Below are 84,505 nucleotides of genomic sequence, written 5' to 3'. Positions count from 1 at the left end.
CTCTCTCCCCCCCCCCCCCCCCCACACCCCCCCCCCCACCCCCCCCCCCCCCCCCCCCCCCCCCCCCCCCCCCCCCCCCCCCCCCCCCCCCCCCCCCCCCCCCCTCCCGTTCTCCGAGCCGTTCGCTCAGGCGGGCACGGAAGCCGTGGGCGCAGGCTTCGGCCGAGGCCTGGGCTTGGCGTCGCCGGTGAACTTCTCGTACTCGCGCATGACCTCCTCCGTGGGCCCGTCCATGCGCAGTTCGCCGCGCTCCAGCCACAGCACGCGGTCGCAGGTGTCGCGGATCGACTTGTTGTTGTGGCTGACCAGGAACACCGTGCCCGCGGACTTGCGGAGCTCGCGGATACGGGCCTCGGAGCGCTTCTGGAAGGAACGGTCGCCGGTGGCGAGCGCCTCGTCGATCAGCAGGACGTCGTGGTCCTTGGCGGCGGCGATGGAGAAGCGCAGCCGGGCCGCCATGCCGGAGGAGTAGGTGCGCATCGGCAGGGTGATGAAGTCGCCCTTCTCGTTGATGCCGGAGAAGTCGACGATCTCCTCGTAGCGCTCCTTGATCTGCTCCCGGGTCATGCCCATGGCGAGGCCGCCGAGGTGGACGTTGCGCTCGCCGGTGAGGTCGCTCATCAGGGCCGCGTTGACGCCGAGCAGGGAGGGCTGGCCGCCGGTGTAGATCCGGCCGTTCTCCACGGGCAGCAGGCCGGCGACCGCTTTGAGCAGGGTCGACTTGCCGGAGCCGTTGGTGCCGATCAGCCCGATGGCCTCGCCCTTGTACGCCACGAAGGACACGTTCTTCACGGCGTGCACCGTGCGCACGCCCGAGGCCTTCTCGGCCTTCCCGCGGCGCAGGATGCGGTTGAGGGCGGCGGTGGCCGAACCGCGGCCGCCGCCCGTGCCGTTGACGCGGTAGACGATGTCGACGTGGTCGGCGACGACGGTGGGGACGCTCTCGGCGGTCCCGGGAATGAGCTCAGCCACGGCCGTACGTCTCCTCAGCCTTCCAGAAGTAGATGAAACCGCCGATGCCGGCGAGCAGGGCCCAGCCGGTCGCGAGCGCCCAGACGTGCGGCGGGAGCTGGCTCCCGTGGAAGCTGTCGATCAGGGCGAAGCGCATCAGGTCGATGTAGACGGCGGCCGGGTTCAGCTGGAGGACGGTGCCCACCCAGGACGGCAGATCGGTGTGGGTGCGCAGGATGTGGTCGATGCTGAACATCACGCCGGACGCGTACATCCAGGTCCGCAGCACGAACGGCATCAGCTGCGCCAGGTCGGGGGTTCTGGCGCCGAGGCGGGCCAGGATCAGCGAGACACCGGCGTTGAAGACGAACTGGAGCACCAGCGCCGGGACCGCCAGCAGCCAGGACGCGGCCGGCGGCACGCCGAAGCCCAGCAGGATCACGGACAGTGCGGCCATCGAGAACAGCAGCTGCTGCAGCTGCTGGAGGCAGAACGAGATGGGCAGCGCGGCCCGCGGGAAGTGCAGGGCCCGCACCAGGCCGAGGTTGCCGGAGATCGCGCGCGTGCCCGCCAGGATCGAGCTCTGCGTGAACGTCCAGATGAACACGCCCGTCACCAGGAACGGCACGTAGTCGGGGACTCCGCGCTTGGTCTGGAGCAGCACGCCGAAGATCAGGTAGTAGACCGCCGCGTTCAGCAGCGGCGTCATCACCTGCCAGAGCTGTCCGAGCTTCGCCTGGCTGTACTGGGAGGTGAGCTTGGCGGTGGAGAACGCCGCGATGAAGTGGCGCCGGGCCCACAGTTGGCGGATGTAACCGGGCAGCGAGGCGCGGGCGCCGCTGACCGTCAGCCCGTGGCGCGCGGCCAGCGCGGCGAGGTCGTCGTCGGCCGGCGGCGCCGTGGGGGGCGGTGCGTGGAGGACCTGGCTCACATCGGCTGCTTTCGCTCGGGGGAGGCGGTGCGGCGGGGGTCCTTACCCCTCTCTTACGTACGTCGGGACGGGACCGTATCGTCGCAACGCGAGCGTAGGCCGAGTCGGCGTCGGGACGCAACCGTATCGTCGTGACGCGCTACGTCGGAACGCAACCGTTTCGTCGCAACGCCCTATGCTGTCCGCATGACCAACGCCGACGGATCCCAGCCGAGCCCCCGCCGCCGGTCGCCCGCGGGTGCCGCCGTTCTCCGGGAGGACGTCACGGAGGCGATCCGGGCGGCTGTCTTCGAGGAGCTCGCGGCGGTCGGCTACGCGCGGATGTCGATCGAGGGGATCGCGCGGCGGGCCGGGGTCGGCAAGACGGCGGTGTACCGGCGGTGGCGTTCCAAGCTGCATCTGGTGCTCGACATCGTGTCGGCCATCGCCGTGCAGGGGTTGCCGGCGCCGGACACGGGCTCGCTCGAGGGGGACCTTCGTGTGCTGTACGAGGTGACCTCGCGGGCGCTGCGGCATCCGGTCGCCTCGCAGATCATTCCCGACCTCCAGGCCGAGGCGGCCCGTAACCCCGAGATCGCCGAGCTCATGCAGAAGGCTCTGCGGGAGGGGCAGGAGGGGGTCGCCCTGAAGATCGTCGCGGCGGCGGTGGGGCGGGGGGAGATGCGGGACGGGGTCGACGAGGAGATCGCCCTCGACCTGATCTCCGGGCCGCTCTACTGGCGGGCGGTCGTGGTTCGCCATCCCAAGCTGCCCAAGGGGTATCTGGCGGCGTTGGCCCGGGCGACGGCGGGGGCGCTGGCGGTGTTGTGACGGGCTGGTGCGCTGCGCGCGGGCTTGCTTGTGCGGCCGGGCGGCGTCGGTGCCAGGGCGCTGCGCGGCTCGGCGTCGGCGAGGTGCCCCTGCTTGGGGCTGGGGCGTGGGCGGTGCCCAGCTCGGCGTCAGCGACGGACCGCCCGGTGGGGGCTGAGGACGGGGCGGTGCGCAACTCGGCGCGACGAGGTGCCGCAGCGCCCACCCGTGCCGCCCTTAGCGGCACGCATGCCCGCAGCGGCGGGGGCACGCGTGCCCGCGGCGGCTGGGGTGCGCAGCCCGTAGCGGCGACGCGTACGGCGGCAAGGGGACGGGGCGGGGGGTGTCCGCCCGCAGCGGCCGCCGTCAGACACCAGAACCCCCGTAAGAGGCCAGTCCGGCGGACCGAGGACGGATACCCCCCGGCCCGGCCCCGCTCCACCCACCCACCCACCCACAGCTGGCGTCATCGGCGGACGGGCTACATGCGCGCCGCCTCCGGGTGGAGGCGTACCCACCCGTCCCAGGCCGAGGCGATCATGTCCTGGACGTCGTACCGCGCCTTCCAGCCGAGCTCGGTGGTGATCCGGTCGGCGGAGGCGACGACGCGGGCGGGGTCGCCGGGCCGGCGCGGGGTGGTGTGGGGCGGACGGGCGTAGCCGGTGACGGCGTTGATCCGGTCGATCATCTCGCGCACGGAGACCCCCTCACCGCGCCCGATGTTCAGGGTGAGCGCCCGCCCGGGCGAGGACGCGAGCGCACGCGCCGCGGCCACATGCGCCTCCGCGAGATCGACGACGTGGATGTAGTCGCGCACACACGTACCGTCCGGCGTCGGATAGTCGTCGCCGAAGATCCGCGGAGCCGCGTCCGCCGTGAGCTTCTCGAAGACCATCGGGATCAGGTTGTACACCCCCGCGTCGGCCAGCTCGGGACCGGCCGCCCCGGCCACGTTGAAGTACCGCAGGCACGCCGTCGACATCCCGGTCGCCCGCCCCGTGGCCCGCACCAGCCATTCGCCCACGAGCTTCGTCTCGCCGTAGGGCGACATCGGCGCACACGGAGTCTCCTCGGTCACGAGCTCCGTGCCCGGCATGCCGTACACCGCCGCCGAGGAGGAGAAGACGAAGGACGGCACCCCCGCATCGGTCACCGCGTCCAGCAGGACGCGCAGGCCCTCGACGTTCTCCCGGTAGTAGTGCAGCGGCCGGTCCATCGACTCGCCGACCTGCTTCTTCGCGGCGAGATGGACGACCCCCGTAACCGGATGCCGGGCCAGGACCTCACGGACCCGGGCCTCGTCCAGCGTGGAGCCCTCCACCAGAGGCACGTCCCGCGGCACCCGCTCCGCCAGCCCCGTCGACAGGTCGTCGTACACCACGGCCCGCTCGCCCGCCTGCCGCAGCGCGCGGACGACGTGCGCCCCGATGTAGCCGGCCCCACCGGTGATCAGCCAGGTCATTCGGACGTCCCCTCTTCGGCGGTGCTTCCCCCGCACCCAGTGAATCAGGGACAGAACACCCCAAGGGCCGGGAAGGTCACGCACCGCGACCGAAGAGACGCTTTGCGTGTCCTCTCAAAGCCGTACCCGACCCGATCGACGCCCCGCCACGCGCCCCCCCACGAACGGCGGCGTGACCGCTACGGCTCCGCGCGCCCCGACGCCGCCGCGGCCAGCTCACTCGCCGCGGCCCTGTCCAGCGCGCCGGTGAGCAGGTCGAGCCGGGCGCGCAGTTCGCCGATCTCCGCGGGGTCGAACCCGGTCGCCTCGACGATCCGGCGCGGCACGGCGAGCGCGCGTTCGCGCAGGGCCTCGCCCTCGGCGGTCAGCCGGACCTCCACCGAACGCTCGTCGCGCGCGCTGCGCTCGCGGTGGACGAGTCCGGCCGACTCCAGCCGCTTGAGCAGCGGGGACAGGGTCCCGGAGTCCAGCCGCAGATGCTCGCCGAGCTTCTTGACCGGCTGTTCGCCCCGCTCCCAGAGCACCAGCATCACCAGGTACTGGGGGTAGGTCAGGCCCAGGTCCTTGAGGATCACGCGGTAGACGCCGTTGAAGGCGCGCGAGGCGGCGTGCAGGGAGAAGCAGATCTGGCGGTCCAGGCGGAGCCAGTCCTCCTGGGCGGCGGCGCCGGACGGTGTCGGGGTCATGCCTCCAGGGTAGCTCCGGTCCTCCATTTAGTTGTGCACAACTTAATTGTGTGCTCTACTTGTGGTCGTGAAGGCGGCCGGACAGGGCCGCCGGAGCCCGACTTCGCCCGGTTCCCCGAGAGGAATGGTTTTCCATGGACGCGCTGTACACCGCTGTCGCCACCGCCACCCACGGCCGTGAGGGCCGCGCCGTCTCCTCCGACGGCAAGATCGACCTCGCGCTCGCCATGCCGGTGGAGCTCGGCGGCAACGGCCAGGGCACCAACCCCGAGCAGCTCTTCGCCGCCGGGTACGCCGCGTGCTTCGGCAGCGCCCTGGGCCTCGTCGGCCGCCAGGCCAAGATCGACGTGAGCGACGCCGCCGTGACCGCCGAGGTCGGCATCGGCAAGGAGGGCGAGGGCTTCGGCCTGGCCGTCACGCTCCGCGTCGAGCTGCCCGCGCACGTGGACGAGCCGACCGGCCGCAAGCTGATAGAGACGGCCCACCAGGTCTGCCCGTACTCCAACGCCACCCGCGGCAACATCGACGTGGACATCGTCGTCGAGTAGTCCGCTGTTCGCGGGAGCCGGCGCCCGACGGATCAGCCGACCCGCGCCAGCACCTCTCCCGTCCGCTCGCTCCAGGCGACCACCACGGCCTCCTCGGGAAGGGTCTGCCGGGGCGTGAGCAGCAGCCAGCGCACCCGGTGGCGGCGGACGAGGGCGGTGCGCGCGGCGCGGGTCGACCCCGGGGCGAGATACGCCCGCACGTCCGCCAGCCGCCGCAGCCGCTCGCGCTCGTCGAGCGCCGGGTCGGGCCGGGCGGGGGCGACGAGGTCGGCGCCGTACCCGGGGAGCGCGCCCCGCGCGTGATGTCCGTCGGTCAGCACGACCTGACCGGGACGGACGTACTGCGCGGCCCACGCGTACGACGGCCCGCGCGGCGGCTGCGCGAAGCCGACCGGATCCAGCGAGCGGGGCACGACCGCTCCGGCCTGGACGGTCAGGAAGCCCGCGCAGGCCGCCACCGCCGCGACCACGCCGAGCAGCCGCCGCCGGGCGGGCCAGGGACGCGGCGCCGCCAGTTCCACCGCGAGCGCGCACTGGAGCGGCAGGAGGGTGAGCCCGAGAACCCTGCCGTAGGCGTGGTGGCCGGTGAACCAGCCGTACGCCGTCAGCAGGCAGCCCGCGGCGACCATGAGCACGAGCGGATCGCGCGGGCCGGAACGGCGCAGACGCGGCCACAGCGCGGGCAGGCCCACCAGGACCGCCGCCCAGACCTGTCCGGGCAGGGCGTCGTAGAGCCGCCGGTGGACCGCGTCGAGGCTGCCGTTCCCGACGAGGCCGAACACCTCGAAGTAGGGCCAGGCGGCCGCCGTGACCAGGGCGACCGCGCAGGTCAGCGCCCAGCGGCCGGCCACCGCGGGGCCCCACGCGCGCTGCCGTCCGGCGACGATCGCCGCCCCGCCCGCCAGGGTGCCCGCAGCGGTGACCGGGTGGACCAGCAGGGCGAGGCCGTAGAGCAGGCCGAGGCCCGCGTAGCCGGTCAGGCTCGGCAGACCGCGCGGTCCGACGAACCGCACCCTCGCCGTGTCGTGCGCCCGTGTCCCGGTCAGGGCCCAGGCCCACAGGGCGAGGCCGGTCGCGAGGACGGCCGGGTGGGCGAGGCCGCCGACCAGCGGCATCAGGCCCGTGAAGCCGCTCCACGCGGCGGGCTCGGTGCCCCACAGCAGCGTCGTCGCGGCCAGGGCGAGCACCGGCGCCCACGGCCGGGGCGTGAGCATCCGCACGAAGCGGCCGAGGCCGGTCAGCAGCACCAGCAGGTTCAGCGGCCCCGCGAGCCGCACTACCTCCCAGCCGGACATCCCCGCCGGCCGCGCGAACAGGCCCTGGGCGAGCGCGTACGGCGAGTAGTACGGGCTGCCCGCGCCGGGCAGGTCGGCCGTCGGGTGACGTGGATTCAGCAGGTCCGCCTTAAGGCGCTCGACGACCGCCGCGTGCTGGCCGGTGTCGCAGCACTGGGGGAGCCGCCAGTACGCCAGCGTGATCACCAGCCAGAACAGGAACCCGAAGACCTGGTACGGGCTGGGACGCCACAGCCGCCCGCCGCGCAGGGCCGTGGCACCGCGGGTCGGCCGTCCGGCCAGGACCTCGGCGCTCACCGGGCGGTGACGGAAGGGGGCGTGAGGGGCATTGACCGTATATTCCCGACCGGGTCGACGGCACCGCCTCGGCTCACCTCATCGAGTGAACCCGTTCACCCCGCCCGGCACCCGTGCCTGCACCCGCACAGCACCGGCACCCGCACCCGAGGTACGCCACCCCCGAGGCACCGCCCCTCACACCGGACGGCGTCTGGAGCGTCGCCCGCCGGGTCGCCCGGACGGCCGCAGGGTGGCCGGCCGGGACGGGGTGGGCCGCGACGAACTGCGGGGCATACGCACTCCCGGGAGGTGAACGCCGTTCAGTGGCTGTCGGCGACGGTGGCGGTGAGCGGACCTGAGGGCCGCGGGACGGTCGCGTGGAGGGGCCGCTCGAGCGAATCGGCGGCCGAGGGGACGGGGTGCCGCGACTCCGGCGGCGCCACGGGCGGCGTCCCCGGCTCGCCCAGCACCACATGCCGTACGACCCGCTCGGCCGCCCGGCCGTCGTCGTGCGGGCAGAACCGCTCCCGGAACGCCGCCCGCAGCTGCGCCGAGCGGGAGCCCCGCCAGTGGCCGGTGGCGAAGATGTCGGTCAGTTCGTCCTCGCTGCGGGCGACCGCGCCCGGCGGGAAGGCCCGCAGGTCGAAGTAGGTGCCCCGGGCGGCCTCGTAGGCCTCCAGGTCGGGGGTGTGGACGACGATCGGCCGGTCCAGGACGGCGTAGTCGAACATGATCGACGAGTAGTCGGTGACCAGGGCGTCCGAGGCCAGGCAGAGCTTCTCGACGCTCGGGTGGCCGCTCACGTCGATGATCCGGGCGCCCTCGCCGAGCGGGCCGGGCCGGCGGTGGTGGGCGCGGGCCAGCACCACGAAACGCGGGCCGAGGCGGCGCAGCACCCGCTCCAGATCCAGCTCGGGGACCTGGCCGCGGCGGTAGTCGCGGTGGGTCGGGGCGTACAGGATCGCGACCGAGCCGCGCGGGACGCCGAGGCTCTCGCGCAGCCGGGCCACGTCGGCCGAGGTCGCCTGCTGGAAGACGTCGTTGCGGGGGTGGCCGTACTCCAGCGTGGTGTAGGCGCCGGGGTGGACGCGCTCCCAGGTCAGGGTGGCGTGGCGGTTGGCGGAGACGACGTAGTCCCAGGACCCCGCGTCGCGCAGCAGCTCGGCGGCGTCCGGGTTCCCGCCGGCCGCGGGGCGTTCGCACAGGTCCAGGCCCATGCGCTTGAGGGGCGTGCCGTGCCGGGTCTGCACGAGGACCTGGCCGCGCCGCTTGACCAGACGGCGGTCGAAGGCGTCGTTGTCGACGAGGTACTTGGAGCGCGCGAGGGCCGTCCAGTACGCGGCCGTGCCCGGGGTGAGGCGGCGGGTGGCGGGCGGCACGGTGTGGTGGTGCTCGGGGCGGGCGACCCAGGCCGTCCGGATGTGCGGGGCCAGTTCGCGGAAGGCCGACTCCAGCGCGCCCGGGTTGCAGGAGTGGCCGTGGCCGCCGTACGCGGCGAACACCGCCCGGTCGGCGCGCAGCGGAAGCCTGCGCTGGACGCGGTAGTGCAGGCGCAGCGTGGCCGTGCGCAACAGACGGCCGAGCCGGGCGGCGAGCCGGGCCGCGCGGCGGGCGAGCCGCCGGGTCAGGCCCAGGGTCCGGTAGATGCGGTGCGCGCCGAGGCGGACCAGGGCGTCCCGCAGCCGGGCGCGCAGGGGGTGCCGCCGCTCGACCGCCGCCGTGAGGCGGGGCGGCACCGGGGTGTCCGGGGCGCGGTGGCGGCGGTGGAGGTCGCGGGCCCGGCGCAGGAACTCGGCGCGGCTGCCGCGCGGCGGCCTTCCGGGGCCGGTGAACACCTCCGTCAGATGGTCGGCCATGCGCCGGAACAGCACCGGCCGCCACTCTTCGAGGCCGGGCCGCTCACCGAGGAACGCGAACAGCCGGTCGTACTGCTCGAAGAGGTCGAAGTGCCGCTCCCCGCCCGCCGGCCGACGCGGCCGGCGCAGCACGCACACCCGGTCCAGCGTCACGATCGACTCGGCCGTCAGCAGCAGCTGATACGTCCAGGGCGTGCCCTCGTGGCGGCCCGCCGGGAAGGCCGGGCCCCCGGACTGGACGAACTCCCGTCGGCAGACCTTGTTCTGGGCGAGGGCCGGCAGTCGCAGCAGTTCCGGCCGGTCCGCCAGGCCGAACGGGGCCGGGCCCCGCTCGCCGAGGTGTCCGGCGCCCTCGTCCCGCAGCCGCGCGCCGGTCCAGTCGGTCCGTGCGAAGCCGTGCACCAGCACGTCCGGTTCGCCCGTCTCCTTCAGCCGGTCGGCGATCGCGCGCAGGGCGTCCGGGGCGAGGGTGTCGTCGCCGTCGAGGAACACCAGGTAGTCCCCGGCCGCCGCACGAATGCCCGCGTTGCGGGCGCCGCCGGGGCCCCGGTTCTCCGGCAGCCCGAGCGGGCGCACCCGTGGATCGAGGGCCGCGAACTCGTCGGCGATCGCGCCGCAGACGTCCGGCGAGCGGTCGTCCACCACGATCAGTTCGAGATCGGCGTACGACTGGCCGAGGACCGAACCCAGGCACTCGTGCAGATACGCCTGCACCTTGTACGCGGGGACAATGACACTGAACCTGGGCAAGGGATCATCCATGGGTCGGCGCGGGCGTTCTGCCCGGCAACGGCCTCCGGAGCCGGGCGGTTACGCCGTGTACCGCGTGCGGGGGACGATCCGTGTGCTTGAGCGGGCGGACCGGTCGGTGTCCGCCCGCCCATGGGTTCGAAGGAGGGCTACTTCACCGCGCCCGCCATCACCCCGGACACGAACTGCCGCTGGAACGCGAAGAACACGGCCAGCGGGATCACCATCGAGATGAACGCGCCCGGCGCCAGCACGTCGATGTTGCTGCCGAACTGCCGTACCTGTGTCTGGAGCGCGACCGTCACGGGCTGGCTGCCCGCGTCGGAGAACACCAGCGCCACCAGCATGTCGTTCCACACCCACAGGAACTGGAAGATACCCAGGCTGGCGATGGCCGGAGCGCCCAGCGGCAGCACGACCCGCAGGAACAGCCGGAGTTCACCGGCCCCGTCCAGCCGGGCCGCCTCCAGCAGCTCGCGGGGGATCTCCGCGAAGAAGTTCCGCAGCAGGAACACCGCGAACGGCAGCCCGAAGCCGACATGGAACAGGACCACCCCGAGGACGGACCCGAACAGCCCGATCCTGCCGAACAGTTCGGCGATCGGGATCAGCGCCACCTGCACCGGCACCACCAGCAGCCCGACCACCGCGAGGAACCACCAGTCGCGGCCCGGGAACTCCATCCACGCGAACGCGTAGCCCGCGAGGGCGGCGATCGCCACGACCAGCACGGTCGCCGGCACCGTGATCAGCACGGTGTTGAGGATCGAGCCGGTGATGTCGCCGTTGTGCAGGAGTTTGTCGTAGCTGTCGACGGTGAGCTGCGCGGGCTCGGTGAACACCGTCCACCAGCCGCTGTCCGCGATGTCCTTCGGCGAGCGCAGCGACGACAGCAGCAGACCGAAGGTCGGCACCAGCCAGAACAGCGCGACCACGACCAGGAGGACCTGGACCAGGCCGTGATTGACCCACCCGGCGATCCTTCCGCCCAGGGACTTCGCCGTCATCGCCGCACCTCCCGCCTGAGCCTGCGCACGTTGAACCACATCACCGGCACCACCAGCAGCAGCAGGAACACCGCGATCGCGCTGGCGATCCCCGGCTGGTCCTCGGAGAAGCCCTTGCGGTACAGCTCCAGGGCGAGCACGTTCGCGTCGTCCTGCGAGGAGCCCGGCGCGATGATGAAGACCAGGTCGAAGACCTTCAGGACGTTGATCATCAGGGTGACGGCGACCACCGCGAGGACCGGCGCCAGCAGCGGCACGGTGATCCTGCGGAACACCTGCCACTCGTTCGCGCCGTCGACCCGGGCGGCCTCCAGCAGATCGCGCGGGATGCCCGCGAGCCCCGCCGCGATCAGCACCATCGCGAAGCCCGCCCACATCCAGATGTACGACCCGACGATCGCGGGCGTCACCAGCGAGGGGCCGAGCCAGTCCAGGCCGTTGTACGGCTCCGCGAAGTTGGCGGCCGGAAGCCGCAGCAGGGCCCCGTCGGCAGCCGCGGGCAGCGTGAAGGTGCCGTCGGCGGCGGCCTTCGCCGAGGCGACCACCCGGCCGTCCTTGACCGCCTCGATCCGCATGCCGGGGTATCCCAGCTCCGCCGGGTCGGGCGCGCCGAGGGTGCCCACGCCCCTGCCGCGGGTGAAGTCCTGCCAGGCCGTGCCGGTGACCTTGCCCGGCTCGGCCCGCGCCGCGACGGCCCGCGCGGCGTCGTCGGGCATCCGGTCGGGCGCCACCCCGACCAGCGGCAGCGCGACCGGGGTGCCCGCGCGCACCGGCTCCCTGGTGACGAACGCCCCGCCGCCGGCCGGCTCCAGCGGCGACTCGCGGCCCGGGTGCGCCTTCGGGAACGCGGAGGACTGGGCGAACGTGTCGTGCACCCCGACCCACACGGCGTTCGCGACGCCCTTGTCCGGGTCCTGGTCGTACACCAGCCGGAAGATGATGCCCGCGGCGAGCATCGAGATCGCCATCGGCATGAAGACGACCAGCTTGAACGCCGTTCCCCAGCGCACCCGTTCGGTCAGCACCGCGAAGACCAGACCCAGCGCGGTGGCCACCGTGGGCGCGAACACCACCCAGACGACGTTGTTCCTCAGGGCCGTGCGGATGCCGTCGTCCGTGAACAGGGCCCGGTAGTTGTCGAACCCGGCGAAGGAGTCGCCGGACCGGTCGTAGAGGCTGCGCAGGACCGAGTACCCGATCGGGTAGACCACGAGCGCGCCCAGCAGCACCAGGGCGGGCAGCAGGAAGAGCACCGCCACGCCGGTGCGGGAGCCGGTCACGCTTCGGCGCTCACGGGGGGCGGCAGGGGCCTTCGCCGTCCCTGCCGCCGGTGCCGTCGCCATCGCCGGCTCAGTCTCCGTAGGCCTTGGCCGCGTCCGCCTCCAGCGTCGCCTGGGTGCCGGCGACGTCCTTCGGGTTCTTCAGGAAGTCCTGGAGCGCCTTCCACTCGCCCTTGCCGGGCGTGCCGCCGAACGCCTGCGGAGCCTGGTCGGACATGTCGAACCGGAAGTCGTCACCGGCCGCGATCAGCGCCTTTGCCATCGCCTGCTGCACCGGGTTGGGATACGCCGACGGGTCGACGTTCCGGTTCGGCGAGAGATAGCCGCCGAGGCCCGCCTGGACGGTCGCGGCGTCGGGCGAGGCGAGCCAGGTGGCCAGCGCCTGCGAGGCCTCGGAGTCCTCGAGGATCACCGCCGCGTCGCCGCCGGAGACGACCGGCGCGGTGTCGCCGACCGAGGGGAAGGGGAACACCTTCGCCTGCTCGCCGACCTTCGCGTCCGTCTCCGCGATGTTGACCTGGACGAAGTCGCCCTCGTAGACCATGGCCGCCTCGGGCTGGTCGCCGCCGGTGAACGTCTGCGTCACCGAGGCCGGGAACTCCGTCTGGAGCGCGCCCGAGGCACCGCCCGCCACATAGTCCTTCCTGCCCCAGATCTCCGCGAGCGTGGTCAGGGCGTCCCGGACCGACGGGTCCGTCCACTTGATCTCGTGCCTGGCCAGCTGGTCGTACTTCTCCGGGCCCGCCTGGGAGAGGTAGACGTTCTCGAACCAGTCCGTGAGGGTCCAGCCGTCCGCGCCGCCCACCGAGAACGGCGTGACACCGGAGTCGTAGACCGTCTGCGCGGTCGTCAGCAACTCGTCCCAGGTCTTGGGTTCCTGGGCGCCCGCGTTCTCGAAGACCTGCGCGTTGTACCAGATCAGGGACTTGTTCGCGGCCTTGTAGTAGACGCCGTACTGCTTGCCGCCGACCTTGCCGAGATCCTGCCAGCCCTGCGAGTAGTTCTTCGTCAGCTGTGCCTGGGCCCCCGGCCCGACGGGCTTCGCCCAGCCCTTGTCGACGGCCTGCTCGATCGCGCCGACCTGCGGGAGCATCGCGACGTCCGGCGGAGCACCGCCGGCGATCCTGGAGCCGAGGAAGTTGATGATCGGGTCCTGCGCGGGCACGAAGGTGACCTTCGCGCCGGTGCGCTTCTCGAACTCCGCCAGCACCTTCTTGAAGTTGGCCTGTTCCGGGCCGGTCCACACGGCGGCGACCTCCAGGGTCTCGCCGTCCAGTTCCGGCAGGTCCAGCGCGGAGGCGGACTCCGTCGCCCTGCCGCCGCCCTCGCCGTCGTCCGCGCCTTCGTCGTCACCGCAGGAGGTGAGCGAGAACGCGAGCGCTCCCGCGACCAGGGCCGTGGCGGCCCTGACGGTCCTGCGTGTCCGGATCGTGCTGCTCGTACCGCGCATCACTGCCCCGTCCTCGTCGTTCCTCGTCGAACGTTTCGAACGCTGTCCCGTGGGCTCCGGTGTACGCCCGGTCCGAGGGGTCGGCAAGAGCGCACGGTCTGTCAACCGCGCGATCGTGACCGCCTCGTGACGGGGCGTCCGGTCGTCCACCGGACACGGGTTGCCCTTCCGGCGGGGGTCACACCCGGGGGCCTGTCCGACGGACTCCCGCCCGCCGCGGGCACCCGGCAGACGCGAGGACGCACCCGGCAGACGCGAGGACGGCCGACGGCTCAGAGGAGCGAGGGCACCTCCGCCGCGGACACCTCACGGGCCGCGCGCTGAAGGGCGCTCGCGAGGAGGGCCAGGTCCGTCGGGCCGTTGCCGAGTTCGCGGACGGGGCGGCGGGCCGGCGGGTCGCCCATACGCTCCCAGTCCAGGGGCACGACCGTCGGGCGCAGGGTCGCCGTGCGCGGGATACGGCCCGTGACCCGGCCGCCCTGGAACGCCGTGCCGCGGCCGTCCGATCCGGTCGACCGGCCCCGGCCGGGCGCCGGTTCGTCCGGCCCCGGGGTGGGCGCGTCGAGCGTGACCCGCAGCGTGGCCCGCCGCGCCGGTTCCGTCTCGGCCGTACGGCCGCCCGGTCCGGTCGCCGCCACCAGATGCACGCCGAGCCGCTCGCCCTCGCGGGCCACCGCCTCCAGCGCCCGCATCACGGACCCGGCGGCGGGCCGGCCGGGCGAGCCCAGCGCGGGGGAGACCAGCGCGTCGAGGTCGTCCACGACCACGACCAGGCGGGGCAGCGGCGGCGCCGCCTCCGTACGCCGGCGGGCCGCGCCGGGGCGCAGCCGCAGGGTCGAACTGGGCGGCGCGTCCAGGTCTCCGGTGCCGGAGGAAGGGGTGCCCGCCGTGCCGGGGGCCGCGCGCTGGGCGACCAGACGGGCGGAGACCTCCTGCCGGGCGTGCCAGGCGGCGAAGTCCTCGCGCCCGAGCAGCTCGGCGCGGCGCTTCAGCTCGGCGCTCAGCGACTGCGCGAACTCCCGCATGCGGACCGGGTCGTTGGCGAGCAGATGGGTGGTGACGTGCGGGACGTCCGTGCACGCGTGCAGTCCGTCGCCGTGGCCGCTGCCCGCGCCCACGCTGTCCCGGCCGTCCATCAGGACGATGCCCAGCCGGTCCGGGCGCTCGGCCGCCGCCAGCGAGGCGACGAGAGCCCGCAGCAGTTCGGTGCGGCCGCTGCCCGAGGGGCCCTCGACCAGCAGATGCGGGCCGTCGGCGACGAGGTCGGCGACCACCGGGCCGCGGGGTCCGGCGCCCAGGACCGCCGAGGCCCGGCCGCCGGGGGTGGCGGTGTCGTCGGCGGCGTCGGCCCAGCGCGCCATCAGCGAGGCCGGGGTGGCCCGCGCCAGCCCCAGCTCGTCCAGCAGCCGCGCGGCCTGCGGCAGCGGGGCGGACGCGCGCGGGTGCCGCTCCCCGGAACCGTCGGTGCGCAGCGGCGCGAGCGCGCGGCCGAACCGCTCGGCCCAGGCGGCGGACACGGCGTCCACGGCCCCGACCGTGCCACGGCCCACCGGGGCGCGGCGCGCGGCCGGGCCGGAGCCGGTGCGGGCCACCCGCAGCAGCCGCAGCGCCCCGGCCACGTCACCGCTGAGCAGGGCGACGGCCCCGCACTCACGGAAGGTCGGCGTCGCCGCGCAGGCCGCCTCGTAGGTCTCCATGACCGGCGACGCGGGTGAGGCCGCGGGCGTCTCGGCCAGACACAGCACATGGATGCCGGCCTTCGGCCCCTCCACCGCCAGCCGCGCGACCGCGTCCCGCAGCCCGGCCCCGCCGGGGTCGCCGTCCACGACCACGACGGTGTACGGGCCGGGGTGCTCGCTCACCGGGTCCGGGCCGTCCTCGTCGCGGGCCCAGGAGGGGCGGCGGGAGGCGCGGGTGGTGGTCCGGGGGCCGGTGGCTCCGGTGTCGCCCGGAGCCGGGGGCGGGGAGCCGGGACCGGTGGGCGCGGGGGCGGCCGTCGGTCGCGTGCCGGCCGTCGAGGGAGCTTGCCCGGGGGCTGTGGCCCCGGGCGCCCCGGATATGCCGGCGCGCGCGGACCCGCCCAGCGGCCCGTGCCCGCCGTCGGCCCGCTCGGCGAGCTGGTCGTCCAGGTGGCGGAGCAGTTCCTCGGTGCGGGCGGCGGCCTGCTCACGGTCGTAGGCGAGCAGCAGACGGCACTCCTGGCCGTGGCCCGGCCGCAGATGCGGCAGCCAGCCGAGCCAGGACCACTCCGCGACGCGTTCCTCGACGGGACGGGCGCGGTCGGTGCTGATCAGCACGATGTCCAGGGCGTCCGGCGAGTGCAGCGCGGCGAGCTGGGCCAGCACCGAGCGGGCCAGCCCCGACAGCCGGGGGCGCGGCCCGGCGAGACCCAGGGCGCCCGCCTCGCGCAGGCCCGCCGTGACGGGCACGGCGGGCAGCAGACCCGAGCCGTCGGGTGCCGAGCGGTCGGCGGTGCCGAGCCGGACGGTGAGGGCCTCGGGGTGCCCGGCCCCGCGCTCCCACAGCCGGGGGCCGGGGCCCAGCGCGGTCAGCAGCAGCGCGGCCGGATCGGGCCAGGTGTCGGGCAGCCCGGCCGCGCTCGGGGAGATCCGCAGGGGCGGGCCGTCGTCCCGCGGGTCGTCGTACGCCGCGTTCTCGGCGGGTTCCGTCTGTTCCGTACGTCCCCCGGCGAGCCGCCGGGCCCAGGCGGACAGGCCGCCGCGCCGCCGCCCGCCCTCCCGCGCGGAACCCTGGCCGGGCCAGGACCCGTGCCCGGCGTCCGGGCCGGCGGGGGAGAGGCCGGGGCCGTCCGGCCTGCCGTGGCTCGCCCGGGCGCCCTCCGCGTAGCGCCCGGCACCGGCGCGTCCCGCGTGGGTCTCGGCGTCGGAGGTGACGCGCCGCTCTATCAGCGGCGCCCCCGCCTGGCCGGGTACGACCGGCGGCTCCGTACGGGAGTGCTCCTGCCCGCCGGGCGGGTCCCAGGACGCCGGGGCGTGCGCCACGGCGGGCTCCTCGGTGCCGGTGCCGGATTCCCGCTCGGTGCCGGCTTCCGGGTCGGTGGTGGGGTCGGACGGGGTGACCCGGATGTGACCCTCCCCGTCCGGGGCCGTGGTGAGCCGGGCGGGCGACCCGCCCGCGGGGGCGGACACCCGCAGCGCCGACTCGCCGATCCGGAGCAGCGCGCCCGGCGCGAACCGCACCGGGCGGTCGCCGACACGCGAGCCGTCCAGCACCGTCCCGTTCGTGGAGCCGAGGTCCTCGACCGAGACCTGCCCGTCCGGCGCAAGCGTCACCGCGCAGTGCAGCCGCGACACATCGGGGTCGTCCAGGGGCACGTCGGCGTCGGCGGAGCGGCCGACGCGGACCTGGCCGCCATGCAGCAGATGCACCCCGCCCGCGTCCGGGCCCGCGACCACGTGCAGCTGGGCCGGGGCGGAGTCGACCTCGGGATGCGGCTCGGGCCCGGCGGAACCGCCCACGGACAGCACGGCGCCGTCCACCAGCGGGGGCTCGCCCAGGGTGCAGCGCTGCGTGTCCAGCCGCTCCTCCCCGGCGTACAGCACGGTCGCGCCGCGCTCGGGCCGGTCGGCGCCGCCGTCCCCCGAGACCGCCGCGGCCAGGGCCGACGCCACCGCCGCCAGGGCCGTCCCCGCGGGAGCCGTGACCAGCACGTCACGGCGCAGGGCACGGCCGCGCGCCTCGGCGGGCCCCAGCGGGTCTACGACGGTCAGCCGGATCTGCATGTCCGTCAGCGGTCCCTTCTGCGCGCGGGCGCGGACTCCCCCCACCACCACACGAGCACGTCGGCCAGTACTGCACGCATCCTCGCACCTGCCACCGACAGCGCGCCCGCCGCCCGCTGACAAGTGATCTTGATTGGTCGGCTCTGCCCGCAAAAGTGCCTGACCAATGGCGCACCGGCGACCGCTTGAGACCGGTCTTGAGATCGGTCACGTCCGCTTCGGGCAACCGTGAGACCGAGTCGAGCGTCTTTTCGAAGAACGTTTGCCCGTCGCGATACTGCGATCCGTACGTATCAACCCATGAACAACCCATGAGGACGACAGGCCGTCCCCCCAGGGTGCGGCACTACAGTGGTTCGGAACACCGGCAAGCAAGCAGCAGGGAGCGCGTGACGTGCGGCCAGTCGGCAGCAAGTACTTCCTCGAGGAGCCGCTCGGCCGCGGCGCCACGGGAACCGTCTGGCGAGCGCGCCAGCGTGAGACCGCCGGGTCCGAGGCGGCCGTGCAGGGCCAGCCCGGTGAGACCGTCGCGATCAAGGTCCTCAAGGAGGAGCTCGCGAGCGACGCGGACATCGTGATGCGCTTCCTGCGGGAACGCTCCGTCCTGCTCCGGCTCACCCACCCCAACATCGTCCGGGTCCGCGACCTGGTCGTCGAGGGTGAGCTGCTGGCGCTGGTCATGGACCTCGTCGACGGCCCCGACCTGCACCGCTACCTGCGCGAGAACGGCTCCTTCAGCCCCGTCGCCGCGTCCCTGCTGACCGCCCAGATCGCCGACGCGCTCGCCGCCAGCCACGCCGACGGCGTGGTCCACCGCGACCTGAAGCCGGCCAACGTCCTGCTGCGGCAGAACGGCGGCGAGATGCACCCGATGCTGACCGACTTCGGCATCGCCCGGCTCGCCGACTCCCCGGGCCTGACCCGCACCCACGAGTTCGTCGGCACCCCCGCCTACGTCGCCCCCGAGGGCGCCGAGGGCCGCCCGCAGACCTCCGCCGTCGACATCTACGGCGCCGGCATCCTGCTCTACGAGCTGGTCACCGGCCGCCCGCCGTTCTCCGGCAGCTCCGCCCTGGAGGTGCTCCACCAGCACCTCAGCGCCGAACCGCGCCGCCCCTCCACCGTCCCCGAACCGCTGTGGACGGTCATAGAGCGCTGTCTGCGCAAGAACCCCGCCGAGCGCCCGAGCGCCGTGAACCTCGCGCGCGGCCTGCGGGTCGTCGCCGAAGGCGTCGGGGTGCACGCGAACTCCGCGCAGATCGCGGCCGCCGAGAACGTCGGCGCGCTGCTCGCCCCCGACCCGGACCCCACCGCCGTGCCGGGCTCGGCGGACCCCACCCAGGTGCTGCCGCAGAACGGGCACGGGGCCTTCGACCCGAACGCCGCCACCAGCGTGCTGCCGCACACCGGCCCGGCGGGCGCCGCCGACCCCACCGCCGTCCTGCCGAGCACCGGGGCGGCCGACCCCACCGCCGTCATGCCGCCGGTGCCGCAGAACCAGCCCGGTGGACCCGAGGACCCGCACCCCTGGCAGTCGCAGATGCGCGCCGCCCGCGACCGCAACGAGCAGACCCAGGTCCAGTACCTCGACCCCAACCAGGACCCGCTGCGCCGCCGCCCCCAGCGCCAGGTCGCCCGGCCGCAGCCGCAGCCCCAGCAGCCGCGCCCCCATCAGGGCCGGCAGCAGCAGGGCCGGCAGCAGCAGGGCCCGCCGCCCGGCTACGGCTATCCGCAGCAGCAGCCCCAGCGGTACGCGCCCCCGCCCCAGCCGCAGCCCCAGCCGCAGCGGTACGCGCCGCCCGCGCCCGCCCCGCCGCCCCAGCAGCCGCAGCGCGAGCCCCGGCAGCCGCGCCAGCGCAGCGCCAACCCGATGCGCATCCCCGGACTCGGCTGTCTGAAGGGCTGCCTGTTCACGATCATCATCCTGTTCGTGGCGGGCTGGCTGGTCTGGGAGCTGAGCCCGCTCCAGGGCTGGATCGGCACCGGCAAGGGCTACTGGGAGCAGCTCAGCGACTGGTTCGGCACGGTCACCGACTGGATCGGGGAACTGGGGAGCAGCACTCCGCAGTGATGCCTCGCGCGCCGAGGCGACTTCGTGGATTTGTCGACAACCAGCGGGTGATTTCCGCCTCGACGGTGAAGGTCGGCTCCTCGGACGCGTAGTTTTAGGGCGTGTTTCGAAAGTCCCCGCCCGGCCCGGGCGGACGACGGCGGTCCCGGAACACGCCCTAGCGCAACACGCGTCTGTAGGAGCAGTCTTGGCACGGAAGATCGGCAGCCGGTACACCGCGAACCAGATCCTGGGACGGGGCAGCGCCGGCACGGTGTGGCTGGGCGAGGGGCCCGAGGGTCCCGTCGCCGTCAAGCTGCTGCGCGAGGACCTCGCGTCGGACCAGGAACTGGTCGGCCGGTTCGTGCAGGAGCGCACCGCCCTGCTCGGCCTGGAGCACCCGCACATCGTCTCCGTGCGCGATCTCGTGGTCGACGGCAACGATCTCGCCCTGGTCATGGACCTCGTCCGGGGCACCGATCTGCGCACCCGCCTGGAGCGGGAGCGGCGGATGGCGCCCGAGGCGGCCGTGGCGATCGTCGCGGACGTCGCCGAGGGGCTCGCCGCGGCCCACGCGGCCGGGGTGGTGCACCGGGACGTCAAGCCGGAGAACGTCCTGCTCGACATGCAGGGGCCGCTGGGCCCCGGCGGTGCGCACCCGGCGCTGCTGACGGACTTCGGGGTCGCCAAACTCATCGACTCGCCGCGCCGCACCAGGGCCACGAAGATCATCGGCACCCCGGACTATCTCGCCCCGGAGATCGTCGAGGGACTGCCGCCGCGCGCCGCCGTCGACATCTACGCCCTGGCCACCGTCCTCTACGAGCTGCTGGCCGGCTTCACGCCGTTCGGCGGCGGTCACCCGGGCGCGGTGCTGCGCCGGCACGTCACCGAGACCGTGGTGCCCCTGCCGGGCATCCCGGAGGAGCTGTGGCAGCTGATCGTGCAGTGCCTGGCCAAGGCGCCGGCCTCCCGGCTGCGCGCCTCGGAGCTCGCGGCGAGGCTGCGGGAGCAGCTGCCGACGCTCGCGGGGATGCCTCCGCTGGACGTGGACGAGCCGGACGCGGAGCCGGAGGAGGACGCCGAGGCCCCGGGCCCGGCCGCGGCGGCGGACGGACCGGTGTCCACGGCCGACGGCGGCCCGGAGCGCCGCGGGGCCGTGTCCCTGGTCCCCGGCGCCAAGCCCGACTCCAACCGTGACACGCATACGTCGATGAGGGTGCCGGCGCCCGACGAGCTGGCCGGGGGAGCGCGGGGTACGGCGCGGGCGCCCCGGGCGGCGGGGGCGCCCCGGCCGGGGTCCGCGCGGCACCGGGCGTCTGCGCGGCGGCGACGGGTGACGCTGGGGGTGGCGGCTGTGGCGTTGGTCGCGGCGGTCGGGGCGGGGACCTGGGCGGCCACCTCCGGTGACGACTCCGAGGCGACCCCCGACGACCGCGGCTCCTCGGCCCCGGCGTCCCCCTGACCCCCGGGGCTCCGCCCCGCACCCTGCCGGGGCTCCGCCCCGGACTCCGGCCTTCGCCCGCCCACCGCCCGTGCTGGGCGTCCGAGCGGCTGAGGTACGGGGCACTGCCCCGTGCTGGGCGTCCGAGAGGCCAGGCAGGGCGGGGTACCGCCTTCCCCGGCCCTGCCCGCCTGGCGGAGCCGTTACGCTGGGAGCGTGGCAGTCGTCGATGTATCCGAAGAGCTCAAGTCCCTCTCCTCGACCATGGAGTCGATCGAGGCCGTTCTGGACCTCGAGAAGCTGAGGGCAGACATCGCCGTGCTCGAGGAGCAGGCGGCCGCGCCGTCCCTGTGGGACAACCCGGACGAGGCGCAGAAGATCACCAGCAAGCTCTCCCACCTCCAGGCCGAGGTCAGGAAGGCGGAGGCGCTGCGCGGGCGGATCGACGATCTCTCCGTGCTGTTCGAGATGGCCGAGGAGGAGGACGACCCGGACACCCGTGCCGAGGCCGAGTCCGAGCTCGCGTCCGTCAAGAAGGCGCTGGACGAGATGGAGGTCCGGACCCTGCTGAGCGGTGAGTACGACTCCCGCGAGGCGCTCGTGAACATCCGCGCCGAGGCGGGCGGCGTCGACGCCGCCGACTTCGCCGAGAAGCTCCAGCGCATGTACCTGCGCTGGGCCGAGCAGCGCGGCTACAAGACGGAGCTCATCGAGACGTCGTACGCGGAAGAGGCCGGCATCAAGTCGACCACCTTCGCCGTGCACGTGCCGTACGCCTACGGCACCCTCTCGGTCGAGCAGGGCACGCACCGGCTGGTGCGCATCTCGCCCTTCGACAACCAGGGCCGCCGCCAGACCTCCTTCGCGGGTGTCGAGGTGCTGCCCGTGGTCGAGCAGACCGACCACGTCGAGATCGACGAGTCCGAGCTGCGCGTGGACGTCTACCGCTCCTCCGGGCCCGGCGGTCAGGGCGTGAACACGACCGACTCCGCGGTGCGCCTCACGCACCTGCCCACCGGCATCGTCGTCTCCTGCCAGAACGAGCGGTCGCAGATCCAGAACAAGGCCACCGCGATGAACGTCCTCCAGGCCAAGCTGCTGGAGCGGCGCCGCCAGGAGGAGCAGGCCAAGATGGACGCCCTCAAGGGCGACGGCGGCAACTCCTGGGGCAACCAGATGCGTTCCTACGTCCTGCACCCGTACCAGATGGTCAAGGACCTGCGCACCGAGTTCGAGGTCGGCAATCCCGAGGCCGTGTTCAACGGCGAGATCGACGGGTTCCTGGAGGCGGGCATCCGCTGGCGCAAGCAGCAGGAGAAGTAGCCTTCGAGAGAAGTGACTTTGTCGACATGACCGTCGGCTCCTCAACCGCCCCTGCACTCAGGGGCGGTTGTCGTTTGTCCGGGTTCTACAGCTCGCTCACAGAGGTGAATTCCGGCATAGCGCATCCGAGTTGGGCAATGCACTCCCTAACGTCCTTGACGTTGGTTTAAAAAATGGGAAGGGTGAAGTGTGGCATGCGTATTTCTGGGGCGCATGTGAACCGGGGGGATGCGCTTCAGCCCACCTGCCTCCGTTGATCACGGCCCCGAGCGCCGCCTCACCGACGATCAGCTACTGGGGGTAGCAGCCATATGACGAACAAGACGCGGATCCGAGTCGCGCGCATAGCGGCCGGCGCCGTGATCGCCGCCGGTGCCTCGCTGACCGCCGCCGGTGCCGCTTCCGCCGCCGAGGGCGACGACTGCGTGCTCGGCATCCTGTGCGCCGACGAGTCGCCGAGCCCGGACCCGGAGCCCGACCCGTCCGACACCGGTGTCCCGACCGACCTCCCGACGGATCCGACGATTCCGACCGATCCCACGGACCTCCCGACGGACCCCACCGAGGAGCCGACCGAGCCGACCGAGGACCCCGTCGAGACCGAGAACCCCTCGGAGGACCCGGGTGACGACGACAACGGCAACGGGAACGGCAACGGTTCCGGGAACGGGAACGGGAACGGCCAGGGCAACGGCAACGGCTCCGGCAACAACACCGACCCCGACGGCGGCTCCGGCGACTCGACCCAGGGCGAGGGCTCCTCGTCCCTGACCGACACGGGCAGCGACTCGGGCACCGGCGGTTCCGACACCACCGCCCAGGGCGGCGGCGACGAGCTCGCCGAGACCGGTGCGGGTTCCGAGCAGCTCACGTTCCTGCTGATCGGCGCCGCGACGATGATCGCGGGCGGCATCGGCTTCCGTGTGCTGCCGCGCCTGGTGAACGGCCGGGGCGGCGCCGCGGCGTGACCTCGTCGCTGTCGGCGCAGGCCGACAGCGACGACGAAGGGCCCGGAGCCTTACGCTCCGGGCCCTTCGTCGATCAGACGGTCTGGTGGGCGGCCAGCAGGGCCACGGCCGCGACGAGGACCGCCAGCAGGGCGATCAGCGCCGTGGGGTTCAGGCCGGCGAGGAAGTTCTCCTGCTGGAGTCGTTCCCGGTTGGCCCGGCAGACCGGGCAGCGGCCCTCCGCCACGGGGGCGGCACAGTTAGCGCACACCAGCCGGTCGTACGTCATGTGCTTGCCCTCCTCGTGCCGGTTCTTTCGTGGAGAACGCTCCCATGGGTGGGAACGTTCCCCCTCCACTGTGCCAGGTTCCGCCGGAGGGTGCGCAGAGTCGGCCCAGAGGGCTGCCGTCCGTCGTCCGGCGACCACGGAAAGTAGGGGAGCGGCGGCCGCTTCCGGGCCGCTCGGGGGCCGGGTCGGGGCCGGTCGCGGGCCCGTCCGGGTGGCCCGTGCCCCCGTCCGCGCACGCCGGGCCCGTACAAAAACGTACAAGGCGCGCGCAACCCCGACCGGCGACTGCGCTCGCGCACCGGGTTCGCGTATGGTCACGCACATCTACCCCCGGCGACCCGTGGTGCATCCGTGATCCGATTCGACAACGTCTCCAAGGTCTACCCCAAGCAGAGCCACCCCGCACTCAGGGATGTGTCCCTGGAAGTGGAGAAGGGCGAGTTCGTCTTCCTCGTGGGGTCCTCCGGCTCCGGCAAGTCCACGTTCCTGCGGCTGATCCTGCGCGAGGAGCGGGCCAGCCACGGCCAGGTGCACGTCCTGGGCAAGGACCTCGCGCGCGTCTCCAACTGGAAGGTGCCGCAGATCCGCCGCCAGCTCGGGACGGTCTTCCAGGACTTCCGCCTCCTGCCCAACAAGACGGTCCACGAGAACGTGGCCTTCGCGCAGGAGGTCATCGGCAAGTCCCGCGGCGAGATCCGCAAGTCCGTGCCCCAGGTGCTGGAGCTCGTGGGCCTCGGCGGCAAGGAGGCCCGTATGCCGGGCGAGCTGTCCGGCGGCGAGCAGCAGCGTGTGGCCATCGCGAGGGCCTTCGTCAACCGGCCCAAGCTGCTCATCTGCGACGAGCCCACCGGCAACCTCGACCCGCAGACCTCCGTCGGCATCATGAAGCTGCTCGACCGGATCAACCGGACCGGCACCACCGTGGTGATGGCGACGCACGACCAGAACATCGTGGACCAGATGCGCAAGCGCGTCATCGAGCTGGAGAAGGGCCGCCTCGTGCGTGACCAGGCACGCGGCGTCTACGGCTACCAGCACTGACGACCGACAGGCTCCACGGAAAGGCATAACCAGACGCCATGCGCGCCCAGTTCGTACTGTCGGAGATCGGTGTCGGTCTCCGCCGCAATCTGACGATGACCTTCGCCGTCGTCGTCTCCGTCGCCCTGTCCCTGGCCCTGTTCGGCTGCTCGCTGCTGATGAGCGACCAGGTCACCAACATGAAGGGCTACTGGTACGACAAGGTCAACGTCTCGATCTTCCTCTGCAACAAGAGCGACGCCGAGTCCGACCCCAACTGCGCCAAGGGCGCGGTCACCGAGGACCAGAAGAAGAAGATCCTCGCGGACCTGGACGACATGGGCGTCGTCCAGAAGGTGACGTACGAGTCGCAGGACGAGGCGTACAAGCACTACAAGGAGCAGTTCGGCGACTCCCCGCTGGCCAGCTCCCTCACGCCGGACCAGATGCAGGAGTCGTACCGCATCAAGCTCACGAAGCCGGAGAAGTACACGGTCGTGGCGACCGCGTTCGACGGGCGTGACGGGGTGCAGTCCGTGCAGGACCAGAAGGGCATCCTGGACAACCTCTTCGAACTGCTCAACGGCATGAACTGGGCCGCGCGGGCGATCATGGCGCTGATGCTGGTCGTGGCGCTGATGCTGATCGTCAACACCGTGCGCGTCTCGGCGTTCAGCCGCCGGCGCGAGACCGGGATCATGCGCCTGGTCGGCGCCTCGGGCTTCTACATCCAGGCGCCGTTCATCGCCGAGGCCGCGGTCGCGGGCCTGATCGGCGGCATGGTCGCCTGCGCCTTCCTGGTCGCCGCCCGCTACTTCATCATCGACCACGGTCTGGCCCTGTCCGAGAAGCTCAACCTGATCAACTTCATCGGCTGGGACGCCGTGATCAGCACCCTGCCGCTGATCCTGGTCACCAGCCTGCTGATGCCGGCCCTTGCCGCATTCTTCGCGCTGCGCAAGTACCTGAAGGTGTGACGCACGCCCCGAGGGCCGTACGGTCAACCGACCGTACGGTCCTCGCTGTTGTCCTAGACTCACCGCCATGTCAGGTCGTGACCTGTTCTGTCAGCCCCGCCGCTACCGCCGCGGGGCCGCCCTGACATTGGTCTTCGCCGGTGTGCTGGCCGCGGGCGCGGCGACGGGTTCGCTGCCCGGCACCGGGGAGTACGAGCAGGCGCCGGACGTGACGCGCACCGCCGCGGCGGCGGTGTCCCGCAACGACGTGGCGGACGCGGCGGCCGAGGCCATGGCCGACGGCAAGTCGCCGGTGGAAGCCGCCGAACGGGCCGTCAGCCGCAGCGGCGACCGCTGGGGAGCCGTCTACTCCGAGGGCGAGTACGAGGAGTTCACCGAGGCCCTCGACGGGCGGTACACCGGCGTCGGACTGTGGGCGCGACGCGGGCGCGACGGGCGGATCAAGGTGGCCGGGGTGCGCTCCGGCTCGCCGGCCGAGGACGCCGGCATCCGCGAGGGCGACCGGCTGCGCAGCGTCGACGGACATGTCGTCGACGGGCGGCCCGTCACCGAGGTCCTCGCCCTGCTGCGCGGCGACGCCGAGGACGCCGCCGTCGGTTCGTCCGTACGGCTGGGGCTGCAGCGCGGTGCGCGGGCGTGGCACGTGACCCTGCGCCGGGCGAGCCTGTCCACCGAGCCGGTGACCGTGCGCGGACTGCGCGGCGGGGTCACCGTGATCAAGGTCGCCGCGTTCACCAAGGGCTCCGGGGAGAGGGTGCGGGGCGCGGTGCGCCGGGCGCGCTCCGGGTCCGGCATCATCCTGGACCTGCGCGGCAACTCCGGCGGCCTGGTCACCGAGGCCGTGACCGCCGCCTCCGCCTTCCTCGACGGCGGCCTGGTGGCGACGTACGACGTCGAGGGCGACCAGCGCGCGCTGCACGCCCGGCCCGGCGGGGACACCGAGAAGCCGCTGGTCGCGCTGGTCGACGGCGGCACCATGAGCGCGGCCGAGCTGGTCACCGGCGCTCTCCAGGACCGCGGCCGGGCCGTGGTGGTGGGCGCTCGCACCTTCGGCAAGGGCTCGGTGCAGATGCCCAGCCGGCTGCCCGACGGCTCGGTCGCCGAGCTGACCGTCGGCCACTACCGCACCCCGGCCGGGCGCGGGGTCGACGGGCGGGGCATCACTCCGGACCTGGAGGCCGACGGGGAGGCCCTGAAGCGGGCGGAGACCGTGCTCAGCGGCCTGGGACAGCAGTAGGCCCTGTTAATCGGCTTCCCGTGAGGCCCCTTCGTAGTGCGAAAATGGCGGCACTATGAGCAAGGGAATGTACGTACCCAAGGAGTCCCAGCCCAAGCAGGGCGGGGCGGCCGCCAAGGCCAAGGACGGCGAGAAGGGCGGCAAGCGCAAGATCGTCGCGCAGAACAAGAAGGCGCGCCACGACTACGCGATCATCGACACCTTCGAGGCCGGGCTGGTGCTCAGCGGCACCGAGGTGAAGTCGCTGCGCCAGGGCCGGGCCTCGCTGGTCGACGGCTTCGTCCAGATCGACGGGGGCGAGGCGTGGCTGCACAACGCCCACATCCCCGAGTACAGCCAGGGCAGCTGGACCAACCACTCGGCGCGCCGCAAGCGCAAGCTGCTGCTGCACCGCGAGGAGATCGACAGGCTGTCGGTGAAGTCCGGGGAGACGGGCCACACGATCGTGCCCCTCGCCCTGTACTTCAAGGACGGCCGGGCGAAGGCCGAGATCGCGCTCGCGCGCGGCAAGAAGGAGTACGACAAGCGCCAGACGCTGCGTGAGCAGCAGGACCGGCGGGAGTCGGACCGGGCCATCGCGGCGGCCAAGCGGCGGCAGCGCGCGTAAGTCCTGTCGGCCGCCACGGGGGCCGCCGGGAATAGGCTGGCACGTGGCCGCGTCGGTCACGTACGATGCAGATGTGCCCCACAGCGGGTGCGTGTCCCTCCTCGGAGGGTTTGAAAAAACAACATGGGGATGATCGGTTTCGACAGCGGATGTCGAAGCAGGGGAAGCGTGTCGAGGAAGCGGCCATGATCTCGTTAACCACAGGCCGAAACCAATAATCGCCAACACCAAGCGCGATTCCTTCGCCCTCGCTGCCTAAGTAGCGACTTGCGAAGTGTCAGCCCGGGGCTGTTCCCGACCCGGATCCTGGCATCAGCTAGGGGACTAAACCTTGATCCCGGTCACGGGGTGAAGAGGGAAATCAAACAGTGACTGAGCCCGTTCCGGACTTGTCTGGGTGATCCGGAGGGCTGAGAAACTCGTACCAGACTGCGCACGGAGAAGCCCTGATTCCGCACCGTTGGACGCGGGTTCGATTCCCGCCATCTCCACTCTCCATGTTGAGGACCCGGTGGTCACTGACCACCGGGTCCTCGTCGTTTTCCTACGGAAGTTTCCTGCGTCGGGGGGTTTCCCGTGCCGGGCCGTTTCCTGCGTCGGGGGATTTCCCGTGCCCGGCTGTTTCGCGGGCCGGCGGGTCGGCTCCCGGGGGCGTGCGGCTCACGAGGGCGTTGCGCTCAAGGGGGCGTGCGCCGTGCCGTGCTCGCCCGGACCGTCAGCACCGGCGGCAGTGCCGTGGCGTCCGGTACGGGTTCGCCGGCGAGCTTGTCGATCAGCAGCTCCACCGCCCGCCGGGCGATCTCGGCCGAGGGCACGGCGACCGAGGTGACGGGCACCGCCGCCGACTCGGCCAGGTCCTGCGGGCAGATCGCGGTGACGGACAGATCGCGGGGCACCCGCAGCCCCAGCCGCGTGAAGGCGTCGATCAGGGGCTCGAGCGCGACATCGTTGTGCACCACGACCCCGGTCAGCGCGGGCTGCTCCCGCAGCACCCGTTCGGCGACCCGGCGGGCGTCGGCGGCCGTCGTCTCGCACGGGTGCACCCGGGAGGCGAGCCCGGCCCGGCGCGCGGCCACCGTGAAGCCCTTCGCCACATGCTGCGCGTACGCCGTGCGCCGCGCGTAGACCTCCGGCGGCGGCCCCACCAGCGCCACGGCCCGGTGCCCGAGCCCCGCCAGATGATCCACGCACAGCTCGGCGGCCGCCTGGCAGTCGAGGTCCACACAGGTCAGTCCGGCCGGCGCGGCGGGGAACCCGATCAGCACCGACGGCCGGTCCAGGGCGCGCAGCAGCGGCAGCCGGGCGTCGTCGAGCTGGACGTCCAGCACGATCAGCGCGTCCGCCAGCCCGGCCTGGGCCACCCGCCGCAGCCCTTCCGGGCCGTCCTCCTCGGTGAGCAGCAGTACGTCGTGGTCACAGGCCCTCGCCGTGGTGACCACCGGCAGCGCGAAGCGCATCATCGACGGCACATGGACGCCCGCCCGCAGCGGCACCGCGAGAGCCAGCACCTTGGAGCGGCCGCCGGGGCGCGACCGCGTCCCCGCGTGCCGGCGGTAGCCCAGCTCGCGGGCGGCCTCCTCGACGCGGCGCCGGGTCTCCGGGGAGATCGGGCGTTTGCCGCTGAGGGCGTAGGAGACGGTGCTGGGGGCGACCCCGGCGCGCCGCGCCACATCGGTGATCCTGACCATCGGTCCAGCTCACTCACAGACGGTTGTGCGTCGACAGCGTTCGGGCCGTGCGTTCTGTTGCTCCGTCATATGCCAAGTGGTGATGTCGATCTCGGTCGAAGCGCTTCGACAGGGAAGGTATGTGGGGGGTCGGTGAGCGTCAATGGCAGGGACGTGAAATGGCTTTGGGCGGTGGGTGGTTGGGCGGGAAGTGGCCCATCGGCGGGCCGTTCGCGCGAGCGCGGCCGACCGCTGTCGACGCGTCGTTCGACGCGGCCCGCCGGGTCACCGCCGGGTGGCGAGGGCGATCGCGAGGGACAGCGCCGCCGCGCCGGCCGGGACCCCGAAGGCGGCCGTCGCCGAGAGGTGTTCGGCGGTCCAGCCGCCCAGCGCGCTGCCGGCGCCGATGCCCGTGAGGAGGCCGGTGACCGCGAGGGTCATGCCCTCGTTGATGCGGCCCTCGGGGGTGCGCTCCTGGATCAGGGTCATTCCCGTGATCATCGTCGGGGCGGTCGCCATGCCCGCCACCAGCAGGGCCCCGGCGAGCACGAACAGCGAGCCGGTCAGCCCGGCGGCCAGCAGCGGCAGGGTCATCAGGGCGGTCATCGCCGCGATGCACCGGAGGTAGCGCCGGGCGGCCGGACCGGACGGGCGCAGCGCCCCGTACAGCAGTCCCGCCGCGCAGGAACCGGCCGCCTGGAGGCTCAGGACGACGCCCGCCGCCGAGCGGTGCCCCTGCGCGTCGGCGAAGGCGATCGTGGCGACCTCCATCGCGCCGAACACCACACCCATGGCGAGGCAGACCAGCAGCAGGCGCGGCACGCCGGGGGAGCGCAGCGGGGACGGGCCCGAGGCGGTGTGCCGCACCGGCGGCGGCTCGGTCGAGCGCTGTGCGGTGAACACCGCCATGCCGGTCAGCAGCAGCACCCCGCCGGCCAGCGTGCCCGCCTCGGGGAAGAGGGACCCGCACAGGAAGGCCGCGAGCACCGGGCCGAGCATGAAGCACAGTTCGTCGGCGGCCTGCTCGAAGGAGTTGGCGGTGTGCAGGGCCTCGGGGTCGTCCTTGAGCAGGTGGTTCCAGCGGGCCCGGGACAGGCCGCCGATGTTCGGGCAGGTGGCGGTGGAGGCGTACGCGGCGAACAGGGTCCAGTCGGGGGCGCCGGCGCGCAGGCACAGGATCAGCGCCAGTCCGCCCAGCGAGGCGAGCAGCGTGGCCGGGAGGGCGATGCGGGCCTGGCCGTGCCGGTCGACGAGGCGCGCGGTCCACGGGGCGACCAGCGCGGTGGCCGCCAGCCCGGTCGCGACGACGGCCCCGGCGAGGGCGTACGAGCCGCGCGCGTCGGCGATCATCATCACCGCGCTCACCCCGAACATGCCCATCGGCAGCCGGGCGATGAGGTTCCCGGCGGTGAAGGCGCGGGCGCCGGGGCGGGCCAGCAGCCGACGGTAGGGGCCGGGCGGGCGGGTGCGGCGGCCTTCGCCGGGTGGACGGGTGCGGCGGCCTCTGCGGCGGTCTTCGCCGGGTGGGCGGTCCTCGGGCGAAGGGTGTTGTCTGCTGCCCGGGGCGTGGTCGTAGGGGCGCAGGTCGGCGGCTATCAGGGTGTCGGCGGTCACGGCGAGGTGCAGGTGGGAAGGAGTGTCGGGCATGGCGCCGAGCTTCGCCCGGAGCGGACCGGGAGGTCCAACACCTATTCGGTGCCGATTCACGCGTCTGCGTTGTAAGTTCGGCGGATGCCGCCCTCGTACCCGGACCCCCGCCTGCTGCGCGGCTTCCTCGCCGTCGCCGAGGAACTGCACTTCACCCGCGCCGCGGCCCGGCTGTTCATGGCCCAGCAGGCCCTGAGCCGGGACGTACGGCGGCTGGAGCGGGAGTTGGGCGCGGAGCTGTTCCTGCGCACCACCCGGCAGGTGACGCTGACCGGGGAGGGCGAGCGGCTGCTGCCGTACGCGCGCCGGGTCCTGCAGGCCCAGGAGGACCTGGTGGGCGCCTTCCGGCAGGCCCGCCCGCTGCTGGTCGACTGCAACTCCAGCGACCTGGGCACCCCGAACCGGGTCCTGCGCCGGGCCCGCGAACTCGCCCCCGGCCTCGAACTCATGGCCCGCTACGAGAGCGGTCTGACCGGAGCCGCCGCCGATCTGCTGGCCGGCCGGCTGGACGCGTCCTTCGGCCGCTACGCGGGCCTCGCCCCGGCGCTGCGGGCCGGGCTGGAGCAGCAGCCCGTGCGGTACGAGCCGATGGCGGTGCTGCTCCCGCTGGACCACCGGCTCGCGGACCGCGCGTGCGTGCCGCTGGCCGAACTCGCGGGCGAGGTGGTGTACGCGGGTGCCGGTAACCCGCGCACGCCGGAGTGGACCGAGCTCGCGCGTCACCTGTTCGAGGGACGCGGCATCGACGTCGCGTCACCTCATCCGATGGCAGTCGGTTACGAAGAGTTCGGACGGCTCATGGCCAGGTCACGGACGCCGGTCCTCGCCGTGGTGGACTTTCCGGCCATGCCGGGCAGTGTGCGGCGTCCGCTGGTCGACCCGATCCCACTGTCGCCAGTGTCACTCGTGTGGCGAAAGGGGCTGGTGCACCCGGCTCTCGACGCGTTGCGCCAGGCTGCGGCGCAGGTCGCCGCGGAGGAGGGCTGGCTCCAGCCACCCGAAGGGGGATGGATTCCGGCCACCGATGCAAAGATCATGTCGCTTCGTGACTGAGACGTTGGAACCAGAGCACCGCTACGTGCGCTACATTCATGGCCTGAGCACGGTGTGGTAAAGGGGGCGCTCGGATCGGGTGGGGGGCCTGATCCGGTCGACGGGTGCTCGGCGTCGGAGCGCCCCCAGAACTGTCCCGTGTGGGGGGATGTAAGCGCGTGAACAACTGGCGAGAAGACGCCCAACCGGAGTGGCCCGAGGCCGCGTCCGGGACGCCGGGCACGGGTCGGTCCCGGAACCCGGGTGCAACTCCCTCTACCGCTTCCACGGCCTCGTCGGCCGCTCCCGGAGCGGAGACGCGGGTCCTGCCGAACACCGGCGGCCGGCACCGTGCGACGCCCGACCCCTACGCCCAGCCCGAGGCCGATCAGACCGCCGTGCTGCCGAAGGCCATACGGCAGCGTCAGTCGCCCGAGACGGGAGTCGCCGGCCGGCCCCTGCCGCGCAGGGAGCGCGGTACGGCGGCGCCGGGGGCCGACGGCCCCGCGGCGGCCGCGGGTTCCGGCGCCGGCTGGTTCGGTGAGCCCGGCGGTGCCCGTCGCGCTCCCGCCCAGGCCGACGCCGACGCCGGGGCGACCGCCGTCCTGCCGTCCGCCTCCGCTTCCCGCTTCACGGCGCCCGACGCCGACGCCACCACCGTGCTGCGCGTGCCCCAGGCGCCCGACGCCGGTGCCACCGCCGTACTGCCGACGGCCGGCGGACCGCACTCCTTCCCGGCGACCGGCCTCACCGCCACCCCGCGCGACCCCTGGGCCGACATGGACGACGAGCCGGCCCGGTCCGGCGGGGCCGGCGCCGCCGTGCAGCAGCACGATCCGCACGAGGTGACGGTCCAGATGGACGCCGTACAGCTCGGCGACGTGATGCTGCGCCCCGTCAAGGGCGGGACCGGTGGGCAGGACGCGGCGGACGGGCCGGTGTTCGTCGACGAGACGGGACGCCGCAGCCGCACCTTCCGCCGGCTGGGCATGGCCGTCGGACTGGCCTGCGCGGTGTACGCCGTCGTCATCGTCGCCACCCTTCTGTCGGGCAGCTCGGACGCTCCCTGGCTGCCGGTCCCCGCGAAGGACGACAAGCCCGCCAACCAGGTCGACACCCCGGCGCGGCCCACCGAGTCGGCGGACCCCACCGCCGACCCGTCCGTGTCGCCGAGCACCGATCCGACCGCGAGCACCGGCACCACGGCCGACCCGGGCGGCACGCCCGACGCCGGCGCCCCGGCCACCGCCGACGAGCCCGGCGCCACGGCCGACCCGGACCCGACGTCCACCGGGACGACCCTGCCCAAGCCCGGCGGGGGCGCCACCCAGTCCGACCCCGAGCCGACGGCGACGGCCACCCAGCCCGACCCGGAGCCGACCACGCCGACCGCCGACCCGCCCACGCCCGACCCGACGGAGACCGACGGCGTCGGCCCCGGCGGCGGCACCGGCACCACCGTCTCCGACCGCGTGGCCGGGGCGTCGGACGGCACCGTCCCGGCCACCCTCGCCACGCGCTCTTCCGCACAACCCTCCACGTCCCCGGAGTACGTCCTCTGATGGCATCCCGCACCCGCCGTCCCCGGCCCCCCGCTCGCGGCCGAGACGGCTCCCGGCGCCGCCGTGTGCCCATGCGCCTCGCTCTGCCCGCGCTCGTCCTCGTCGCCCTGATGGCGATGCTGATGCTGCGCGGCTATGTGCACAGCGAGATCCTGGCCGACCACCGCGTGCGCCCCCCGGCCGCCAGCGACCTGGTGCCCGACAAGGTTCTCAAGGGCGGACCGGTCATCGACACCCGCGGAGGCCGCGCCGCCACCCTGAGCGTCGAGGACCACCGGCTGGTCCTCACCTTCGACGACGGCCCCGACCCGGAGTGGACCCCGAAGGTCCTGGACGTACTGAAGAAGCACGACGCGCACGCCGTCTTCTTCGTCACCGGCACCATGGCCTCGCGCTACCCCGAGCTCGTCAAGCGCATGGTCGCCGAGGGCCACGAGGTCGGCCTGCACACCTTCAACCACCCCGACCTGTCGTACCAGTCGCACAAGCGCATCGACTGGGAGCTGTCGCAGAACCAGCTCGCCATCACCGGCGCGGCCGGTATCCGCACCTCCCTGTTCCGCCCGCCCTACTCCTCCTTCTCCGACGCCATGGACGACAAGTCCTGGCCGGTGACCGAGTACATCGGGCGGCGCGGCTACATCACGGTCGTCAACAACACGGACAGCGAGGACTGGCGACGGCCCGGCGTCGACGAGATCATCCGCCGCGCCACGCCGAAGGACGGCAAGGGCGCGATCGTGCTGATGCACGACTCCGGCGGCGACCGCAGCCAGACCGTGGCGGCCCTGGACAAGTTCCTTCCCGACCTCAAGGCCCAGGGCTACAAGTTCCAGAACCTCACCGAGGCCCTCGGCGCGCCCAGCGCCCACACCGAGGTCACCGGGCTGGACCTGTGGAAGGGCAAGGCCTGGATCTTCCTGGTCGGGGCCTCGGAGAACATCACCGACGGACTGGTGGCCGGCCTCGCCGTCATCGGCACCCTGGTGATCGGCCGCTTCGTGCTGATGCTGCTGCTCTCCGGCATCCACGCCCGCCGGGTGCGCCGCCGCGGCTTCCGCTGGGGACCGCCGGTCACCGAACCGGTCTCCGTGCTGGTGCCGGCGTACAACGAGGCCAAGTGCATCGAGAACACCGTCACTTCGCTGATGGCCAGTGAGCACCCGATCGAGATCCTCGTCATCGACGACGGCTCCACCGACGGCACCGCCCGCATCGTCGAGGCGATGGGCGTGCCGAACGTCCGCGTGATCCGCCAGCTCAACGGCGGCAAGCCGTCCGCGCTCAACCGCGGTCTGGCCAACGCCAGCCACGACATCATCGTGATGATGGACGGCGACACCGTCTTCGAGCCCGCCACCGTGCGCGAACTCGTCCAGCCCTTCGGCGACCCGCGCGTCGGCGCCGTCGCGGGCAACGCCAAGGTCGGCAACCGCGACTCGCTCATCGGCGCCTGGCAGCACATCGAGTACGTGATGGGCTTCAACCTCGACCGCCGCATGTACGACATGCTGCGATGCATGCCGACGATCCCCGGCGCGGTCGGAGCCTTCCGGCGGACCGCGCTGGAATCGGTCGGCGGCATGAGCGAGGACACGCTCGCCGAGGACACCGACATCACCATGGCCATGCACCGCGACGGCTGGCGCGTGGTCTACGCCGAGAACGCCCGGGCCTGGACCGAGGCGCCCGAGACCGTGCAGCAGCTGTGGTCGCAGCGCTACCGGTGGTCGTACGGCACCATGCAGGCCATCTGGAAGCACCGCAGGGCACTGGTCGAGCGGGGCCCCTCGGGCCGCTTCGGCCGGGTGGGCCTGCCCCTGGTCTCGCTGTTCATGGTGCTGGCCCCGCTGCTCGCACCCCTGATCGACGTGTTCCTGCTCTACGGCATCGTCTTCGGCCCGACCCAGAAGACGATCGTCGCGTGGCTCGGCGTCCTGGCCATCCAGGTCGTCTGCGCCGCGTACGCCTTCCGCCTGGACCGGGAGCGGATGACCCATCTGATCTCGCTCCCGCTCCAGCAGATCCTGTACCGCCAGTTGATGTACGTCGTGCTGCTCCAGTCCTGGATCACCGCCCTCACCGGCGGCCGGCTGCGCTGGCAGAAGCTGCGCCGCACGGGTGTCGTGGAGGCACCCGGCGGTCCGGTCGCGCGTCAGCGCGCGGCCGTCGGTGACGAGCGGAGGCCGGTGGGATGACCCAGGGACACTCGACGGGAACGGGTACGGGTCCCTCGCCTGAGCGCTCGCCCGCCTACGGAGACGCGTACGAGGCGATGTACGGCGGCGGGACGCCCGGCCCGGCCGCCGGGCCCTCGGCCGCCGACCCGGCGCTGTCGCACGGCATACCGCAGCAGCGGACGGCCGACCCGGGACCGGCCGCGGAGCCCCCGGCGGCCGCGAAGCCCAAGCGGGCCCCGGGCCGAGACCGCTACCTCGACCTGCTCCGCTCCATCGCCCTGGTCCGCGTGGTGGTCTACCACCTCTTCGGCTGGGCGTGGCTGACGGTGCTGTTCCCCTCCATGGGCGTGATGTTCGCGCTGGCGGGCTCGCTGATGGCGCGCTCGCTGAACCGCCCGGCCTGGGGCGTGATCAGGGGCCGCGTCCGGCGCCTGCTGCCGCCGCTGTGGGCGTTCAGCGCGGTGGTGCTGGCGCTGATGTTCGCCGGTGGCTGGAACCCGGTGAAGGACGCGGACCACAACGGCGCCTTCACCCTGGTCGAGATGATCAACTACATCATCCCGATCGGCGCCCCGCCGTTCCCCTGGCACATCGGCTCCAAGTCGGGCCTGCTGGAGGACACCTGGGCGGTGCAGGCCGCCGGACCGCTGTGGTACCTGCGCGCCTACCTGTGGTTCGTGGTGGCGTCCCCGCTGCTGCTGTGGGCGTTCCGCCGGATGCCGTGGCTGACCGTGTTCGCGCCGCTGGCCCTCACGGCCGTCGTCGGCACGGGCCTGGTGAAGATCCCCGGCGAGACGGGCAACGCGGTGACCGACTTCGCGGTCTACGGCGGCTGCTGGGTGCTGGGCTTCGCCCACCAGGAGGGTCTGCTCAAGCAGATCCCGCGCTACATCTCGGTCTCCTGCTCCGGCCTGCTGATGGCCTTCGGCCTGTGGTGGGCCTCGGGCCACCTGGGCCCCGACGGCTGGGACCTGAACGACATCCCGCTGGCCCAGGCCACCTGGTCCTTCGGGTTCGTCGTCATCCTGCTCCAGTACTCGCCGTCCTGGCAGGAGCTGCCCGGCCGGCTCGCCAAGTGGGACAAGCTCATCACCCTCTCCAACAACCGGGCGGTGACGATCTACCTCTGGCACAACCTGCTGATCATGGCCACCGTCCCGCTCATCGACCCCGTGTACAACCTCTCCTTCATGGAGAGCGAGCGGGCCATGTCGGCGCTCGACACGACGTACATGCTCTGGATGTTCGTCCTCGTCTGGCCCCTCATCGGACTGGCGATCCTGTCGGTCGGCTGGATCGAGGACCTGGCCGCGCAGCGCAAGCCGCGGCTGTGGCCCGACGGGGCCTCGCGCGGAGGTGCCGCCAAGCGCTCCGCCAAGCCCTCCGCCAAGGGCGACGGGCCCTCGACGGGCACCGGGAGCGGCGGTTCCGGCACACGCGGGCGCAGGGGATCGCGGCGGCGGAAGCAGGCCTGAGGCCGCACACACGACGGCCTGAGGCCGCACACACGACGGCCTGAGGCCGCACACACGACGGCACAGGGGCGGATCGCACGGGCTTCCCGGCGGTCCGCCCCTCCGTCTTCCCGCCCCCCGCCGGCCGCCGCGCCGCCCACGCCCTGCCCGGGACCTCTCATCCGCCCCCGCCCCCGGGTGAGAGCAACGTTCCCTTCCGGTCACCCACAGCCACAGCACGGAAACGCGCTCTCCCTACCTTCGGGACTCAGCCACTCCCAGTCACACCCTGAGCCCGCACCACCCGTGGAGGCGTCATGACAGCAGCAGGTACGACCCCCTCTCCCCCCGCCACCACAGGCAAGGGCGGCCGCTGGATCCAGAAGTGGGACCCGGAGGACGAGACCTTCTGGAACGAGACCGGTGAGAAGGTCGCCCGCCGCAACCTCGTCTTCTCCGTGCTCTCCGAGCACATCGGGTTCTCCATCTGGACCCTGTGGTCCGTGATGGTGCTGTTCATGGGCCCCGAGTACGGCCTCACACCCGCCGACAAGTTCTTCCTCGTCTCGATGGCGACTCTGGTCGGCGCCGTGGTGCGGGTGCCCTACACCTTCGCAGTGGCGATCTTCGGCGGTCGCAACTGGACGATCGTCTCGGCGGCGATGCTGCTGATCCCGAGCATCGCCGCGTTCATCGTGATGGAGCCCGGGACGTCGTACTCCACCTTCCTGATCTGCGCGATGCTCGCGGGTGTCGGCGGCGGCAACTTCGCCTCCTCCATGACCAACATCAACGCGTTCTTCCCGCTGCGCAAGAAGGGCTGGGCGCTCGGCCTGAACGCCGGCGGCGGCAACATCGGTGTGCCGGTGATGCAGCTCGTCGCCCTCGCGGTGATCGGCGCGAGCGGTGGCCCGCGGGTGCTTCTCGGGGTCTACATCCCGCTGATCGTCATCGCCGCCGTGCTGGCCGCGCTGTACATGGACAACCTCGCGACCATGAAGAACGACACCGGCGCGGCCAAGGACGCGGTGAAGGAGGGCCACACCTGGATCATGTCCTTCCTCTACATCGGCACCTTCGGCTCGTTCATCGGCTACAGCTTCGCCTTCGGCCTCGTCCTGCAGACGCAGTTCGGCCGTACGCCGCTCCAGGCCGCCTACGTCACCTTCATCGGCCCGCTGCTCGGCTCCCTGATCCGCCCCGTCGGCGGCTGGCTCGCCGACCGCTACGGCGGCGCGAAGATCACCCTGTGGAACTACGTGGCCATGGCCGCGGCGACCGCCGTGATCATCGCGGCGAGCATGCAGGAGTCCCTGCCGCTGTTCACCTCCGCCTTCATCGCGCTGTTCGTCCTCAGCGGACTCGGCAACGGATCGACGTACAAGATGATCCCCGGCATCTTCCAGAACAAGGCGCTCGCCCGGGGTCTGACGGGTGAGGAGGCCGCCGCCTACGGCCGGCGTCTGTCCGGTGCCTCCATGGGGCTCATCGGCGCGGTCGGCGCGCTCGGCGGGCTCGGCATCAACCTCGCCTTCCGGCAGTCCTTCCTGACCGTCGGCACCGGCACCGGAGCCTTCGTCGCCTTCCTCGCCTTCTACGGCGTCTGCTTCCTGGTGACGTGGGCCGTATACCTTCGCCGCCCGGCGGTCGGTCGTACGGAGACGACGACCACCGAGGCGAAGCCCCAGCTCAGCTACGCCGAGGTGTGACGTAACACCAGCGCAATGCAGGAGAACCGAGCCTGTCACGCACCGTTGACAGGCTCGGTCGCATGCAGTGCAAAGGGGGCCGCTGAGCGGTCCCGATGACTCGAGTGCGGGACGAGAGTTATGTACGAGGAACAGCAGTCTGAGGAACACGGCCCCCTGGCGGGCTTCACCGTCGGGGTGACAGCCGCGCGCCGCGCCGACGAACTCGGCGCGCTGCTCCAGCGCCGTGGAGCGTCGGTGCTGCGTGCGCCCGTCCTGCGGATCGTGCCGCTGGCGGACGACGGTGAGCTGCTCGCCGCGACCAAGGACCTCATCGACCGGGTCCCGGACGTGGTGGTGGCCACCACCGCCATCGGGTTCCGCGGCTGGATCGAGGCCGCCGACGGCTGGGGGCTGGGCGAGGTGCTCGTCGACCGGCTGCGCGGGGTCGAACTCCTCGCCCGCGGACCCAAGGTGAAGGGCGCGGTGCGGGCCGCCGGGCTCACGGAGGACTGGTCGCCGTCCTCCGAGTCCATGGCGGAGGTGCTCGACCGGCTGCTGGACGAGGGTGTCGACGGCCGCCGCATCGTCATCCAGTTGCACGGCGAGCCGCTGCCGGGCTTCGTGGAGGCGCTGAAGGCCGCAGGCGCGGAGGTGGTCGGTGTCCCGGTGTACCGGTGGATGCCGCCGGAGGACATAGCCCCCGTCGACCGTCTCCTGGACGCCGCGGTATCCCGGGGCGTGGACGCGGTCACCTTCACCAGCGCCCCGGCGGCACAGTCGCTGCTGTCCCGCGCCGAGGAGCGCGGCCTGCTGCCCGAACTGCTCGCCGCCCTGGCCCACGACGTCCTGCCCGCCTGCGTCGGCCCGGTCACCGCGCTGCCGCTCCAGGCCCGCGGCGTCGACACGGTCCAGCCCGAACGCTTCCGGCTCGGCCCGCTCGTCCAGATCCTCTGCCAGGAACTGCCCGCCCGCACCCGCGCCCTGCCCATCGCCGGCCACCACGTCGAGATCCGCGGCCACGCCGTCCTCGTCGACGGCGCCCTGCGGCCCGTCCCCCCGGCCGGAATGTCCCTGCTGCGCGCCCTCTCCCGCCGCCCCGGCTGGGTCGTCGCCCGCGCCGACCTGCTGCGCGCCCTCCCCGGCGCGGGCCGCGACGAGCACGCCGTCGAGACCGCGATGGCCCGCCTCCGCACGGCCCTCGGCGCCCCGAAGCTGATCCAGACGGTGGTGAAGCGTGGCTACCGGCTGGCCCTGGACCCGGCCTCCGACGCCAAGTACGCGGACGCGTGACGGGCTTGAGCCCCCGTCACGCGGACGTGTGACGGGGTTGGCCCCGCGTTGCGCGGACGTGTGAAGGGTTGAGCCCCCGCCTCGTCCTCGCCGACAATGGTGAGCCATGTCCGCAGGATCGGATCCCGGCCGGCCGGAGCCGGGACGCGGCGGCCGTTCGGCCGTCGCCACCTCGGCCTTCGCGGCCGGACTGATCGGCGTCCTCGCGGCCGTCGCCCTGGGCGGTTTCGCCGGGGCGGTCCTCGGCGCCGGGCCGGCCGAGGACTCATTCCTCGCCGCGGCCGTCCCCGAGGACGGTTTCGGCGCGGTGCTCGTCGGCGGGCTCGCGGTCGGCGCCCTGACGGGCCTGCTGCTCCCGTTGCTCCTCGCCGCGACCCTGCGAGGCACCGCGGACAAGCCCCGCGTCCCGCCCCGCGAGGCCGCCGTCAAGTTCCTCGCCGTCCTGGGCTTCGGCACCTACCTGCTGACGATCGGCCTCGCCGCGTCCCAGCTCGGCCGGCTCCTCCCGCAGGACCTCACCACGACCCTGAGCGTCTTCGCCGTCGGCCTCGGCCGGATGCCTCTCGCTCTCGTCCCGCGGGGCCGCTGAGGCACCCGGACGTGCCTCGGCGCGCGGCCGGTCCGGGCGTCTCTCTCAGCGGTTCACCGCCTGGATCTCCTGCACCACCACCGCCTGCTCCGCGCCGAACGTGCCGTCGGGCAGGTTCTGCTGGGCGGGTACGCCCGTGCCGGTCCAGTGGATCTTCCAGGTGATGGTGGCCTTGAGCGGGTAGGCCTTGGCACCCGACGCGCGCAGATAGCGGACGCCGCAGGGCGGGGTCCGGTCGGCCTTGCCCTTGGCGTACGGCTCGCCGATCCGGCCGCCGGTGAGGTCGCAGACGCCGGACGCGGGGTAGGTCTGGGCGTCCTTCGTGCCGGGGTCCAGGGTGAGGGAGACCGGTTCGGCCGTGGTGGTCGCCTGGATGCCGAGCAGGGGTACCGAGGCGGTGACGGAGACCGGCTTGAACTCGGCGCCGTCCAGCCAGGCCCAGGTGGGCAGGTTGACCTTGGTGGCGCCCTGGGGCGCGAGGTCGACCTCGGTGGAGGGGACGCGGATCTCGGCGTAGGCGAGTTGGGCGAGGATCTCGGGGGTGACGGCGTTCTCTATGTCGGCGGGCGGGGCTTCACCCTGGTCGACCCAGAAGACGGGCTCCTGGCACTCGTCCCAGCCGGGCGGGAACGTCTCGTTGACGTACGAGTCCCAGAAGTAGCCCTTGCCGGTCCTGTCCTTGTTGAAGTCCTTGTAGGGCTCGCCGTTGACATAGCGGTCGCGCTGCCCGGCGTCCCAGTCGGAGCCCGTCGAGCCTGCCTCCCAGATCGGCTCCAGGTAGGCCTGGAGCTGGGCGGGCGTGTACTTGGGGGCGTACCAACAGGCGGGCGGCGTCCAGGTGGAGGCGGCCGTGACCGGGCCGGCCGCAGCGCCGGTGCCGTTCTTCGAGCGGTCGAAGACGACCGCGCCCGCCGTCGCCGAGACGGACTGGCCGCCGCTGTCGCCGGTGACCTGGGTCTCGGAGCCGGTGCCGTTGCCCCCGGGCACGATGTCGGCCCGCGCCGCGCTGCCCGACAGCAGCATGGCGGCGCTCGCGAGCACGGCACACGTCGTCGTCCTGTTCACGGCTGGCACTGGGCCGCTCCCCTCACGGAGACGATCTGGGAGGTCTGCCAGACGCCGTCGGCGTTCTTGTCCAGCCTCGTGTTGTAGAGGACGTAGCTGTTCTTGGTGACGGGCGTCTTCGCGATCTTGTCCGTCTTCTTGTCCTTGCTGAAGCCCTTGCCCTCGTCGGCGCAGAACGTCAGGTTCGCCGAGCTGTCGCCCTTGAGGGTCACCTCGCGGTCGTAGTACCGCACCTCTCCGGTGATGGAGGCGTCGGCGTCCTTGAACTGCGCGACCCAGGAGAGCGAGGCCTCCAGGGCCTTGCCGGTGTTGTAGTAGCCGATCGCCTCCCCCTCGGGGTCGGTACCGGTGATCGCGGCGTCCACGGCCCGCATGCGCTCCGCGTTGTCGGCCAGCACCGCGTCCTTCACCGGATCGCCCGTGCGGGCGTCCTCGAAAGTCACCTTCAGATCCGCCGGCAACGAGATCTCCGGCCGCTCCGCACCCCCCGCCGGGCCGGCCGTCGGCGTCGCCGGCTTCTTCTCCCCGGTGTCCGCGCCCGCGATCTTGTCGTTCGCGTCGGGGGACCTGTCGTCGCCTCCGCAGGCTGTGAGGAGGAACAGTGCCGCTGTCGCGGCGGCGAGCGCGGGGAGGACGTCGGGGCGGCGGATCACAGAGGGCTCCTGGTGGGGCGGGAGTGGTTCGGGATCAGGCGCTACCGTAACGGGCCCGCCACGGACCGCACCAGGACGAAATGTGCCCAGAACTGTCCCCAAGGGACGGCGGAGTTGCAGCTGTGTTCGGACTCACCGCCGGCCGCGCACGGCGAGCGCCCCCGCCAGCAGCGCCGACGCCATGACCGACAGCCCCGCCCGCACCGCGTTCCACGCCACCCACGTGTCCTCGAAATCCGCACGGGCCGCCGTGGGGGAGCCCGTCGCGGAGGCCAGTTGGTCGTTGAGGGGGACGTTCACGGCGACGGTGACGAGGACCACCAGGGCGTAGGCCGCGCAGCCGCCCCAGGTCCACCAGCGGCCGGGCGCGGAGCGGGACTGCCATGCCGCGACGGCGGAGAGGACCAGGGCGCCCAGGAAGGCCAGCAGGAACAGGGGGTTCTGGATGACGTCGTTGATGTCCCGCATGACGTCGACGAAGACCCGGTCCTCGCTGCGCGCCAACGCGGGCATCACCGCGCACGCGAAGATGAAGAAGGTGCCGGCCATCAGACCGGTCAGGATCGTCGCCGCGAGGAGTACCGGGCCCGCCGTTCTGCTCTGTGTCGTCATGCGTCCAGTCAACGGGGCGAGTCCGTACGGCGACATGGTCCAGGCTCGCGGGGCCATACGCGCGCGTCCACCCCGCCGGGCCGGCCTCGCCCGCCGCACCCGTCTCGGCCCGAGGCCTACCCACCGCCCCCGCGGGCGGGCACTGTGTAGGGGAGCGAACGGAACGCCTCCTTCTCCCTGTTCCAACCGCTAGGCGGTGACTGGCGCATGGCAGTGGTCCCGGGTACACCCGCGGTTCCTCCCGAACTCCGCTTCGACGCCGGACGGATCTGTCTCGATCTGCTGGCGACCTTCCACCCGCACGAACGCCTCGGCTCGGCGGAGCTGCTGCGGGCCTGGATCACGGGCAGCGGGCTGGTCCCGCGCGAGACCCGGCTCGAGCACGCCGACGCGCGGTGGGCCGCGCAGTTCCGGGAACTGCGGGCGGTCGTGCTGCCATTGGTCGACGCCCAGCTCGCCGGGAGACCCGCGCACGAACCCGCCCTGGTGCGCCTCAACCATCTCGCCCGTCCCTCGCCGCCCGCCCCGCACGCCGTACGCGCGGCCGACGGCAGCCTCGTACGGGCGCTGGACGGGCGGCCCGAATGCGCCGCGCTGGTGGGGGCCGTGGCGCGGGACGCCGTGGAACTGCTCACCGACCCGATGGCGTTGGCCGCGCTCCGGCGGTGCGCCGGGGACAACTGCCCTCTGGTGTACGTCGACACGTCCCGGGGGCGCAGAAGGCGCTGGTGCTCCAGCGAGGTGTGCGGAAACCGGGAGCGGGTCGCACGACACCGCCGCCGCGCCGCCCTCGCCCGCACATGACGCCCCGACCCGGCCGACGACCCCACGACTCGGCCGGGCCGATCCCACGCCACCGCACCACGCCCCACTCCACGCCCCGACTCGTCCCACCCCACGCCCCGTTCGCCCCCATCAGCCGCGAAAGCCCCAACCCGGCCGAATCCCACCCCGCAGGTCAGGGCCCCGACTCGCCTCGTAACACCCCCCGTTCGCCCCGCTCGCACGAGACTCTCGTCACACCCGGCCACCAACGCCCCTCCCGCCCCACTCCGTGGCCTCCGTCACACTCCCCGAATCCAACTCCGGGAAATGTGAAGAAAATGTGGCGGGAATGTGCCCGCATGTCCTTCTCGTCGCCCCGCGCCGCCGAAAACTGTCGCCGCGCTTTGAACACATCCGCGCCCGCGTCCGTACCCGGTGTCGAGCGACCGACTGGGGGAACCCCCGGACACCGGAGGTGGGCGTGCGCAAGGATGCGGCCGTGGCCAAAGAACGTGGAACGAGGGCCCGACATCGCATGTCCCAGCCCTCGGAACCTGACGAGGAGCTGATGCGCGCGCTGTATCAGGAGCACGCCGGACCGCTCCTCGCCTATGTACTGCGCCTCGTCGCGGGCGACCGGCAGCGCGCCGAGGACGTCGTGCAGGAGACGCTCATCCGTGCCTGGAAGAACGCCGGTCAGCTCAACCGTGCGACCGGTTCGGTACGCCCCTGGCTGGTGACGGTCGCGCGCCGCATCGTCATCGACGGCCACCGCAGCCGGCAGGCCCGGCCGCAGGAGGTCGATCCGTCGCCGCTGGAGGTCATCCCCGCGGAGGACGAGATCGACAAGGCACTGTGGTTGATGACGTTGTCCGACGCTCTCGACGACCTGACCCCCGCCCACCGGGAGGTGCTCGTCGAGACGTACTTCAAGGGGCGTACGGTCAATGAGGCGGCGGCGACGCTGGGTATACCCAGCGGCACGGTGCGCTCTCGGGTGTTCTACGCCCTGCGGTCGATGAAGCTGGCACTGGAGGAGCGGGGGGTGACGGCGTGATGAGCACTTACGGGGGATTCGGCCCGGGCGGAAGCGGACATCCTGGTCCCATGCAGGGATCACAGGGCCCGAACGAACACGAGACCGTCGGCGCCTACGCGCTGGGGCTTCTCGACGACGCCGAAGCAACCGCTTTCGAGGCTCACCTGGCAGGCTGCGAATGGTGCGGCCAGCAGCTCGACGAGCTGGCCGGGATGGAGCCCATGCTGGCCGCCCTCGCGGATCTGCCGGGCACCGGCACGCCCGCGATCGGCGAGTCGCTGTCGGCCCGGCCCAGCCCACGCCTGGTGGAACGGCTGGTGGACGAGGTCTCCGAGCGGCGCGCGCAGAAGCGCAGGCGCGGCTTCTACCTCGTCGCGGCGGCGGCCGCGCTGATCATCGGCGGCCCGCTGGTGGCGGTCGCGACCTCCGGCGGCGACACGGGCACCAAGGTCGAGGCGCACGCCTCCAGCCCCGCCAAGGAGGCCTTCGACGTCATGCACGACAAGCTGCGGGCCACCGACCCGGCCACCCAGGTCAGCGCCACGGTCGCGCTGGAGAAGAAGGCCTGGGGCACGCACGCCGTGCTGGAGCTGAAGAACGTCAAGGGTCCGCAGAAGTGCTCCCTGATCGCCGTCGGCAAGAACGGCGAGCGCGAGACGGTCACCTCCTGGGCCGTCCCGAACTGGGGCTACGGCATCCCCGACTCGGCCGCCGAGCAGGCCCGCCAGCCGCTCTACGTCCATGGCGGAGCCGCCTTCGACCCGACCGAGATCGACCACTTCGAGGTGATGACCTTCGACGGCAAGCGTCTCGTGGAGGTCGACGCGTAGCCGACGGCGGTCCCCTTCGCGTACGGTTGACGGCTGCCCAGCACGTCAGAAGGGGGCCCGGTGGCCGCACAGGCTCAACAGGAGACCGCGCTCGACCCGGTTCCGGACTCGGTCCGGGACCGGGAGGTCAGCGTCGAACAGGAACATCTGGACCGGGTCTACCGGCGTCTCGAGGAGAAGATCCACGAGGCCGAGTTCCTGATGAACGACGCGGCCAAACGCGGTCAGGTCGGCACCCCCGGCGCGCTCGCCGAGCGCGACGCGCAGGTCTTCCGGGCGGGTGTCCATCTCAACCGGCTGAACAACGAGTTCGAGGACTTCCTGTTCGGCCGGATCGACCTGCTGCTCGGCAAGGACGGCAAGAAGGGACCGGACGGCGCCTACACCGCCGTCGAGCCCGCCGAGGGCGCCGTACGGCCGGACAGCACCGCCGACATCGCCGAGACCCTGCACATCGGGCGGATCGGCGTGCTCGACTCGGACTACGCGCCGCTGGTCATCGACTGGCGGGCGCCCGCCGCCGCCCCCTTCTACCGCTCCACGCCGGTCGACCCGGGCCGGGTCGTCCGCCGCCGGGTCATCCGCTCCAAGGGCCGCAGGGTGCTCGGCGTGGAGGACGACCTGATGCGCCCCGAGCTGAGGGCGTTCCTCGACGGGGCCGAGCTGCCGGTCATCGGCGACGGCGCCCTGATGGCCGCCCTCGGCCAGGCCCGCGGCCACACCATGCGCGACATCGTCGCGTCCATCCAGGCCGAGCAGGACCTGGTGATCCGCGCGCCCGCCGCCTCCGTGACGTACGTCGAGGGCGGACCGGGCACCGGCAAGACCGCCGTCGCCCTGCACCGGGCCGCCTACCTGCTCTACCAGGACCGGCGGCGCTACGCGGGCGGCATCCTGATCGTCTCCCCGACCCCGCTGCTGGTGGCGTACACCGAGGGCGTGCTGCCCTCCCTCGGCGAGGAGGGCCAGGTCGCCATCCGGGCGATCGGCTCGCTCGTCGACGGCGCCGAGGCCACGCTCTACGACGCCCCGGCCACGGCCCGTGCCAAGGGGTCGTACCGGATGCTGAGGGTGCTGCGGAAGGCCGCGCGCGGCGCGCTCGAGCTGAACGACTCCCCGCAGCGGCTGCGCGTCGTCGCCTTCGGCCGCCGGCTGGAGCTGGAGGCCGCCGACCTGGAGCAGGTCCGGCGTATCGCGCTGAGCGGCACGGCCCCCGTCAACCTGCTGCGTCCGCGGGCCCGCAAGCTGCTGCTGGACGCCCTGTGGGAGCGGTCCGGCGCGGCGGGCCGGCACACCGACCCGGAGCTGGCCGCCGAGCTGCGCTCCTCCTTCGACGAGGACGTCACCGGCGAGGACTCCTTCATCGCCTTCCTGGACGCCTGGTGGCCGGAGCTCAACCCCCGGGGCGTGCTCGCGGCCATGGCCGACGAGCGGCGCCTCGGCCGCTGGGCCCGGCGCGTCCTCAACCCCGGCGAGGTCCGCCGGGTCGCCCGGTCCCTGCGGCGCGACGGCCTGACCGTGCACGACATCGCCGTGCTGGACGAGCTCCAGGCGATCCTCGGCTCCCCGGCCCGCCCCCGCAAGAAGCGCGAGCTCGACCCGCTGGACCAGCTCTCCGGGCTGGAGGAGCTGATGCCGGTGCGCGAGGAGTCGCAGCGCGAGCGCGCCGAGCGGCTGGCCCAGGAGCGTGTCGAGTACGCGCATGTCATCGTCGACGAGGCGCAGGACCTCACGCCGATGCAGTGGCGCATGGTCGGCCGCCGCGGCCGGCACGCCACCTGGACGGTCGTCGGTGACCCGGCCCAGTCCTCCTGGTCCGACCCGGACGAGGCGGCGGAGGCCCGTGACGAGGCCCTGGGCACCCGCCCGCGCCGCCGCTTCGAGCTGACGGTGAACTACCGCAACCCCGCGGAGATCGCCGAGCTGGCCGCGAAGGTGCTGGCCCTCGCCATGCCGGGCGCCAAGTCCCCCTCCGCCGTACGGTCCACGGGCGTGGTGCCGCGCTTCGCCGTGGCCGGGGAGTCTCTGGGCGACAGCGTGCGGGCGGAGGCCGAGCGGCTGCTGGCGGCGGTCGACGGCACGGTCGGCGTGGTCGTGGCGATGAACCGGCGCGAGGAGGCGCGGCGCTGGCTGGCCGGGCTCGGCGACCGGGTCGTGGCGCTCGGCAGCCTGGAGGCCAAGGGCCTGGAGTACGACGCGACGGTGGTCGTCTCGCCGGCGGAGATCGCCGACGAGTCCCCGGCGGGTCTGCGGGTGCTCTACGTCGCCCTCACCCGGGCGACCCAGCAGCTGACGGTCGTGTCGGCGGAGCGGGACGAGCCGGACGCCGCGGGGGTGCCGGACCTGCTGCGGGACTGACCGAGGGATCTTTTCCCGGACGGGAATGGCCCCGCGGGATCCGTTTGTTAGCCTTGGCGTGACACCGGCTCGATCCAAGCCCCCGGGCCCAACCTTAGTCGCTGCGAGCGACCACTTGCCGCGAGGCGAGCATGGCGGGTCGGTGTCATGAACGCAGGAGAGGCCCACGTCCGATGTGACGTGGGCCTCTTCGTTTTGGGTGGCACCGGGAGATCGATTCTCGTATCGTGGAATAAGCTTTCCGAAGTTTCGGCTACCCCATGAACAAAACGTCCGCAATTCAAGGCGGCTACCACGTACCCGTTGGTAGGTGCGACGATCGGACGGCAACTTCGCGACACGGTGAAAGCAGAGGAAGTCGGCCATGGCAACGGCGCCCAGCGTCTCCTACTCGATGACGATCCGGCTGGAGGTGCCCGCGAGCGGAACCGCCGTATCGCAGCTCACCACCGCCGTGGAGTCCTCCGGAGGCTCGGTGACCGGCCTCGACGTCACCGCGTCCGGTCACGAGAAGCTCCGTATCGACGTCACCATCGCGGCCTCCTCCACGGCGCACGCCGACGAGATCGTCGAGCAGCTGCGCGCCATCGAGGGCGTCACGCTGGGCAAGGTCTCCGACCGTACGTTCCTGATGCACCTCGGCGGCAAGATCGAGATGCAGTCCAAGCACCCCATCCGCAACCGTGACGACCTGTCCATGGTCTACACGCCCGGTGTGGCCCGCGTCTGCATGGCGATCGCCGAGAACCCCGAGGACGCCCGCCGCCTCACCATCAAGCGCAACTCCGTTGCGGTCGTGACGGACGGCTCCGCCGTGCTGGGCCTCGGCAACATCGGCCCCAAGGCCGCGCTGCCCGTCATGGAGGGCAAGGCGGCCCTGTTCAAGCGGTTCGCCGGCATCGACGCCTGGCCGCTCTGCCTGGACACCCAGGACACCGACGCGATCGTCGAGATCGTCAAGGCGATCGCCCCAGGCTTCGCGGGCATCAACCTGGAGGACATCTCCGCGCCCCGCTGCTTCGAGATCGAGGCCCGGCTGCGCGAGGCCCTCGACATCCCCGTCTTCCACGACGACCAGCACGGCACCGCGATCGTCGTCCTGGCCGCGCTGACCAACGCCCTGCGCGTGACCGGCAAGGCCATCGAGAACATCCGGGTCGTCATGTCCGGCGCCGGCGCGGCCGGTACGGCCATCCTCAAGCTGCTGCTCGCGGCCGGGGTGAAGAGCGCCGTCGTCGCCGACATCCACGGCGTGGTGCACGCGGGCCGGGCCGACCTGGTGGACGCCCCGGCGGACTCGCCGCTGCGCTGGATCGCCGACAACACCAACCACGAGGGCCTCACGGGCACCCTGAAGGAGGCCGTGCGCGGCGCCGACGTCTTCATCGGCGTCTCCGCCCCGAACGTCCTCGACGGCAACGACGTGGCCGCCATGGCGGACGGCGCGATCGTGTTCGCGCTCGCGAACCCGGACCCCGAGGTGGACCCGGGGATCGCCCGGCAGACCGCCGCCGTCGTGGCCACCGGCCGCTCCGACTTCCCGAACCAGATCAACAACGTGCTGGTCTTCCCGGGTGTCTTCCGCGGTCTGCTGGACGCCCAGTCCCGCACCGTCAACACGGAGATGATGCTCGCCGCCGCGAAGGCGCTCGCCGACGTGGTGAGCGAGGACGAGCTGAACCCGAACTACATCATCCCGTCCGTCTTCAACGACAAGGTCGCGGGCGCCGTCGCGGGCGCGGTGCGCGAGGCGGCCAAGGCGGCGGGCGCGGCCCAGCACGGCTGACCCCCCGTCACGGCGGGACGCACCACGGGACAGCCCGTCCCGGAACCCGTACGGCGCACACCTTCCGGGGGAACTCCGGGGACGGCCGGCGACGTACGGCCGAAGCCCCGCGGGGCGCCTGCGGCGCCGCGCGGGGGCGCCGGACGGTCCGAAGGCCGGGCGGCCCGCGTTCGGGCCGCGCAGGGCCCTGTGGCGGCGGTGGCGCACGCCTTGCGGCGCCGTGAACCGGCTGTGAACCTCACCACGCCCTCTTCACGGCGCGTCGCGGAACCGGGCCCGGCCGAACTCCCTCTAGGGTGTCGGCCAGGCTCGGGCTCTCTTCGTCGTGTGACTCCCAAGGGTGTTCTCACGACTCCTGCGGGTGCCGGATTGGCTTTACCGCCGCAGGTAGAGGCAGGATGCGTGCCTGGGCGCGAGCGTCCGACGACGGACCCGGGTCCGGGGACTGTCCGAGGAACCTGGCAGCATCGGCTTCGCTGTGTCGGATTGCGGCTCCGCCGCGTGGCACGCCCCAACGGCAAGAAGAACACGGGAGTAAGAACATGAACCGCAGTGAGCTGGTGGCCGCGCTGGCCGAACGCGCCGAGGTGACCCGTAAGGACGCCGACGCCGTGCTGGCCGCGTTCGCCGAGGTCGTCGGCGATGTCGTCGCCAAGGGCGACGAGAAGGTCACCATCCCCGGCTTCCTCACCTTCGAGCGCACCCACCGTGCCGCTCGCACCGCGCGCAACCCGCAGACCGGCGAGCCGATCCAGATCCCGGCCGGCTACAGCGTGAAGGTCTCCGCGGGCTCCAAGCTCAAGGAAGCCGCCAAGGGTCAGTAAGGCCACGTCGGCGCCGTCCCGGCGGGACGCCCGTGGGCGACCGCGGGCCGTCCGTGGCCGGCCGCGTCCGCGCGGCGGAGCCGCACGCCGACTCGGCCCCGCGCCCGTTCCAGGGCGCTTCAACGACGCCGATGGGGCGGTCACCCGGACTCGGGTGACCGCCCCATCGGCGTTCGCGGAACCGTCAGCCGAGCACCTTGCCGGGCAGTTCGACCTTCGCGCCGAGCTCCATGAGCTTCTCCATGAAGTTCTCGTAGCCGCGGTTGATCAGCTCGATGCCGTGCACCCGGGACGTGCCCTGGGCCGCGAGCGCGGCGATCAGATACGAGAAGCCGCCGCGCAGGTCGGGGATGACCAGGTCGGCGCCCTGGAGCCGGGTCGGGCCCGACACGACCGCGGAGTGCAGGAAGTTGCGCTGGCCGAACCGGCAGTCGGAACCGCCGAGGCACTCGCGGTACAGCTGGATGTGGGCGCCCATCTGGTTGAGCGCGGAGGTGAAGCCGAGCCGGGACTCGTAGACCGTCTCGTGGACGATCGACAGGCCCGTGGCCTGCGTCAGGGCGACCACCAGCGGCTGCTGCCAGTCGGTCTGGAAGCCGGGGTGCACGTCCGTCTCCAGCGCGATGGACTTCAGCTGCCCGCCCGGGTGCCAGAAGCGGATGCCCTCGTCGTCGATCTCGAAGGCACCGCCCACCTTCCGGTAGGTGTTCAGGAACGTCATCATCGAGCGCTGCTGGGCACCGCGGACGTAGATGTCGCCCTCGGTCGCCAGCGCCGCGGACGCCCAGGAGGCGGCCTCCAGACGGTCCGACAGGGCGCGGTGGGTGTAGCCGCCGAGCTTGTCGACACCGGTGATGCGGATCGTGCGGTCGGTGTCGATCGCGATGATCGCGCCCATCTTCTGCAGGACGCAGATGAGGTCCTCGATCTCGGGCTCGACCGCCGCGTTCGACAGCTCCGTGACGCCCTCCGCGAGGACGGCCGTCAGCAGCACCTGCTCGGTCGCGCCGACCGACGGGTAGGGCAGCCGGATCTTGGTGCCGCGCAGCCGCTGCGGAGCCTCCAGGTACTGGCCGTCGTCGCGCTTCTCGATCGTCGCGCCGAACTGCCGCAGCACCTCGAAGTGGAAGTCGATCGGACGGCCGCCGATGTCGCAGCCGCCGAGGCCGGGGATGAAGGCGTGGCCGAGACGGTGCAGCAGCGGGCCGCAGAACAGGATCGGGATGCGCGACGAGCCCGCGTGGGCATCGATGTCAGCGACGTTCGCGCTCTCGACGTGCGACGGGTCGAGCACCAGCTCGCCCGGCTCGTCACCGGGGCGGACCGTCACACCGTGCAGCTGGAGGAGCCCGCGTACGACACGCACGTCGCGGATGTCCGGAACATTGCGCAGCCTGCTCGGCGCACTGCCCAGCAGGGCGGCGACCATGGCCTTCGGCACGAGGTTCTTCGCGCCGCGGACACGGATCTCGCCCTCGAGCGGGGTGCCGCCGTGGACAAGCAGGACATCGTCGTTGACGGTCATGAATCTCGCGTTCCGTGGAGTTGGGCAGGGCCAGAGAGAGACAGAGTAATCGCCGTCGACCCCGGGTCCGTAAGCCCGAGGACGGCCCAGGACGGTCATGGCTTTGTCACAACACGAACCGTTTCTCCGCGGGCACATGGGGTCACCGTGCGCCCGTACCGCGCGCCTCTGCCCTGAGCTGCGCACCCTCGCGAAGCGCGATTGGCCCTCCACACCGAGGCAAGATGCGGGATCATGTCTGGCATGACCGAGGTGTCCTCGCTCACAGGGCGGCTGCTCGTGGCCACGCCCGCCCTGGCGGACCCGAACTTCGACCGTGCTGTGGTGCTCCTTCTCGACCACGACGAGGAGGGCTCCCTCGGTGTCGTCCTCAACCGTCCCACTCCGGTCGGGGTGGCCGACATCCTGGAGGCCTGGGCGGATCTCACCGGCGAGCCCGGGGTCGTCTTCCAGGGCGGCCCGGTCTCCCTCGACTCCGCGCTCGGCGTCGCGGTGATCCCCGGCGGCTCCGCCGTCGAGGGCGCCCCCCTCGGCTGGCGGCGGGTGCACGGCGCGATCGGCCTCGTCGACCTGGAGGCCCCGCCGGAGCTGCTCGCCTCGGCGCTCGGCTCGCTGCGCATCTTCGCCGGTTACGCGGGCTGGGGCCCGGGCCAGCTGGAGGACGAACTGGTCGACGGCGCCTGGTACGTCGTCGAGTCCGAGCCCGGCGACGTGTCCTCCCCGGCCCCCGAGAGACTCTGGCGCGAAGTGCTCCGCCGCCAGCGCAGCGAACTGGCCATGGTGGCGACGTACCCGGACGACCCTTCGCTCAACTGATGCCTGTGAGCTTCAGTACCCTTGGCCGTATGAGCACTCTCGAGCCCGAGCGCGGGACTGGTACGGGGACCCTCGTCGAGCCCACGCCGCAGACTTCCCACGGCGACGGCGACCACGAGCGCTACGCCCACTACGTCCAGAAGGACAAGATCATGGCGAGCGCGCTCGACGGGACCCCCGTCGTGGCGCTCTGCGGCAAGGTGTGGGTGCCTGGCCGCGACCCGAAGAAGTACCCCGTGTGCCCGATGTGCAAGGAGATCTACGACTCCATGGGTTCCGGCGGGGACGACAAGGGCAAGGGCGGCGACAAGAAGTAGTCCCGGCCCGCCCGGCCGAATGTCCGAAGGCCCCCGGGAGCGCGATGCGACGCGCTCCCGGGGGCCTTTGTGTGTCCCGGTCCCCGGCCGGCCCGGGCAGGGCGGGCGGCCGCCCCGGCATGTCGCGAACTGGTTCAGACCTCTTGTGGAGCTGATCGGGTAGTCCCTAGCCTCCTCGGTGTTGTGCAGAGCGAAACCGTCATTGCATATGCTGCAACGCTCCGGAGGATCACTCCATGAAGCTGTCCCCCCACTCGGCCGCTCTGGCCCTCGCCGCACTCGTCCTCGCCGCCTGCGCCCCGCAGACGGCCGACCGCACCCCCACCGAGGACGAGACGTCCGGCACCCTGCGCGTCTGGCTGTTCCAGGAGGTCGACAACGGGCCCAAGGAGAAGGTCGTCGCCTCCGTCGTCGACGCCTTCGAGAAGGCGCACGACGGCACCGAGGTCACCGTCGAGTACATCCCCGTCGAGACCCGCGCCCAGCGCATCAAGGCCGCGTTCAACGACCCCGCAAGTGCGCCCGACCTCGTCGAGTACGGCAACACCGACACCGCCGGCTATGTCCGCGACGGCGGACTGCTGGACATCACGGAGGAGTTCACCGCCTGGCCCGAGGCCGCCGACACCGACCCCACGGCACGCCGCTCGGTCACCGTCGACGACAAGGTCTACGGCGCCCCGCTCTTCGTCGGCGTGCGCGCCCTCTACTACCGCACGGACGTGTTCGACGAACTCGGTCTGGAAGTGCCGCGCAGCCAGGACGAGTTGGCCGACACCGCCAGAAGGATCAGAAAGGCCAGGCCGGACCTCTACGGCCTCGCCGTCGGCGGCGCCTACACCTACGGCGCGATGCCCTTCGTCTGGGCGCACGGCGGGGACCTCGCCACCGGCAAGGACGGCTCCTACGCGTCCGCCGTCGACAGCCCCGCCGCGCAGCGCGGCATCACGGCGTACACCTCGCTGTTCGGCGACGACAACTGCCCCGCCGCGAAGTGCGCAGGCATGACCGGCAACGACACCGTCACCGCCTTCGCCGCGGGCAGGGCGGGCATGGCCATCGCGGGCGACTTCAGCCACGCGGCCGTGGAGGCGGGCCGGGTCAAGGGCGACTACGCGGTGGTGCCACTGCCCGGTGTGCGGCCCGGTTCCATCGCCCCGGCGTTCGCGGGTGGCAACAACATCGGTGTGCTGCGGAGCACGACCCACCGTTCCCTCGCCGTCGGTCTGATGAAGAGCCTGGCCTCCAAGCGGACGCAGGGGGACCTGTTCGACGCCATGGGATTCCTGCCGACGTACACCGACGCGCGGCGCGAGGCGGTCGCCCGGGAGCCGTTCGTGAAGCCGTTCGTCGACACGCTGGCGGCGGGAACCAGGTTCGTGCCCGCGTCCCCCGCCTGGGCGCGGATCGACGCCTCGCTGGTGCTGCCGACGATGTTCCAGGAGGTCGTCAGCGGCCGGAAGGGCGTGGCCGAGGCGTCCCGGGACGCGGCGTCCAGGATGGACGAGGCCTTCGGGACCGCCGGGTGAGCGCTCGCACGGAGGCCGTCCCCGCCCGGCCGCGCGCCGCGGCCGGGCGCGGGACGGCCCGGCGCACCCCGGGGCGATGGACCCCGTGGTGGTATCTCGCGCCCGCCCTGGCGGTGCTCGGCGCGCTGCTCCTCTACCCGATCGGCCAGCTCGGCCTGATCTCCCTGCTCGAATACACCCAGGCCCAGGTCAGCGGCGGTGAGCCGACCTCCTTCCAGGGCCTCGGCAACTACGCCGAGCTGTTCGGCGACCCGCGGTTCCGGGAGGTGCTGCTGGCGACCGTGCTGTTCGCCGCGGCCTGTGTGGTGTCCACGCTGGCCGTCGGGTGCGCGCTGGCCGTGCTGCTCACCCGGGTGCGCGCCCTGCCGCGGCTGGCGCTGATGCTGGCCGCGCTCGGCGCCTGGGCGACACCCGCCGTCACCGGGTCGACGGTGTGGCTGTTCCTGTTCGACCCCGACTTCGGGCCGGTCGACCGGGTGCTCGGGCTCGACGGCCACTCCTGGACGTACGGCCGCTACAGCGCCTTCCTCCTGGTGCTGCTGGAAGTGGTCTGGTGCTCCTTCCCGTTCGTGATGGTCACCGTCTACGCCGGTATCCGCGCGGTCCCCGCCGAGGTGCTGGAGGCGGCCGAGCTGGACGGGGCGTCGCAGTGGCGGGTGTGGCGTTCGGTGCTGGTGCCGATGCTGCGGCCGGTCCTGGTCGTCGTCACCGTCCAGTCGGTCATCTGGGACTTCAAGGTCTTCACGCAGATCTACGTCATGACGGGCGGCGGCGGCATCGCGGGCCAGAACCTGGTGCTGAACGTGTACGCCTACCAACAGGCCTTCTCCTCCTCGCAGTACGGCCTCGGCTCGGCGATCGGCGTGGTGATGCTGCTGATCCTGCTGGCCGTGACGCTGCTGTACCTGCGTCTGCTGCGCGGGCAGGGGGAGGAACTGTGAGGGGCGCGCCGCCGCGCGGGCGGGTGCCGGCGGGCGGGCGCGGGGCGGGAGTCCTGGGGCGCGTGCTGCCGCGCCGCCCCCGGCGGTGGGCTGCCGAGGGGGCCGCGCTGCTGACCGCGGCCGTGGTCGCCTTCCCCCTCTACTGGATGGTGCTCGGCGCGTTCCGGCCCGCCGGTGAGATCGAGTCGACCGAGCCCCGGCCGTGGACGTCGGCCCCCACGCTGGATTCCTTCCGCAGGGTCTTCGGACAGCAGGAATTCGGCCGCTACTTCCTCAACAGCGTGGTCGTCGCGGTGAGTGTGGTGATCGCCTCCGGGCTGATCGCCTTTCTCGCCGCGGTGGCCGTGACGCGATTCCGGTTCCGCTTCCGGACGACCTTGATGGTGATGTTCCTGGTGGCCCAGACGGTGCCCGTGGAGGCGCTCACGATCCCGATGTTCTTCCTGATGCGGGACTTCGGTCAGCTGAACACCCTGGGGTCCCTGATCCTGCCCCACATCGCCTTCTCGCTGCCGTTCGCGATCTGGATGCTGCGGGGGTTCGTGAAAGCCGTTCCCGAGTCGCTGGAGGAGGCCGCGTACCTCGACGGGGCGAGCCGGGCGGGATTCCTCTGGCGGATTCTCTTCCCGCTCGTCCTGCCGGGCCTGGTGGCCACGAGCGTGTTCTCCTTCATCTCGGCCTGGAACGACTTCCTGTTCGCCAAGTCCTTCATCATCAGCGACACCGCGCAGTCGACGCTGCCGATGGCGCTGCTCGTGTTCTACAAACCGGACGACCCCGACTGGGGCGGTGTCATGGCGGCTTCCACGGTGATGACCATTCCGGTGCTGGTGTTCTTCGTACTCGTACAACGGCGTCTGGTCTCCGGACTGGGCGGGGCGGTAAAGGACTGACGTGACTTCACAGACGGATCTGATTCCCGAGCCCGGCGCGGTGACGGTCCAGGGGCCCGGTCTCCTCGAACTGGGGCCGGCCACGAGGCTGGCCGCGGGGGAGGGCGCGGAACGGGCCGGGCGCCTGCTGCGCGCCACGCTGGGTACGGCCACCGGTCTCCCGCTGGCCCCCGGACCTGCGGAGGAGGACGACGTCGTACGCCTGTCCGTCGACCCGGAGGCGGGTGAGGAGCTGGGCGAAGAGGGGTACCGCCTCACCGTCACCGCGCACGGTGTCGACCTCGTCGGCGGGTCGGACGCCGGGCTGTTCTGGGGCACGCAGACGCTGCGGCAGCTGCTCGGCCCGGACGCCTTCCGGCGCGCGCCCCTGCCGGGCCGGAGGTGGCGGCTGCCGCTGATCGAGGTCCGGGACCGTCCGCGCTTTCGCTGGCGCGGTCTCATGCTCGATGTCGCCCGGCACTTCATGCCCAAGGACGGCGTCCTGCGCTACCTGGATCTGATGGCCGCGCACAAACTCAACGTGCTGCATCTGCACCTGACGGACGACCAGGGCTGGCGCGTCGAGATCAAGCGCCACCCGCGGCTCACCGAGGTGGGTTCCTGGCGCGCCCGCACGAAATTCGGCCACCGTGCCTCGCCGCTGTGGGAGGAGAAGCCGCACGGGGGCTACTACACCCAGGACGACATCCGGGAGATCGTCGCCCACGCCGCCGAGCGGCATATCCGCGTGGTCCCTGAAATCGACGTACCGGGACACTCGCAGGCCGCCGTCGCCGCGTATCCGGAACTCGGCAACACCGACGTCGTCGACACCACCTCCCTGACCGTCTGGGACAACTGGGGGATCTCCTCCAACGTACTCGCCCCCACCGACAACACCCTCCGCTTCTACGAAGGGGTGTTCACGGAACTCCTGGACCTCTTCCCGGACGAGTTCGTGCACATCGGCGGCGACGAGTGCCCCAAGGACCAGTGGCGGGCCTCACCTGCCGCGCAGGCCCGTATCGCGGAACTCGGACTGGCCGGCGAGGACGGACTCCAGTCCTGGTTCGTCGGGCACTTCGACAAGTGGCTGGCCGCGCGCGGGCGCAGGCTCATCGGCTGGGACGAGATCCTGGAGGGCGGACTGGCGCCGGGCGCGGCCGTGTCGTCCTGGCGCGGCTACGCGGGCGGGATCGCCGCCGCGCGGGCCGGTCACGACGTCGTCATGTGCCCCGAGCAGCACGTGTACCTGGACCACCGCCAGGACGGCGGCGAGGACGAGCCGGTGCCCATCGGATACGTCCGCACCCTGGAGGACGTGTACCGCTTCGAACCCGTTCCGCCGGAGCTCACCGAGGCCGAGTCGCGCCATGTGCTGGGCACCCAGGCCAATGTGTGGACCGAGGTGATGGAGGACCAGGGGCGCGTGGACTACCAGGTCTTTCCCCGCCTGGCGGCCTTCGCCGAGGTGGCCTGGAGCGCGCTGCCCGGCCCCGCGGAACGGGACTTCGCCGGGTTCGAGGCGCGGATGGCCGCGCACTACCGGCGGCTGGACGCCCTGGGTGTCGGATACCGGCCACCGTCCGGGCCCCTGCCGTGGCAGCGGCGACCCGGTGTCCCCGGCCGCCCGCTGGAGGGACCGCCGCCGAACCGATAATGGAAAAAGCGGCTTAATGTCACCAAGGAGTGCCAATTCGTACGCACCGCTGATGCCGTGCGAAAACGGACCATCTCCTCGATGAGGTGGGCGAATGCCTCCTAGCGGACCCCCGCGTTCGGCCCCTGCGATGATGTGCCAGAGTTGCCACGTCCGCCTTGTCTGCACGTACCGTACGGCAGCACAGGTGGGACCAGGTGGGGCAGCGGGAAGGGGCAGCCGGTTTGACCACGCACGCACCGCAGGCGGCGCAGGCCGTCACGCTGCCCACGACACTCGACGAGGCCGTGGCGGCGCTCACCGCCATGCCCGCGGCCGTTCCCGTGGCCGGCGGCACCGATCTGATGACCGCGGTGAACTCCGGGCAGCTCAGGCCGACCGCGCTGGTCGGCCTCGGCCGGATCAGCGAGATCCGCGGCTGGCAGTACCAGGACGGTCACGCCCTGCTCGGCGCCGGGCTCACGCACGCGCGCATGGGCCGGCCCGACTTCGCCGCGCTGATCCCGGCGCTCGCCGCCGCCGCCCGCGCGGCCGGACCGCCGCACATCCGCAACGCCGGCACCCTCGGCGGCAACATCGCCACCGCCGCCCCGACCGGCGACGCCCTGCCCGTGCTGGCCGCCCTGGAGGCGACCGTCGTCGTCGCCGGGCCGGGCGGCGCCCGCCGCGAGATCCCGGTCTCGCACCTGCTGGCCGGCATGGAGATGCTGCGAGGTGGCGAACTCATCGGCTTCGTGCGCGTGCCGCTGCTGCACGCCCCCCAGGTCTTCCTCAAGGCCACCGGCCGCACCGGCCCCGGCCGAGCCACCGCGTCCGTCGCGCTGGTCCTCGACCCGGCCCGCCGGGGCGTGCGCTGCGCGGTGGGCGCCATAGCGCCGATGCCGCTCAGGCCGCTGGAGGCCGAGCAGTGGGTCGCCCGGCTCATCGACTGGGACAACGACCGCGCGATCGTCCCCGAGGCGCTCGGTGCCTTCGGCGAGTACGTCGCCGCGGCCTGCATCCCCGACCCGGTCCCGGCCGAGGACGGCTCGGTGCAGCCGCTCCCGCCCGCCGTACTGCACCTGCGGCGCACCGTCGCCGCGCTGGCCCGACGAGCACTGGGGAGGGCACTGTCGTGACCGACGACCAGCACGGAGAGGGCACGCCCCAGGGGCCGAGCCGCTGGGACCCGCTGCCCCAGGGCGACTACGACGACGGCGCCACCGCCTTCGTGAAGCTCCCCGAGGGCGGCATCGAGGCCCTGCTCGCCGGTGACAGCCCGCTCGCCGCGCCCGGGCACGGCTATGTGCCGCCGCAGATCACGGTGGCCCCCGCCGCGGAGGCGGCCACCGACCCCTCGTCCACCGGCACCTGGACGATGCCGCCCGGGGCCGCCGACGCCACGCACTGGCCCGCGCCCGAGCAGGGCACCGCCGGTGACGACCGGTTCACCTACAACCCCGGCTCGACCGGGCAGTGGACCTTCGAGGACACGACCGTCCAGGAGCCCGCGCCCGGCCACGAGGTGACCGGGGAGTGGTCCATCCCGGTGGCGGGCGGCGACCTGCCCGACGAGTCGGGCGAGTACACGACCTCCTCGCTCGTCCAGCAGTGGAACGGCACGGCTCCGGCCACGCTCCCCGGCGGCGCGTCCGCGCCCTGGGCCGCCCCGCGGGACGAGGACCGGACCTGGGGCGGACAGCACGCCCCGGCCGCCGAGCCCTTCCCCGGCGAGGCCCCCGACGGACCGGACGCGGCGCACCCGCACGACGGGCACGCCCCGGAACACCCGCACGCCGGCCGCACCGGCGCGGGCGCCCCGGCGGCCCACGAGACGGCCCCGCAGGCCCCGTCGGCCGCCGCGGACGCCCCTGAGGACCCCGAGGCGCTCCCGGACGCCCACACGGCCGCGCAGGCCCCCGAGGAGCCCGGCACGGACGCCGAGGCCTTCACCGAGGACGCCCACCCGCACCCCGACGACACCGACGCCCGGGCCGAGGACGCCTCCCCGGCCGGCGCCGAGGACCCCGCCGCCGCGGAACCGCCCCCGCCCTCCGGCGAGGAACACCCCCTCGCCTCGTACGTGCTGCGCGTCAACGGCGGTGACCGGCCCGTCACGGACGCCTGGATCGGCGAGTCGCTGCTGTACGTGCTGCGCGAGCGGCTCGGCCTCGCGGGCGCCAAGGACGGCTGCTCGCAGGGCGAGTGCGGCGCGTGCAACGTGCAGGTCGACGGACGGCTCGTGGCCTCCTGCCTGGTGCCCGCCGCCACCGCGGCCGGCAGCGAGGTGCGCACCGTCGAGGGCCTGGCCGCCGACGGGCAGCCCTCCGACGTGCAGCGCGCCCTCGCCCGCTGCGGGGCCGTGCAGTGCGGCTTCTGCGTGCCGGGCATGGCGATGACCGTGCACGACCTGCTGGAGGGCAACCCGGCGCCGACCGAGCTGGAGACCCGCCAGGCGCTGTGCGGCAACCTCTGCCGCTGCTCCGGCTACCGGGGCGTCCTGGACGCCGTCAAGGAGGTCGTCGCCGAGCGTGAGTCGCTCGACGGGGCCGACGGCGAGCACGACGGTGACGAGGCACGCATTCCCCACCAGGCCGGACCGGGCGCGGGCGGCGTCAACCCGTCGGCGTTCGACGGCGGCTTCGGGGCCTCCGGGCCGCAGGACCAGCCGTACGGAAACGGACACGGACAGGACGGAGGCCAGGCATGAGCAACGATGCCGCCACCGCGACCACCGCCGCGGAGGCTCCCGCCCCGGATCCGATCCCGCACGGCCTCGGCTCCTCGCTGCCCCCGGCGGACGCGCGCGCCAAGACCGAGGGCACCTTCCCGTACGCGGCCGACCTGTGGGCCGAGGGCCTGCTGTGGGCGGCCGTCGTGCGCTCCCCGCACCCGTACGCGCGCATCAGGTCCATCGACACCGCGCACGCGCGCGAGATGCCCGGAGTGCGCGCGGTCGTCACCCACGAGGACGTGCCCGGCAGCCCGGTGCACGGCCGCGGCACGGCCGACCGCCCCGTCTTCGCCTCCGAGGTCGTCAGGCATCACGGCGAGCCCATCGCGGCCGTCGCCGCCGACCACCCGGACACCGCGCGGATGGCCGCCGCGGCCGTCATCGTCGAGTACGAGGTGCTCGACCCGGTCACCGACCCCGAGCAGGCCTTCGAGGCCGAGCCGCTGCACCCCGACGGCAACCTGATCCGGCACATCCCGCTGCGCCACGGCGACCCGGAGGCCGACGGCGAGATCGTCGTCGAGGGCCTGTACCGCATCGGCCGCCAGGACCCCGCCCCCATCGGCGCCGAGGCCGGTCTCGCCGTGCCCCGGCCGGACGGCGGCGTCGAGCTGTACACCGCCTCCACCGACCCGCACGCCGACCGCGACACCCTCGCCGCCTGCTACGGCCTCACGCCCGAGCAGGTCAAGATCGTCGTCACCGGGGTGCCCGGCGCCACGGCCGACCGCGAGGACCAGGGCTTCCAGCTGCCGCTCGGCCTGCTCGCCCTGCGGACCGGCTGCCCGGTGAAGCTGACGGCGACCCGCGAGGAGTCCTTCCTCGGCCACGCCCACCGCCACCCCACCCTGCTGCGCTACCGCCACCACGCCGACGCCGAGGGCAGGCTGGTCAAGGTCGAGGCGCAGATCCTGCTCGACGCCGGCGCCTACGCCGACACTTCCTCCGAGGCGCTCGCCGCAGCCGTCTCCTTCGCCTGCGGCCCCTACGTCGTCCCGAACGCCTTCATCGAGGGCTGGGCCGTCCGCACCAACAACCCTCCGTCGGGCCATGTCCGCGGCGAGGGCGCCATGCAGGTGTGCGCCGCCTACGAGGCGCAGATGGACAAGCTCGCCAAGAAGCTCGGCGTCGACCCCGCCGAGCTGCGCCTGCGCAACGTGCTGGCCACCGGCGACGTGCTGCCCATCGGCCAGACCGTGACCTGCCCGGCCCCGGTGGCCGAACTCCTCCAGGCCGTACGGGACTTCCCGCTGCCCGCGCTGCCCAAGGACACCCCCGAGGACGAGTGGCTGCTGCCCGGCGGCCCCGAGGGCGCGGGCGAGCCGGGCGCGGTGCGCCGGGGCGTGGGCTACGGCCTGGGCATGGTGCACATGCTCGGCGCGGAGGGCGCGGACGAGGTCTCCACGGCGACCGTGAAGGTCCACGACGGCGTCGCGACGGTGCTCTGCGCGGCCGTCGAGACCGGCCAGGGCTTCTCCACGCTGGCTCGGCAGATCGTGCAGGAGACCCTCGGCGTCGACGAGGTGCACGTCGCGCCCGTGGACACCGACCAGCCGCCCGCCGGCCCGGGCTGCCGCGGACGCCACACCTGGGTGTCCGGCGGAGCGGTGGAGCGCGCGGCCAAGATGGTCCGCACCCAGCTGCTCCAGCCGCTGGCGCACAAGTTCGGCATGTCCACCGAGCTGCTCCAGATCGCCGACGGCAAGATCACGTCCTACGACGGCGTCCTGTCGACCACCGTGACGGAGGCGATGGAGGGCAAGGAGCTCTGGGCCACCGCCCAGTGCCGCCCGCATCCCACCGAGCCGCTGGACGAGGCGGGGCAGGGCGACGCGTTCGTCGGGCTCGCCTTCTGCGCGATCCGCGCCGTGGTGGACGTCGACGTCGAGCTGGGCTCGGTGCGGGTGGTGGAGCTGGCCGTCGCGCAGGACGTGGGGCGGGTGCTCAACCCGGCGCAGCTCGCGGCGCGCATCGAGGCCGGGGTCACCCAGGGCGTGGGCATCGCGCTCACCGAGAACCTGCGCACACCGCGCGGCACGATCCGGCACCCGGACCTCACCGGCTACGCGCTGCCGACGGCCCTGGACGCCCCGGACATCAGGATCGTCAAGCTGGTCGAGGAGCGGGACGTGGTCGCCCCGTTCGGCGCGAAGCCGGTCAGCGCGGTGCCGGTGGTGGCCTCCCCGGCCGCGGTCGCCGCAGCGGTGCGCGCGGCCACGGGCCGGCCCGTGAACCGGCTGCCGATCCGGCCGCAGGCGGCCGTGGTGGTCCCCGGGCAGTGAGGCGGCGTCCCCGTCGTCCACAAGGGCGGGGCGTTGTCAGTGGGGGCGCGTAGTCTTCTGGCAGTGGGCGAGGCGGCCGCCGGGGTCGGCTGCCGTGCCCTGGCACGACCACGCACGGGGGAATCATGAGTCTGCTGAGCTGCGAGCCGTCACTGCGGCTGCCGCCGAAGTTCGCACAGGGCCGGTCCGGGCTGGCGCTGGACCTGCCCTACCGTCTGCTGGACCGCGAGTTCGGCCGCGGCCGGGTGGTGCGTTTCGAGGACGTCGACTTCCCGACGGCCCTCACGCACCAGCCCACCCGCCGCTTTCTGCGCGAGACCGGGCTGCCGGAGGAGGGCTTCCTCTTCCGCCTGGACACGGACATACCGCTCGCGCCGGTCGTGGAGTACTGCGCGGAGGAGCGCCCGGAGCTGCCCCTGCCGGCCGGAGCGGGCTGTGATGTCGCTCACCTGATCCGTCTCGGGCGGCTCACGGCGGACAGCGGTGTCGTCCTGGACGGCCGCACGGGCACCGTCCTCGACTGGAGCGAGCCGGAGGGCACCCTGCACCCGCTCGCCACCGACGTCTCCACGCTCGCCTTCTCGCTGTGGCAAGTACGCCGGGAGAGCGCACTGTTGGAGGGCTCGGCGGGCATCGGACAGGCCTAGGCGCGGGCCCGGCGCCAGAAGCCGGGGACACGACGGCCGGCCCGTGGGAAGTCCCCACGGGCGGCCGGGCGTTGGAGACCGTGGCGGGAATCGAACCCGCGTAAGTCGCTTTGCAGGCGACTCCCTGAACCACTCGGGCACACGGTCGGCGGTGAATCCGTCCGGGGCTCTCGGCCCCTGCCGGACTCGGTGAAACGACCGTACGGCGGGGCCAGTTCGGGACTCAAGAGATCCCGCGGGGCCGCAACAGCACTGCCATACGCCGTTCATGAAAGGCGTCCGGAGCGGCAGTGGCAGGCCCGGCGGTCGTACGACCAAGGACCGAGGCGAAGGAGGACTCGCGACAGGCGTCAAACCAGGATTCGGGCCTTACGCTGACGACCATGACAGCCCTGGAACCGCGCGACACGGACGTCGCTCCCGCCCCTGAGCTCACCCCGGCAGCAGCGACGGACGAGGGCGTGCTGAGCCGCTCCTATCGGGCGCTGAGCATCGGGATCGTGTCCGTGGTCCTGCTGATCGCCTTCGAGGCGACCGCGGTCGGGACGGCCATGCCCGTCGCCGCGCGGGAGCTGGACGGGGTGTCGCTGTACGCGTTCGCGTTCTCCGGGTACTTCACGACGAGCCTGTTCGGCATGGTGCTGGCCGGGCAGTGGTCCGACCGGCGCGGGCCCCTCGGGGCGCTGACCACCGGCATGTCGGCCTTCGCCGCGGGGCTGCTGCTGTCCGGGACGGCCGGGGCGATGTGGCAGTTCATCCTCGGCCGGGCGGTGCAGGGGCTCGGCGGCGGGCTGGTGATCGTCGCGCTGTACGTCGTGGTGGGCCGGGCCTACCCCGAGCGGCTGCGCCCGGCGATCATGGCGGCGTTCGCGGCGAGCTGGGTCGTCCCGTCCGTCGTCGGCCCCCTCGCCTCCGGCGCGGTGACCGAGCACCTCGGCTGGCGCTGGGTGTTCGTCGGCATCCCGGCGCTGGTGGTCTTCCCGCTGGCCCTGGCGCTGCCGCAGATCCGCGGCAGGGCGTCGGGCCCCGTGGGGGAGGCGGGCGGTGCCGAGGGTGCGCGGGGCTCGCTCGACCGGCGGCGCATCCGGCTGGCCTTCGGCATCTCGTTGGGCGCCGGGCTGCTCCAGTACGCGGCCCAGGACCTGCGGTGGCTGTCGCTGCTGCCCGGGGCGATCGGTGCGGCGCTGCTGGTGCCGGCCGTGCTCGGCCTGCTGCCGCGCGGCACCTACCGTGCGGCGCGGGGACTGCCCTCCGTGGTGCTGCTGCGGGGCATGGCGGCGGGGTCGTTCATCGCCGCCGAGTCGTTCGTGCCGCTGATGCTGGTCACCCAGCGGGGGCTGTCGCCGACCCTCGCCGGGTTCTCGCTCGCGGCCGGCGGCGGGACCTGGGCGCTGGGCTCGTGGGTGCAGGCGCGGCCGGCCGTGGAACCGTACCGGCAGCGGCTGGTCACGCTCGGGATGGTGCTGGTGGCCGCGGCCATCGCCGCCGCGCCGAGCGTGCTGATCGCCTCCGTGCCCGTGTGGACCGTCGCCGTCGCCTGGGGCTTCGGCTGCTTCGGCATGGGCCTGGTGCTCTCCTCCACCAGCGTGCTGCTGCTCCAGCTCTCCGCCCCCGAGGAGGCCGGCCACAACTCCGCCGCGCTCCAGATATCCGACGGCCTGTCCAACGTCCTGCTCCTCGCCGTGGGCGGCGCCGCCTTCGCGGCCCTCGGCGGCGGCACGGTGACCCACTCCGCGGCCGGGTCCGCCGGCTCCCACCCGGCCGCCTTCGCCGCGGTGTTCCTGCCGATGGCTCTGGTGGCGCTGGCGGGGGCGTGGGTGACTACGCGGCTGCAGGCTCGTTAGCTCGGTACCATCATGGCCCCAAAGGTGGTACCGTTCTGGTATGGCTATGAACCTTCGTCTCCGTGACGACCAGCAGGAAGCGCTGAAGCGGCGGGCCGAGGAAGAAGGCCGCAGTATGCACGCCATAGTGCTTCAGGCGATCGACAGGTATCTGGAGCAGGAGGCGGACCGGGCCACCGTGCGCCGCCTCGGGGCCAAGTACGCGGCGGCTCATGCCGACCTGCTGCGGCGGCTGGGGGAGTAGATGAAGTACCTCACGGAGGAGGTCCTGGAGCTGGCGGAGCTGGCGTGCGGCGGGCAGGACGTCGCGGTACGTGACCTCGGACTGCTCAGCTCCGCCGTTCATCGACCCCAGTCCCAGATGTTCGGCGTCGAGGCGTACCCGGATCTGTTCGAGAAGGCCGCAGCGCTGCTGCAGTCGCTCGCTGTCAACCACCCCCTGGTGGACGGAAACAAGCGCATGGCCTGGATGTCCACGGTTGTGTTCCTGGACTTCAACGGCGCCGAGATGGTCGAGGTCGATCAGGAAGAGGCGTACAAACTTGTCGTGGACGTGGCGTCCGGCAATGTGGACGACGTGGGAATGATCGCCCGGCGTCTGAAGGCGCTCCACGAGGCGATGTGAGCTCAGTCCCACCCGGCGGCGACCCGGCGTCGTTCGCGCGGTGACACCACCAGGCCGCCGGTAGGGTGGCCCGGTTGTCATACGTAGCCGAGCTCGACCCCCGTACGGAGACCGTGACTACCACCGCCGCTTCTGCCTCCCACTCCCACCACCTGTCACCCGCCTTCCCCGGCCGCGCGCCCTGGGGTACCGCGAGCAAGCTGCGAGCCTGGCAGCAGGGTGCGATGGAGAAGTACCTCCAGGAGCAGCCGCGTGACTTCCTCGCGGTCGCCACCCCCGGCGCCGGGAAGACCACCTTCGCGCTGACGCTGGCGTCCTGGCTGCTGCACCACCACGTCGTGCAGCAGGTGACCGTGGTCGCGCCGACCGAGCACCTGAAGAAGCAGTGGGCGGAGGCGGCCGCCCGGATAGGGATCAAGCTGGACCCGGAGTACAGCGCGGGCCCGCTCGGCAAGGAGTACCACGGCGTCGCCGTGACCTACGCCGGTGTCGGCGTACGGCCCATGCTGCACCGCAACCGCGTCGAGCAGCGCAAGACGCTCGTCATCCTCGACGAGATCCACCACGCCGGTGACTCCAAGTCCTGGGGCGAGGCGTGCCTGGAGGCCTTCGAACCGGCGACCCGGCGGCTCGCGCTCACCGGTACGCCCTTCCGGTCGGACACCAACCCGATCCCCTTCGTGGCCTACGAGGAGGGCCAGGACGGCATCCGGCGCTCCTCCGCCGACTACACCTACGGCTACGGCTCGGCCCTCGCCGACCATGTCGTGCGCCCGGTGATATTCCTCTCCTACAGCGGCAACATGCGCTGGCGCACCAAGGCCGGCGACGAGATCGAGGCCCGGCTCGGCGAGCCGATGACCAAGGACGCGATCAGCCAGGCCTGGCGCACCGCGCTCGACCCGCGCGGCGAGTGGATGCCGAGCGTGCTGCGCGCCGCCGACCAGCGGCTGACCGAGGTGCGCAAGGCCATCCCGGACGCGGGCGCCCTGGTGATCGCCTCCGACCAGGACTCGGCGCGCGCCTACGCCAAGCTGATCCGCGAGATCACCGGCAACAAGGCGACCCTCGTGCTGTCGGACGACGCGGGCGCCTCGGACCGTATCGACCAGTTCAGCGGCAACAACGACCGCTGGATGGTCGCCGTCCGCATGGTGTCCGAGGGCGTCGACGTGCCGCGGCTCGCGGTCGGGGTCTACGCGACGACGATCTCCACGCCGCTGTTCTTCGCGCAGGCGGTCGGGCGTTTCGTGCGCTCCCGCAGGCGCGGCGAGACGGCGTCGGTGTTCCTGCCGACCGTGCCCGACCTGATGACCTTCGCGCACGAGATGGAGGTCGAGCGCGACCACGTCCTCGACAAGCCGAAGAAGGACGGCGAGGAGGACCCGTACGCCGAGGAGGACAAGCTCCTCCAGGAGGCCGAGCAGCAGAAGGACGAGGACACCGGCGAGCAGGACATGCTGCCCTTCGAGGCGCTGGAGTCGGACGCGGTCTTCGACCGGGTCATGTACAACGGCGCCGAGTTCGGCATGCAGGCGCACCCCGGCAGCGAGGAGGAGCAGGACTACCTCGGCATCCCGGGGCTGCTCGAACCCGACCAGGTGCAGATGCTGCTCCAGAAGCGGCAGGCCCGGCAGATCGCGCACAGCCGCAAGAAGCCGGACGCCGAGGCGGACCTGCTGGAGATGCCCGCCGAGCGGCGTCCGGTGGTCACCCACAAGGAGATGATGGAGCTGCGCAAGCAGCTCAACACGATGGTCGGGGCCTACGTCCATCAGAGCGGCAAGCCGCACGGTGTGATCCACACCGAGCTGCGGCGGGTGTGCGGGGGGCCGCCGAGCGCGGAGGCGACGGCGGGGCAGTTGCGGACGCGGATCGCCAAGGTGCAGGAGTGGGCTACGCGCATGCGGTGACGCTGGGCGCTGTGCCTTTGCGGGGTTTCTGTTGTGGGTGTGGGTGCGGGTGCGGGTGCGGGCTCGTGGGGGCTTTGTCGCGCAGTTCCCCGCGCCCCTGGGCGGGGTTCTGTCGGACTTCGGGTGCGGGTCGCGGGTGGCTGATCGCGCAGTTCCCCGCGCCCCTTTGCGGCGTTGGGGGCGCTGGTTCTCGTGGTTCTGCTCGGGGGGTCGGGTGTTGAACTTTATGGACAAAGGCAAGCAGTCCTCCCCGGCCAATGACCGGATTCTGGACGGAGCCTTCCGCTCAGCGAACCCGCTCCATTAATGTCCCGCTACGCACACGCCCCGTGGCAGCGCCGCCGCGGAGCGCAGCCGTGAAGCGACTGGGCCCGGACAAGCCGGGCCGTCCGCCGATCGGCGGCCTCTGACGCGCGTCGCTGGACGGGACTCCATGACGCATCCGCCGCGAGGGGCCGCCGACCTCACCACTAAGGAGTGGGCGTCGTGACCGCGGAGACCTCTCAGACGCTCGACCGGGGACTCAGAGTCCTCAAACTGCTGGCCGACACGGACCACGGCCTGACGGTGACCGAGCTCTCCAACAAACTCGGCGTCAACCGGACCGTCGTGTACCGCTTGCTGGCCACCCTGGAACAGCACGCGCTCGTACGGCGTGATCTCGGCGGGCGTGCCCGTGTCGGACTCGGTGTGCTGGGGCTGGGACGGCAGGTGCATCCGCTGGTGCGGGAGGCCGCGCTGCCGTCGCTGCGGTCGCTGGCCGAGGACATAGGCGCGACCGCGCATCTGACGCTGGTCGACGGGGCGGAGGCGCTCGCCGTCGCCGTGGTGGAGCCGACCTGGACGGACTACCACGTGGCCTACCGGGCCGGGTTCCGCCACCCGCTGGACCGGGGAGCCGCCGGAAAGGCGATCGTCTCCGCCCGGCTGAGCCCCTACGAGGACCCCGGGTACACCCTCACCCACGGCGAACTGGAGGCCGGTGCCAGCGGCGCGGCCGCGCCCCTGCTCGGGGTGACCGGCGTCGAGGGCAGCGTCGGCGTGGTCATGCTGGCCGACGCCGTGCCGGAGCGGGTCGGGCCACGGGTCGTGGAGGCGGCCCGGGAGGTCGCGGAAGCGCTGCGCTGAGGGCGGCACGGCGCGCCTCGGCGGCCACGTTAGATTGACCCCGTGCTCTCTCGTCTCACGCGCCCCCGGGCCGTCGCCGTCTGTGCCGTGCCCGTCGTGGCCCTCATCGCCACGGCGGTGTTCGCGCCGCTGCCGTTCGCGGTGGCCCAGCCGGGTCTGACGGCGAACGTGCTCGGCGAGAACCAGGGAACCCCGGTGATCACGATCTCCGGGGCCCCGACCCGGCCCACCACCGGGCAGCTGCGGATGACGACCATCGAGGCGACCAGCCCGGACGCCCGGGTCTCGCTGCCGGACGTGCTCGACAGCTGGTTCGCCACCGACAAGGCGGTCATGCCGCTGGACTCGGTGTACCCGACGGGTGACACGGTCGAGGAGATCGAGCGGCACAACACCCAGCAGATGAAGGAGTCCCAGGACGACGCCGCCCAGGCCGCCTTGAACTACCTCGAGCTGGACCCCGACCAGGTCAAGGTCACCCTGAAGCTCGCCGACGTCGGCGGCCCCAGCGCGGGGCTGTTGTTCTCGCTGGGCGTCGTCGACAAGCTGAACGGCGACGGCAGCGGCGGCGATCTCACCGGCGGCCGCAACATCGCCGGCACCGGCACCATCGACCCGGACGGAAAGGTCGGCGCGGTCGGCGGCGTGGCCCTGAAGACCCAGGCCGCGCGGCGCGACGGGGCGACGGTGTTCCTGGTGCCGAAGGCGGAGTGCTCGGACGCGAAGTCGGAGCTGCCGAAGGGCCTCCGGCTGATCCCCGTGACGACCCTGAAGGGCGCGGTCGACGCCCTGGTGGCCCTGGAGTCGGGCAAGGGCACCGTCCCGAGCTGCTGAACCGCGACCTCAGCCCTCCGTCACGAACCCCTCACTGGAGGACGACGCCGGCGTGTTGACAGGCGTCGAAGAGCAGCTGCCGGCGGTGGCTGCCGAGGTACTCCAGAAGTTCAAGCGCGCTCACCTCACGGTCGCGTCGGTCCCTCCCGGTCCTGCGCCGCCTGTGCCGCCTGAGCGGCCTGCTCGACGAGCGGGATCACCCGCAGCGGCACAGGGTTCTCCATCACGATCGCGGTGGAGGCCCGGACGATCCCATCGAAACCGACGACCCGGTCGATCACACGCTGGAGATCGGCGTTCGAGCGCGCCACGAGCCGGCACAGCATGTCCCCGGTGCCCGTCGTGGTGTGCAGTTCCAGCACCTCCGGGACCGTCGCCAAGTGCGCCCGCACATCGGCTCCTTGGCCCTGCCGGATCTGCAGCGTGGCGAACGCGGTGACCGGGTAGCCGAGCGCCGCCGGATCGACGTCGGGGCCGAATCCCCGGATGACTCCGTTCGACGTGAGCCGGTCCAGCCGCGCCTGGGCCGTGCCGCGCGCCACGCCGAGGCGCCGCGACATCTCCAGCACCCCGATGCGCGGCTCCCGCGCCAGCAGCACGATGATGCGCCCGTCCAGATGATCGATCGCCATACCCGTCTCCCGGATGGTCATCCTGTACAGAAGGCCCGACTGGACCGCCCTGTCACTGCACGGATTGTGCAGTGAAGAACGAAACTATTGCGCACCTTGCAGGGCGGAGCGACCCTTCCGCTATGACGCAGACCACTCACCACACTCCCGACACCGCCCGGCAGGCCGATCCCTTCCCGGTCAAGGGAATGGACGCGGTCGTCTTCGCCGTGGGCAACGCCAAGCAGGCGGCGCACTACTACTCCACGGCCTTCGGCATGAAGCTGGTCGCGTACTCCGGACCGGAGAACGGCAGCCGGGAGACCGCCGCCTACGTCCTGGAGAACGGCTCCGCCCGTTTCGTGTTCACCTCGGTCATCAGGCCCTCCACCGACTGGGGCCGCTTCCTGGCCGCCCATGTCGCCGAGCACGGCGACGGCGTCGTCGACCTCGCCATCGAGGTCCCGGACGCCCGCGCCGCGTACGCCTACGCCATCGAGCACGGCGCGACCTCGGTCGCCGAGCCGTACGAGGTGAAGGACGAGCACGGCACCGTCGTCCTCGCCGCCATCGCCACCTACGGCCAGACCCGGCACACGCTGGTCGACCGTTCCGGCTACGACGGCCCGTACCTGCCCGGCTACGTCACCGCCAAGCCGATCGTCGAGCCGCCCGCCCAGCGCACCTTCCAGGCCGTCGACCACTGCGTCGGCAACGTGGAACTCGGCCGCATGAACGAATGGGTCGGCTTCTACAACAAGGTCATGGGCTTCACGAACATGAAAGAGTTCGTGGGCGACGACATCGCCACCGAGTACAGCGCGCTGATGTCCAAGGTCGTCGCCGACGGCACGCTCAAGGTCAAGTTCCCGATCAACGAGCCCGCCATCGCCAAGAAGAAGTCCCAGATCGACGAGTACCTGGAGTTCTACGGCGGTGCCGGCGTCCAGCACATCGCGCTGAACACCAACGACATCGTGGCGACCGTGCGCACCATGCGCGCGGCCGGGGTCCAGTTCCTCGACACCCCGGACTCCTACTACGACACCCTCGGCGAGTGGGTCGGCGACACCCGTGTGCCGATCGAGACGCTGCGCGAGCTGAAGATCCTCGCCGACCGCGACGAGGACGGCTACCTGCTCCAGATCTTCACCAAGCCGGTCCAGGACCGTCCGACCGTGTTCTTCGAGCTCATCGAGCGGCACGGCTCCATGGGCTTCGGCAAGGGCAACTTCAAGGCCCTGTTCGAGGCGATCGAGCGCGAGCAGGCCAAGCGCGGCAACCTCTAGGGCCTGCCCTAGGGAGACCTGCCCTAGGGAGACCTGCCCTAGGGAGACCTGCCGTAAGAGACCTGTCGCAGGACCGCGAGGCCCTACTCGGACCCCTCCGGCTCCTGTGCCCCCTCCGGACTCTCCGGACCCTCTGGACTCTCCTGACCCTCCGGACTCTCCGGACCCTCGGCGTCCGCCGTGTCCTCGGACATCTCGGGCAGCGGCACCGCCGGCGGCTCGCCCAGCGCGTTCAGCGCGCGGCGGGCCACCGGCGCCTGGAGGGGCGAGAAGTACGGGTTGATCCGCAGGGCCTCCTGAAGATGCCGCCGGGCGGGACCGGACAGCTCCAAGTCCCGCTCGATCATCCCGCGGTGGAAGGCGTACAGGGCGCTGCGCACCCCGCCACCGTGCTCCTTGTCCGTCGCCCGCACGGCGAACCTCAGCGCCTCCTCGTCGTTCCCGGCCCGGTGCAGCGCCCAGCCCAGCGCGTCCGCCACCGCGATGCCCGGCTGCCGCTTCCACTCCGCCCGCAGCCGCCGCACCGCCTCCGCCGGATCACCGTGCTCGGCCTCGAACAGGCCGAGCACCAGCGCCTCGTCCACCCCGCCCGCGGCCATCGTCCGCACCCGCTCGCGCAGCAGGTCGTACTGCACCCGCGCCGGCTGCCCGAGCCCCAGCGACTCGTACAGCTCACCCAGCTCCAGCGCGTACTGCGGCTCCGGCCGCTTCTCCAGCGCCGTCCGGTAGGCGCTCAGCGCCTCCGTCGTCCGGCCCAGCGCCGCCAGCGCCCTGCCCTGACCCGCCTGCGCGGCCCGCTGGTCGGGGTCGGTACGCAGCGCCTCCTGGAAGTGCCGCAGCGCCGCCTCGCGCTCCCCGCGCTCCCACGCCAGCTGCCCGCCCCGCTCCAGCCAGGCCGCCCGCTCCGCCGGGGTGCGCGCCGCCGCAGCCGCGTCCGACAGGGCCGCCGCCGCGTCCTCCCGCCGGCCCTGGTCCCGGTACAGCGCCGCCGCGCGGGCCTGCACGGCCGGGCCCGAACGCAGCTCCAGCAGCCGGTCCAGGGCCCGCTGCGCCCCCTTCTCGTCGTTCAGCCCCGTGCACGCCTCGATCAGCGGCCCGTACGCCGTCCAGCGCCGGCCGTCCTTCCCCAGCGCGGCCTCGGCCCAGCCCCGCGCCGCCCGGTAGTCGCGGCGGGCGTTCGCCAGCACCGCCATGCCCTCCAGCGCCTGGGCACTGCGCCCTGCGCGCAGCGAGGTCCGCAGCGCCCGCTCCGCGCGCGGATAGGCCTCGGCGTCCGCGAGCCGTCGCCCCCGCTCGACGTAGGCCGCCCCGAGCACCGCCCATGACTCGGCGTCCTGCGGGTGGTCGCGCACATGCTCCTCACGGTCGGTGATCAGCGCCGCCAGATCCGGCAGCGAGGCCGGCACCCCGGCGGCCACCGCCGTACGCGCCAGCGCCTCCGGCCCCGGCGACCCCTCGGCGCCGTCCCGCCCGTCCTCCGACGACAGCAGCACCATGGCGCCGACCGCGAGACACCCGACGATCGCGCCGACCAGGATCCCTCTCGTGAGGGGCCGCCGCAGCAGGCGCCTGACCGGCGCGCCCCTCGGGCCCCGGGGGTTCGCCCCGCCCGCACGGTTGTCGTCGCTGTCCCGCCGGCCCTCGCGGCGCTCCTCGCTCTCCATGGCGCTCACTGTGCGTCAGTACGACCACCGCGCCCGGGCGGCCCAAGGACGGCGGCCGCGGGGTTCACACCGATGGCCCCGGGTGACACGCTGTGATCATGAGCCGTATCGAAGCCGCGCCCGACGAGGCGCAGGGCAACCTCACCGACCGGCTGCTCGCGGGCCTCCCGTCCGAGGCCGTCCTGACCGACCCCGACGTCACCGCCTCCTACGCCAACGACATGGCGAGCTTCTGCGCGGCCGGTGCCCCCGCCGTGGTGGTCCTGCCGCGCACGGTCGAGGAGGTCCAGCACGTCATGCGCACCGCCACCGCGCTGCGCGTCCCGGTCGTCCCGCAGGGCGCCCGCACCGGCCTGTCCGGCGGCGCCAACGCCACCGACGGCTGCGTGCTGCTGTCCCTGACCAGGATGGACCGCATCCTCGAGATCAACCCGGTCGACCGCGTCGCCGTCGTCGAACCGGGCGTCGTCAACGCCGCGCTGTCCCGCGCGGTCGCCGAGCACGGCCTCGCCTATCCGCCGGACCCCTCCAGCTGGGAGCAGTGCACCATCGGCGGCAACATCGGCACCGCCTCCGGCGGCCTGTGCTGCGTGAAGTACGGCGTGACCGCCGAGTACGTCCTCGGCCTGGACGTCGTCCTCGCCGACGGACGCCTGATGAGCACCGGCCGCCGCACCGCCAAGGGCGTCGCCGGATACGACCTCACCCGCCTCTTCGTCGGCTCCGAGGGCTCCCTCGGCGTCGTCGTCCGGGCCACCCTGGCGCTCAGGCCGCTGCCGCCGCGGCAACTGGTGCTGGCCGCCGAGTTCGCCTCGGCCGCGGCCGCCTGCGACGCCGTGTGCCGGATCATGGCCGGCGGGCACGTCCCGTCCCTCCTCGAACTGATGGACCGTACGACCGTCAAGGCAGTCAACGACCTCGCCCACATGGGCCTGCCCGACACCACCGAGGCGCTTCTGCTGTGCGCCTTCGACACGCCCGACCCGGCCGCCGATCTCGCCGCCGTCGGCGAGCTGTGCGCGGCGGCCGGCGCCACCGAGGTCGTCCCCGCCGACGACACCGCCGAGTCCGAACTCCTGCTCAAGGCGCGACGGCTGTCGCTGACCGCGCTGGAGGCGGTCAAGGGCACCACGATGATCGACGACGTCTGCGTGCCCCGCTCCAGGCTCGGCGACATGCTGGAGGGCGTCGAGCGCATCGCCGGGAAGTACGCCCTCACCATCGGGGTCTGCGCCCACGCGGGCGACGGCAACACCCACCCCACCGTCTGCTTCGACGCACGGGACCCCGACGAGTCCCGGCGCGCCCGCGAGTCCTTCGACGAGATCATGGCCCTCGGCCTGGAACTCGGCGGCACGATCACCGGCGAACACGGCGTGGGCGTCCTGAAGAAGGAATGGCTGGCCCGCGAGATCGGGCCCGTGGGGGTGGAGATGCAGCGGCAGATCAAGCAGGTCTTCGACCCGCTCGGCATCCTGAACCCCGGCAAGCTGTTCTGACGCGACCCCGGCAAGCTGTTCTGACGCGACCCCGGCCCGCTGTCCCGACGGCCCGCCGCGGCTCACTCACCGTCCTTGGACTCGTCCGACGGCCAGGGGTCGCGCAGCCACAGGTCGTCGGCCGGAAGGGGGGCGAGCAGCTCGGCGAGACCGTCGTCGATGCCGAGCTGCTCGGCCTCGGAGCCGGGCGGGACCACCCGCAGGGTGCGCTCCAGCCAGGCCGACACCTGCGCGGCGGGCGCCTCCAGCAGCGCGTCGCCGTCGGGCGAACTCAGCGCCATCAGCACCACGCTGCGCCCCTCCACCTTGGTCGGCCACACCCGCACGTCCCCGTGCCCGCACGGCCGGAACACGCCCTCCACCAGCAGCTCCCGGGCGAACGTCCAGTTCACCGGCTGCTCGGAGTTGATGTGGAAGGCGACGTGCACGGCGAAGGGGTCGTCGGTGCGGTAGCTCAGCCGGGCCGGGACCGCGATGCTGCGCTCGGGCGACAGGATGAGCCTGAGCTCCAGCTCGCGCTCAACGACGGTGTGATGCATGGCCGTTCCTCTCTCCTACAGGTCTGTCGTACGGCTCTGTCGCGGACCCTGGGGCGGGCCCGTACGAAGGGAGAGCGGGGTGGGCCCGGAGCATTACGCGGGTTCCGGGAGATTTTTTCCGGCCCGCGTGAAGGGGGGCGCACACCGTTGCCCGGATAGGGGTGGGTACCGCGGGACAGGCCCTGTCGGATGCGCCGGTCTGATAGATGTGGAGGACCCCATACGACCCCCGAGCAGATACGGGACGACGGACATGAGCGCCCCAACCCCGGCCCCCGGCGACGACCGGCCCCGCGAAGGCTATTACCCGGACCCGTCCATCCCCGGATATGTCCGGTACTGGAACGGTTCCGCCTGGGTGCCCGGCACCAGCCGGCCCGCGCCGTCCGACGGCGCGCCGCTCAACCCGCCGCCGGCCACGGCCCCGGTGCCCCAGCCCGCCGCCGCTCCCTCGGTGGAGGAGACCGGGCCGCACTTCTTCGACGAGGACCCGCAGCCGGGCGGGGCGTTCGGCGCCGCGGCCGCCTCGGGCGAGCCGTACGGCAGCGCTCCCGAGCCGGCCTCCGCGTGGGGCGCCGACCGCTCCCGGCAGTCCGGGTTCGGCGGCGACCAGGACCGCCGTGTGTCCTGGGGCGCCCCCGTGGCCGACCCCAGGGTCACGGCCGAACCGCCCGCCGCCGAGCCGGGGACCTTTGTCTTCCGCCGCCCGGCCGCCGACGCCGAGACGCCCGCCCCCGGGGGCGGCCCGGCCTTCGCGGGCGGTGCCGCCGGGGCCCCGGAGCAGGGCGAGGACGCCGGTGCCGCCGCCACCGCGGCGCCCGCCGACGAGGGCACCATGACCTTCCGGGCCGTCTCCCCGCGGGCCGCGGGCGCACCCGGCTTCGGAGCCGGGAAGGCCGCCGCCGACCGGGCCCAGGCCTCCGCCGCGCCGGCCGCGCCCTCCGTGACCGTGCCCCCGGCCGCCGACGCCCCGTCGGCCGCGGCGCCGCCCGCGGCCCCTCGCCAGACCGCCCCCGGCGTGCCCTCGCAGGCGGCCGCCCCGGCGTCCGGCACCCCGCTCACCAGCGGCCCCGGTGGCGGCCAGTCCTCCTGGGCCCAGCAGGTGCACCGGCTCGCGGGCGGCACCGGCGACGACCAGCCCGTGGCGCCCTGGAAGCCGCCGGTGGACGACGTGTTCCAGGCGGCGGCACGGCGGCAGGCCGAGGCCCGCCCGGCCGGGCTCGGCAAGCGCCTGGCCGCGCGGCTGATCGACTCCGTCGTCGTCCTGGGCATCACCGCGGCGGCCGCCGTACCGCTCGGCACCAAGGCGCTGGACCACCTCCAGGGCAAGATCGACGAGGCCAAGCAGTCCGGCGAGACCGTCACCGTCTGGCTGCTGGACGGCACCACCTCGGTGTACCTCGGCATCGTGCTGGCCGTCCTGCTGCTGGCCGGCGTCCTCTACGAGGCCCTGCCCACCGCCAAGTGGGGCCGCACGCTCGGCAAGAAGGCGCTCGGCCTGGACGTCCGGGACATCGAGGGCCACGAACCCCCGGGCTTCGGCGCCGCGCTGCGCCGCTGGCTCGTGTACAGCGTGCCCGGACTGCTCCTCTTCGGGGTCATCGGCGTCCTGTGGTGCCTTTTCGACCGGCCGTGGCGCCAGTGCTGGCACGACAAGGCGGCCCACACGTTCGTGGCGGGCTGACCCCGGCGGGGCGGACGCGGCGGTCGAACGTCGGCCGCCGGAGCGGAGGCTGACGTACCGCTACTCCGGACGGCCGCGCGCCGGATGCGCGGCCGGGGCCGTCGCGGTCCACTCGGGCCATGAGCACCGAACCGCCTCCCGGCCCCGGCGGCCAGCCGCCGGACGACGACCCGTTCAGGAAGCAGCCGCCCCCCGGAGAAGGGTCGGGCTCGCCCCACGGCACGCCCCCGGAAGGCGGCGCACAGCCCCCTGGAGGCCCCCCGCCCCCTGGAGGCCCCCCGCCCCCTGGCGGTGAGCCCCCGCCCGGCGGCGGCCCCTACGGCCCCCCGGGCGGCGGTCCCCACGGCGGTCAACCGCCACCCGGCGGCGGCCCGTACGGCGGTGGCGGCCCCTACGGCGGGGGCCCGTACGGCGGTGGCGACTACCCCGCCGACCCGCTCGCCGGGATGCCCCCGCTCGCCGACAGCGGCAGGCGCACCCTCGCCAGGATCATCGACATGATCCTCGTGGGCATCGTGGTGGGGCTGCTCACCTGGGGCTTCGGCGTGGACAACTACGACGTGGCCGCCGACGACGTCAACATCGGCCAGTCCCTCGCGCAGTCCCTGGTCGCCGCGGTCCTCTACATCGCGTACGACACCTTCATGATCGCCAGGACCGGCCAGACGCTCGGCAAGAAGTGGCTCGGCATGCGGGTCGGCAACCTCGACAACGGGGCGACACCGTCGACGCAGAACTCGTTCCTGCGCGCGGCGGTGCTGTGGATCCCGTTCGCGTTCTGCTGCGCGTGTCTGTGGACCGTGATCTGCGGCGGCTGGAGCTTCTTCGACAAGCCGTACAAGCAGGGTCTGCACGACAAGGCGGCCAAGACGGTGGTCGTGAGCACCAACAGCCGCTGAGCGCGGGGCCGGACACGCGCGAGGGGCGGGCCCGTGCGAGCCCGCCCCTCGCGCGCGCGGTCAGTTGTCGGAGGAGGCGGCCGACGCGGCGGCCACCGGCTCCTGAGGTGCGGGGGAGTGCTGCGCGGCGACGGTCGACCGCGCCCGGCGGGCGGGCCGGCGCACCGGGACGGTCAGAGCGACCAGCAGCCCGAGGGTGAACCCGGTCACGGCGACGAAGGAGATCCCCACGGCCGAACCGGTCCCGGACAGCAGCAACATGGCGAGCGTGGACAGGATCACGGTGCACGAACCGTAGACGAGCTGTGCGGCGGTCGGACGAGGCATGGCAATCGTTGTCCTCGGAAGTGGGGGTGAGACTAGGGCGTCGGCCTGGCTTTCCGCCGGCTTCCGGGCGTTCCGCCACACGACTCTAATCGCGTGTCTGCCCGAGCGGAACCGACGGTAAGCGTGACCTGACCAACAGTGCCGGAGCACAGGGGGCGCACCGATTCATGGCGTCCATCAAGTGGACGTTCGCACGCGCCCGTTGATTGGCGGTGGACGCGGGCCGGAACGTCCGCTGAGCGAAACGGGAACTCCGCATAGTGCACTTGACCTGCTCAAGTCAAGGTCTGTCTTTTCGGCTCAACCTCTAGTCCAATGTCGTCACTTGACTACACGCGTTGATCACGCGCGCGCGGACGCCCCTCCAAGACCAGGCCACTCCAGCCGTCGCGCGCGAACGCGGGGGAGGAACTCAAGTGACCAGCAGACCCTGGACGTTCAGAGCCACGGCGACCGCCGTCGCGCTCGCCGCGGCCACCGCGACGTTCTCCACCTACGCCGTGGCCCAGGCCGACTCGACGGGCGCCAAGGCGCCCGCCGCCGACCGCCGGGACCCGGCGGCTCCGAAGGCCCTCGACACCGAGCACAACTTCGAGACCCCCTTCAGCAAGACTCAGGAAGCCCAGCGCGAAGAGGCCCTGAAGCAGGTCATATCCGGCAAGTCGGAGATCCAGAACCGCAACGGTTCGAAGGTCGTCAAGCTCGAGAGCCGCCGCGGCGACAAGTACGTGGAGCTCAGCCGCGAGAAGACCGACAAGATCTTCACCATCCTGGTCGAGTTCGGCGACCAGACCGACCCGCGCTACGGCGGCACCCCCGGCCCGCTGCACAACAAGATCGCGCAGCCCGACCGTGCCGACGACAACAGCACGGCCTGGCAGGCGGACTACAGCCGCCAGCACTTCCAGGACCTGTACTTCGGTACCGGTGCCGACTCGATGAAGAAGTACTACGAGAAGCAGTCCTCGGGCCGCTACTCCATCGAGGGCGAGGTGCAGGACTGGGTCAAGGTCCCGTACAACGAGGCCCGTTACGGCTCCAACGCCTGCGACCCGGACAACTGCGCCTGGTTCGCGGTGCAGGACGGCGTGACCGCCTGGGCCGCGGGCCAGAAGGCGGCCGGCAAGACCGACGCCGAGATCAAGGCGAAGCTCGCCCAGTACGACCAGTGGGACCGCTACGACCACGACGGCGACGGCAACTTCAACGAGCCCGACGGGTACATCGACCACTTCCAGATCGTGCACGCGGGCGAGGACGAGTCCGCGGGCGGCGGCGCGCAGGGCGAGGACGCCATCTGGGCGCACCGCTGGTACGCGTTCGGCTCGGACGCCGGCGCCACCGGCCCCGAGGGCAACAAGCTCGGCGGCACCCAGATCGGCAGCTCCGGCATCTGGGTCGGCGACTACACCATCCAGCCGGAGAACGGCGGGCTCGGTGTCTTCGCCCACGAGTACGGCCACGACCTCGGTCTGCCGGACCACTACGACACCGCCGGCGGCGACAACTCCACCGGCTTCTGGACGCTGATGTCGTCCGGTTCGTGGCTGGGCACGGGCAAGGACACCATCGGTGACATGCCCGGCGACATGACCGCCTGGGACAAGCTCCAGCTCGGCTGGCTGGACTACGAGGTGGCCAAGGCCGGCACCTTCTCCCGTCACAAGCTCGGCGTCGCGGAGTACAACAACCGCAACAGCCAGGCTCTCGTGGTGAAGCTTCCCAAGAAGAAGGTCACCACCCCGATCGTCACCCCGGCCCAGGGCACCATGCAGTGGTGGAGCGGCAGCGGCAACGATCTGCGCAACACCCTGACCCGCTCGGTCGACCTGACCGGCAAGGCCTCCGCGACGCTGACGCTGGACGGCTGGTGGGCCATCGAGCGTGACTACGACTTCGCCTACGCCGAGGTCTCCACGGACGGCGGCGCCAACTGGAAGGCCCTCGACGGCACCGCCGACGGCCAGCCGATCGGCCGTGACGGCAGCAACGCCCCCGCCCTGACCGGCTTCTCGGAGACGTACAAGAAGCTGTCGTACTCGCTGGACGCCTACGCGGGCAAGAAGATCGGCCTGCGCTTCCGCTATGCCACCGACGGCGGTGTCGCGAAGGAGGGCTTCGCCGCCGACAGCATCGTCGTCACCGCCGACGGCGCCGCGCTGTTCTCGGACAACGCCGAGGCCGAGGACGCCGGTTGGACCAAGGTCGGCTTCTCCCGCATCGGCGCGTCCATCACCAAGGACTACGACCAGTACTACATCGCGGAGAACCGCCAGTACGTCTCGTACGACAAGACCCTCAAGGTCGGCCCGTACAACTTCGGCTTCGCGACGCGTCCTTCGTGGGTGGAGCACTACCCGTACCAGAACGGTCTGCTGATCTGGAAGTGGGACACCTCGCAGGTCGACAACAACACCAGCGAGCACGCCGGCGTGGGTCTGCTGCTGCCCGTCGACTCGCACCCGGCCCCGCTGAAGTGGTCCGACGGCACCGCGCTGCGCAGCCGCATCCAGGCGTACGACTCGCCGTTCAGCCTCTACCGCACGGACGGCATGACGCTGCACAAGGCGGACGTGGCGACGGTCTTCCCGTCGACGAAGGGCGTCTCGACGTTCAACGACCACACGAGCACCTACTACAGCTCGGCCACCCCGCTCGCGGGCGTCAAGATCACTGACACCAACACCAAGATCCAGATCGTCAAGGAGGCCACGAACGGCTCCTCGATGATCCTCGTGGTGGCCCCTGCCGTGAAGTAGACGGCATCTTCGCAGGTCAAACGCGTATCGGCGGTAACCCCTGGCGGGTTGCCGCCGATCCGTGTTTAGGTGCGTGCTGTGATTCTCTTATTGACACCGGCGCACACGGGGGTGTGACTGCATGGCCGCAGGAGGTTTCTGCAAGCTGCCGAACGGCAGCGTGGTGGTGGCGCTGAATCTGCCCAGCCCCACCCCGGACGGCACCGCCGCGGTGCGGGTCCTCGTCCACGCCCAGAACCGGGCACGGGCCCTGACCCGGCTGCGGAACCTGGGCCTGCGGGCGGTCTACCTGCGCGGCAACGCGGCCCCGCCGACCCCGGACGAGATCACGGCGGTCCTGCACCACCCCGACGGCCTGATATGGCGCACGGCACCCGACCACGGGCTCACCGCGACCGAGCTCTGGCACCCCATCCGCGCCCTCCTCAGACGCCCCACGGCCCCCGCGAGCCCCTAGGGCCTGTGGCGCCCTAGACGACCGGCTTGCCGGTCAGCTCCACGCCGGCCGCGCGCAGCTCCTCCAGGGCGCGGTCGGTGGTCTCCTCGGCGACACCCGCGGTCAGGTCGAGCAGGACCTGGGTGCGGAAGCCCTCGCGGGCCGCGTCCAGGGCGGTCGCCTTCACACAGTGGTCGGTGGCGATGCCGACCACGTCCACCTCGGTGATCTGCCGGGTCCGCAGCCACTGGGCCAGCGGGACGCCGTTCTCGTCGGCCCCCTCGAAGCCGCTGTAGGCGGCGGAGTACGCGCCCTTGTCGAACACGGCGTCGATCGCGCCGGAGGCGACCGCAGGGGCGAAGTTCGGGTGGAAGCCCACCCCCTCCGTGCCCGCGACACAGTGCGCGGGCCAGGAGTGCACGAAGTCCGGGTTGTCGGCGAAGTGCCCGCCCGGCGCCACATGCAGGTCGCGCGTCGCCACGACGTGCCGGTACCCGGCCGGGGCCTGGCCGATCAGCTCGGTGACGGCGGCGGCCACATCGGCACCTCCGGCCACCGCGAGGCTGCCCCCCTCGCAGAAGTCGTTCTGCACATCTACGACGATCAAGGCGCGGCGCATGTCGGTGTCCTTCTGAGAGGTCGGAAGCCAAGCCTAGTGAGGGAACGGGCCCGGCGGGAGAGGGCCTCAGTGCGTGTACTCGGTGGCCAGGACCGGCTCCCCGCGGGAGAGCTGGGTGGCCGACAGGGGGAGGCTGTCACGGGCCGCGGCGTGGCGGGCACGGGCGGCGTCCAGCGGCTCACGGCCCACCACCTCACCCTTCCTGACCAGCTCCACCAGCAGCTGCCGGCCGGCCAGCGCGGCCGGGACGGCCCCGGTGCCGATGACCTCGGCCTCGGCGACCCCCTCCGCGTCCAGCCGCCGCGCGGCCCACTTGCGCCCGCCGACGGAGGTCTTGCCCCCGGTCGACTTCTTCGCCACCGCCACCAGCGGAGCGGACGGGGCGGCGGACTCGGCCCGCGCGACCAGCTTGTAGACCATCGAGCAGGTCGGATGCCCCGAGCCGGTCACCAGCTGGGTGCCCACCCCGTAGGCGTCCACGGGCGCGGCCGCCAGCGAGGCGATCGCGTACTCGTCGAGGTCAGAGGTCACGATGATCCGCGTGTCCCGCGCCCCGAGGTCGTCCAGCTGCTGCCGCACCCGGTGCGCGACCAGCAGCAGATCGCCGGAGTCGATGCGCACCGCGCCCAGCTCGGGCCCGGCGACCTCCACGGCCGTGCGCACCGCCTCGGCGACGTCGTACGTGTCCACCAGCAGGGTCGTCCCGCGGCCCAGCGAGTTCACCTGGGCCTGGAAGGCGTCGCGCTCACGGTCGTGCAGCAGGGTGAAGGCGTGCGCGGAGGTGCCGACGGTCGGGATGCCGTAGCGGAAACCGGCGGCGAGGTCCGAGGTGGAGGCGAAGCCGCCGAGGTAGGCGGCGCGCGAGGCGGCGACCGCGGCCAGCTCGTGGGTGCGCCGGGCCCCCATCTCGATCAGCGGACGGTCCCCGGCCGCCGACGACATCCGGGAGGCGGCCGCGGCGATAGCCGAGTCGTGGTTGAGGATCGACAGGACCACCGTCTCCAGCAGCACGCACTCGGCGAAGGAGCCCTCCACCCGCATGATCGGCGAGCCCGGGAAGTACACCTCGCCCTCCGGATAGCCCCAGATGTCACCCGAGAAGCGGTAACCGGCCAGCCAGTCGAGTGTCTCCTCGCCGACGATGCCCCGCTCGCGCAGAAAACCCAGCACGGCGGGGTCGAAGCGGAAGTTCTCCACGGCGTCCAGGACCCGCCCGGTGCCCGCCACCACGCCGTAGCGCCGCCCGTTCGGCAGCCTGCGGGTGAAGACCTCGAAGACCGACCGGCGGTCGGCGGTTCCCGCCTTCAGGGCCGCCTGGAGCATGGTCAGCTCGTACTGGTCGGTGAACAGCGCCGTCGAGGGAACGTCCACCGGCAGCCCAAGGTCCGCTACGCCCACGAAAGCTCTCCTCGTCATGTCGGGCCGGGTCTCCGGGCATGCCGGAAACGGCCGAGTTCCCGGGGTCAACCCCCGGGAAATGCGGTACGGCAACGGATCGTACTCCCATTTCGTCAGTGTGACGATTTATCGCGAGCATGGCAGCATGGGAGTCGTGACGTCAGCCGCTCCCATCGAGATCGAACGCACCGAGTCGGCGGAGGAGGTCTCGGCCGTCCCCGAGCCGGACGTCCCCTGGGTCACGATCGTGCACAACGACCCGGTCAACCTGATGAGCTATGTGACGTACGTGTTCCAGGCGTACTTCGGCTACTCCAAGGACAAGGCCCGCAAGCTCATGCTCGATGTCCACCACAAGGGCCGGGCGGTCGTCTCCAGCGGTACCCGCGAGGAGATGGAACGCGATGTGCAGGCCATGCACGGCTACGGTCTGTGGGCCACCCTCCAGCACGACCGGAAGTAGCGGGAAGTAGCGACCATCTCCATGCCAGGAACCTTCGAACCGCTCCCCGGCGGCGGCGCGGCCGTCGCCCTCGACGACGCCGAGATCTCCATCATCCGGTCGCTGGCCGTGCAGCTCCTGGAGCTCATCGGGCCCGGCCCGGCCGAGGACGCCCCGGACGACCCGCTCGCCGAGCTGTTCGCCGAGGGGCCGAGCGAGCCCCCGTCCGACCCCGTGCTGCGCCGGCTGTTCCCGGACGCCTACGGCGACCCCGAGAAGGCCCCCGGCTCGCCGGCCGAGGCCGAGGAGCGGCAGGCCCACTCCGCGGAGTTCCGCCGCTACACCGAGAACGACCTCAGGGCCGGCCGGCGCGACAACGCCCTGGCCGTGATCCGCTCGCTGGACGCGCTGACCCCGGCCGGGGACGGCGGCGCGGTGCTGAAGGTGTCGCCCGAGCAGTCGCAGCAATGGCTCGGCACGCTCAACGATCTGCGGCTGGCGATCGCCACCCGGCTGGAGATCACCGACGAGGACGACATCGAGCTGCTGTACCGGCTGCCGGACGAGGACCGGCGCAAGCCGCTCGCGATGGCCTACCTCTGGCTCGGCACCCTCCAGGAGACGCTCGTCGCCACACTCATGCCGTGATCATCCCGGTATGACCCCTTCTGGGCGTTCGCTCAACGGACGCTCAGATCCGGATAACGATCGAGTTACCGAGTCGGCCT

The 84,505-nt window shown here is 72.6% G+C and carries 69 protein-coding genes, 1 tRNA gene, 1 other RNA gene and 1 pseudogene; 48 read left to right on the top strand and 24 right to left on the bottom strand.

Annotation, left to right across the window (positions count from 1 at the left end):
• Positions 1-126: 126 nt before the first annotated feature.
• Positions 127-972, bottom strand: a complete 846-nt coding sequence (locus ACZ6SQ_RS14440) for an ABC transporter ATP-binding protein (protein WP_469560914.1) — start codon at positions 970-972, stop codon at positions 127-129.
• Positions 965-1,882 (bottom strand): ABC transporter permease, encoded by a 918-nt coding sequence (locus tag ACZ6SQ_RS14435; protein ID WP_469560911.1) that lies wholly within the window; start codon positions 1,880-1,882, stop codon positions 965-967. Before ACZ6SQ_RS14435 ends, ACZ6SQ_RS14440 begins: the two co-directional genes overlap by 8 nt.
• Positions 1,883-2,068: 186 nt before the next feature.
• Here ACZ6SQ_RS14435 and ACZ6SQ_RS14430 point away from each other — a divergent pair, with 186 nt between their 5' ends.
• Complete coding sequence (locus ACZ6SQ_RS14430) at positions 2,069-2,692, top strand: TetR/AcrR family transcriptional regulator (RefSeq protein ID WP_386379780.1); 624 nt, start codon at positions 2,069-2,071, stop codon at positions 2,690-2,692.
• Between the two features lie 460 nt (positions 2,693-3,152).
• Here ACZ6SQ_RS14430 and galE read toward each other — a convergent pair whose 3' ends face one another.
• Together galE and ACZ6SQ_RS14420 are read right to left on the bottom strand one after the other, a co-directional pair.
• Positions 3,153-4,133, bottom strand: coding sequence for a UDP-glucose 4-epimerase GalE (gene galE, locus ACZ6SQ_RS14425; protein ID WP_469560907.1), 981 nt, complete (start codon positions 4,131-4,133; stop codon positions 3,153-3,155).
• A gap of 179 nt (positions 4,134-4,312) precedes the next feature.
• Positions 4,313-4,819 carry a MarR family winged helix-turn-helix transcriptional regulator gene (locus tag ACZ6SQ_RS14420; RefSeq protein WP_469560905.1) on the bottom strand — a complete coding sequence of 169 codons (507 nt, stop codon included), beginning with the start codon at positions 4,817-4,819 and terminating at the stop codon, positions 4,313-4,315.
• 134 nt (positions 4,820-4,953) lie between these two features.
• Between ACZ6SQ_RS14420 and ACZ6SQ_RS14415 the strand changes: the two genes are divergently transcribed.
• Complete coding sequence (locus ACZ6SQ_RS14415) at positions 4,954-5,367, top strand: organic hydroperoxide resistance protein (protein ID WP_356690504.1); 414 nt, start codon at positions 4,954-4,956, stop codon at positions 5,365-5,367.
• A gap of 32 nt (positions 5,368-5,399) precedes the next feature.
• Here ACZ6SQ_RS14415 and ACZ6SQ_RS14410 read toward each other — a convergent pair whose 3' ends face one another.
• From ACZ6SQ_RS14410 to ACZ6SQ_RS14385, 6 genes are all read right to left on the bottom strand, one after another.
• Positions 5,400-6,959, bottom strand: a complete 1,560-nt coding sequence (locus ACZ6SQ_RS14410) for a hypothetical protein (protein ID WP_469560901.1) — start codon at positions 6,957-6,959, stop codon at positions 5,400-5,402.
• 302 nt (positions 6,960-7,261) lie between these two features.
• Positions 7,262-9,547 (bottom strand): bifunctional glycosyltransferase/CDP-glycerol:glycerophosphate glycerophosphotransferase, encoded by a 2,286-nt coding sequence (locus tag ACZ6SQ_RS14405; RefSeq protein ID WP_469560899.1) that lies wholly within the window; start codon positions 9,545-9,547, stop codon positions 7,262-7,264.
• A 149-nt stretch (positions 9,548-9,696) separates the two neighbouring features.
• Positions 9,697-10,554 (bottom strand): carbohydrate ABC transporter permease, encoded by an 858-nt coding sequence (locus ACZ6SQ_RS14400; RefSeq protein WP_469560897.1) that lies wholly within the window; start codon positions 10,552-10,554, stop codon positions 9,697-9,699.
• Entirely contained in the window at positions 10,551-11,897 is a 1,347-nt protein-coding gene (locus tag ACZ6SQ_RS14395; RefSeq protein ID WP_469560894.1) for a carbohydrate ABC transporter permease, read from the bottom strand. Before ACZ6SQ_RS14395 ends, ACZ6SQ_RS14400 begins: the two co-directional genes overlap by 4 nt.
• 7 nt (positions 11,898-11,904) lie before the next feature.
• Positions 11,905-13,284: an ABC transporter substrate-binding protein gene (locus tag ACZ6SQ_RS14390; protein WP_469560891.1), complete on the bottom strand. Its 1,380-nt coding sequence runs from the start codon at positions 13,282-13,284 to the stop codon at positions 11,905-11,907.
• A gap of 272 nt (positions 13,285-13,556) precedes the next feature.
• The gene (locus tag ACZ6SQ_RS14385) at positions 13,557-17,027 is read right to left on the bottom strand and encodes an FHA domain-containing protein (RefSeq protein ID WP_469560888.1); all 3,471 of its coding nucleotides are present in this window, start codon (positions 17,025-17,027) and stop codon (positions 13,557-13,559) included.
• A 394-nt stretch (positions 17,028-17,421) separates the two neighbouring features.
• Between ACZ6SQ_RS14385 and ACZ6SQ_RS14380 the strand changes: the two genes are divergently transcribed.
• The 4 genes from ACZ6SQ_RS14380 to ACZ6SQ_RS14365 all read left to right on the top strand — a co-directional run bounded on the left by ACZ6SQ_RS14380 (position 17,422) and on the right by ACZ6SQ_RS14365 (position 22,812).
• Complete coding sequence (locus tag ACZ6SQ_RS14380) at positions 17,422-19,098, top strand: serine/threonine-protein kinase (RefSeq protein WP_469560885.1); 1,677 nt, start codon at positions 17,422-17,424, stop codon at positions 19,096-19,098.
• Positions 19,099-19,285: 187 nt separating this feature from the next.
• Positions 19,286-20,542, top strand: coding sequence for a serine/threonine-protein kinase (locus tag ACZ6SQ_RS14375; RefSeq protein ID WP_469560882.1), 1,257 nt, complete (start codon positions 19,286-19,288; stop codon positions 20,540-20,542).
• A gap of 195 nt (positions 20,543-20,737) precedes the next feature.
• Positions 20,738-21,844, top strand: coding sequence for a peptide chain release factor 2 (gene prfB, locus ACZ6SQ_RS14370; RefSeq protein ID WP_469560880.1), 1,107 nt, complete (start codon positions 20,738-20,740; stop codon positions 21,842-21,844).
• A gap of 311 nt (positions 21,845-22,155) precedes the next feature.
• Positions 22,156-22,812, top strand: a complete 657-nt coding sequence (locus ACZ6SQ_RS14365) for a hypothetical protein (RefSeq protein ID WP_469560877.1) — start codon at positions 22,156-22,158, stop codon at positions 22,810-22,812.
• A 73-nt stretch (positions 22,813-22,885) separates the two neighbouring features.
• On the opposite strand, the gene ACZ6SQ_RS14360 is transcribed toward ACZ6SQ_RS14365, so the two are convergent.
• Positions 22,886-23,080, bottom strand: coding sequence for a hypothetical protein (locus tag ACZ6SQ_RS14360; RefSeq protein WP_386379767.1), 195 nt, complete (start codon positions 23,078-23,080; stop codon positions 22,886-22,888).
• A 351-nt stretch (positions 23,081-23,431) separates the two neighbouring features.
• Between ACZ6SQ_RS14360 and ftsE the strand changes: the two genes are divergently transcribed.
• From ftsE to ssrA, 5 genes are all read left to right on the top strand, one after another.
• Positions 23,432-24,121 (top strand): cell division ATP-binding protein FtsE, encoded by a 690-nt coding sequence (ftsE, locus tag ACZ6SQ_RS14355; RefSeq protein WP_386379766.1) that lies wholly within the window; start codon positions 23,432-23,434, stop codon positions 24,119-24,121.
• A gap of 38 nt (positions 24,122-24,159) precedes the next feature.
• Complete coding sequence (ftsX, locus tag ACZ6SQ_RS14350) at positions 24,160-25,077, top strand: permease-like cell division protein FtsX (protein WP_469560873.1); 918 nt, start codon at positions 24,160-24,162, stop codon at positions 25,075-25,077.
• 67 nt (positions 25,078-25,144) lie between these two features.
• Positions 25,145-26,314 (top strand): S41 family peptidase, encoded by a 1,170-nt coding sequence (locus tag ACZ6SQ_RS14345; RefSeq protein WP_469560871.1) that lies wholly within the window; start codon positions 25,145-25,147, stop codon positions 26,312-26,314.
• Between the two features lie 67 nt (positions 26,315-26,381).
• Complete coding sequence (gene smpB, locus ACZ6SQ_RS14340; protein WP_386379788.1) at positions 26,382-26,921, top strand: SsrA-binding protein SmpB; 540 nt, start codon at positions 26,382-26,384, stop codon at positions 26,919-26,921.
• A gap of 125 nt (positions 26,922-27,046) precedes the next feature.
• Positions 27,047-27,415, top strand: a transfer-messenger RNA (tmRNA) gene (ssrA, locus tag ACZ6SQ_RS14335).
• 183 nt (positions 27,416-27,598) lie between these two features.
• On the opposite strand, the gene ACZ6SQ_RS14330 is transcribed toward ssrA, so the two are convergent.
• Both ACZ6SQ_RS14330 and ACZ6SQ_RS14325 read right to left on the bottom strand, forming a co-directional pair.
• Positions 27,599-28,609 carry a LacI family DNA-binding transcriptional regulator gene (locus ACZ6SQ_RS14330; RefSeq protein ID WP_469560868.1) on the bottom strand — a complete coding sequence of 337 codons (1,011 nt, stop codon included), beginning with the start codon at positions 28,607-28,609 and terminating at the stop codon, positions 27,599-27,601.
• 264 nt (positions 28,610-28,873) lie between these two features.
• Positions 28,874-30,235 (bottom strand): MFS transporter, encoded by a 1,362-nt coding sequence (locus tag ACZ6SQ_RS14325; protein WP_469560865.1) that lies wholly within the window; start codon positions 30,233-30,235, stop codon positions 28,874-28,876.
• Between the two features lie 84 nt (positions 30,236-30,319).
• Here ACZ6SQ_RS14325 and ACZ6SQ_RS14320 point away from each other — a divergent pair, with 84 nt between their 5' ends.
• The 7 genes from ACZ6SQ_RS14320 (at position 30,320) to ACZ6SQ_RS14290 (ending at position 40,033) form a co-directional block, all read left to right on the top strand.
• Positions 30,320-31,288, top strand: coding sequence for a LysR family transcriptional regulator (locus ACZ6SQ_RS14320; protein ID WP_469560862.1), 969 nt, complete (start codon positions 30,320-30,322; stop codon positions 31,286-31,288).
• Between the two features lie 158 nt (positions 31,289-31,446).
• Positions 31,447-32,829, top strand: coding sequence for a DNA polymerase III subunit gamma/tau domain-containing protein (locus ACZ6SQ_RS14315; protein ID WP_469560859.1), 1,383 nt, complete (start codon positions 31,447-31,449; stop codon positions 32,827-32,829).
• Entirely contained in the window at positions 32,829-35,027 is a 2,199-nt protein-coding gene (locus ACZ6SQ_RS14310; protein ID WP_469560856.1) for a polysaccharide deacetylase family protein, read from the top strand. The genes ACZ6SQ_RS14315 and ACZ6SQ_RS14310 overlap by 1 nt, the downstream gene beginning before the upstream one ends.
• Positions 35,024-36,484 carry an acyltransferase family protein gene (locus ACZ6SQ_RS14305; RefSeq protein ID WP_469560855.1) on the top strand — a complete coding sequence of 487 codons (1,461 nt, stop codon included), beginning with the start codon at positions 35,024-35,026 and terminating at the stop codon, positions 36,482-36,484. The genes ACZ6SQ_RS14310 and ACZ6SQ_RS14305 overlap by 4 nt, the downstream gene beginning before the upstream one ends.
• A gap of 296 nt (positions 36,485-36,780) precedes the next feature.
• Positions 36,781-38,172 (top strand): nitrate/nitrite transporter, encoded by a 1,392-nt coding sequence (locus tag ACZ6SQ_RS14300; protein WP_469560851.1) that lies wholly within the window; start codon positions 36,781-36,783, stop codon positions 38,170-38,172.
• Positions 38,173-38,292: 120 nt separating this feature from the next.
• Complete coding sequence (locus tag ACZ6SQ_RS14295) at positions 38,293-39,444, top strand: uroporphyrinogen-III synthase (RefSeq protein ID WP_469560849.1); 1,152 nt, start codon at positions 38,293-38,295, stop codon at positions 39,442-39,444.
• Between the two features lie 106 nt (positions 39,445-39,550).
• A complete protein-coding gene (locus tag ACZ6SQ_RS14290; RefSeq protein ID WP_469560846.1) occupies positions 39,551-40,033 on the top strand; it encodes a hypothetical protein in 483 nt (160 codons plus the stop codon).
• 45 nt (positions 40,034-40,078) lie between these two features.
• On the opposite strand, the gene ACZ6SQ_RS14285 is transcribed toward ACZ6SQ_RS14290, so the two are convergent.
• The 3 genes from ACZ6SQ_RS14285 to ACZ6SQ_RS14275 all read right to left on the bottom strand — a co-directional run bounded on the left by ACZ6SQ_RS14285 (position 40,079) and on the right by ACZ6SQ_RS14275 (position 42,363).
• Positions 40,079-41,107, bottom strand: coding sequence for a hypothetical protein (locus ACZ6SQ_RS14285; RefSeq protein ID WP_469560843.1), 1,029 nt, complete (start codon positions 41,105-41,107; stop codon positions 40,079-40,081).
• Positions 41,095-41,748: a hypothetical protein gene (locus ACZ6SQ_RS14280; protein WP_469560999.1), complete on the bottom strand. Its 654-nt coding sequence runs from the start codon at positions 41,746-41,748 to the stop codon at positions 41,095-41,097. Before ACZ6SQ_RS14280 ends, ACZ6SQ_RS14285 begins: the two co-directional genes overlap by 13 nt.
• Positions 41,749-41,883: 135 nt before the next feature.
• On the bottom strand, positions 41,884-42,363 hold the full coding sequence (locus ACZ6SQ_RS14275; protein ID WP_469560839.1) for an anthrone oxygenase family protein: 480 nt from the start codon (positions 42,361-42,363) through the stop codon (positions 41,884-41,886).
• Positions 42,364-42,570: 207 nt separating this feature from the next.
• Between ACZ6SQ_RS14275 and ACZ6SQ_RS14270 the strand changes: the two genes are divergently transcribed.
• From ACZ6SQ_RS14270 to ACZ6SQ_RS14245, 6 genes are all read left to right on the top strand, one after another.
• Positions 42,571-43,167, top strand: a complete 597-nt coding sequence (locus ACZ6SQ_RS14270; RefSeq protein ID WP_469560836.1) for a CGNR zinc finger domain-containing protein — start codon at positions 42,571-42,573, stop codon at positions 43,165-43,167.
• Positions 43,168-43,663: 496 nt separating this feature from the next.
• The gene (locus tag ACZ6SQ_RS14265) at positions 43,664-44,185 is read left to right on the top strand and encodes a sigma-70 family RNA polymerase sigma factor (RefSeq protein WP_356690556.1); all 522 of its coding nucleotides are present in this window, start codon (positions 43,664-43,666) and stop codon (positions 44,183-44,185) included.
• A complete protein-coding gene (locus ACZ6SQ_RS14260) occupies positions 44,185-44,997 on the top strand; it encodes an anti-sigma factor family protein (protein WP_469560832.1) in 813 nt (270 codons plus the stop codon). Before ACZ6SQ_RS14265 ends, ACZ6SQ_RS14260 begins: the two co-directional genes overlap by 1 nt.
• Positions 44,998-45,057: 60 nt before the next feature.
• On the top strand, positions 45,058-47,355 hold the full coding sequence (locus tag ACZ6SQ_RS14255) for a HelD family protein (protein WP_469560829.1): 2,298 nt from the start codon (positions 45,058-45,060) through the stop codon (positions 47,353-47,355).
• A 364-nt stretch (positions 47,356-47,719) separates the two neighbouring features.
• Positions 47,720-49,141 carry an NAD-dependent malic enzyme gene (locus ACZ6SQ_RS14250; protein ID WP_469560827.1) on the top strand — a complete coding sequence of 474 codons (1,422 nt, stop codon included), beginning with the start codon at positions 47,720-47,722 and terminating at the stop codon, positions 49,139-49,141.
• A 542-nt stretch (positions 49,142-49,683) separates the two neighbouring features.
• Positions 49,684-49,965: an HU family DNA-binding protein gene (locus ACZ6SQ_RS14245; RefSeq protein WP_386379748.1), complete on the top strand. Its 282-nt coding sequence runs from the start codon at positions 49,684-49,686 to the stop codon at positions 49,963-49,965.
• A 184-nt stretch (positions 49,966-50,149) separates the two neighbouring features.
• Here the strand turns inward: ACZ6SQ_RS14245 and murA are convergent, their stop codons facing one another.
• Positions 50,150-51,490 (bottom strand): UDP-N-acetylglucosamine 1-carboxyvinyltransferase, encoded by a 1,341-nt coding sequence (murA, locus tag ACZ6SQ_RS14240; protein WP_386379747.1) that lies wholly within the window; start codon positions 51,488-51,490, stop codon positions 50,150-50,152.
• Between the two features lie 243 nt (positions 51,491-51,733).
• Here murA and ACZ6SQ_RS14235 point away from each other — a divergent pair, with 243 nt between their 5' ends.
• The 10 genes and pseudogenes from ACZ6SQ_RS14235 to ACZ6SQ_RS14190 all read left to right on the top strand — a co-directional run.
• A complete protein-coding gene (locus ACZ6SQ_RS14235; protein ID WP_386379746.1) occupies positions 51,734-52,306 on the top strand; it encodes a YqgE/AlgH family protein in 573 nt (190 codons plus the stop codon).
• 29 nt (positions 52,307-52,335) lie between these two features.
• Positions 52,336-52,623, top strand: a complete 288-nt coding sequence (locus ACZ6SQ_RS14230; RefSeq protein ID WP_356690570.1) for a DUF3039 domain-containing protein — start codon at positions 52,336-52,338, stop codon at positions 52,621-52,623.
• A 236-nt stretch (positions 52,624-52,859) separates the two neighbouring features.
• Complete coding sequence (locus ACZ6SQ_RS14225) at positions 52,860-54,152, top strand: extracellular solute-binding protein (RefSeq protein ID WP_469560822.1); 1,293 nt, start codon at positions 52,860-52,862, stop codon at positions 54,150-54,152.
• Positions 54,149-55,093 carry a carbohydrate ABC transporter permease gene (locus tag ACZ6SQ_RS14220; protein ID WP_469560819.1) on the top strand — a complete coding sequence of 315 codons (945 nt, stop codon included), beginning with the start codon at positions 54,149-54,151 and terminating at the stop codon, positions 55,091-55,093. Before ACZ6SQ_RS14225 ends, ACZ6SQ_RS14220 begins: the two co-directional genes overlap by 4 nt.
• Positions 55,094-55,146: 53 nt before the next feature.
• Entirely contained in the window at positions 55,147-55,986 is an 840-nt protein-coding gene (locus ACZ6SQ_RS14215) for a carbohydrate ABC transporter permease (protein ID WP_469560997.1), read from the top strand.
• Position 55,987: 1 nt separating this feature from the next.
• Entirely contained in the window at positions 55,988-57,625 is a 1,638-nt protein-coding gene (locus tag ACZ6SQ_RS14210; RefSeq protein ID WP_469560815.1) for a beta-N-acetylhexosaminidase, read from the top strand.
• Positions 57,626-57,849: 224 nt separating this feature from the next.
• Complete coding sequence (locus tag ACZ6SQ_RS14205) at positions 57,850-58,743, top strand: FAD binding domain-containing protein (RefSeq protein WP_469560812.1); 894 nt, start codon at positions 57,850-57,852, stop codon at positions 58,741-58,743.
• Complete coding sequence (locus ACZ6SQ_RS14200; protein WP_469560810.1) at positions 58,740-60,314, top strand: (2Fe-2S)-binding protein; 1,575 nt, start codon at positions 58,740-58,742, stop codon at positions 60,312-60,314. Before ACZ6SQ_RS14205 ends, ACZ6SQ_RS14200 begins: the two co-directional genes overlap by 4 nt.
• Entirely contained in the window at positions 60,311-62,620 is a 2,310-nt protein-coding gene (locus tag ACZ6SQ_RS14195; protein ID WP_469560807.1) for a xanthine dehydrogenase family protein molybdopterin-binding subunit, read from the top strand. Before ACZ6SQ_RS14200 ends, ACZ6SQ_RS14195 begins: the two co-directional genes overlap by 4 nt.
• Before the next feature lie 185 nt (positions 62,621-62,805).
• Positions 62,806-63,246 (top strand): annotated as a pseudogene (locus ACZ6SQ_RS14190) (SUKH-4 family immunity protein); the annotation flags it as partial.
• Positions 63,247-63,339: 93 nt separating this feature from the next.
• On the opposite strand, the gene ACZ6SQ_RS14185 reads toward ACZ6SQ_RS14190, so the two are convergent.
• Positions 63,340-63,414 (bottom strand) — tRNA-Cys (locus ACZ6SQ_RS14185).
• A gap of 236 nt (positions 63,415-63,650) precedes the next feature.
• Between ACZ6SQ_RS14185 and ACZ6SQ_RS14180 the strand changes: the two genes are divergently transcribed.
• From ACZ6SQ_RS14180 to ACZ6SQ_RS14155, 6 genes are all read left to right on the top strand, one after another.
• Positions 63,651-65,111 carry an MFS transporter gene (locus tag ACZ6SQ_RS14180; RefSeq protein WP_469560805.1) on the top strand — a complete coding sequence of 487 codons (1,461 nt, stop codon included), beginning with the start codon at positions 63,651-63,653 and terminating at the stop codon, positions 65,109-65,111.
• A gap of 46 nt (positions 65,112-65,157) precedes the next feature.
• The gene (locus ACZ6SQ_RS14175; RefSeq protein WP_469560994.1) at positions 65,158-65,355 is read left to right on the top strand and encodes an Arc family DNA-binding protein; all 198 of its coding nucleotides are present in this window, start codon (positions 65,158-65,160) and stop codon (positions 65,353-65,355) included.
• Positions 65,356-65,736 (top strand): type II toxin-antitoxin system death-on-curing family toxin, encoded by a 381-nt coding sequence (locus ACZ6SQ_RS14170; protein WP_469560802.1) that lies wholly within the window; start codon positions 65,356-65,358, stop codon positions 65,734-65,736.
• A gap of 113 nt (positions 65,737-65,849) precedes the next feature.
• A complete protein-coding gene (locus tag ACZ6SQ_RS14165) occupies positions 65,850-67,649 on the top strand; it encodes a DEAD/DEAH box helicase (protein ID WP_469560799.1) in 1,800 nt (599 codons plus the stop codon).
• A 486-nt stretch (positions 67,650-68,135) separates the two neighbouring features.
• Positions 68,136-68,777, top strand: a complete 642-nt coding sequence (locus ACZ6SQ_RS14160; protein ID WP_469560796.1) for an IclR family transcriptional regulator — start codon at positions 68,136-68,138, stop codon at positions 68,775-68,777.
• 42 nt (positions 68,778-68,819) lie between these two features.
• The gene (locus tag ACZ6SQ_RS14155; protein ID WP_469560794.1) at positions 68,820-69,611 is read left to right on the top strand and encodes a S16 family serine protease; all 792 of its coding nucleotides are present in this window, start codon (positions 68,820-68,822) and stop codon (positions 69,609-69,611) included.
• Between the two features lie 125 nt (positions 69,612-69,736).
• Here the strand turns inward: ACZ6SQ_RS14155 and ACZ6SQ_RS14150 are convergent, their stop codons facing one another.
• Positions 69,737-70,243 (bottom strand): Lrp/AsnC family transcriptional regulator, encoded by a 507-nt coding sequence (locus tag ACZ6SQ_RS14150; RefSeq protein WP_469560990.1) that lies wholly within the window; start codon positions 70,241-70,243, stop codon positions 69,737-69,739.
• A 122-nt stretch (positions 70,244-70,365) separates the two neighbouring features.
• Between ACZ6SQ_RS14150 and hppD the strand changes: the two genes are divergently transcribed.
• Positions 70,366-71,511 (top strand): 4-hydroxyphenylpyruvate dioxygenase, encoded by a 1,146-nt coding sequence (gene hppD / locus ACZ6SQ_RS14145; protein WP_469560791.1) that lies wholly within the window; start codon positions 70,366-70,368, stop codon positions 71,509-71,511.
• 83 nt (positions 71,512-71,594) lie between these two features.
• On the opposite strand, the gene ACZ6SQ_RS14140 is transcribed toward hppD, so the two are convergent.
• Complete coding sequence (locus tag ACZ6SQ_RS14140) at positions 71,595-73,175, bottom strand: tetratricopeptide repeat protein (protein WP_469560789.1); 1,581 nt, start codon at positions 73,173-73,175, stop codon at positions 71,595-71,597.
• Positions 73,176-73,267: 92 nt separating this feature from the next.
• Between ACZ6SQ_RS14140 and ACZ6SQ_RS14135 the strand changes: the two genes are divergently transcribed.
• Positions 73,268-74,674, top strand: coding sequence for an FAD-binding oxidoreductase (locus ACZ6SQ_RS14135; RefSeq protein WP_469560786.1), 1,407 nt, complete (start codon positions 73,268-73,270; stop codon positions 74,672-74,674).
• Between the two features lie 62 nt (positions 74,675-74,736).
• Here ACZ6SQ_RS14135 and ACZ6SQ_RS14130 read toward each other — a convergent pair whose 3' ends face one another.
• Positions 74,737-75,213, bottom strand: coding sequence for an SsgA family sporulation/cell division regulator (locus ACZ6SQ_RS14130; RefSeq protein ID WP_469560784.1), 477 nt, complete (start codon positions 75,211-75,213; stop codon positions 74,737-74,739).
• Between the two features lie 253 nt (positions 75,214-75,466).
• Between ACZ6SQ_RS14130 and ACZ6SQ_RS14125 the strand changes: the two genes are divergently transcribed.
• Both ACZ6SQ_RS14125 and ACZ6SQ_RS14120 read left to right on the top strand, forming a co-directional pair.
• Positions 75,467-76,897, top strand: a complete 1,431-nt coding sequence (locus tag ACZ6SQ_RS14125; RefSeq protein ID WP_469560781.1) for an RDD family protein — start codon at positions 75,467-75,469, stop codon at positions 76,895-76,897.
• 119 nt (positions 76,898-77,016) lie between these two features.
• Positions 77,017-77,796, top strand: coding sequence for an RDD family protein (locus ACZ6SQ_RS14120; RefSeq protein ID WP_469560777.1), 780 nt, complete (start codon positions 77,017-77,019; stop codon positions 77,794-77,796).
• A 60-nt stretch (positions 77,797-77,856) separates the two neighbouring features.
• On the opposite strand, the gene ACZ6SQ_RS14115 is transcribed toward ACZ6SQ_RS14120, so the two are convergent.
• Positions 77,857-78,123, bottom strand: a complete 267-nt coding sequence (locus ACZ6SQ_RS14115) for a hypothetical protein (protein WP_469560774.1) — start codon at positions 78,121-78,123, stop codon at positions 77,857-77,859.
• A 416-nt stretch (positions 78,124-78,539) separates the two neighbouring features.
• On the opposite strand from ACZ6SQ_RS14115, the gene ACZ6SQ_RS14110 reads away from it, so the two are divergent.
• Entirely contained in the window at positions 78,540-80,882 is a 2,343-nt protein-coding gene (locus ACZ6SQ_RS14110) for an immune inhibitor A domain-containing protein (RefSeq protein ID WP_469560771.1), read from the top strand.
• Positions 80,883-81,003: 121 nt separating this feature from the next.
• On the top strand, positions 81,004-81,339 hold the full coding sequence (locus tag ACZ6SQ_RS14105; RefSeq protein ID WP_469560769.1) for a hypothetical protein: 336 nt from the start codon (positions 81,004-81,006) through the stop codon (positions 81,337-81,339).
• 13 nt (positions 81,340-81,352) lie between these two features.
• Here the strand turns inward: ACZ6SQ_RS14105 and ACZ6SQ_RS14100 are convergent, their stop codons facing one another.
• A complete protein-coding gene (locus ACZ6SQ_RS14100) occupies positions 81,353-81,937 on the bottom strand; it encodes an isochorismatase family protein (RefSeq protein WP_469560766.1) in 585 nt (194 codons plus the stop codon).
• A gap of 66 nt (positions 81,938-82,003) precedes the next feature.
• Positions 82,004-83,335: a nicotinate phosphoribosyltransferase gene (locus ACZ6SQ_RS14095; protein WP_386379722.1), complete on the bottom strand. Its 1,332-nt coding sequence runs from the start codon at positions 83,333-83,335 to the stop codon at positions 82,004-82,006.
• A 145-nt stretch (positions 83,336-83,480) separates the two neighbouring features.
• Here ACZ6SQ_RS14095 and clpS point away from each other — a divergent pair, with 145 nt between their 5' ends.
• Positions 83,481-83,798, top strand: a complete 318-nt coding sequence (clpS, locus tag ACZ6SQ_RS14090; protein WP_386379721.1) for an ATP-dependent Clp protease adapter ClpS — start codon at positions 83,481-83,483, stop codon at positions 83,796-83,798.
• Between the two features lie 21 nt (positions 83,799-83,819).
• The gene (locus ACZ6SQ_RS14085) at positions 83,820-84,425 is read left to right on the top strand and encodes a DUF2017 domain-containing protein (protein ID WP_469560762.1); all 606 of its coding nucleotides are present in this window, start codon (positions 83,820-83,822) and stop codon (positions 84,423-84,425) included.
• The last annotated feature ends 80 nt before the right edge of the window (positions 84,426-84,505 follow it).

It is taken from the genome of Streptomyces sp. NPDC048600 (assembly GCF_055587025.1).
The sequence above is the reverse complement of the archived record's forward strand: the minus strand, read 5'-3'. Positions and strand labels throughout refer to the sequence as shown.

Excerpts from the sequence above, each read along its gene's own strand:
- ACZ6SQ_RS14430 (WP_386379780.1), top strand. The coding sequence starts at position 2,069 with ATGACCAACGCCGACGGATCCCAGCCGAGCCCCCGCCGCCGGTCGCCC.
- galE (WP_469560907.1), bottom strand. The coding sequence starts at position 4,133 with ATGACCTGGCTGATCACCGGTGGGGCCGGCTACATCGGGGCGCACGTC.
- ACZ6SQ_RS14420 (WP_469560905.1), bottom strand. The coding sequence starts at position 4,819 with ATGACCCCGACACCGTCCGGCGCCGCCGCCCAGGAGGACTGGCTCCGC.
- ACZ6SQ_RS14415 (WP_356690504.1), top strand. The coding sequence starts at position 4,954 with ATGGACGCGCTGTACACCGCTGTCGCCACCGCCACCCACGGCCGTGAG.
- ACZ6SQ_RS14400 (WP_469560897.1), bottom strand. The coding sequence starts at position 10,554 with ATGACGGCGAAGTCCCTGGGCGGAAGGATCGCCGGGTGGGTCAATCAC.
- ACZ6SQ_RS14395 (WP_469560894.1), bottom strand. The coding sequence starts at position 11,897 with ATGGCGACGGCACCGGCGGCAGGGACGGCGAAGGCCCCTGCCGCCCCC.
- ACZ6SQ_RS14390 (WP_469560891.1), bottom strand. The coding sequence starts at position 13,284 with ATGCGCGGTACGAGCAGCACGATCCGGACACGCAGGACCGTCAGGGCC.
- ACZ6SQ_RS14385 (WP_469560888.1), bottom strand. The coding sequence starts at position 17,027 with ATGCAGATCCGGCTGACCGTCGTAGACCCGCTGGGGCCCGCCGAGGCG.
- ACZ6SQ_RS14365 (WP_469560877.1), top strand. The coding sequence starts at position 22,156 with ATGACGAACAAGACGCGGATCCGAGTCGCGCGCATAGCGGCCGGCGCC.
- ACZ6SQ_RS14360 (WP_386379767.1), bottom strand. The coding sequence starts at position 23,080 with ATGACGTACGACCGGCTGGTGTGCGCTAACTGTGCCGCCCCCGTGGCG.
- ftsX (WP_469560873.1), top strand. The coding sequence starts at position 24,160 with ATGCGCGCCCAGTTCGTACTGTCGGAGATCGGTGTCGGTCTCCGCCGC.
- ACZ6SQ_RS14345 (WP_469560871.1), top strand. The coding sequence starts at position 25,145 with ATGTCAGGTCGTGACCTGTTCTGTCAGCCCCGCCGCTACCGCCGCGGG.
- smpB (WP_386379788.1), top strand. The coding sequence starts at position 26,382 with ATGTACGTACCCAAGGAGTCCCAGCCCAAGCAGGGCGGGGCGGCCGCC.
- ACZ6SQ_RS14330 (WP_469560868.1), bottom strand. The coding sequence starts at position 28,609 with ATGGTCAGGATCACCGATGTGGCGCGGCGCGCCGGGGTCGCCCCCAGC.
- ACZ6SQ_RS14325 (WP_469560865.1), bottom strand. The coding sequence starts at position 30,235 with ATGCCCGACACTCCTTCCCACCTGCACCTCGCCGTGACCGCCGACACC.
- ACZ6SQ_RS14320 (WP_469560862.1), top strand. The coding sequence starts at position 30,320 with ATGCCGCCCTCGTACCCGGACCCCCGCCTGCTGCGCGGCTTCCTCGCC.
- ACZ6SQ_RS14310 (WP_469560856.1), top strand. The coding sequence starts at position 32,829 with ATGGCATCCCGCACCCGCCGTCCCCGGCCCCCCGCTCGCGGCCGAGAC.
- ACZ6SQ_RS14305 (WP_469560855.1), top strand. The coding sequence starts at position 35,024 with ATGACCCAGGGACACTCGACGGGAACGGGTACGGGTCCCTCGCCTGAG.
- ACZ6SQ_RS14300 (WP_469560851.1), top strand. The coding sequence starts at position 36,781 with ATGACAGCAGCAGGTACGACCCCCTCTCCCCCCGCCACCACAGGCAAG.
- ACZ6SQ_RS14295 (WP_469560849.1), top strand. The coding sequence starts at position 38,293 with ATGTACGAGGAACAGCAGTCTGAGGAACACGGCCCCCTGGCGGGCTTC.
- ACZ6SQ_RS14290 (WP_469560846.1), top strand. The coding sequence starts at position 39,551 with ATGTCCGCAGGATCGGATCCCGGCCGGCCGGAGCCGGGACGCGGCGGC.
- ACZ6SQ_RS14275 (WP_469560839.1), bottom strand. The coding sequence starts at position 42,363 with ATGACGACACAGAGCAGAACGGCGGGCCCGGTACTCCTCGCGGCGACG.
- ACZ6SQ_RS14270 (WP_469560836.1), top strand. The coding sequence starts at position 42,571 with ATGGCAGTGGTCCCGGGTACACCCGCGGTTCCTCCCGAACTCCGCTTC.
- ACZ6SQ_RS14265 (WP_356690556.1), top strand. The coding sequence starts at position 43,664 with ATGTCCCAGCCCTCGGAACCTGACGAGGAGCTGATGCGCGCGCTGTAT.
- ACZ6SQ_RS14260 (WP_469560832.1), top strand. The coding sequence starts at position 44,185 with ATGAGCACTTACGGGGGATTCGGCCCGGGCGGAAGCGGACATCCTGGT.
- ACZ6SQ_RS14250 (WP_469560827.1), top strand. The coding sequence starts at position 47,720 with ATGGCAACGGCGCCCAGCGTCTCCTACTCGATGACGATCCGGCTGGAG.
- ACZ6SQ_RS14245 (WP_386379748.1), top strand. The coding sequence starts at position 49,684 with ATGAACCGCAGTGAGCTGGTGGCCGCGCTGGCCGAACGCGCCGAGGTG.
- murA (WP_386379747.1), bottom strand. The coding sequence starts at position 51,490 with ATGACCGTCAACGACGATGTCCTGCTTGTCCACGGCGGCACCCCGCTC.
- ACZ6SQ_RS14235 (WP_386379746.1), top strand. The coding sequence starts at position 51,734 with ATGACCGAGGTGTCCTCGCTCACAGGGCGGCTGCTCGTGGCCACGCCC.
- ACZ6SQ_RS14230 (WP_356690570.1), top strand. The coding sequence starts at position 52,336 with ATGAGCACTCTCGAGCCCGAGCGCGGGACTGGTACGGGGACCCTCGTC.
- ACZ6SQ_RS14225 (WP_469560822.1), top strand. The coding sequence starts at position 52,860 with ATGAAGCTGTCCCCCCACTCGGCCGCTCTGGCCCTCGCCGCACTCGTC.
- ACZ6SQ_RS14195 (WP_469560807.1), top strand. The coding sequence starts at position 60,311 with ATGAGCAACGATGCCGCCACCGCGACCACCGCCGCGGAGGCTCCCGCC.
- ACZ6SQ_RS14180 (WP_469560805.1), top strand. The coding sequence starts at position 63,651 with ATGACAGCCCTGGAACCGCGCGACACGGACGTCGCTCCCGCCCCTGAG.
- ACZ6SQ_RS14175 (WP_469560994.1), top strand. The coding sequence starts at position 65,158 with ATGAACCTTCGTCTCCGTGACGACCAGCAGGAAGCGCTGAAGCGGCGG.
- ACZ6SQ_RS14170 (WP_469560802.1), top strand. The coding sequence starts at position 65,356 with ATGAAGTACCTCACGGAGGAGGTCCTGGAGCTGGCGGAGCTGGCGTGC.
- ACZ6SQ_RS14150 (WP_469560990.1), bottom strand. The coding sequence starts at position 70,243 with ATGGCGATCGATCATCTGGACGGGCGCATCATCGTGCTGCTGGCGCGG.
- hppD (WP_469560791.1), top strand. The coding sequence starts at position 70,366 with ATGACGCAGACCACTCACCACACTCCCGACACCGCCCGGCAGGCCGAT.
- ACZ6SQ_RS14140 (WP_469560789.1), bottom strand. The coding sequence starts at position 73,175 with ATGGAGAGCGAGGAGCGCCGCGAGGGCCGGCGGGACAGCGACGACAAC.
- ACZ6SQ_RS14130 (WP_469560784.1), bottom strand. The coding sequence starts at position 75,213 with ATGCATCACACCGTCGTTGAGCGCGAGCTGGAGCTCAGGCTCATCCTG.
- ACZ6SQ_RS14125 (WP_469560781.1), top strand. The coding sequence starts at position 75,467 with ATGAGCGCCCCAACCCCGGCCCCCGGCGACGACCGGCCCCGCGAAGGC.
- ACZ6SQ_RS14120 (WP_469560777.1), top strand. The coding sequence starts at position 77,017 with ATGAGCACCGAACCGCCTCCCGGCCCCGGCGGCCAGCCGCCGGACGAC.
- ACZ6SQ_RS14115 (WP_469560774.1), bottom strand. The coding sequence starts at position 78,123 with ATGCCTCGTCCGACCGCCGCACAGCTCGTCTACGGTTCGTGCACCGTG.
- ACZ6SQ_RS14105 (WP_469560769.1), top strand. The coding sequence starts at position 81,004 with ATGGCCGCAGGAGGTTTCTGCAAGCTGCCGAACGGCAGCGTGGTGGTG.
- ACZ6SQ_RS14100 (WP_469560766.1), bottom strand. The coding sequence starts at position 81,937 with ATGCGCCGCGCCTTGATCGTCGTAGATGTGCAGAACGACTTCTGCGAG.
- clpS (WP_386379721.1), top strand. The coding sequence starts at position 83,481 with ATGGGAGTCGTGACGTCAGCCGCTCCCATCGAGATCGAACGCACCGAG.
- ACZ6SQ_RS14085 (WP_469560762.1), top strand. The coding sequence starts at position 83,820 with ATGCCAGGAACCTTCGAACCGCTCCCCGGCGGCGGCGCGGCCGTCGCC.